General features: G+C 62.5%; 98 protein-coding genes, 2 rRNA genes and 1 riboswitch (1 of these 101 only partly in view). Of the genes, 57 read left to right on the forward strand and 43 right to left on the reverse strand.

All coding sequences use genetic code 11. From position 1 onward, the window contains the following. Nucleotides 1–13: 13 nt before the first annotated feature. From ACT5M9_RS15825 to ACT5M9_RS15850, 6 genes are all read left to right on the forward strand, one after another. Nucleotides 14–2902: ribosomal RNA gene (locus ACT5M9_RS15825) — 23S ribosomal RNA — on the forward strand. Between the two features lie 122 nt (nt 2903–3024). Beyond that, nucleotides 3025–3139, forward strand: a 5S ribosomal RNA gene (gene rrf / locus ACT5M9_RS15830). A 565-nt stretch (nt 3140–3704) separates the two neighbouring features. Next, nucleotides 3705–4154 (forward strand): early set domain-containing protein, encoded by a 450-nt coding sequence (locus ACT5M9_RS15835; RefSeq protein WP_457980526.1) that lies wholly within the window; start codon nt 3705–3707, stop codon nt 4152–4154. Nucleotides 4155–4364: 210 nt separating this feature from the next. Further along, entirely contained in the window at nt 4365–6512 is a 2148-nt protein-coding gene (locus ACT5M9_RS15840; protein ID WP_457980525.1) for an adenosylcobalamin-dependent ribonucleoside-diphosphate reductase, read from the forward strand. A gap of 9 nt (nt 6513–6521) precedes the next feature. Next, complete coding sequence (locus tag ACT5M9_RS15845) at nt 6522–7205, forward strand: TSCPD domain-containing protein (protein ID WP_100860768.1); 684 nt, start codon at nt 6522–6524, stop codon at nt 7203–7205. Between the two features lie 222 nt (nt 7206–7427). Continuing rightward, complete coding sequence (locus ACT5M9_RS15850; protein ID WP_457980523.1) at nt 7428–8798, forward strand: PhoH family protein; 1371 nt, start codon at nt 7428–7430, stop codon at nt 8796–8798. A 69-nt stretch (nt 8799–8867) separates the two neighbouring features. Here ACT5M9_RS15850 and thiQ read toward each other — a convergent pair whose 3' ends face one another. The 3 genes from thiQ to thiB form a co-directional block, all read right to left on the reverse strand. After that, nucleotides 8868–9575, reverse strand: coding sequence for a thiamine ABC transporter ATP-binding protein (thiQ, locus tag ACT5M9_RS15855; protein ID WP_457980521.1), 708 nt, complete (start codon nt 9573–9575; stop codon nt 8868–8870). A gap of 71 nt (nt 9576–9646) precedes the next feature. Then, nucleotides 9647–11266, reverse strand: coding sequence for a thiamine/thiamine pyrophosphate ABC transporter permease (gene thiP, locus ACT5M9_RS15860; protein ID WP_457980628.1), 1620 nt, complete (start codon nt 11264–11266; stop codon nt 9647–9649). Continuing rightward, nucleotides 11263–12243, reverse strand: coding sequence for a thiamine ABC transporter substrate binding subunit (thiB, locus tag ACT5M9_RS15865; protein ID WP_457980519.1), 981 nt, complete (start codon nt 12241–12243; stop codon nt 11263–11265). Before thiB ends, thiP begins: the two co-directional genes overlap by 4 nt. Nucleotides 12244–12296: 53 nt before the next feature. After that, nucleotides 12297–12387, reverse strand: a riboswitch (TPP riboswitch). Between the two features lie 91 nt (nt 12388–12478). Here thiB and ACT5M9_RS15870 point away from each other — a divergent pair. After that, nucleotides 12479–12769 carry a PilZ domain-containing protein gene (locus ACT5M9_RS15870; RefSeq protein WP_457980517.1) on the forward strand — a complete coding sequence of 97 codons (291 nt, stop codon included), beginning with the start codon at nt 12479–12481 and terminating at the stop codon, nt 12767–12769. Nucleotides 12770–12939: 170 nt separating this feature from the next. On the opposite strand, the gene ACT5M9_RS15875 is transcribed toward ACT5M9_RS15870, so the two are convergent. From ACT5M9_RS15875 to leuA, 5 genes are all read right to left on the reverse strand, one after another. Continuing rightward, entirely contained in the window at nt 12940–13869 is a 930-nt protein-coding gene (locus ACT5M9_RS15875) for a transglutaminase-like domain-containing protein (RefSeq protein WP_457980515.1), read from the reverse strand. An 87-nt stretch (nt 13870–13956) separates the two neighbouring features. After that, nucleotides 13957–14556, reverse strand: a complete 600-nt coding sequence (leuD, locus tag ACT5M9_RS15880; RefSeq protein WP_457980513.1) for a 3-isopropylmalate dehydratase small subunit — start codon at nt 14554–14556, stop codon at nt 13957–13959. 16 nt (nt 14557–14572) lie between these two features. Then, a complete protein-coding gene (gene leuC / locus ACT5M9_RS15885; protein WP_457980511.1) occupies nt 14573–15970 on the reverse strand; it encodes a 3-isopropylmalate dehydratase large subunit in 1398 nt (465 codons plus the stop codon). Nucleotides 15971–15998: 28 nt separating this feature from the next. Next, a complete protein-coding gene (gene leuB / locus ACT5M9_RS15890) occupies nt 15999–17084 on the reverse strand; it encodes a 3-isopropylmalate dehydrogenase (protein WP_457980509.1) in 1086 nt (361 codons plus the stop codon). Nucleotides 17085–17175: 91 nt separating this feature from the next. Then, the gene (leuA, locus tag ACT5M9_RS15895) at nt 17176–18738 is read right to left on the reverse strand and encodes a 2-isopropylmalate synthase (RefSeq protein WP_457980508.1); all 1563 of its coding nucleotides are present in this window, start codon (nt 18736–18738) and stop codon (nt 17176–17178) included. Nucleotides 18739–19144: 406 nt separating this feature from the next. Between leuA and ACT5M9_RS15900 the strand changes: the two genes are divergently transcribed. From ACT5M9_RS15900 to ilvN, 6 genes are all read left to right on the forward strand, one after another. After that, nucleotides 19145–19768, forward strand: a complete 624-nt coding sequence (locus ACT5M9_RS15900; RefSeq protein ID WP_434665844.1) for a TetR/AcrR family transcriptional regulator — start codon at nt 19145–19147, stop codon at nt 19766–19768. 145 nt (nt 19769–19913) lie between these two features. Next, the gene (locus ACT5M9_RS15905; protein WP_457980505.1) at nt 19914–20417 is read left to right on the forward strand and encodes a phosphatase PAP2 family protein; all 504 of its coding nucleotides are present in this window, start codon (nt 19914–19916) and stop codon (nt 20415–20417) included. Continuing rightward, nucleotides 20414–21523, forward strand: a complete 1110-nt coding sequence (locus ACT5M9_RS15910; protein ID WP_457980503.1) for an MJ1255/VC2487 family glycosyltransferase — start codon at nt 20414–20416, stop codon at nt 21521–21523. The genes ACT5M9_RS15905 and ACT5M9_RS15910 overlap by 4 nt, the downstream gene beginning before the upstream one ends. Before the next feature lie 35 nt (nt 21524–21558). After that, a complete protein-coding gene (locus ACT5M9_RS15915; RefSeq protein WP_100858117.1) occupies nt 21559–21711 on the forward strand; it encodes a hypothetical protein in 153 nt (50 codons plus the stop codon). Nucleotides 21712–22101: 390 nt separating this feature from the next. After that, entirely contained in the window at nt 22102–23820 is a 1719-nt protein-coding gene (locus tag ACT5M9_RS15920; protein ID WP_438550465.1) for an acetolactate synthase 3 large subunit, read from the forward strand. Between the two features lie 91 nt (nt 23821–23911). Then, entirely contained in the window at nt 23912–24406 is a 495-nt protein-coding gene (gene ilvN, locus ACT5M9_RS15925; RefSeq protein ID WP_349921137.1) for an acetolactate synthase small subunit, read from the forward strand. 405 nt (nt 24407–24811) lie between these two features. Here ilvN and pta read toward each other — a convergent pair whose 3' ends face one another. Continuing rightward, the gene (gene pta / locus ACT5M9_RS15930) at nt 24812–26965 is read right to left on the reverse strand and encodes a phosphate acetyltransferase (RefSeq protein ID WP_457980500.1); all 2154 of its coding nucleotides are present in this window, start codon (nt 26963–26965) and stop codon (nt 24812–24814) included. A 69-nt stretch (nt 26966–27034) separates the two neighbouring features. Next, nucleotides 27035–28237, reverse strand: coding sequence for an acetate kinase (locus ACT5M9_RS15935; protein ID WP_457980498.1), 1203 nt, complete (start codon nt 28235–28237; stop codon nt 27035–27037). Between the two features lie 300 nt (nt 28238–28537). On the opposite strand from ACT5M9_RS15935, the gene yfbV reads away from it, so the two are divergent. Further along, the gene (gene yfbV / locus ACT5M9_RS15940; RefSeq protein ID WP_457980496.1) at nt 28538–28978 is read left to right on the forward strand and encodes a terminus macrodomain insulation protein YfbV; all 441 of its coding nucleotides are present in this window, start codon (nt 28538–28540) and stop codon (nt 28976–28978) included. A 95-nt stretch (nt 28979–29073) separates the two neighbouring features. Here the strand turns inward: yfbV and ACT5M9_RS15945 are convergent, their stop codons facing one another. The 3 genes from ACT5M9_RS15945 to ACT5M9_RS15955 form a co-directional block, all read right to left on the reverse strand. Further along, a complete protein-coding gene (locus ACT5M9_RS15945; RefSeq protein ID WP_457980495.1) occupies nt 29074–29574 on the reverse strand; it encodes a YfbU family protein in 501 nt (166 codons plus the stop codon). 404 nt (nt 29575–29978) lie between these two features. Continuing rightward, the gene (gene bcp, locus ACT5M9_RS15950) at nt 29979–30458 is read right to left on the reverse strand and encodes a thioredoxin-dependent thiol peroxidase (RefSeq protein WP_457980493.1); all 480 of its coding nucleotides are present in this window, start codon (nt 30456–30458) and stop codon (nt 29979–29981) included. 23 nt (nt 30459–30481) lie between these two features. Beyond that, on the reverse strand, nt 30482–31015 hold the full coding sequence (locus tag ACT5M9_RS15955; protein WP_457980491.1) for a glycine cleavage system transcriptional repressor: 534 nt from the start codon (nt 31013–31015) through the stop codon (nt 30482–30484). Between the two features lie 197 nt (nt 31016–31212). Here ACT5M9_RS15955 and dapA point away from each other — a divergent pair, with 197 nt between their 5' ends. The 3 genes from dapA (at nt 31213) to ACT5M9_RS15970 (ending at nt 34431) form a co-directional block, all read left to right on the forward strand. Further along, a complete protein-coding gene (dapA, locus tag ACT5M9_RS15960; RefSeq protein WP_457980489.1) occupies nt 31213–32100 on the forward strand; it encodes a 4-hydroxy-tetrahydrodipicolinate synthase in 888 nt (295 codons plus the stop codon). Beyond that, nucleotides 32093–33226: an NlpB/DapX family lipoprotein gene (locus tag ACT5M9_RS15965; protein ID WP_457980487.1), complete on the forward strand. Its 1134-nt coding sequence runs from the start codon at nt 32093–32095 to the stop codon at nt 33224–33226. The genes dapA and ACT5M9_RS15965 overlap by 8 nt, the downstream gene beginning before the upstream one ends. Before the next feature lie 101 nt (nt 33227–33327). Further along, nucleotides 33328–34431, forward strand: a complete 1104-nt coding sequence (locus ACT5M9_RS15970; RefSeq protein ID WP_457980485.1) for a phosphoribosylaminoimidazolesuccinocarboxamide synthase — start codon at nt 33328–33330, stop codon at nt 34429–34431. Between the two features lie 126 nt (nt 34432–34557). On the opposite strand, the gene ACT5M9_RS15975 is transcribed toward ACT5M9_RS15970, so the two are convergent. After that, the gene (locus ACT5M9_RS15975; RefSeq protein ID WP_457980483.1) at nt 34558–35160 is read right to left on the reverse strand and encodes a short chain dehydrogenase; all 603 of its coding nucleotides are present in this window, start codon (nt 35158–35160) and stop codon (nt 34558–34560) included. Nucleotides 35161–35259: 99 nt separating this feature from the next. Here ACT5M9_RS15975 and ACT5M9_RS15980 point away from each other — a divergent pair, with 99 nt between their 5' ends. From ACT5M9_RS15980 to ACT5M9_RS15995, 4 genes are all read left to right on the forward strand, one after another. After that, nucleotides 35260–36162: a LysR family transcriptional regulator gene (locus ACT5M9_RS15980; RefSeq protein ID WP_457980482.1), complete on the forward strand. Its 903-nt coding sequence runs from the start codon at nt 35260–35262 to the stop codon at nt 36160–36162. A 78-nt stretch (nt 36163–36240) separates the two neighbouring features. Then, entirely contained in the window at nt 36241–36891 is a 651-nt protein-coding gene (locus tag ACT5M9_RS15985; RefSeq protein WP_457980481.1) for a DUF2057 domain-containing protein, read from the forward strand. Between the two features lie 61 nt (nt 36892–36952). Beyond that, the gene (locus ACT5M9_RS15990; RefSeq protein WP_457980479.1) at nt 36953–37384 is read left to right on the forward strand and encodes an HIT domain-containing protein; all 432 of its coding nucleotides are present in this window, start codon (nt 36953–36955) and stop codon (nt 37382–37384) included. A gap of 134 nt (nt 37385–37518) precedes the next feature. Then, the gene (locus ACT5M9_RS15995) at nt 37519–38214 is read left to right on the forward strand and encodes a DUF3334 family protein (RefSeq protein ID WP_438550451.1); all 696 of its coding nucleotides are present in this window, start codon (nt 37519–37521) and stop codon (nt 38212–38214) included. Between the two features lie 61 nt (nt 38215–38275). Here the strand turns inward: ACT5M9_RS15995 and ACT5M9_RS16000 are convergent, their stop codons facing one another. Then, a complete protein-coding gene (locus tag ACT5M9_RS16000; protein ID WP_457980477.1) occupies nt 38276–39274 on the reverse strand; it encodes a DUF2860 family protein in 999 nt (332 codons plus the stop codon). A gap of 242 nt (nt 39275–39516) precedes the next feature. Between ACT5M9_RS16000 and arcB the strand changes: the two genes are divergently transcribed. The 6 genes from arcB to ACT5M9_RS16030 all read left to right on the forward strand — a co-directional run bounded on the left by arcB (nt 39517) and on the right by ACT5M9_RS16030 (nt 51357). Further along, nucleotides 39517–41829, forward strand: a complete 2313-nt coding sequence (gene arcB, locus ACT5M9_RS16005) for an aerobic respiration two-component sensor histidine kinase ArcB (RefSeq protein WP_457980476.1) — start codon at nt 39517–39519, stop codon at nt 41827–41829. A gap of 40 nt (nt 41830–41869) precedes the next feature. Continuing rightward, the gene (dgt, locus tag ACT5M9_RS16010; protein WP_457980474.1) at nt 41870–43234 is read left to right on the forward strand and encodes a dGTPase; all 1365 of its coding nucleotides are present in this window, start codon (nt 41870–41872) and stop codon (nt 43232–43234) included. A 279-nt stretch (nt 43235–43513) separates the two neighbouring features. Further along, the gene (locus ACT5M9_RS16015; RefSeq protein WP_457980472.1) at nt 43514–43717 is read left to right on the forward strand and encodes a hypothetical protein; all 204 of its coding nucleotides are present in this window, start codon (nt 43514–43516) and stop codon (nt 43715–43717) included. A gap of 149 nt (nt 43718–43866) precedes the next feature. Beyond that, nucleotides 43867–48141: an ATP-binding protein gene (locus ACT5M9_RS16020; protein WP_457980470.1), complete on the forward strand. Its 4275-nt coding sequence runs from the start codon at nt 43867–43869 to the stop codon at nt 48139–48141. Next, complete coding sequence (locus ACT5M9_RS16025; protein ID WP_457980468.1) at nt 48134–49345, forward strand: EAL domain-containing response regulator; 1212 nt, start codon at nt 48134–48136, stop codon at nt 49343–49345. The genes ACT5M9_RS16020 and ACT5M9_RS16025 overlap by 8 nt, the downstream gene beginning before the upstream one ends. A 38-nt stretch (nt 49346–49383) precedes the next feature. Further along, the gene (locus ACT5M9_RS16030) at nt 49384–51357 is read left to right on the forward strand and encodes a methyl-accepting chemotaxis protein (RefSeq protein ID WP_457980466.1); all 1974 of its coding nucleotides are present in this window, start codon (nt 49384–49386) and stop codon (nt 51355–51357) included. 78 nt (nt 51358–51435) lie between these two features. Here ACT5M9_RS16030 and rfaH read toward each other — a convergent pair whose 3' ends face one another. From rfaH to queG, 6 genes are all read right to left on the reverse strand, one after another. Further along, nucleotides 51436–51936, reverse strand: a complete 501-nt coding sequence (gene rfaH / locus ACT5M9_RS16035; protein ID WP_438550443.1) for a transcription/translation regulatory transformer protein RfaH — start codon at nt 51934–51936, stop codon at nt 51436–51438. A 98-nt stretch (nt 51937–52034) separates the two neighbouring features. Next, entirely contained in the window at nt 52035–52835 is an 801-nt protein-coding gene (locus ACT5M9_RS16040) for a methionine ABC transporter substrate-binding lipoprotein MetQ (protein WP_438550442.1), read from the reverse strand. A 26-nt stretch (nt 52836–52861) separates the two neighbouring features. After that, nucleotides 52862–53515 (reverse strand): methionine ABC transporter permease, encoded by a 654-nt coding sequence (locus ACT5M9_RS16045; protein WP_457980464.1) that lies wholly within the window; start codon nt 53513–53515, stop codon nt 52862–52864. Then, nucleotides 53496–54539, reverse strand: coding sequence for a methionine ABC transporter ATP-binding protein MetN (gene metN / locus ACT5M9_RS16050; protein WP_457980463.1), 1044 nt, complete (start codon nt 54537–54539; stop codon nt 53496–53498). Before metN ends, ACT5M9_RS16045 begins: the two co-directional genes overlap by 20 nt. 706 nt (nt 54540–55245) lie before the next feature. Further along, the gene (gene ppgK / locus ACT5M9_RS16055; protein WP_457980462.1) at nt 55246–55989 is read right to left on the reverse strand and encodes a polyphosphate--glucose phosphotransferase; all 744 of its coding nucleotides are present in this window, start codon (nt 55987–55989) and stop codon (nt 55246–55248) included. Nucleotides 55990–56071: 82 nt separating this feature from the next. Further along, nucleotides 56072–57235 carry a tRNA epoxyqueuosine(34) reductase QueG gene (gene queG / locus ACT5M9_RS16060; protein WP_457980460.1) on the reverse strand — a complete coding sequence of 388 codons (1164 nt, stop codon included), beginning with the start codon at nt 57233–57235 and terminating at the stop codon, nt 56072–56074. Nucleotides 57236–57358: 123 nt separating this feature from the next. Here queG and ACT5M9_RS16065 point away from each other — a divergent pair, with 123 nt between their 5' ends. From ACT5M9_RS16065 to ACT5M9_RS16110, 10 genes are all read left to right on the forward strand, one after another. After that, a complete protein-coding gene (locus ACT5M9_RS16065; RefSeq protein WP_457980459.1) occupies nt 57359–58858 on the forward strand; it encodes an NAD(P)H-hydrate dehydratase in 1500 nt (499 codons plus the stop codon). Between the two features lie 17 nt (nt 58859–58875). After that, entirely contained in the window at nt 58876–59349 is a 474-nt protein-coding gene (gene tsaE, locus ACT5M9_RS16070; RefSeq protein WP_438550436.1) for a tRNA (adenosine(37)-N6)-threonylcarbamoyltransferase complex ATPase subunit type 1 TsaE, read from the forward strand. Then, nucleotides 59340–60866, forward strand: a complete 1527-nt coding sequence (locus tag ACT5M9_RS16075; protein ID WP_457980458.1) for an N-acetylmuramoyl-L-alanine amidase — start codon at nt 59340–59342, stop codon at nt 60864–60866. The genes tsaE and ACT5M9_RS16075 overlap by 10 nt, the downstream gene beginning before the upstream one ends. Before the next feature lie 171 nt (nt 60867–61037). Then, on the forward strand, nt 61038–62921 hold the full coding sequence (gene mutL, locus ACT5M9_RS16080) for a DNA mismatch repair endonuclease MutL (protein WP_457980456.1): 1884 nt from the start codon (nt 61038–61040) through the stop codon (nt 62919–62921). A gap of 45 nt (nt 62922–62966) precedes the next feature. Beyond that, on the forward strand, nt 62967–63902 hold the full coding sequence (miaA, locus tag ACT5M9_RS16085; protein ID WP_457980454.1) for a tRNA (adenosine(37)-N6)-dimethylallyltransferase MiaA: 936 nt from the start codon (nt 62967–62969) through the stop codon (nt 63900–63902). A 73-nt stretch (nt 63903–63975) separates the two neighbouring features. Next, nucleotides 63976–64239 (forward strand): RNA chaperone Hfq, encoded by a 264-nt coding sequence (gene hfq / locus ACT5M9_RS16090; protein ID WP_011704864.1) that lies wholly within the window; start codon nt 63976–63978, stop codon nt 64237–64239. 63 nt (nt 64240–64302) lie between these two features. Further along, nucleotides 64303–65589, forward strand: coding sequence for a ribosome rescue GTPase HflX (gene hflX / locus ACT5M9_RS16095; RefSeq protein ID WP_438550432.1), 1287 nt, complete (start codon nt 64303–64305; stop codon nt 65587–65589). Between the two features lie 91 nt (nt 65590–65680). Further along, on the forward strand, nt 65681–66832 hold the full coding sequence (hflK, locus tag ACT5M9_RS16100) for an FtsH protease activity modulator HflK (RefSeq protein WP_438550431.1): 1152 nt from the start codon (nt 65681–65683) through the stop codon (nt 66830–66832). A gap of 3 nt (nt 66833–66835) precedes the next feature. Next, complete coding sequence (gene hflC / locus ACT5M9_RS16105; protein WP_438550430.1) at nt 66836–67720, forward strand: protease modulator HflC; 885 nt, start codon at nt 66836–66838, stop codon at nt 67718–67720. A 95-nt stretch (nt 67721–67815) separates the two neighbouring features. Beyond that, on the forward strand, nt 67816–68004 hold the full coding sequence (locus ACT5M9_RS16110) for a DUF2065 domain-containing protein (RefSeq protein WP_457980444.1): 189 nt from the start codon (nt 67816–67818) through the stop codon (nt 68002–68004). A gap of 89 nt (nt 68005–68093) precedes the next feature. Here ACT5M9_RS16110 and ispB read toward each other — a convergent pair whose 3' ends face one another. Further along, nucleotides 68094–69065, reverse strand: coding sequence for an octaprenyl diphosphate synthase (gene ispB, locus ACT5M9_RS16115; RefSeq protein ID WP_457980442.1), 972 nt, complete (start codon nt 69063–69065; stop codon nt 68094–68096). 242 nt (nt 69066–69307) lie between these two features. Here ispB and rplU point away from each other — a divergent pair, with 242 nt between their 5' ends. From rplU to ACT5M9_RS16135, 4 genes are all read left to right on the forward strand, one after another. Further along, nucleotides 69308–69619, forward strand: a complete 312-nt coding sequence (rplU, locus tag ACT5M9_RS16120; RefSeq protein WP_005304210.1) for a 50S ribosomal protein L21 — start codon at nt 69308–69310, stop codon at nt 69617–69619. Nucleotides 69620–69636: 17 nt separating this feature from the next. Continuing rightward, nucleotides 69637–69894: a 50S ribosomal protein L27 gene (gene rpmA / locus ACT5M9_RS16125; RefSeq protein ID WP_005911261.1), complete on the forward strand. Its 258-nt coding sequence runs from the start codon at nt 69637–69639 to the stop codon at nt 69892–69894. Between the two features lie 189 nt (nt 69895–70083). Then, on the forward strand, nt 70084–71289 hold the full coding sequence (gene cgtA, locus ACT5M9_RS16130) for an Obg family GTPase CgtA (protein WP_434665914.1): 1206 nt from the start codon (nt 70084–70086) through the stop codon (nt 71287–71289). Between the two features lie 372 nt (nt 71290–71661). Further along, the gene (locus ACT5M9_RS16135; protein ID WP_457980440.1) at nt 71662–73032 is read left to right on the forward strand and encodes a YjiH family protein; all 1371 of its coding nucleotides are present in this window, start codon (nt 71662–71664) and stop codon (nt 73030–73032) included. A 124-nt stretch (nt 73033–73156) separates the two neighbouring features. Here the strand turns inward: ACT5M9_RS16135 and ACT5M9_RS16140 are convergent, their stop codons facing one another. Continuing rightward, nucleotides 73157–76081 (reverse strand): HD domain-containing phosphohydrolase, encoded by a 2925-nt coding sequence (locus tag ACT5M9_RS16140; RefSeq protein WP_457980439.1) that lies wholly within the window; start codon nt 76079–76081, stop codon nt 73157–73159. A 130-nt stretch (nt 76082–76211) separates the two neighbouring features. Continuing rightward, the gene (locus ACT5M9_RS16145; RefSeq protein WP_438550425.1) at nt 76212–76652 is read right to left on the reverse strand and encodes a DUF1842 domain-containing protein; all 441 of its coding nucleotides are present in this window, start codon (nt 76650–76652) and stop codon (nt 76212–76214) included. 308 nt (nt 76653–76960) lie between these two features. Between ACT5M9_RS16145 and ACT5M9_RS16150 the strand changes: the two genes are divergently transcribed. After that, entirely contained in the window at nt 76961–77950 is a 990-nt protein-coding gene (locus ACT5M9_RS16150; protein WP_457980437.1) for a luciferase-like monooxygenase, read from the forward strand. A gap of 128 nt (nt 77951–78078) precedes the next feature. Beyond that, the gene (locus ACT5M9_RS16155; protein ID WP_457980436.1) at nt 78079–78564 is read left to right on the forward strand and encodes a 2TM domain-containing protein; all 486 of its coding nucleotides are present in this window, start codon (nt 78079–78081) and stop codon (nt 78562–78564) included. 71 nt (nt 78565–78635) lie between these two features. On the opposite strand, the gene ACT5M9_RS16160 is transcribed toward ACT5M9_RS16155, so the two are convergent. Genes ACT5M9_RS16160 through lptD form a run of 6 tightly spaced genes read right to left on the reverse strand, consistent with a single transcriptional unit; the run spans nt 78636 to nt 85431 of the window. Continuing rightward, nucleotides 78636–79457: a symmetrical bis(5'-nucleosyl)-tetraphosphatase gene (locus ACT5M9_RS16160; protein ID WP_438550422.1), complete on the reverse strand. Its 822-nt coding sequence runs from the start codon at nt 79455–79457 to the stop codon at nt 78636–78638. A gap of 6 nt (nt 79458–79463) precedes the next feature. Further along, nucleotides 79464–79826, reverse strand: a complete 363-nt coding sequence (apaG, locus tag ACT5M9_RS16165; protein WP_457980434.1) for a Co2+/Mg2+ efflux facilitator ApaG/CorD — start codon at nt 79824–79826, stop codon at nt 79464–79466. A 4-nt stretch (nt 79827–79830) separates the two neighbouring features. Beyond that, entirely contained in the window at nt 79831–80643 is an 813-nt protein-coding gene (gene rsmA / locus ACT5M9_RS16170; RefSeq protein ID WP_438550420.1) for a 16S rRNA (adenine(1518)-N(6)/adenine(1519)-N(6))-dimethyltransferase RsmA, read from the reverse strand. 1 nt (nt 80644) lies between these two features. Continuing rightward, a complete protein-coding gene (pdxA, locus tag ACT5M9_RS16175) occupies nt 80645–81658 on the reverse strand; it encodes a 4-hydroxythreonine-4-phosphate dehydrogenase PdxA (RefSeq protein WP_457980432.1) in 1014 nt (337 codons plus the stop codon). A 14-nt stretch (nt 81659–81672) separates the two neighbouring features. Continuing rightward, complete coding sequence (gene surA, locus ACT5M9_RS16180; protein WP_457980430.1) at nt 81673–82965, reverse strand: peptidylprolyl isomerase SurA; 1293 nt, start codon at nt 82963–82965, stop codon at nt 81673–81675. 30 nt (nt 82966–82995) lie between these two features. Next, on the reverse strand, nt 82996–85431 hold the full coding sequence (gene lptD / locus ACT5M9_RS16185; protein WP_457980428.1) for an LPS assembly protein LptD: 2436 nt from the start codon (nt 85429–85431) through the stop codon (nt 82996–82998). A 174-nt stretch (nt 85432–85605) separates the two neighbouring features. On the opposite strand from lptD, the gene ACT5M9_RS16190 reads away from it, so the two are divergent. From ACT5M9_RS16190 to djlA, 3 genes are read left to right on the forward strand one after another with little or no spacing between them, the layout of a single operon-like run. Next, entirely contained in the window at nt 85606–86613 is a 1008-nt protein-coding gene (locus ACT5M9_RS16190) for an aminoglycoside phosphotransferase family protein (RefSeq protein WP_457980426.1), read from the forward strand. Further along, complete coding sequence (gene murU / locus ACT5M9_RS16195) at nt 86610–87296, forward strand: N-acetylmuramate alpha-1-phosphate uridylyltransferase MurU (protein ID WP_457980425.1); 687 nt, start codon at nt 86610–86612, stop codon at nt 87294–87296. Before ACT5M9_RS16190 ends, murU begins: the two co-directional genes overlap by 4 nt. Before the next feature lie 3 nt (nt 87297–87299). After that, nucleotides 87300–88118 (forward strand): co-chaperone DjlA, encoded by an 819-nt coding sequence (gene djlA, locus ACT5M9_RS16200; RefSeq protein ID WP_438550414.1) that lies wholly within the window; start codon nt 87300–87302, stop codon nt 88116–88118. Between the two features lie 74 nt (nt 88119–88192). Here djlA and ACT5M9_RS16205 read toward each other — a convergent pair whose 3' ends face one another. From ACT5M9_RS16205 to ACT5M9_RS16215, 3 genes are all read right to left on the reverse strand, one after another. Continuing rightward, nucleotides 88193–89548, reverse strand: coding sequence for an NCS2 family permease (locus ACT5M9_RS16205; protein WP_457980423.1), 1356 nt, complete (start codon nt 89546–89548; stop codon nt 88193–88195). 255 nt (nt 89549–89803) lie between these two features. Beyond that, nucleotides 89804–90139: a hypothetical protein gene (locus tag ACT5M9_RS16210; protein ID WP_457980421.1), complete on the reverse strand. Its 336-nt coding sequence runs from the start codon at nt 90137–90139 to the stop codon at nt 89804–89806. 133 nt (nt 90140–90272) lie between these two features. After that, nucleotides 90273–90662, reverse strand: a complete 390-nt coding sequence (locus ACT5M9_RS16215) for a nuclear transport factor 2 family protein (protein ID WP_457980420.1) — start codon at nt 90660–90662, stop codon at nt 90273–90275. A 200-nt stretch (nt 90663–90862) separates the two neighbouring features. On the opposite strand from ACT5M9_RS16215, the gene ACT5M9_RS16220 reads away from it, so the two are divergent. Next, the gene (locus ACT5M9_RS16220; protein ID WP_457980418.1) at nt 90863–91504 is read left to right on the forward strand and encodes an AraC family transcriptional regulator; all 642 of its coding nucleotides are present in this window, start codon (nt 90863–90865) and stop codon (nt 91502–91504) included. A gap of 266 nt (nt 91505–91770) precedes the next feature. Here ACT5M9_RS16220 and ettA read toward each other — a convergent pair whose 3' ends face one another. Then, on the reverse strand, nt 91771–93438 hold the full coding sequence (ettA, locus tag ACT5M9_RS16225; protein ID WP_438550409.1) for an energy-dependent translational throttle protein EttA: 1668 nt from the start codon (nt 93436–93438) through the stop codon (nt 91771–91773). Nucleotides 93439–93741: 303 nt separating this feature from the next. Beyond that, nucleotides 93742–94590 carry a lytic transglycosylase domain-containing protein gene (locus tag ACT5M9_RS16230; protein WP_457980417.1) on the reverse strand — a complete coding sequence of 283 codons (849 nt, stop codon included), beginning with the start codon at nt 94588–94590 and terminating at the stop codon, nt 93742–93744. Nucleotides 94591–94931: 341 nt separating this feature from the next. Here ACT5M9_RS16230 and ACT5M9_RS16235 point away from each other — a divergent pair, with 341 nt between their 5' ends. From ACT5M9_RS16235 to ACT5M9_RS16245, 3 genes are read left to right on the forward strand one after another with little or no spacing between them, the layout of a single operon-like run. Continuing rightward, entirely contained in the window at nt 94932–95672 is a 741-nt protein-coding gene (locus ACT5M9_RS16235) for a glycosyltransferase family 2 protein (protein ID WP_438550407.1), read from the forward strand. After that, complete coding sequence (locus ACT5M9_RS16240) at nt 95669–96034, forward strand: lipid-A-disaccharide synthase N-terminal domain-containing protein (protein WP_457980416.1); 366 nt, start codon at nt 95669–95671, stop codon at nt 96032–96034. Before ACT5M9_RS16235 ends, ACT5M9_RS16240 begins: the two co-directional genes overlap by 4 nt. After that, complete coding sequence (locus tag ACT5M9_RS16245) at nt 96024–97712, forward strand: ArnT family glycosyltransferase (RefSeq protein ID WP_457980414.1); 1689 nt, start codon at nt 96024–96026, stop codon at nt 97710–97712. The genes ACT5M9_RS16240 and ACT5M9_RS16245 overlap by 11 nt, the downstream gene beginning before the upstream one ends. A gap of 68 nt (nt 97713–97780) precedes the next feature. On the opposite strand, the gene ACT5M9_RS16250 is transcribed toward ACT5M9_RS16245, so the two are convergent. Continuing rightward, nucleotides 97781–98779 carry an NAD-dependent epimerase gene (locus tag ACT5M9_RS16250; protein ID WP_457980412.1) on the reverse strand — a complete coding sequence of 333 codons (999 nt, stop codon included), beginning with the start codon at nt 98777–98779 and terminating at the stop codon, nt 97781–97783. Then, nucleotides 98776–100173, reverse strand: a complete 1398-nt coding sequence (locus ACT5M9_RS16255; protein ID WP_457980410.1) for a UDP-glucose dehydrogenase family protein — start codon at nt 100171–100173, stop codon at nt 98776–98778. The genes ACT5M9_RS16250 and ACT5M9_RS16255 overlap by 4 nt, the downstream gene beginning before the upstream one ends. A gap of 292 nt (nt 100174–100465) precedes the next feature. On the opposite strand from ACT5M9_RS16255, the gene ACT5M9_RS16260 reads away from it, so the two are divergent. Continuing rightward, entirely contained in the window at nt 100466–101074 is a 609-nt protein-coding gene (locus ACT5M9_RS16260; RefSeq protein ID WP_438550402.1) for a YitT family protein, read from the forward strand. Nucleotides 101075–101200: 126 nt separating this feature from the next. Here ACT5M9_RS16260 and ACT5M9_RS16265 read toward each other — a convergent pair whose 3' ends face one another. From ACT5M9_RS16265 to ACT5M9_RS16275, 3 genes are read right to left on the reverse strand one after another with little or no spacing between them, the layout of a single operon-like run. Beyond that, nucleotides 101201–101995 (reverse strand): heme ABC transporter ATP-binding protein, encoded by a 795-nt coding sequence (locus tag ACT5M9_RS16265; protein WP_457980408.1) that lies wholly within the window; start codon nt 101993–101995, stop codon nt 101201–101203. A 15-nt stretch (nt 101996–102010) separates the two neighbouring features. After that, on the reverse strand, nt 102011–103042 hold the full coding sequence (locus tag ACT5M9_RS16270; RefSeq protein WP_457980407.1) for a FecCD family ABC transporter permease: 1032 nt from the start codon (nt 103040–103042) through the stop codon (nt 102011–102013). After that, nucleotides 103039–103887 (reverse strand): heme/hemin ABC transporter substrate-binding protein, encoded by an 849-nt coding sequence (locus tag ACT5M9_RS16275; protein WP_457980405.1) that lies wholly within the window; start codon nt 103885–103887, stop codon nt 103039–103041. Before ACT5M9_RS16275 ends, ACT5M9_RS16270 begins: the two co-directional genes overlap by 4 nt. 164 nt (nt 103888–104051) lie before the next feature. Here ACT5M9_RS16275 and hutX point away from each other — a divergent pair, with 164 nt between their 5' ends. Both hutX and hutZ read left to right on the forward strand, forming a co-directional pair. Next, nucleotides 104052–104564 (forward strand): heme utilization cystosolic carrier protein HutX, encoded by a 513-nt coding sequence (gene hutX / locus ACT5M9_RS16280; RefSeq protein ID WP_457980404.1) that lies wholly within the window; start codon nt 104052–104054, stop codon nt 104562–104564. Next, nucleotides 104561–105118, forward strand: a complete 558-nt coding sequence (gene hutZ, locus ACT5M9_RS16285) for a heme utilization protein HutZ (protein ID WP_457980402.1) — start codon at nt 104561–104563, stop codon at nt 105116–105118. Before hutX ends, hutZ begins: the two co-directional genes overlap by 4 nt. A gap of 78 nt (nt 105119–105196) precedes the next feature. On the opposite strand, the gene ACT5M9_RS16290 is transcribed toward hutZ, so the two are convergent. The 3 genes from ACT5M9_RS16290 to ACT5M9_RS16300 all read right to left on the reverse strand — a co-directional run bounded on the left by ACT5M9_RS16290 (nt 105197) and on the right by ACT5M9_RS16300 (nt 107318). Next, complete coding sequence (locus tag ACT5M9_RS16290; RefSeq protein WP_457980401.1) at nt 105197–105604, reverse strand: hypothetical protein; 408 nt, start codon at nt 105602–105604, stop codon at nt 105197–105199. Nucleotides 105605–105644: 40 nt separating this feature from the next. After that, a complete protein-coding gene (locus ACT5M9_RS16295) occupies nt 105645–106193 on the reverse strand; it encodes a cysteine hydrolase family protein (RefSeq protein WP_457980399.1) in 549 nt (182 codons plus the stop codon). 159 nt (nt 106194–106352) lie between these two features. Continuing rightward, nucleotides 106353–107318, reverse strand: coding sequence for a ChaN family lipoprotein (locus ACT5M9_RS16300; protein WP_457980397.1), 966 nt, complete (start codon nt 107316–107318; stop codon nt 106353–106355). A gap of 189 nt (nt 107319–107507) precedes the next feature. On the opposite strand from ACT5M9_RS16300, the gene ACT5M9_RS16305 reads away from it, so the two are divergent. The 4 genes from ACT5M9_RS16305 to ACT5M9_RS16320 all read left to right on the forward strand — a co-directional run. Then, a complete protein-coding gene (locus ACT5M9_RS16305) occupies nt 107508–109601 on the forward strand; it encodes a TonB-dependent hemoglobin/transferrin/lactoferrin family receptor (RefSeq protein ID WP_457980395.1) in 2094 nt (697 codons plus the stop codon). Nucleotides 109602–109711: 110 nt separating this feature from the next. After that, entirely contained in the window at nt 109712–110236 is a 525-nt protein-coding gene (locus ACT5M9_RS16310) for a substrate binding domain-containing protein (protein WP_457980626.1), read from the forward strand. Between the two features lie 172 nt (nt 110237–110408). Then, nucleotides 110409–111554 carry a 3-phenylpropionate MFS transporter gene (locus ACT5M9_RS16315; protein ID WP_457980393.1) on the forward strand — a complete coding sequence of 382 codons (1146 nt, stop codon included), beginning with the start codon at nt 110409–110411 and terminating at the stop codon, nt 111552–111554. A gap of 66 nt (nt 111555–111620) precedes the next feature. Then, nucleotides 111621–114661, forward strand: partial view of a hybrid sensor histidine kinase/response regulator gene (locus ACT5M9_RS16320; RefSeq protein ID WP_457980392.1) — the 5' portion only. It continues 433 nt past the right edge of the window; 3041 of the gene's 3474 nt are visible here — the first part of the coding sequence; its start codon is at nt 111621–111623; its stop codon lies off the right edge, out of view.

A 114661-nucleotide genomic window follows, 5' to 3' on the forward strand; every position in this document is an offset into this window, starting at 1 on the left:
CTTGGGGTTGTATGGTTAAGTGACTAAGCGTACATGGTGGATGCCTTGGCAGTCAGAGGCGATGAAGGACGTACTAACCTGCGATAAGCTGTGAGCAGTCGGTAAGAGACATTACGACTCACAGATTTCCGAATGGGGAAACCCACCTAGCATAAGCTAGGTATCGTTACATGAATACATAGTGTAGCGAGGCGAACCGGGAGAACTGAAACATCTAAGTACCCCGAGGAAAAGAAATCAACCGAGATTCCCTCAGTAGCGGCGAGCGAACGGGGATTAGCCCTTAAGCATCTTGGAAGTTAGTGGAACGGTCCTGGAAAGGCCGGCGATACAGGGTGATAGCCCCGTACACGAAAACAACCTTGATGTGAAATCGAGTAGGGCGGGACACGTGACATCCTGTCTGAATATGGGGGGACCATCCTCCAAGGCTAAATACTCCTGACTGACCGATAGTGAACCAGTACCGTGAGGGAAAGGCGAAAAGAACCCCTGTGAGGGGAGTGAAATAGAACCTGAAACCGTGTACGTACAAGCAGTGGGAGCCCTTCGGGGTGACTGCGTACCTTTTGTATAATGGGTCAGCGACTTACATTTTGTAGCGAGGTTAACCGTATAGGGGAGCCGTAGGGAAACCGAGTCTTAACTGGGCGTCTAGTTGCAAGGTGTAGACCCGAAACCGGGTGATCTAGCCATGGGCAGGTTGAAGGTTGAGTAACATCAACTGGAGGACCGAACCCACTAACGTTGCAAAGTTAGGGGATGACCTGTGGCTGGGGGTGAAAGGCCAATCAAACTCGGAGATAGCTGGTTCTCCCCGAAAGCTATTTAGGTAGCGCCTCGGACGAATACTACTGGGGGTAGAGCACTGTTTGGGCTAGGGGGTCATCCCGACTTACCAACCCCATGCAAACTCCGAATACCAGTAAGTAATATCCGGGAGACACACGGCGGGTGCTAACGTCCGTCGTGAAGAGGGAAACAACCCAGACCGCCGGCTAAGGTCCCAAAGTTCTGGTTAAGTGGGAAACGATGTGGGAAGGCTCAGACAGCTAGGATGTTGGCTTAGAAGCAGCCATCATTTAAAGAAAGCGTAATAGCTCACTAGTCGAGTCGGCCTGCGCGGAAGATGTAACGGGGCTCAAACCAGGCACCGAAGCCGCGGATTCACGCTAAGCGTGAGTGGTAGGGGAGCGTTCTGTAAGTCTGCGAAGGTGTGTCGAGAGGCATGCTGGAGATATCAGAAGTGCGAATGCTGACGTAAGTAACGATAAAGGGGGTGAAAAGCCTCCTCGCCGGAAGACCAAGGGTTCCTGTCCAACGTTAATCGGGGCAGGGTGAGTCGACCCCTAAGGCGAGGCCGAAAGGCGTAGTCGATGGGAAGCAGGTTAATATTCCTGCACGACTTGTAATTGCGATGGGGGGACGGAGAAGGCTAGGTGGGCCAGGCGACGGTTGTCCTGGTGAAAGTGCGTAGGTGGTGTTTCTAGGCAAATCCGGAGACACAACACTGAGACACGAGACGAACGCACTACGGTGCGGAAGCCATTGATGCCCTGCTTCCAGGAAAAGCCTCTAAGCTTCAGATTACAAGTCATCGTACCCCAAACCGACACAGGTGGTCGGGTAGAGAATACCAAGGCGCTTGAGAGAACTCGGGTGAAGGAACTAGGCAAAATAGAACCGTAACTTCGGGAGAAGGTTCGCTCTTGATGGTGAAGTCCCTTGCGGATGGAGCTGTCGGGAGTCGCAGTGACCAGATGGCTGGGACTGTTTATCAAAAACACAGCACTCTGCAAACACGAAAGTGGACGTATAGGGTGTGACACCTGCCCGGTGCCGGAAGGTTAATTGATGGGGTTAGCGCAAGCGAAGCTCTTGATCGAAGCCCCGGTAAACGGCGGCCGTAACTATAACGGTCCTAAGGTAGCGAAATTCCTTGTCGGGTAAGTTCCGACCTGCACGAATGGTGTAACCATGGCCATGCTGTCTCCACCCGAGACTCAGTGAAATCGAATTCGCCGTGAAGATGCGGTGTACCCGCGGCTAGACGGAAAGACCCCGTGAACCTTTACTACAGCTTGGCACTGAACATTGAACCTACATGTGTAGGATAGGTGGGAGGCTTTGAAGCGATGACGCCAGTTGTCGTGGAGCCGTCCTTGAAATACCACCCTTGTATGTTTGATGTTCTAACGCAGGGCCCTGAATCGGGCTCGCGGACAGTGCCTGGTGGGTAGTTTGACTGGGGCGGTCTCCTCCCAAAGAGTAACGGAGGAGCACGAAGGTTGGCTAATCCTGGTCGGACATCAGGAGGTTAGTGCAATGGCATAAGCCAGCTTAACTGCGAGACGGACAGGTCGAGCAGGTACGAAAGTAGGTCATAGTGATCCGGTGGTTCTGAATGGAAGGGCCATCGCTCAACGGATAAAAGGTACTCCGGGGATAACAGGCTGATACCGCCCAAGAGTTCATATCGACGGCGGTGTTTGGCACCTCGATGTCGGCTCATCACATCCTGGGGCTGAAGTCGGTCCCAAGGGTATGGCTGTTCGCCATTTAAAGTGGTACGCGAGCTGGGTTCAGAACGTCGTGAGACAGTTCGGTCCCTATCTGCCGTGGGCGTTGGATGATTGAAGGGAGTTGCTCCTAGTACGAGAGGACCGGAGTGAACGAACCTCTGGTGTTCGGGTTGTCACGCCAGTGGCACTGCCCGGTAGCTAAGTTCGGAATCGATAACCGCTGAAAGCATCTAAGCGGGAAGCGAGCCCTGAGATGAGTCATCCCTGACCCCTTGAGGGTCCTAAAGGGCCGTTGGAGACCACAACGTTGATAGGTGGGGTGTGTAAGCGCGGCGACGTGTTGAGCTAACCCATACTAATTACCCGTGAGGCTTAACCATACAACACCCAAGAAGTGTTCTGAGACTTGTAACAAACCCCAAGAACTACTCAAAAATTCAGTGATAACGACAAGCCACGAGCAACATCGTTATTCACGTCAGCTTTCTGGATTAAGAATTTGCCTGGCGGCCATAGCGCCGTGGAACCACCTGATCCCATGCCGAACTCAGAAGTGAAACGCGGTAGCGCCGATGGTAGTGTGGCATTCGCCATGCGAGAGTAGGACACTGCCAGGCACCCAATTGAAGAAGCCCGCTCAGATGAGCGGGTTTTTTTATTGCCTGAAATTCAGGACTTTGCAGACACACCATCCATTAAGAATTCTCTTATCAGCCGGCTGAGTCGTACAGCTCGAACCATCCAGTCAAACTCACTGCTTTCTACCCCTCTGATTGCCTATCTCCTTGATCTTCTCCGCTCCAAACTACCGGATCACTGGGCTGACCCACTTCTACTGTCTGCATAGAGGGCGGCTATGCCCTGCACTGATCATCATGATTGCTCAAAATGGGTGTGGCCAATCAGGTTATCAGCGTTATCTAAAACCGGCGTGGTCAGGTAGGTAATCACTCTTGCTCGAAGTAGGCACGCACAGGTAGATGCTACCAAATCCCTCTGACTCGGAGTCCTTCTCTTGACCACCGCATTCCGCCGCTAGTCATTTCTCCGTTCATCCTTGTTTTGCATATAAAAAGTACAGAATGTGATACCCCTACCTTTCTTGCCTGGCCCGCTCTGCTTTAATGCCTCTGCCCACATTCGATTGGGCCAAGGAAACACAATAATCTGAGGAATGGACACATGTTCAAGAGAACAGTAACGATGATGCTGGCGGCGGGAACCCTGGTATTAGGCGGTTGCGCATCTAGTGGTGGCGCTGAACAAGGGGCGGACAACAGCGATTTTGGCGGCAAGTCCATCTACCTGCGTGGGGAGATGAACGACTGGATAGCCAACGATGAGACCAAGGTGGTCAAGGTGGCCGACAAGCTGTACATGGCCAAGGGCACTCTCAAGAAGGAGTGGGCCCCCTACAAGTTCAAGTTCGGTGACTCCGGCTGGAGCTGCGGTACCAACTTCGGCTACAAGAGCCCGAGCGATGGCGTGGCCGTGCTGGGCGGTGAGCCGGTGCCGGTCAACCCCTGCTCCAAGTACGAGGACATGAAGTTCTCGCCGGAGACGGATGGGGTGTATGAGTTCTATCTGAACCTGGCTGGTGAGACCCCGACCGTCTACGTCAAGAAGCCCTGATCCTGCTCCCCGGGGAGCCCATCCCCGGGCGCTGAAACGGTGACATGCCCTGGCCCAGAGACCTGCTGGCCGGGGCATTTTTTTGGGCAGGCACTATGCTTCATCATAGGGTGGATACTATATATAGTGTTTTAGTATTTCACATTCACCTATTGGTTGTGTTTTGATCCCTGTCATGACGCTGATGCACTCACATAAGGTGGCTTGAAAATGGCTAAATCCAATCCGGTGCTGGAGACAGATCCCGGCACCGATCTCATTCCCCTGCAGGAAACCTCCCTCGAGATCTGGGACAGCAAATATCGCCTCAAGCGCAAGGATGGGGCTCCCATCGACGGTTCGGTTGACGAGACCTACCAACGGGTGGCCCGCGCTCTGGCCGCGCAGGAGTTGGAGCCGGATGCCTGGTATGAGCCCTTCCTGTGGGCGCTGCGCAACGGGGCCATCCCGGCGGGGCGCATCACCTCCAATGCGGGGGCCTTCGAGCACAAGCCCGCCACCTCGACCATCAACTGCACCGTTTCCGGTACTATCGAAGATTCCATGGACGACATCCTCGGCAAGGTGCACGAGGCGGGGTTGACCCTGAAGGCGGGTTGCGGCATCGGCTATGACTTCTCTACCCTGCGTCCCCGTGGTGCCTTCGTCTCCGGCGCCGGTGCCTACACCTCCGGGCCGCTCTCCTTCATGGATATCTACGACAAGATGTGTTTCACCGTCTCGTCCGCCGGCGGTCGCCGCGGTGCCCAGATGGGGACCATGGATATCCGCCACCCGGACGTCGTCGAGTTCATTCAGGCCAAGCGTGAAGATGGTCGCCTGCGCCAGTTCAACCTCTCCCTGCTCATCACCGAGGAGTTCGTCAAGGCGGTGAAGGAGGATGCCCCCTGGACGCTCATCTTCCCCTACACGGCGAAGGAGGTGGAGCAGGACGGGATCGCGCTGGACGACCCAGAGCTGGTGATCTGGGCCGACTGGCCGAACAAGGAGGGGGTGGTCATCAACGCCCTGGGCCAGGTGGCCTGCAAGCGCTACAAGACGCTCCCTGCCCAGAAGCTGTGGAACGTCATCATGAGTTCCACCTATGACTATGCAGAGCCCGGTTTCATCCTGATCGACAAGGTCAACCAGATGAACAACAACTGGTTCTGTGAAGAGATCCGCGCCACCAACCCTTGCGGTGAGCAGCCGTTGCCCCCCTATGGCGCCTGCCTGCTGGGCTCGGTCAACCTGACCAAGTTTGTACGCCATCCCTTCACTGAGCAGGCGAGCTTTGACTGGCAGGCATTTCGCAAGGTGGTGGCCATCTTCACCCGCATGCTGGACAACGTGGTGGAGATCAACCAGCTGCCTTTGCCCAGGCAGCGCGAAGAGATCATCAACAAGCGTCGCCACGGCATGGGCTTCCTCGGGCTCGGCTCGACCCTCACCATGCTGCGGATAAAATATGGCTCCGCCACCTCGGTTGCCTTCACCGAGGAGGTCTCACAGGAGCTGGCCATGACCGGCTGGCGCGAGTCTTTGGCCCTGGCTAGGGAGAAAGGGCCGGCTCCCATCATGGAGCAGGAGTTCGAGGTGACCGGCAAGATGTTGCGCCTGCGCCCCGAGATGGCCGCCGATGGCATCAAGATCGGCGACAAGGTGAAGGGGCGGGTGCTGCACGCCCGTTACAGCCGCTACATGCAGCAGGTGGCGGAAGTGGATCCCGCCCTGGTGGCGGAGCTGGCCGAAGTGGGGGGCCGTTTTACTCACCACAGCAGCATAGCGCCGACCGGTACCATCTCCCTGTCGCTGGCCAACAACGCCAGCAACGGCATAGAGCCGAGCTTCGCTCATCACTACAGCCGCAACGTCATCAAGCCAGGCAAGAAGAGCAAGGAGAGCGTGGACGTCTACTCCTTCGAGCTGATGGCCTACCGCGCGCTGGTCAACCCGGCTGCCATGCCCTATGGGGAGGAGGAGGTGACCCGGCTGCCGGACTACTTCATCACAGCCGATGACATCAGCCCGACCGAGCACGTGGACATCCAGGCCGCGGCCCAGCGCTGGATAGATTCGTCCATCTCCAAGACCGCGAACATCCCCACCGACTTCCCGTTCGAGCGCTTCAAGGATATCTACCTCTATGCCTCGGACTCCGGCCTCAAGGGCTGCACCACCTTCCGCTTCAACCCCGAGGCCTTCCAGGGGGTGCTGGTGAAGGAGAAGGATCTGGAGAACACCAGTTACGAGTTCACCTTGGAGGATGGCTCCGTCATCACGGCCAGGGGCAACGAAGAGATCGAATACGATGGGGAGCTGCACACCGCCGCCAACCTCTACGACGCCTTGAAAGAAGGCTATTACGGTAAATTCTGAGGACGACACATGGTCAAGAAGATCGACAGGAAAATCGTCGCTTACAAGGTGCAAACCCGGGACGAGCCGCAAGAAGCGCCGGCGCCGCAGGATGACGTGGTGCAGATGCACGAGACTGTACTGCGTCCGGAGCGGCTGATGGGCACCACCTACAAGCTGAAGACGCCGGAGCATGTCTCCGAGCATTCGCTGTTCATCACCATCAACGACATCATTCTCAACGAGGGCACTGTGCACGAGAGTCGCCGCCCGTTCGAGATCTTCATCAACTCCAAGAGCCTGGAGCACTACCAGTGGATAGTGGCGCTGACCCGCATCATCTCGGCTGTGTTTCGCAAGGGCGGGGATGTCACCTTCCTGGTGGAGGAGCTGAGATCCGTGTTCGATCCCAAGGGGGGTTACTGGAACAAGGGCAAGTATGTTCCCTCCCTGATTGCCGAGATTGGCAACGTGATCGAGACCCATCTCACCGAGATCGGCATGCTCAAGGCTCCCGGGCTGGATGAGCATCAGCAGGCCTTCCTGGCCGAGAAGAAGGCCCAGTTGCAGAGCGAGCAGGAGGAAGCAGCGCAATCTGCTGGCAGCGGATTCCCCGCCAATGCGGCGCTCTGCTACAAGTGCCACACCAAGGCGCTTGTGCTGAAAGATGGTTGCATGACCTGCCTGAATTGCGGTGATTCCAAGTGTGGCTAACGGGGGCGGTTGAGGGTGTAAGGTAGTGCAAAAGACCGGCCAGCGTGCCGGTCTTTTTATCGGCTATTTTTTGTTCGCTCGAATGGGGGAGTCAAAGGGATGTGTTGCGCACTGGTTAAATCGGGCGTAGCGTTGGGAGGTAATAAAACTGTCACGGCCGTGTGGTTTCAATGACATCTGAGATTCACACGCGTGGCACCTTCAGTGCCAAGGAGGATGCTTATGGACAATGCTGACCGAAAGCTGTTTATCCTGGATACCAACGTTCTGCTTCACGAACCCCTCGCCATCTACTCCTTCAAAGAGCACGACGTGCTCATCCCCATGACGGTGCTGGAAGAGCTCGACAACATCAAGGATCGCCAGAAAGACGTGAGCCGGGATGCGCGGGTCGCCATCCGTGCGCTGGAAGACGTGTTTCGTGAGTCCACCCCGGAGCAGATAGTGCAGGGGGTGCCCCTGGCCGGTGAGGCGAGCGGTCATATCAGCATCTTCAGCGATCACCATCTGCCCCAGGATGCCGAGGTATTCACCGACAAGGAGGCGGACAACCGCATCATCAATGCCGCCCTCTACCTGCAAAAGCATGAGATGAAGCGCCAGGTGGTGCTGGTGACCAAAGACATCAACATGCGCCTCAAGGCCAAGGGGGCCGGCCTCGCCCACGTCGAGGATTATCGCAGTGACCAGCTGATCGACGACATCCGCCTGCTGGCCAAGGGCTTCCAGGTTGTGCCCGGCAGCTTCTGGGAGCGGGTCGGCGAGTGCGACAGCGAGACCCACGGCCGGGATACCGTCCATGTGATCGACTCGAACCTGCTGGAGGGGGTCCACGTCAACCAGTACCTGCTGGACGAGGAGAACTTCTTTGCAGCGAGGGTGCTGAGCCACGATGGCAACAAGATCCGCCTGAAAGATCTGGGCCGGGAGCGACTGATGTCCCGCAAGGCCTGGGGTGTGCATCCCAAGAACATCTATCAGGGCATGGCCCTGGATGCCCTGCTGGATCCGCACATCGATCTGGTGATCCTGACCGGCCCGGCGGGTTGCGGCAAGACCCTGCTGGCCATGGCGGCGGCGCTGGAGCTGGTGATCGAGAAGGGGATCTACGAGAAGGTGATCGTCACCCGCAACACCCCGGAGATCGCCGAGAGCATCGGCTTCCTGCCCGGCACCGAAGAAGAGAAGATGATGCCTTGGCTGGCGGCGGTGACCGACACCCTGGAGGTGCTGCACAAACAGGACGAGAACATGAGCGGGTCCCTCAGCTACATCATGGAGAAGGCCAACATCCAGTTCAAATCCGTCAACTTCATGCGCGGGCGCAGCATCCAGAACACCTTCGTGCTGCTGGACGAGTGCCAGAACCTGACCGCGTCCCAGATCAAGACCATCATCACCCGCTGCGGCGAGGGCACCAAGATCGTCTGCTCCGGCAACCTGGCTCAGATTGACTCCAACTACCTGAGCCCGGTGACCTCGGGCCTGACCTATATCGTCGAGCGCTTCAAGGACTTCGACGGCAGTGCCAACATCTTCCTGAACGGGGTAGTGCGCAGCAAGCTCGCCTCCTTCGCCGAGGAAAACCTCTGATTTAACTGAATATTTCCATATAAAAAAGGGAGGCCATTGGCCTCCCTTTTTTGATTCCGCGATCCCGCTTCAGGACGTGTGCGAGTGCCCCAGGTAGCGCTGCAGGCCCGGGTGATCGCTGTTTTGCAAAATGTCCGGTGTGCCCTGCAGGGCGATGCGCCCCTCGTCCACGAACAGCACCCGATCGGCGATGAGCTGGGCGTCTTCCGGGTTATGAGACACCATCAGCACGGTAATGCCCTGCTCGCAGGCGAGCCGCGCGACCTCCGCCAGCATCTCCCGGCGCAGGGCGGGATCCAGCGCCGAGAAGGGCTCATCCAGCAGCAGCAGCGGCTTGCCGCGTACCAGGGCACGGGCCAGGCCGACCCGCTGCTGCTGACCACCGGAGAGCTGCTCCGGCAGCCGATCCTGCATGTCACCGAGCCCGACCCGGGTCGCCGCCTCCTGCACCTGAGCGCGTTGGGCCGGGCTCAGGCGCAGGCCCGGGTGCAGGCCGATGGCGATGTTGTCGAACACCGAGAGGTGCAGGAAGAGGTTGTGATCCTGGAACAGGGTGGTGACAGGGCGCTCGGCGGGGCCGAGCGGTAATAGATCTATGCCATCGAAGCTGAGGTGGCCGGATTCCACCGGCACGAAGCCCGCTATCATGCCGAGCAGGGTCGATTTGCCGGCGCCGCTTGGACCGATCAGCGCCGTAATTTCCCCCTTGGGCAGGGAGGCGTTGAAGCTGACGCGCCAATCCGGGTAACTGGTTGCCAGATCATCAATTAACAGCATCTTTGACTCCTGTGATATGGCTGGGTGCGCAGACCGCATGTAAAACCGTGCCATGGCAGCAAACTCGACTATCACACATCCAGATTTTTCCCCCCCAGACCCCGCTCCACCAGCCAGAACAGGGAGAAACAGAGGGTGAGCAGCAGCAGGGCGGTAGCCGCCGCCTCGGTCAGCCGGTAGCTGCCGAGCTGCTGATAGAGCAGCCAGGGCAAAGTGGTGAGGACCTGGCTGCCGAACATGGCGATGGCGCCGAGATCCCCCAAAGACAAGATCATGGAGAGCGCCATGGCCAGCGCCAGGGGGCGGCGCAGCAGGGGCCACTCCACCAGCCGCAGCCGTTGCAGGCCGCGCACTCCCAGGCTGTCCGCCAGCCTGTCGTACTGGCGCACCACCAGCTGCATGGGGGCAGAAAGGGTGCGCAGCACATAGGGCAGCGCCATCAGGGCGTTGACCAGCACCACCAGCCAGGGGCCGAGGGCGAAGACGTCGGTGAAGGGCATAAACAGGATGAAGAGGCCCGTGCTTAGCACCACGGCCGGGATCATCAGGATCATGGAGCCGCTGGCCTCCCACAGGGCCGCCGCTCGCCGCTTGCGATCTCGCACCCTCAGGTGGCGGCTGGTGAGCAGCAGGCTGGCGCCGAGCAGGGTGGCCAGGCTCCCCGCCGCCAGCGCGATGCCGAGGGACTGCGCCCCCGCCTGCCACAGCTGGGATGATCCCAATGCCGTCAGCAGGCCGGGGTTGAAGCCCGCGACGACTATGGCCAGCAGCGGCGGTAGGAAGATGGCTAGGCCGAGGATGAGGGCGGCCATGTCCATCAGCCGGGTGCCCGGCTGCTGCCTGTCCGGGCGCAGACAGGGGCGGCGGCTGCTGAGGCGGCTGGACGGGCTGGTCTGCAACTTGTGCTGCAGCAGCAACAGGCCTGCGGTCAGCAGCAGTTGCACCAGGGCCAGGCCGCCGGCGGTGGCGAGATCGAAGTCAAAGCGCAGGGCCTGATAGACGGCCACCTCCAAGGTGGTGGACTTGGGGCCGCCGCCGAGTGCCAGCACAGTGGTGAAGCTGGTGAAGCAGAGCATGAAGATGAGGCTCGCCAATCCCGGCAGCAGGCCACGTATGATGGGCCACTCCAGCAGCCGGAAGATGTGGGAGGAGCGCATGCCGAGCTGGCTGGCGAGGCGCCAGGAGGACTCGGGGATGCTCTCTATGCCTTGTAATATCAGGCGCGCCGCCAGCGGCATGTTGAAGAAGACGTGAGCCAGGAGGATGCCGAACAGGCCATACAGGTAGTTGCCGGGATCCAGCCCCAGGCTGCGCAGCAGCTGCGGCAGCCAGCCCTGGGAGCCGTGTACCGCGACGATACCGAAGATGGCGATGATGACCGGCAACACCAGGGAGAGGCCGAACAACTTGAGCAGCAGCCGGCGGCCACGAAAACGGCGCCGCGCCAGGGCTCGCGCCACCGGAATGGCCAGCCCCAGACTCAACAAGGTGGAGAGCAGGGCCTGCCCCAGGCTGAAGCCCAGCACGTGGCGCAGGTAGGGATCCGCCAGCAGGCTGCTCGGCAGCGTACCCGCCTGCCACAAGAGGGCTGCGAGGGGGCCCAGGGAGAGCAGCAGGATAACGGCGGTGGCTGCGCTACCCGGCAGCCACCAGAGAGGACGAGACTGGGGTTTCACGAAGTGATGACTCACTGGGTGACGGCTTGCAGCCACTCCCGGATCCAGCCCTTGCGATTGGCAGCCGCCTCGTCAGAGGTGAAGCTGAGCGGCTTGGCGACTGTGATCATCTGCTCGAAGCCCTTGGGCAGTGGGGTGTCGATCACAGGGTACATCCAGTTGCCCCCCGGGATCGCCTGCTGGAAGGCGGGGCTGACCATGAACTGCAGGAACTGGTCGGCGAGCTTGCCTTGCGTCGCGCTCGCCAGCTTGGCGGCCACCTCCACCTGACGATAGTGACCCTCCTCGAAGGCGGCGGCTTGGTACTGGGCCTTGTTCTCGGCGATCAGGTGATAGGCCGGGGAGGTGGTGTAGGAGAGCACCATGTCCGCCTCGCCATCGAGGAACATGCCATAGGCCTCGGACCAGCCCTTGGTGACGGTGACCGTTTTCTTGGCAAGCTGGGCCCAAGCGGCGGGGGCCTGGTCGCCATAGACGGACTTCATCCACAGCATCAGCCCCTGACCCGGGGTGGAGGTGCGGGGATCCTGGTAGATCACCTTGAGATCCGGGCGCTCCACCAGCTCCTTCAGACTCTTGGGCGGAGTCTTGAGTTTGTCCTTGTTGTAGACGAAGGCGAAGTAGCCGTAGTCATAGGGAACGAAGGTGTCGTCCTGCCAGCCACCCGGCACCTTGAGGGCGGACAGATCCGTATGATGGGGGGCGAACAGGCCGCTCTGCTTGGCCTCGCTCACCAGGGCGTCGTCCAGCCCCAGCACCATGTCGGCCTTGCTGTGTTTGCCTTCCAGTCGCAGCCGGTTGAGGATGGCGACCCCGTCTTCCAGTGCCACCAGCTTGAGGGTGCAGCCGCACTCCTTCTCGAAGGCCTGCTTGATCTTGGGGCCCGGACCCCATTCGCTGGCGAAGGAGCCGTAGGTGTAGACGGTGAGGGTATCGGCGGCGAAGGCCTGGGCACTGAGCAGGCTGGTGGCGACCAGCAGTAGGGTTTTCATCGATGGCACTCCCTGTGGGTTGCGAGCTGCCAGCGGATGAGGGCGCAAAAAACGAGCGCCATGCCTCAAATTCCTCCGCCAGCATTATCTGGATCAGGTTCACGGGTATAATCTCAGCGGTAAACCGCACCCCGTTTGAGAAACGATTCGCATTGTATTGACCTTCTCCGGGGGAGGCCAGCACTATGTTCAGCGGGCCGCATCCTGCGCGCCCAACCCATGGAGGAAGCCCCGAGTGATCACCAGCACCAAGGAAAGACGCGCCTTTCAACGCATGGTCATCAATGCCCCCGTCACCCTGTATCAGCAGCATAGGGTGCTGGAAGGGGTCTGCCGGGATCTCAGCGCCAACGGCATGGGGGTCGAGATAAACCAGCATGACTTCGATGTCGCTCAACCCCTCAGGGTGAGCCTGGCCACCAGCAGCAACCTGCTGCCCCCCTTCGAGGCCCAGGCCCGCATAGTGCGGGTGCTGGAGGAGGAGAAGGGCCTGCTGCTGGCGCTGGAGTTCCTGCCCCAAGCCTGATCCGGCGACATATTCCCCTGCTTCTTAATCGGCCGGCATCTGCTGGCCGATGTTTTTTGATGGCAGGCAGCATAGCTTGCGGCTGTAGTGCCCCCATCTTTCCATGTCCGGCCCATCTGATGGCGATGGATGGGCCGATCTACGCCTCATCCATGCAGCTTTGCCACGACTTATTGGCTGGCCAGCACGGGTTGCACGCTGAGCTGCCTGCTGTCGACCAGGGTCCTGCTGGTGGGGGCCAGCTGGCCCATGGGGAGCTGGGCCGGACCGGTCGGCTCCATCAGCAGATAGGTCTGCCCTTCCCAATTCAGCACGGCATCCCCCGATCTGGCGGGCAGGGCGACGCCGAGCAAGGCGTGACCAGGCACAAACACCATGGCCTGGGGGAGTTCCGGAAAGAGCTGGGCCAGCATGGCCGCCATCAGGGTCACCTTGCTGTCGCAGTCCCCGGCATTCTGCTCCAGCACCTGGCGCGGGGTCAGGAACCCCTTGCCGGCCCGGCCGGACTGGCTGTCCAGCAGGCGGTAGGGGATGGCCTGCACGAAGTCGAGCATGAAGGCCACCGTCTGCTGGCGCGCCTCCACCTCTGTGGTGCCCTGCCGCTTGAGCTGATCCGCGAGCGGCGCCAGCTCGGCCCGGCTCTCCAGGGCGATACGCACGTGATCCTGCTTGATGGCGGGCACCCCATCGTATGGGGTAAAGCGCTGGAAGTAGTGCTGCTTGAGCCACTCGGCTTCCAGTTTCGCCTGCTCGGGTTTGACCCAGGCCTGGGCCTCCCTCGCCTTGTCGGCGTTGCGGCTCTTGATGTTGAGGGCGCGCTCGGGGCGGGAGAGGGAGAACTGCACCTCGGGGAAGTCGATGACGGCCTGTTGCAACAGCTGCTGCAGCATATCCTCCTGCATCCTCTCCGGGCGATAGGCGATGAGGGGCGGCAACTGGCCCGCCTCCAGCCGGTAGCTGAGCTGCCGGGCCTTGCCCTCCCCGTCCTGCCAGCCGACGTTGAGCTGACCGCCGTTGCTGTGAAAATAGCTCTGCCCGGCAGAGGCCGGCAGGGCGAACAGCAGGGCGCAGAGCAGGGGCAGGGAGCTTGCCTTGGTCATCATCTTCTCCAAGTTTGTCGACCGGGAAATAAAACAGGGAGCCTGGGCTCCCTGTGGATTCTACTCGTTTTATTGCCGTCGGGTCGTTTAGATCCAGCCGGGCTGCTTCGCCTCGAAGGCGCCGATGGCCGCCTCGTGTTGCAGGGTCAGGCCGATGGCATCCAGCCCGTTGAGCAGGCAGTAGCGGCGGAACTCGTCGATCTCGAAACCGAAGCTGAGCTTGCCTGCGCGCACCTGGTTCGCCTCCAGATCCACCTCGATCTGCTGGCCAGTGTTGGCGCTGACCAGCAAGAACAGGGCCTCCACCTCTTCGTCCTTCAAACGTACCGGCACCAGACCGTTGTTGATGGCGTTGCCGTAGAAGATATCGGCGAAGCTCGGGGCGATGATGGTCTTGAAGCCGTAATCCGCCAGCGCCCAGGGGGCGTGCTCACGGCTCGACCCGCAGCCGAAGTTCTCCCGCGCCAGCAAGATGCTGGCCCCCGCGTAGCGCGGCTGGTTCAGCACGAACTCCGGGTTCGGCTGCTGGCCCGCATCATCCAGGAAGCGCCAGTCGTGGAACAGGTGCTTGCCAAAGCCGATGCGGTTCACCTTCTGCAGGAACTGCTTGGGAATGATGGCGTCGGTGTCGACGTTGACGCTGTCGAGGGGGACGGCGATCCCTTTATGTTGCTTGAAGCCTGTCATCTCGTTCTCCTCGTAATTACAGCGCACGAATATCGGCAAAGTGACCGGTGACGGCGGCGGCGGCGGCCATGGCCGGGCTCACCAGATGGGTGCGACCGGCACGGCCCTGACGACCCTCGAAGTTGCGGTTGCTGGTGGAGGCGCAGCGCTCCCCCGGTTGCAGCCGGTCGTTGTTCATGGCCAGGCACATGGAGCAGCCGGGCAGACGCCATTCAAAGCCCGCCTCGATGAAGATCTTGTCCAGCCCCTCGGCCTCGGCCTGGGCCTTCACCTGCTCGGAACCCGGTACCACCAGAGCCTGAACCCCGGCGGCGACCTTGCGGCCACGGGCGATGGCGGCGGCGGCGCGCAGGTCCTCGATGCGGCTGTTGGTACAAGAGCCGATGAATACCTTGTCGATGGCGACGTCGCTGAGTTTCTGGCCCGGTTGCAGATCCATGTAGGCCAGGGCCTTGCGGGCGGACTGCTGCTCCATCAGATCGGCGAAGGAGTCTGGATCCGGGATGGGATCGTTCACGGCGATCACCTGGCCCGGGTTGGTGCCCCAGGTGACCTGAGGGGCGATGTCGGCGGCGTCGAGCACCACTTCGGCGTCGAAGGTCGCGCCCTCGTCACTCTTGAGGGTCTGCCAGTAGGCGATAGCCTGCGCCAGTGCCTCACCCTCGGGGGCGAACACCTTGCCGCGGATGTAGTCGATGGTGGTCTGGTCGGGGGCTATCATGCCCGCCTTGGCGCCGAGCTCGATGGCCATGTTGCACACCGTCATGCGCCCTTCCATGGAGAGGCTGGCGATGGCATCCCCTGCGAACTCCACCACGTAGCCGGTGCCGCCGGCGTGACCGACCTTGCCTATGATGGCGAGCACCACGTCTTTCGCGCTGATGCCGTCGGCCAGCTTGCCGTTGACGCTGATGCGCATGGTCTTGGCGCGGCCCTGTTTCAGGGTCTGGGTGGCCATCACGTGTTCCACTTCCGAGGTGCCGATGCCGAACGCCAGCGACCCGAAGGCGCCGTGGGTGGCGGTGTGGGAGTCGCCGCAGACGATGGTGGTGCCGGGCAAGGTGATGCCGAGCTCTGGGCCCATCACGTGGACTATGCCCTGATACTGGTGGTTCAGGTCGTAGAGGCGAACCCCGAACTCCTTGCAGTTGGCGGCCAGCGTCTCCATCTGGATGCGGGCCATCTCGCCGGAGGCGGCGATGTCCTTGGTGGTGGTGGAGACGTTGTGATCCATGGTGGCCCAGGTGAGATCCGGGCGGCGCAGCTGGCGGTTCATGGCGCGCAGGCCGTCGAACGCCTGCGGGCTGGTCACTTCGTGCACCAGGTGGCGATCGATGTAGATGAGGGGGGTCTCCCCCTCCACTTCACGGACCACGTGGGCGTCGAACACTTTCTGATAGAGGGTCTTTGACATTGCTCTCTTCCTTAATTCTTGGATGTCTTCAGATGCGCGCGGCTATCTGATCGCCCATGGCGGCGGTGCTCTGCACCGGGTGCTGGGCACTCGCCTGATGCAGATCGGCGGTGAAGTAACCCTCGGCCAGGGTCTGGGCCACGGCCTGCTCGATGGCCTTGGCGGCGTCCTCTTGACCTAAGCTGTAGCGCAGCATCAGGGCGGCGGAGAGGATCTGGGCGATGGGGTTCGCAATGCCCTTGCCGGCGATGTCCGGCGCCGAGCCACCGGCTGGTTCGAACAGGCCGAAGCCGGATTCGTTCAGGCTGGCGGAGGGCAGCAGCCCCATGGAGCCGGTGATCATGGCGCACTCGTCGGAGAGGATGTCGCCGAATAGGTTGGAGCAGAGCAGCACGTCGAACTGGGACGGATCCTTGATGAGCTGCATGGTGGCGTTGTCGATGTACATGTGGTTGAGGGCTACGTCCGGGTAGGACTTGGCGACCTGGGTCACCACCTCGCGCCACAGGATGGAGGAGGCGAGCACGTTGGCCTTGTCGATGGAGGTGACCTTGGCCTTGCGCACCCGGGCGGATTCGAACGCTATCTTGGCGATGCGCTCGATCTCATAGCGGTGATAGACCTCGGTGTCGAATGCCTTCTCGGTCGGGCCTTCCCCCTCGCGCCCCTTGGGCTGGCCGAAGTAGATGCCGCCGGTCAGCTCCCGCACGCAGGCGATGTCGAAGCCCCGATCCGAGATGTCGGCACGCAGGGGGGAGAACTGCTCGAGGCCGGTGTAGATGCGGGCCGGGCGCAGGTTGCAGAACAGCTTGAAGTGGGCGCGCAAAGGCAGCAGGGCGCCGCGCTCCGGCTGATCGTTCGGTGGCAGATGCTCCCACTTGGGGCCGCCCACCGAGCCAAACAGCACCGCATCGGCCGCTTCGCAGCCCGCTATGGTGCTCTGGGGCAAAGGGGTACCATGGTTGTCGATGGCGATGCCGCCCACGTCGTGGCGGTCGTAGTCGAGGGAGAAACCAAACTTGGCCTGCACCTTTTCCAGCACCTTGACGGCCTCGGCCATCACTTCCGGGCCAATGCCGTCACCCGGCAATACTGCGATCCGATAACTGCTCATACTGTCTCCGTCCTGATGTTGTGTGTGAGCTCCAGCGGCTCAGTCTTTTTCCGTGTCGATATTCCGGGGTTCCATCCGTTCAGCGCTCTGCTCAGACGGTTTCCGTTTTGATGCTGTTCTTCTGTCCCATCTGCTCGGCCACCATGTCGGCGCGCCAGATGCTGTTGATCACGTGGACCAGGGCCTGGGCCGAGGATTCGATGATGTCGGTGGCGAGCCCCATGCCGTGGAACTTGCGACCCTTGTACTCGGCGACTATGTCCACTTGGCCGAGGGCGTTCTTGCCTTCCCCCTTGCCCTTGAGTTCGTACTTGTCGATGCGGATCTCATAGCCCGTGATGCGGTTGATGCACTGGTAGACCGCATCCACGGGGCCATTGCCGGTGGCGGCCTCGCTGATGATCTCCTGCCCCACCTTCAGTTTCACCGAGGCGGTGGCCAGCACCGAGCTGCCGCTCTGCACCCCGAGGTATTCCAGCTTGAAGTGCTCGGGCTCTTCGTGGATCTGACTGAAGAAGGCGAGCGCCTCGAGATCGTAATCGAACACCTGACCCTTCTTGTCCGCCAGGGTCAGGAATTTCTCGTAGAGGTTGTCCAGGTCATAGCTGCTCTCGGCGTAGCCCATGGACTCCATGCGGTGCTTGATGACGTGGCGGCCGGAGCGGGAGGTCATGTTCAGGCTGTTCTGGGTGAGGCCAATGCTCTCCGGGGTGATGATCTCGTAGGTGTTCTTGGCCTTGAGCACGCCGTCCTGGTGGATGCCGGAGCTGTGGGAGAAGGCATTGGCACCGACGATGGCCTTGTTCGGCTGTACCGGCATATTGCAGATCTGGCTCACCAAGGTGCTGGTGCGGTGGATCTCGTTGTGGCGAATGTTGGTGTGCACCCCCAGCAGGTCGGCGCGGGTCTTCAGGATCATTGCCACCTCTTCCAGGGAGCAGTTGCCCGCCCGCTCACCGATGCCGTTGATGGTGCACTCGATCTGGCGGGCCCCCATCTGCACGGCGCCGATAGAGTTCGCCACCGACAGGCCGAGATCGTCGTGGCAATGCACCGAGATGATGGCCTGATCGATATTCGGCACCCGGTTGAACAGGGTCTGGATGATGCCGGAGAACTCGGTCGGCACCGTGTAGCCGACGGTGTCCGGGATGTTGATGGTGCGGGCGCCGGCCTTGATGGAGGCTTCCACCATGCGGCAGAGGTTATCGATGGGGGTGCGGCCGGCGTCCTCGCAGGAGAACTCCACGTCGTCCGTGTAGCGGCGGGCATGCTTGACCGCGCCGATACCCATCTCCAGCACGTCCTCGAAGCTCTTCTTCAGCTTGCTCTCGACGTGGATGGAGGAGGTGGAGATAAAGGTATGGATGCGGAAGGCTTCGGCGACTTTCAAGGCCTCGCCGGCGGCGTCTATGTCCTTGGGCAGGGCGCGGGCCAGGGCGCAGACCCGGCTGTTCTTGATGTGGCGGGCTATGGTCTGCACCGAGAGGAAGTCGCCGGGGGAGGAGACGGGGAAGCCCACTTCCATGACGTCGACGCCGAGGCGCTCCAGCGCCTGGGCAACCTGCAGCTTCTCCTTGACCGTCAGGCTGGCCGACAGGGCCTGCTCACCATCACGCAAGGTGGTATCGAATATGATGACGCGATCTGACATGTGACTTCCCTCTTCCTAAGTTCGGTGCGTGCATCCCGCGTGGCATAAAAAAACCCGTGCGGGGTGCACGGGTTTTTGTAAATTCCGGCTATGCCTTAGCCCGGCTACAAGGATCCCGCGCGACGAGTCGCGATTAGGGAAAGCAGTAGTAGCTGAGCGGCAAAATGCATGATGACTCAATCCTTCCAGTCGATAACGCTTCTACCAATATCGAGATTTTTATGCTGTGTCAACTCGAACCCACAGGTTCAATTCACTGGGTTATTTAATCGGATTGTAAAGGAGTGCAAATTTCCTTGTCCCATATTCGGTCCATGCCTGATTATCTGGTCATTCCTGCTGTACTCGATCATCCACACGATTCAGATCGACTTATCAGCCTTCGCTGAATTATCTGAGGTATCCCATGGAAAAACGCAGACCTGGCCGTCCGGTTGGACGCTCCGACATTCGTGACAAGCTGCTTGCCGCTGCCCGTGAGCGTTTTCTCAACACTCCCTACAGCAAGGTGACGACCCGCGAGATCGCCGAGCTGGCCGGTTCCAATCTGGCGATGATCCACTACTACTTCGGCAGCAAAGAGGGCCTCTACAAGGCCGTGCTGGGAGATGTGGCGGAGCCGCTGGATCAGGCCTGGCACGACGAGACCAGCAGCCGCAGTCTCAACGATCTGCTCAACACCTACTATCAGGTGATGGCGCCGAACAGCGAGCTGACTTCCGCCATCTCCAGCGCCTTGTCCACCGAAAAGAGTCCGGGACGGGATTTTGTGCTGAGCCGTCTGCTGGAACGCCAGCTGCCCCAGTTCGACGCCCTGCTGGAATCCATGAAGTCCAATGGTCAGCTCGGTGACAACCTGGATCCCGAGATGCTGAAGATCTCCTTCCTCAGCATGATGTGGCAGCCCTTCGTGATGAAGGATCTCTACGAGCAGGTGTTCGGCCTGACCGTGGACGAGCGTTTCATGAGCCGACTGGCCGCCCACAACTGCCAGCTGATGGAAAACGGGCTGCGCGGCGCCCTGAACTGATCGCCGTCGGTTGCACATGAATCACTAAAAAGGGCCGTTCGGCCCTTTTTTCATCGCGTTTTTCACAAATCTGTTATCTGCCCTTCAACGAACTGTCATTGCGCCGCCCTAGCCTGTCTTGAAGACACAAGGGAAAGGGGGCGTGATGAACAAGATCCAGCAATGGGACCTGCAGGTGTGCCGTGTCTGTCTGCTCCATCCCTACAACCGCTCGCAAGCCAGGATCAGTCGGCTCATCTCCCGTACCGGTGACGGCCCGCTCTACGCCGTGCTGGCGGCCCTGCTCTGGTGGCAGGGGGAGGTCGAGCGCGAGGCGGTGCTCATGGCACTGCTGGCGTTTGCCCTCGAACTGCCGCTCTATCTGCTGCTCAAGAATGCCCTGAGGCGCCAGCGCCCGGTGGGGCTGCCGGTCTTCATCACCCCGTCCGATCGCTACAGCCTGCCCTCCGGCCATACCGCCGCCGCCTTCCTGATGGCGACCGTGCTGGCCGTGAGTTTCCCGCTCTGGGCCCCCTTGCTGTTCACCTGGGCCATCCTGGTGGGGGCCTCCCGCCTGCTGCTCGGGGTGCATTATCTCAGCGATCTGGTGGCCGGCGCCCTGCTCGGCAGTGGCTGCGCACTCTGGGCCCTTAACTGGAGTCAGACATGAAGATACTGTTCGGGGTACAGGGGACCGGCAACGGTCACATCAGTCGCAGCCGCACCCTGGCCCGCGCCTTGGCCACCCGCGGCATCGAGGTCGATTACCTGTTCAGTGGCCGCCCTGTCGACGGCTACTTCGAGATGGCCGAGTTCGGGGACTATCGCACCTTCCCCGGCATCACCTTCGTCAGCCACGGGGGGCGCATCTCGGGCTGGCGTACCCTCAAGGGGCTCTCGCCACTGCGCTTCTGGCGGGACATGCGGGCGCTGGACTGCCGGGATTATGATCTGGTGATCAGCGACTTCGAGCCCCTCAGCGCCCATTCCGCCCGCCGCTGGGGCAAACCCAGCCTCACCATCAGCCATCAGGCAAGCTTCGAATGGGCCATCCCGCGCTGGGGGGAGAGCGGCTTCAACCGCCAGCTGATGAACCATTTCGCACCGGTCGGGCAGTCACTCGGGCTCCACTGGTTTCACTTCGGTCAGCCCCTGCTACCCCCCATCATAGATCCCATCCCGCTGGCTCAAGACAATCAGCAGATACTGGTGTATCTCCCCTTCGAGCTGACCGAGCAGATAGCCGCCTTGCTGTCGCGCTTCAACCAGCAGCGGTTCGTCTGCTTCCACCCGGCTATCCGTACTCCCAGCCAGTGGCGCAACATCCAGTTCGAACCCCAGGCGCGGGAGGGCTTCAAGCAGGCGCTGGCGGGCTGTCGTGGCGTCATCACCAACGCCGGTTTCGAGCTGGCGTCCGAGGCGCTCTCCCTTGGCAAGAAGTTGCTGGTAAAACCCCTTGGCGGTCAGTTCGAGCAGCTCACCAACGGCAAGACTCTGGAGCTGATGGGGCTGGCCCAGTTGATGGAGACGCTCGATGCCAACGGGGTGCGCAGCTGGCTGGAGGCGCCATCCCCCGGGGCCATCCGCTATCCGGATGTGGCGGGGGAGCTGGCAGACTGGCTGGCGGCGGGGGCCGGGGAGAGGATCGACTCTCTCTCCCGCAGGCTCTGGGCCCGCACCCTCTTCCCGGAGGAGGTGTGCGATCGGCTGAGCGAGCTGACCGTCGGCCCGGCGCTGCCCCGCCCCTGGTTATCGCAACTCAGTGCCTTTGACTAGACTGAGATGATCCCATCACGGAGAGGACGGACAACATGCGCTTTACCAATGAGAACGGCGATACCATGAATCTGGCGGACAATCTCACACTGCACGAACTGCTCGACATGGGGGTCAGTATCTCGGTGTGCGAGGAGACGGATCCGGATCAGCAGATCTGGCTGGTGGAGCCCGAACAGGACCAGTGAATCCGCGCCAAGTTGACAGGCCCACCCGCTGCGGTGGGCCATTTATTTCTGGATACCGCTTTGTTTTCAGCATGTTCCACTGCCTTTCTCCCCACCATCGTCGCTTTCTTCCCATCGCCATGGGCAAGTAACTGAATGTTAATGACTGTTTGAAATTTATGACTGGTGCGGCCAGACAAAGCCGTGGACAAGCGTTCACGGGCGGGTTAAGTTGTTTTTTCACCCTATTTTCGGGTGGATGATGGAAAAAACCGATTTTTCTACTATCGACGACTCCGTACTCGCCTGGCCCGTATTCAGACAACCATAAACACACGGACCGGCGTTGCCGGGAAGCAGCGGACTGTCGATAGCTTTCGCTTAACGGAGCAAAGCCTGGAGGGCTTTATCATGGAGATGTTATCAGGCGCCCAGATGGTGGTTAGAGCGCTGGAAGATCAGGGGGTTGAACACGTATTCGGCTACCCAGGTGGCTCAGTGCTCGACATCTACGACGCTCTCTTCGAAAACGGCAAGATGGAGCATGTCCTGGTGCGGCACGAGCAAGCCGCCGTGCATATGGCTGACGGTTACGCCCGTTCCACCGGCAAGGTGGGAACCGTGCTGGTGACCTCGGGGCCCGGTGCCACCAACTGCATTACCGGTATCGCCACCGCCTACATGGACTCGATCCCCCTGGTGATCCTGTCCGGCCAGGTACCGACCAGCATGATCGGGGAAGATGCCTTCCAGGAGACCGACATGATCGGCATCTCCCGTCCTGTGGTGAAGCACAGCTTCCTGTGCAAGAAGGCCAGCGAGATCCCGGAGGCCATCAAGAAGGCCTACTACATCGCCGCCAGTGGCCGCCCGGGGCCCGTGGTGGTGGATCTGCCCAAAGACGTGCAGAACCCGAAAGAGAAATTCCCCTACCAGTATCCGGAGTCCGTCTCCCTGCGCTCCTACAATCCGACCAAGGCCGGACACAAGGGCCAGATCAAGCGGGCCGCCAAGCTGCTGGTGGAGGCAAAGCGCCCCGTCATGTACGTGGGGGGCGGCGCCATCAACGCCAACGCGGATCACCTGGTGACCAAGCTGGCGGAGCTGCTGAACCTGCCGGTGACCACCACCCTGATGGGGCTGGGGGCCTTCCCCGGCACTCACCCACAGTTCATCGGCATGCTCGGCATGCACGGCACCTTCGAAGCGAACAAGACCATGCACAACGCGGATCTCATCTTCGCCGTGGGTGCCCGCTTCGACGACCGCGTCACCAACAACGTGGCCAAGTTCTGTCCCAACGCGACCGTCGTGCACATCGACATCGATCCCACCTCCATCTCCAAGACGGTGCAGGCCCATGTGCCCATCGTCGGCTCGGTGGAAACCGTGTTGGAGCAGATGCTGGAGGTGATCCGCGAGTGTGGCTTCGACAACGACAAGCAGGAGCTGGCCGAGTGGTGGGAGCAGATCGGCCAGTGGCGTTCCCGCCACTGTCTGGCCTACGAGACCTCTCCCAACCTGATCAAGCCCCAGCAGGTCATAGAGGCACTCTACAGGGTGACCAAGGGGGAGGCCTTCGTCGCCTCCGACGTGGGTCAGCACCAGATGTTTGCGGCCCTGTACTATCCCTTTGCCAAGCCGCGCCAGTGGATCAACTCCGGTGGTCTCGGCACCATGGGCTTCGGCATTCCGGCCGCCATGGGCGCCCAGTTCGCGAACCCGGACGCTGTGGTCTGCTGCGTGACCGGTGACGGCTCGGTGCAGATGAACATCCAGGAGCTCTCCACCTGCATGCAGTACGGGGTGCCCATCAAGATCATCTCCATCAACAACCGTGCCCTCGGCATGGTCAAGCAGTGGCAGAAGATGTTCTACGGCGGCCGCCACAGCCACTCCTACATGGAATCCCTGCCGGACTTCGTCAAGCTGGCGGAGGCCTATGGCCACGTCGGCATCGCGGTGAGCGATCCCGCCGAGTTGGAGAGTGCCATGGAGAAGGCGTTTGCCATGAAGGACAGGCTGGTGTTCATGGACATCTCGGTCGATCCGGACGAGCACGTCTATCCCATGCAGATAAAGTTCGGTGCCATGGATGAGATGTGGCTGAGCAAGACGGAGAGGACCTGACGATGGGACACATTATTTCGGTCGTACTCATGGAGCTCAAGTTTGGTTCCAACAACGATGAGATGTGGCTGAGCAAGACGGAGAGAACCTGATGAGACACATCATTTCAGTACTGCTGGAGAACGAGTCCGGCGCCCTGAGCCGTGTGGTGGGTCTCTTCTCCCAACGCGGCTACAACATCGAGACCCTGACGGTGGCCCCCACCGAGGATCCCACCCTGTCGCGCATGACCATCGTCACCATGGGGGACGAGCGGGTGCTTGAGCAGATCCAGAAGCAGCTGCACAAGCTGGTGGACGTGCTCAAGGTGTGCGACCTCAGTGAAGGGGAGCACATCGAGCGGGAGATCGCCCTGGTCAAGGCCCGCGCCGCCGGCGGGGGTCGTGACGAACTGAAACGGCTGGCGGATATCTTCCGTGGCCAGATCGTCGACGTCACCCCCGAGCTCTACACGGTGCAGCTGGTGGGCACCAGCGAGAAGCTGGACGCCTTCATCAAGACCGCGGCCCAGACCAACGAGATCGTCGAAGTGGTGCGCTCCGGTGTCTGCGGCATCTCCCGGGCGGACAAGTCATTGCGCCCCTGATAGTGCGGGGATTTAGATGGCTATTAAAAAGGGCTCTTCGGAGCCCTTTTGTCATGCTCACTCGGGAAGGGAGGGGGCTGACCGGAACTGTCATTTTCTTTCAAATGATCGGTAAACTATCCACAAAAGCTGTGGAAAACTCTGTAGATTAGCGGTGTGTCTGGCGTTAGCTGGCTGATCTTAAAGAGATATTTCAATTTGATCCTGGCTGGATCGCATTTGCACAATTCCTTGACGAGGGTGTGAGCGTTTGCTTATCGCTGGCCCCTTGTCCGCTGAGCCCTGGCGGGAGCAGGCAGGATCCCGGCGGGATCCGGATTTGATCTCGCGGATCAACATGCAGTTGCATGCCCATAAAAAAACCCGCCAGCTGGCGGGTTTTTGAGGTCTCAGGGCTGAGGTCGATTACTCGGCCTGGGCTGCCTGGATACCGGTCAGGGCGATGGTGTAGACGATGTCGTCCACCAGGGCGCCACGGGACAGGTCGTTGACCGGCTTGCGCATGCCTTGCAGCATGGGGCCGATAGAGACCAGATCCGCGGAACGCTGTACCGCCTTGTAGGTGGTGTTGCCGGTGTTCAGGTCCGGGAACACGAACACGGTGGCCTTGCCCGCTACCGGGGAGTTCGGTGCCTTGGACTTGGCCACGTTCTCCATGATGGCCGCATCGTACTGCAGCGGGCCGTCGATGATGAGGTCGGGGCGCTTGGCCTTGGCCAGCTCGGTCGCCTCGCGCACCTTCTCTACGTCGGCACCGGCGCCGGAGGTGCCGGTGGAGTAGGAGATCATGGCCACACGCGGCTCGATGCCGAAGGCGGCAGCGGAGTCGGCGGACTGGATGGCGATCTCGGCCAGCTGTTCGGCGCTCGGGTCCGGGTTGATGGCGCAGTCGCCATACACCAGCACCTGATCCGGTAGCAGCATAAAGAAGATGGAGGAGATCAGGGAAGAACCCGGGGCAGTCTTGATGATCTGCATCGGCGGACGAATGGTGTTGGCGGTGGTGTGCACGGCGCCGGATACCAGACCGTCGACTTCGTTGCGCTCCAGCATCATGGTGCCCAGCACCACGTTGTCTTCCAGCTGCTCGCGGGCGACCACTTCGGTCATGCCCTTGCTCTTGCGCAGCTCGACCAGGCGGGCCACGTAGCGCTCGCGCACTTCCAGCGGATCGATGATCTCGACGCGGTCGGTCAGCACCACGCCCTGTTGTTCGGCGACGCGGCGGATCTCTTCCGGGTTGCCCAGCAGCACCGGGCGGGCGATGCCGCGCTCGGCACAGATGGCGGCAGCCTTGATGGTGCGCGGCTCTTCCCCTTCCGGCAGCACGACGCGCTTGTTGGCCTGACGGGCCAGCTCGGTCAGCTGGTAGCGGAACGCCGGCGGGCTCAGGCGACGGGAACGGGTGGAGCTGACGGTCAGGGACTCGATCCAGTGCTTGTCGATGTGGCCGGCCACATAGTCCTGCACCAGCTCGATACGCTCGCGGTCATCTTCCGGGATGTCGACGTTGAAGTTCTGCAGGCTGACGGCGGTCTGCCAGGTGTTGGTGCCGGTGATCATGATCGGCAGGCCGGTGGCCATGGCCTGTTGGCACAGGGCCATCACCTGCGGCTCCGGATGGTAGTTGCCGGTCAGCAGCAGGGCGCCCAGCTTGACGCCGTTCATGGCGGACAGGCAGGCGGAGACGATGACGTCGGAACGGTCGCCGGAGGTCACCAGCAGGCTGCCCGGACGGAAGTGCTCGATCATGTTGTGGATGGAGCGGGCGCAGAAGGTCACGGTCTGCAGGCGGCGACTGTCCAGCTCACCCTTGTTGATGATCTTGGCGGCCAGGTGCTTGGCGAGATCCTTGGCGCGCGGGGCGATCAGCTGGGTGTTCCAGGGAATGCAGCCCAGGATGCGCAGCGGGCTCTTGCCGAATACCTGCAGCACTTCCAGGTTGTGGCCGCTGTCAGAGCCCTGGTGGTGGGCCTCGAACATCTCGGTCAGATCGGGGCGGGTCACGCCGTGCTCGTCAACCGGTGCGCCGACCTTGTTGATGACGCAGCCCACGATGCGCGGGTTGCTGACGCCACCGAAGTTGGAGCAGGCCAGCTCGATGCGCTCTTTCAGCTTCTGGCTGGAGTCGTTGCCCGGGTGGGTCACGAACACCATGTCGGCGTCCAGCGCCTTGGCGACGTCATAGTTCAGCTTGTTGGCGAACGGCTGCTTGTCGGTCGGCACCAGGCCTTCGATCACCACCACCTCGGCACCGCTGGTCTTCACGTGCTCTTCGAAGCGCGCCACGATCTCTTCCAGCAGGATGTCGGTGTTGCTGGAGGTGATCATGTTCTCGGCGTAGGAGAGGGTGAACGGCTCTGGCGGGTTGATGTTGGCGGCGGCGCGGATCACGGCGGTGGAGCGCTCGGCACCGGTTTCACCCGGACGCGGCTGAGCCACCGGTTTGAAGAAGCTGACATTGACGCCGTGACGTTCCATGGCGCGAACGACGCCAAGACTCACGGAGGTTACGCCGACACCAGTGCCGACCGGGATGAGCATAATAGTGCGTGCCACTTATTACCCCTTGTTCATTTTTGGGATCAGGAAAAGGCCGCCCTTGGGCGGCCTTGCTCTACAGCTAAATTATGCGCCGACCAGTTCCAGCGCGTCGTGGGCGATGACCCACTCTTCGTTGGTCGGGATGACCAGGGCCTTGGTGGAGCCAGCCTTGGTGATCTCGCCACCCTTGCCGAAGCGTGCCTTCAGGTTCGCGTCGTGGTCGACGTCGAAGCCCAGCAGGCCCAGCTTGTTCAGGGTGATCTCACGGATCGGGGCGGAGTTCTCGCCGATGCCACCGGTGAAGACCACGGCATCCAGGCGACCGTCCATGGCGGCGGCGTAGGCGCCGATGTACTTGGCCAGACGGTAGCAGTACACGTCCATGGCGCGCTTGGCTTCTTCCTTGCTGTCGTAGTTGTCTTCCACGAAACGGCAGTCGGAGGTGACTTCGGTCAGGCCCTGCAGACCGGACTCCTTGGTCAGCATGGTGTTGATCTCGGCCACGCTCATGCCCAGCTTGTCGTGCAGGAAGAAGATGATGGCCGGATCCAGATCACCGGAACGGGTACCCATCACCAGGCCTTCCAGCGGGGTCAGACCCATGGAGGTGTCGACGGACTGGCCGTTCTTGATGGCACAGACGGAGCCGCCGTTGCCCAGGTGGCAGTTGATGATGTTCAGCTCTTCAACCGGCTTGTTCAGCTGCTTGGCGGCTTCCAGGCTGATGTAGTAGTGGCTGGTGCCGTGGGCGCCGTAGCGACGGATGCCGTTCTCTTTGTAGAGCTTGTACGGCAGGGCGTACAGGAAGGCCTCTTCCGGCATGGTCTGGTGGAAGGCGGTGTCGAACACGGCCACGTTCTTCTCGGCCAGCTCCGGGAATACCTTCAGCGCGGCACGGATGCCGATCAGGTGAGCCGGGTTGTGCAGCGGCGCGTACGGAATGGCGGCTTCGATGCCGGCGATCACGTCGTCGCAGATGCGCACGGAGGAGGTGAAGCGCTCGCCGCCGTGTACCACGCGGTGGCCGATGGCGATCAGGTTCTTGGACAGTTCCGGGTTGAGCGGCAGGATCTTGTGAACGATGAAGTCCAGCGCTTCCTGGTGGGCGGCACCGGCACCCAGATCGGCGTTGCCTTTCTCACCATTCAGCTTCCACTTGATGCGGGCATCGTCGAGGTTGAAGCACTCGGCCAGGCCGGACAGCAGATCATCACCGGTGGTTGCGTCGATGACAGCAAACTTCAGGGACGAGCTGCCACAGTTAAGAACAAGAACCAGCTTACTCATGAATAAATCCTATCGCAGATTGGGTTGGGTTGGAGGATGCGCCGGACGCGGTGCGTCCAAAAACTTTCAACTTATCCTTATGAGGGTTGGCAATCTGTTGCTTGCCCCTTGTATAGTGATACAAGACCCGAAATCCAGACGTCCCTGACAGGCCAGCGGCGGTGCGCCGACGTAAAAATGGGCGTACAAAGGATAACCTGATTGTTGAAAAATAACAAAGTATCCTCAACCTTTGTTATTGCTCCTCAAAAAATGTCGAGGTTTTGCCGTTAATGCGTTCAAAAAGAGCTCGGAGGTAGCATGAGCATGAACATTTTTGGAACTAAATTACAGCAAGGCCGTCATTATATGACTCTTTGGCCGCGCCGTCCCGAGCTTAATTCCATGTTTCCGGAGAACAGGGTGATCAAGGCGACCGAGTTCGCCCTCAAGATCATTCCGGCCCTCGCCGTGCTCAGCGTCATGGTGCAATTCCAGTTCGGCGAGCAGCACTACTGGCCCTCCGTCATGGCGTCCGTGTTCTTCCTGCTCAGCTTGCCCCTGCAAGGCTACTACTGGCTCGGCCAGCGTGCCGGCACCCGGCTGCCACCCTCACTCGCCAGCTGGTATCGGGAGATCAACGGCAAGATGAACGAGCAGGGGGGTCGCCGTCAGCTGGTGGCGCAGCCTCGTTACGAGGAGCTGGCCGATACCCTCAACGCCGCCTTCAAACAGTTGGACAAATCCTTCCTCTACGAGTGAGGGCGTTAACCCGGTAAGGGGATAGACCCGGCCTCTGCGAATGAGGTTTCATCATTGCCAAAAGGCGCCCATGGGCGCCTTTGTCGTGTCTGGCCTCAGGCCGCCAGCACCTTGCCGATCTCCTGGATGGAGAGCTTGTACTGACGGGGGCACTGACGCCAGGCCGCCAGCATGCGCTGGTACTTGTCGCGCATGGCGATGTCGCTGGAGAGCTCGTCGCAGGGGCAGGGCAGCTCGGGGAAGCGCTTGTCCACTTCCAGCAGGAAGCAGACATAGTCCGCCAGCTCCCGCTCCTGGCTGCGGCTGTAACCGTTGAAGGTTAGCCGGCTGGCGTTGATCTCGGCTTGGGCGGCGGCGTCCAGATTGCCCCAGGAGATGGCCAGGGCGTGATGCATCTCCAGGGTGTCGATCACCTCCTGACAGGTGGCCAGATCCAGGTGGCCGAAGCTCTTCTCCAGCTCGAGGATCTGCAGGCAGTAGCCCCGCTCGACTATGGTACTGGCCCGCTGGTAAAACGCGGCCTTTTCCGGATTGAGTTTGGCCAGGATCTCGTACTGATTGCTCAGGATCAGGCGTTCGGTATGGCTCATGTTCATGGGCTGTCTCACTGGAAAATGAATCTGGGGCCACGTTAACCCATATTCAGGATGAATTTTTTGATCTGGCAGGGGAGGTTGGCGAGAAAAGCGGGGCAGAGGGCGCTGGCGTTAACCCGGGTTGGTTAATTAATTGTCGCCGGCACGGCTTGCATTTTGGGGCGGGTCGGCAAGAATGGAAGCGTCATTTGGCCCATGCCAGAGGACCCACCACCAAGGCACCTCACAGGGTGCAAACCATCGAAAATGATCCCGCCGCGGCCCTGGGTCAGCAGGCGGGACGGGGTAGCCAACCGCTCGCCCCTGTCTGATAAAAGACGGCTTCTCGAAGACGAAGCGCACGAACCAAGAGGGCCTGCATCTGCAGGCCCTCTTTTCATCCATCTCTCCCCAGTGTGGGTGATTCAAGCCTCAGCGGATTGGCCTTGCACCAGGTCGAGCACCACCTGGTGGTGATCGCTGGTCTTGAACTTGTCGAAGCGATGGCTGACCTTGCCCTCCTCATCGATGAGGAAGCTCAGGCGGTGGATGCCGTCATACTCCTTGCCCATGAACTTCTTCGGGCCCCAGACGCCGAACGCATCGGCAACCGCATGATCCTCGTCCGCCAGCAGGCGGAAGTTCAGGCTGTCGCGCTCCTCGAACTTCTTGAGGCGCTTGGCCGGATCCGGGCTGATGCCGAGCACCACCACACCCCGGGCGGCCAGTTCGGCGTTGACGTCCCGCAGGCCGCAGGCCTGGGTGGCGCAACCCGGGGTCATCGCCTTGGGGTAGAAATAGATGAGGACCTTCTTGCCGCGCAGGGAAGAGAGGCTGACCGGGTTGCCGTCCTGATCGGGCAGGGAAAAGTCGGGGGCCTGGGTACCGGCTTGTAAGGGTTGCATGGGATCTCCTCGGATAAGCGCCCTCAGGCGTATTTGTGGTTGACGAGAAATTCGAAGGACTCGGCCCCGAGCTCACGACAGAAGTCGGCGAAGGCCGTCTTGGATCCTGCCTCTTCCCCCTGCTTGGCCAGATTCAGCTGAAAGCTCGCCTTGAGCAAGTTGAATGGCTGTTGTTCAAGGGTGACGGTCTGCATGGCCTGGATATCCCAGCCGTGATCGCTGAAGAACTGGGTGCACTGGCTGACGATGCCGGGCTGATCCCGGATCAGCACATCGGCGCTGGCGCTGATGTCGTATTGCAGGGAGTGGTGGCGCTCGGTGCGCTTCATCATGGTGATGAGATCCCACTCCTGGCTGCGCAGCGGCAGGCTTATCTCGAGTTGCATCAGGCTGTTCCAGTCACCGGACAGCAGCATGATGAAGGTAAATTCGTTACCAAAAATGCCAAGACGGCTGTCGACAATGTTGCAACCGCAGCCACTGACGTGGCGGGTAACCTCATTGACGATGCCAGGCCTGTCCGTGCCGATGGCCGTTACGACCAGGTAATGAGTCATAAATCGTCTCTCGTCCATTATTGCGAATGCGGTGGCAGCGAGCGTCCTGGGTGGGCATGGCCGTCGAATCCCTCGCCATGTCCTGCTCTCCTGCATCATTTTTAGGCCGGATGGTAACACGGCTTGTCCCTTGCCTCCCTTGTTTTTCAAAGGGGGCAGCTTTACCATAACGCCCCTGAAAATCGGGAGAAAAATCCATGTTACGCGGTAGTATTGTTGCGCTCGTTACCCCCATGCTGGCCTCGGGTGAAGTCGACTGGTCCAGTCTGGCGGCCCTGGTCGATTACCACGTCGGCGCCGGTACCAGTGCCATCGTTGCGGTGGGCACTACGGGGGAATCGGTCACCCTGAGCGAGGCGGAACACATCGCCGTTGTGGAAAAAACCGTGGCATTCGCCGCCGGCCGCATTCCCGTCATCGCCGGTTGCGGCTCCAACAACACGGCCCATGCCATCGCGCTCTCCAAGCGCTTCGCCGACAGTGGCGTGGTGGCGGGTCTCTCGGTGACTCCCTATTACAACAAGCCCACCCAGGAAGGTCTCTATCGTCACTATTGTGCGATCGCCGAGGCTAGTGGTCTGCCCCAAATTCTCTATAATGTGCCCGGTCGCACCTGCTGCGATCTCAAACCGGAGACCGTGGCCAGGCTGGCCAGGGTGCCGGGGATCATCGGCCTGAAAGAGGCCACCGGTGATCTTGGCCGGACCCCGCTGCTGCGTGAACTGTGCGGGCCGGAGTTTGCGCTTTATAGTGGCGATGATGCCAGTGGTTGTGATTTTATGCTGCAAGGGGGCGATGGAGTCATCTCCGTCACTACCAACATTGCGGCGGCCCAGATGGCCGACATGTGTCGTGCTGCGCTGGCCGGTGATGCCGGGCGGGCTCATGACATCAACAATCGATTGATGCCGTTGCATCAGACTCTGTTCTGCGAACCGAGTCCCATCCCGGTGAAGTGGGCCTGTGTCCAGCTGGGATTGATGGCGACGGCGACCTTGCGTCTGCCGCTGACCGACCTCACCCCAGAGGGCGAACAGGCGATGGCGCGAGCACTGACGACTGCGGAGTTGATGGCGAGTGTTTAAAGCAAATGGAAAGGGAAATGCAGCGCGTCTGGTGCTGAGTGTGGCGACCGTTGCCGTGTTGGCAGCCTGTAGCTCACCCCAGGATCGCAAGATGGCCAACCGTGGTTTCGAGTATGAAGAGAGCCGCCTCGAAGGGCGTGCCTTCCTCGTGCCTGCCGGTTTGAGTGCCCCCGCCTTTAACAGCAATTTCGACATCCCGGCCCTGCCCGAGAGCAGCCGTGAGGGAGCCATCGGCGCCAAGGTCGACGTGCGCCCGCCGGCCCAGCTGCTGACCGTGGTGCCCGGCAGCCAGATAGTGACCACCGCCAACCCCGGCGAGCCGACCCTGGCCTTCTATGCCCTCAGCACCAGCCAGAGCGTGGAGCGCGACACCTGGGCCTTCCTGATGAACTTCCTAGCGCAGCACAAGGTGACCACCGAGAAGCTGGATCAGCAGGCCGGCGTGCTGCAGACCGGCTGGTTTGACAACACCGCCGCCCTCGATGGCTGGGGCGAAGATGACGATGACTTCAGCATTCGCCAGCGCTACCAGTTCACCCTTCGCAACGACACCCAGCGCCACGCCGTCAACATGTCGGTACGGGTGCTGGATCACGAAGAGACCATAGACGGCGAGACCAGCAAGGAGCTGACCACCGCCGATGCCCAGCGCTACGCGACCCGGGCCCTGAACCAGTTCTCCCTCTACTACGACAAGCAGCTCAAGGCTCGCGAACAGCACAAGAGCAGCGATGGCATGGGCATGGAACTGGGTCTGGACAACAACGATCTGAGCGCCTGGATCGTGGACGCCTCCTTCGAGCAGGTATGGCGACGCCTGAACCAGGTGCTGCCGGGCTACGGCTTCACCATCAAGGACACCCAGCAGTCCCTCGGCTGGATCGACGTCGAGTATGACGAGCCGGGCGCCGATTTCTGGAAGGCCAAGGGCGCCGAGCCGTTCAAGCTGGAGGAAGACAAGTACCGCTTCCAGCTCGGGGAAATGGCGGGGGGCAAGACCTCCATCACCCTGTTCGACAAGGACAAGAAACCGGTGGCATCCGGGGTCATCTCCCAGATGTACATCAGCCTGTCCGAGGCATTCGCCAAGGGCCAGGCCGATCAGGCAGCCGCAAAAGCAGAATGAAAACAGGGGCCCAGTGCCCCTGTTTTGTTACATGGATCCCGCTAGTCAAGGGGCCTTGCGCCCCTATGTTATTACGCCCACAACAGGAAGTGTTACCCATCATGAGTCTTGCAGATCAAGTATTGGCAGTGAACGACGATTTGCCGATCCGCACCGATAAACCCGTCCATTCCGGCAAAGTGCGCAGCGTCTACTGGCTGACCCAGGCCGACAGCGCCCGCCTCATCCGGGAGAAAGGCTATGATGTGCCGGCCGATGCGCCGCTCGCCATCATGGTGATCAGCGACCGCATCTCCGCCTTCGACTGCATCTGGCAGGGGGTGAACGGGTTGAACGGGGTGCCGGGCAAGGGGGCGGCCCTCAACGCCATCTCCAGCCACTGGTTCAAGCTGTTCAAGGAGAAGGGTCTGGCGGACAGCCACATCCTGGACATCCCTCATCCCTTCGTCTGGATAGTGCAAAAGGCCCGTCCCGTGATGATCGAGGCCATCGCCCGCCAGTACATCACAGGCTCCATGTGGCGTGCCTACCAGGACGGCGAGCGCGACTTCTGCGGCATCCGCCTGCCGGAAGGGCTGAAGAAGGATCAGAAGCTGCCAGAGATCCTCATCACCCCCTCCACCAAGGGGATCCTCAAGGGGCTGGAAGGGGTGCCTGAGGCCGACGACGTCAACGTCTCCCGCGCCGATCTGGAGCGCCACCATCAGGCCTTCGGTTTCCGCTCCCCGGCGGACATCGACCGCTACGAGGCGCTGCTCAAGGAAGGCTTTGCCGTGATAAGCGAGGCCCTGGCCGAACGGGATCAGGTCTTCGTCGACACCAAGTTCGAGTTTGGCTACGTCCAGGACGCCGCCGGCAACGAGAAGCTCATCTACATGGATGAAGTGGGTACCCCGGACAGTTCCCGCATCTGGGACGGCGCCGCCCTGCGGGAGGGGCAGATCGTCGAGAAGTCCAAGGAAGGGTTCCGCCAGTGGCTGCTGAACCACTTCCCGGATCCCGACATACTGCTCAACAAGAACCGCATGCCGGAACGCTTCGCCCTGGCCCGGGACAACAAGCTGCCCACCGAGGTGATGATGGACATCTCCCACACCTATGTGGGGATCGCCGAGAAGGTCATCGGTCACCCGCTGGTACGCAGCGCCAACCCGAAGCAGGAGATCATCGCAGTCCTGCGCGAGCAATACGGCCTGATCGACTGATCGCTGTTTTCTTTGTCGCCGAAAAACAAACGTTTGCTGGCGGCAGGCTGCGGATCCCGTCCGTGACACCAACACAAACGGGCCCCATCGCGGGGCCCGTTTTCATTCTCTGGCGCTGCTCTCGAGTCAGCCGTTGACCCTGAACACCTGGCCGCTCTGCACCCCCAGCACGGACTTCTTGTAGGCCTGGGCCACCCGGGTGGCGGGCACGGGTACGAAGCCCGGGAAGAAGTCGGCGTACTTGTCCATGGACTCCTCCAGCACGGTCGGACTGACCACGTTGATGCGCAAGCCCCGCGGCAGCTCGCAGGCGGCGGCCCGCACGAAGTGCTCGATGGCGCCGTTGATGGTACTGGCGCTGACCCCCCAGTTGATGGGCTCCTCGCTCAGTATACCGCTGATGAGGGTGATGGAGCCGCCGTCGTTGAGATGCGGGATGGCGGCGCGAACCAACCGGATCTGGCCCATCAGCTTGCTCTCGAGCCCTGTTTGCCACTGCTCGTCCGTCATCTCGGGGAAGGGGGCGAAGGCGACGTTGCCGCTGGCGACCACCAGGGCATCGAACCGTCCTGTGCCCTCAAACAGGGCGGCGATGGAGGCGCCGTCCGTCATGTCGACCAGGGCGTCGCCCTGGCTGTGGCCTACCCGGATCACTTGATGATCCCGGGCGAGCAGTTCGCTGACGGCGGATCCGACGGTGCCGGAGGCACCCACAATTACGATTTTCATCTTGGACACTCCTGTTTGGGATATTGATGATTCTAGTCGCCACAAACAGAAGAAAAAGCGCTTAATATGAACGTATTGTTTCCATATTGGAGCTAATAAATGGACATCACCCACCTGGCCAGCTTCTATGAGGTGGTCAAGCAGGGCAGTTTCTCCGCCGCCGCCGAGGCGCTCGAGGTGAGCAAGGGAATGCTGAGCCGCCATGTCAGCGCGCTGGAGGCATCTCTCAACGCCCAACTGTTGCAGCGCACCACCCGCCGTCTCAGCCTGACGGAGGCGGGCAAGACCCTCTATCTGCAGGCGGGTCAGATCTTCGCCCTGGCCCAGCAGGCGGAGCAGGAGATCCAGGCCTTGACCGAGGAGGACAGCGGCCGACTGCGCTTCACCTGTCCGGTCAGCACCGGCGATCGCATGGTGAGCGAGCTGCTCGGCCGCTTCGCCGCGCTCTGCCCCGGGGTGGAGGTGGAGCTCAACTTCACCAACGCCATGATCGACATGAGCCAGGGGGAGAACGACATCGCCCTGCGGGCCATGAGCCAGGTGCCGGACAACCTGGTGGCGCTGCCCCTCGGCCGCTTGAAGGATGTGGTGGTGGCCAGTCCCGCCCTGCTGGCGCGGGAAGGGGCGCCCTCCAGCCCCTATGAGCTGGTGGGTCGCACCTGCCTGCTGCAGGATCATAATCCCGCCTGGGAGCAGTGGCTGTTTCGTCGGGGCGGGGAGGAGGCGCTGATCCCGGTGCAGGGCAAGGTGCGGGCCAATCACTACAGCACCCTGTTACAACTGGCACGCTCAGGCATGGGCTTCGCCAAGTGCCCCCTGATGCTGGTGGAGGCCAGCCTGGCCCGGGGGGAGCTGGTGGCCGTGCTGGACGAGTGGCAGACCGGGTTGCACCCGCTGCATGTACTGCACGCCCAACAGCGGCGGGTGCCGCGCAAGATCCGCCTGTTCAAGCAGGTGCTGGCCCAGTGGTTCGCCGAACGTCCCCACTATCTGCTCCGGTGAGCCGATGCCGGGCCGTTATTTTTCTGTCATATCCGGCTGCTACCCTGCGCCATCATCGCGATTCAAGAGAGGCAGGGAATGAAGCGTCATCAGGTGTGGGTTGGGATCATGCTGCTGTGCGGCGGCGCAGCGCAGGCCGAGGTCAGGGTCGAGGTACCGGAGGATTTCCAGATCCTGGCGGTGAGTGCCGGTAAGGTGCAGGACGAGCGCCGTGCCGTGCTGGCGGACGGCACACAGCAACTGCTGGTGCGTTTTGAGGGGGTGATCCCGAGCCGCACCAGCAGCGACAACGACAAGGTGATCCGCTCCGAGCCCCAGGTCATTCGCTACGAGGCCAGCGGCCAGTCCCTGCGACTGCTGGGGCACGCCCCCGGGGATGAGGCGGGAATGGAACGCTACGCCAGGGAGCCCCTGGTACGCCTGCAAGGGGGGGATCAGGCCGTCGCCCTGGCACAGGACGAGCTGGTGGTCAACGGGGTGCAGATCGGCATGGACTGGCCAGCCCGGCTGGCGGAGTACAACCGCGGTAGGGGCAAGGCGGTGCTGACGACAGGCGTAGTGGGGGCCACGGCTGTGGCAGTCACGGCCGCGGTGGCCCCGACCCAAACTTCGGTCCAGGCGCCGGCCGTGCCGGCCAGCGAGCTGGAGGGCCAGTTGCAGCGGCTCTTCCTGCAGGCGGACCCCGAGCTTCGCAAGCGTTTCATCGGTTGGGCCGTTCCCCGCCTTTAAGTTTGTCCCCGGTTGCAGTAACGTGGGCGGCTCATCCGATCTGCCCGCTTCGAGGTTCCGAATGTTCGAACTGCATCCCCGCCTGCTGGCGGATACCCAGTCCCTCGGGGATCTGCCCCTCTGCCGCGTCCTGCTCGCCAAAGACAGTCAGTATCCCTGGCTCATCCTGGTGCCGCGCATCGCCAACTTGCGGGAGATCCACCATCTGCCGCCGGCCCAGCAGCAACAGCTGATGCAGGAGTCCTGCGCCGTCGCCGCCTTGATGGAGCAGGCGCTCAGTCCCGACAAGATCAACGTGGCGGCGCTCGGCAACCTGGTTCCCCAGTTGCATCTGCACCATGTGGCCCGTTTCGGAACGGATGCCGCCTGGCCAGGCCCCATCTGGGGAGCCCACCCCGCCGTGCCATATAGTGCGCAAGATTTGCAGCGGGAGGCCGATAACTGGCGAGCCCGCTTGGCCACCCTGAGTGGATTCGCCCCGTTTCAAGGCTGACAAACAGCTCAACTGAGAGGCGGCTCGCGATTTTGATGTCGGGATCATCTGATGTGCTAGGGCGAGGCTTCGCCCTGTGCTGACATGGGTGATGAGAGCGACAACCCCATTTTTCGATTCAGCAGGAAGGTTCCATGATAGTGACAAGATCCGAGGATGACGCCGTATTGACCACAGAGGATGTGCTGCTGAGCCTGTGCAATTCGGTGACGAGCGTATTGAGTGCGGCGAGCCAGAGCCAGGTGCGCTTCTCCGGCATGGTGCAGCGGATCAGCAAGACCTGCCTCAAGCCCGACATCGGCTGCTTCGTGCTGTTCGACGGCGGCTTCTCCGGGCTGGTGGTGATCAACTTCTCCGCGGCGGCGGCCATGGAGCTGTACCAGAGTTACATGCTGAGCATGGGGCTATCGAAAGAAGATCTTGCCATCTCCCACACGGCCGACGAGGTGAGCAACGTCATGGGCGAGCTGATGAACCAGATCGTCGGCAGCTTCACCGGCAAGGTGGGCCGCGAGTTGCAGACCCACATCACCCAGAACCAGCCCAAGATGCTGGCCCTGAACAAGCAGGTGATGCTGAGTGTGGACACCAACCTCGACAACCCGGAGACCCGCCGGGTCACCTTCTTCACCGCCAGCAACAACATCTTCTATCTGGAGCTGGCCATGGACAAGACGGAGTTTATCCGGATCCATGATGGCGGGGTGCAGGAGGAGGTCGATCCGGACGAGCTGATCGCCCAGGCCAAGCAGGCGGCGGCCAAGCCGGCCCCGGCTGCCGTCCCCGCCAGCAACGATCACGACGATCTGCTGAACTCCCTCGGTCTGTAAGAGACCGGCGAAGACAACAAGGCCACCCTGAGGTGGCCTTGTTTTTAGCGTGGATACTGGCTTAGAAGTTGTAGAGCAGGCCAGTGCTGAGGGCGCTGGTCCGGGTGTCGTAGAAGTCGATGTCGGAGTCGGCCTGGTTGTAGGAGGCTGTGATGACGCCGGTGAGATCCTTGATCCCCAGCAGGCTGTGCCAGAAGAAGGTGCCGGTCAGAACCATCTCGTTGGCATCGGCGCGCTGGCCGAAGAGGGGGTTCACCTCGTCGTAGTCACGCTTGCCCAGATAGCCGTTGCTGACGAAGGACCACTGGGGACCGCGCTTGGCATAGGTCAGCTGCAGGCCGGTGTTCTTGAAGCTCTCGGCGCTGCCATCGAGCTTGGCCTGCTTGTAGAGGATGGCGGGCTCCAGCACCTGGCCATTGCCGAAATGCCACTGGTAGGAGAGCTCCATGTCGTGGATCTTGCCGTTGCGATTTAGCACGGGGGCATAGCTGGTGCCGTGGCGCTGATCGTACTGCTGACCGCTGTGTTCCTCGTCCAGTTCCACCTCGCGGGTGGTGATGCTGCCGTTGAAGTTGCTGCCCCAGATCTTGTCCCAGGCAAAACGCACCCCTTTCGACTTGGCATCGGTGGAGCTGCGATCCACACCGGTGGCGTACGGGTCGCTCCACAGCTCGACCGGCATGACGTTGAACACCAGGGAGCCGGCCACTATGCCCTTGTCTCCCATCTCCTGACGGATCCCGAACTGCTGGGTGAAGTCGAAACGCACCGCGTCCTGGATGAGGTTGCCGAGGAAGACCTGGGTGCGGGTATCGGCGAAGGTGTAGCGGATGTCGGCATTGATCAGCGGCGCCAGCTCGCTCTCGCTCTCGGGGGAGCCCAGGTTGTCGATGCGGCTCTTGCTGTCTCCGCCGGCGTAGAAGTTGGATTCGTGGCTGCTGGCGGTGACGCCGCCGAGCAGGAAACCGGACCAGCCGGACTCCTTGGGAATGGCGCCCAGATCGGCGTGCGCGGCATTGGCGACCAGCAGGCCCAGGCCCAGCAGGATGGGATTACGCATCGGTAGACTCCGTGGAATAGATGTAATGCGGTGAGTCAGCCCCGCGTGTTAGCTGAACCAGAGCTGACTGAAATCAGGCGGCATGCTACAGCGCTTTGCTGAACTGGAGCTGACTGACTCATGGCCGGCATGCTACCCCAATGAGAGTGTGACGTTAATCAATAATTTAAACTGCGACCGACAAGAGTTCGGTGCGCCGTGCTGGTATCCTGTTTGCGCAATAGCGGGGAGCAAATAACGCGATGAAGCAAATCAAATCCTGGGCGCAATACTACGTCGACCTGATGACCAAGCTGGGGCTGGTCCGTTTCAGCATGTTGCTGGCGGCGGGCATCATAGTGCTGGCGGTCACCATCCAGATGGGGGTGACCCTGTTCCTGCGTGGGGCCGTGGATGTCGTCGACCTGGTGCGCTCAGTCTTCTTCGGCCTGTTGGTAACCCCCTGGGCTGTCTACTTCCTCTCCATCGTCGTGGATCAGCTGGAGGACTCCCGTCAGCGCCTGAGCCGCATGGTGGCGAAATTGCAGGACATGCGGGAGCGGGATCTCGAGCTCAACAGCCAGTTGCAGGAGAACATCCGCCGTCTCAACACCCAGATAGCCGAGACCAAGCGCGCCGAGACCCTGCGTCAGCAGGCGATCGAGGATCTGGAGAACGAGGTGTTCCAGCGGGAGAAGGCCCAGCTGCATCTCGGGGAGCGCACCGCCCTGCTGCGCTCCTTCATCGACTGCTCTCCGGATCTGGTCTACTACCGCAACGAGGAGGAGCAGTTCTCCGGTTGCAACCGCGCCATGGAGGAGCTGACCGGCCGGGTCGAGGCGGATCTCATCGGATTGACCCCCTTCGATGTCTACAAGCAGGACATCGCCAGCAAGGTGGTGGAGACCGACAAGCAGGTCTTCGCCCAGAACGAGCCCCTCACCTACGAGCAGTGGTTGGAGTACCCGGATGGCCGCAAGGCCTACTTCGAGCTGCGCAAGGTGCCCTTCTTCGACCGCTTCGGCAAGCGGCTCGGCCTGCTCGGCTTCGGCCGTGACATCACCGAGCGCAAGCAGTATCAAGACAAGCTGGAGAAGGCGAGCCGGGACAAGACCACCTTCATCTCCACCATCAGCCACGAGCTGCGTACCCCCCTCAACGGCATAGTGGGCCTGAGCCGCATGCTGATGGACACGCCCCTGGACGCGAAACAGCACCAGCAGCTCAAGACTATTCACCTGAGCGCCGTGACGCTCGGCAACATCTTCAACGACATCATCGACCTGGACAAACTCGACCGCCGTCGGCTGGAGATAGCGCCGACCCGCATCGACCTGCCCGCCTTCCTCGACGAGTTGGAGACGCTGTCACGCATCCAGGCGGAGCAGAAGGGGCTCTACCTGCACTTCGACCGGGACGGCGACATGCCCCAGTTCGTGATGGCGGACGGTACCCGGCTGCGCCAGGTGCTGTGGAACCTGGTGGGCAATGCGGTGAAATTCACCGACGAGGGGGGGGTGACGGTGCGCTGCCTGTCCCATGAGTCCGAAACCCCGGGCAAGTTGGCGCTGCATTTCGAAGTGGAAGACACAGGCGTCGGCATCCCCCGTGGCCAGCAGGAGAAGATCTTCGCCATGTACTATCAGGTGCAGGGCAAGAAGCACGCCACCGGCACCGGCATCGGCCTCGCGGTTTCCCGCCAGCTGGTGCAGGCCATGGGTGGCCGGCTCTATGTGGACAGCGATCCCGGCGAGGGCTCCTGCTTCACCGCCGAACTGGAGGTGGAGTGCGTGGCGCCCCAGGCCATCGAGCCCGAGTTGGAGCTGCCTTCCCTCGATATCCTGCTGGTGGAGGACGTGGAGCTGAACGTCACAGTCGCCTGCGCCCTGCTGAGCAAGCTCGGCCACGAGGTCAAGGTGGCGCGGGACGGCGCCCAGGCCCTGGCCATGGCGAATCCGGACGACTTCGATCTCATCCTGCTGGACATCCAGCTGCCGGACATGACCGGCTTCGATGTGGCGGCCAAGCTGCTTGAACGCTACGGCGACAGCCTGCCCCCCATGGTGGCGCTCACCGCCAACTCCACCGGCGATCGCCAGTACTACCGGGACCGCGGCATGCAGGACGTGATCAACAAGCCGCTCGGCTCCAGGGCGGTGCGGGAGGTGATCGGCCACCTGTTCGCGGATCTGGCGGACGACGAGGCGGACGAGCTGGAGGATGCGGGTAATCAAGATGAACTGTTGGACTTGCCCTTCCTCACCGATTACGCCAGTACGGTCGGCAAGCCGATACTGCTCTCCAGCGTGGATCTGTTCGAGAAGATGATGCCCGACTACATGGCGGTGCTCGATTCCAACATGATTGCCAAGGATCAGGCCGGGGTGGTGGAGGAGGCGCACAAGATCAAGGGGGCGGCCGGCTCCATCGGCCTGCGCCGCCTGCAGCAGACGGCCCAGCTCATCCAGAGCCCGGATCATCCCGCCTGGTGGGAGAACGTGGAAGACTGGATTGAGACGCTGCGCCGGGAATACCCGGGCGACATAGCCCGGTTGCGCCGCTGGCTGCTCTCCTGAGCCGAACATCGATGTCATCAACGCCAAGGAGGCAGACCCCATGTATCAGCGCCTGATCCCGTCCCTGCGAATTCACAGCTGGGGTGACGAATCCTTGCTGGAGGCGACCGAGCAGGATCGCGCCCGCATCGTGCAGGCCGCGCCGGTGCGTCGGTTGCAGCAGAAGACCCAGGTCTTCCCGCTGGATGTGAAGGCATCGGTACGCAGCCGCCTGACCCATTCCCTGGAGGTGCAGGAGACGGGCCGCCAGATCAGCCGCCGCATCCTGGCCCAGCTGCCCGCAGGAACCGTGTGCGAGGGGGCCTTCATCAATCTGGTGGAGATGTCCTGCCTGCTGCACGACGTGGGCAACCCGCCGTTTGGCCACTTCGGCGAGCAGGTGATGAGCCAGTGGCTGGCACAGTCGCTGGATGACCTCTTCGCCAGTGCTCACGAACAGTTGCCTAGCCCCCAGTGGGTCGAGCTGCGCCAGGATCTGCTGGTGTTCGACGGCAATGCCCAGAGCCTGCGGCTGGTGCACAGCCTGCACGAGCTGAACCTGACCCTGGGCCAGCTGGCGGCCCTGTGCAAATACCCGCAGCAGCCGGCCCCCGGGCAGCATTTCGGCCAGCATCACGGCTGGACCAGCAAGCGCGGTATCTTCTTCAGCGAACAACCCCTCTACCAGTCCCTGAGCCAGCAGCTCGGGCTGGCGCCGGGTTGCCGCCATCCGCTGGTGTACATCATGGAGGCGGCGGACGACATCTCCTACTGCATCGCGGATCTCGAGGATGCGGTGGACAGGCGGATCCTCGGTCTCGGGGATCTGCAGCAGGCATTGCGCATGGCGGACGGAGGGGACTACATGGCGACCCTGCTGGCCGAGGCCATGGCATCGGCCAGGGGCTTCTTCCCCCATTTTCGCCAGCAATTGACCCGGGATCTGGCCACCCTGGCGGCCGAGACCTATGTGAGCGAACACGATGCCATTCTGAGCGGCGCCTATCCCCAGGCGCTGTTGCATGGTCAGGCACCGGCGGCACGGGTGCTGGATGTGCTCAAGCAAGTCGCGAGGGAGCAGGTGTTCATGCGCCCCGAGGTGGAGGCGCTGGAGCTCGAGGGTTATGCCGCCCTGCGCGGGGTGCTCTCCACCTATGCCTGCCTGCTGGCGTTGCCGGCCACCCAGTTCGAGAAGCTGCTGGCGGGCAAGGGGGGGAGCGAGCTCTTCTTCGCGCGCAGGCTGTTTCACCGCCTGTCGGCGCGCCACCTCAAGGCGTACCGGTTGGCGGTGGCCACGGCGGATCCCCGCTTCCTGTCTGGGATGGAGCAGGAGTGGTACTACAGGGTGCGGCTGCTGCTCGACTACGTCAGCGGCATGACGGATACCTATGCCCTTGAAGAGTTCCGGCTGCTGTCCGGGATCTGATGCCCGGTGCCCCCCCATATGGGTGGGGCAGATATTGCACGAAATTCGGTGTTTTTCTAGACTGTGGCAACTTGTTCAACTTTCACTCGGTAAGGAGACGACCATGCAACATTCAATGCTCAACGTTGCGTTCGACCGCTGCATCGGCAGCGCGAAGACTCGTGCTCTTTATTTACCGCGTGGAGTGAACAGGTAACACCTGTCTTTTCATCACCCGCGGTTATCCCGCAGGGTGATGTCCTCTCTCCGGGAGAACCGCATGTTCAACTGGAGAATATTATGTCTATCGAACTCGTACTGTTGCGCACCGTCGAATCCCTGGTTCAGAAGCGGATCACCCGGCTGGAGCGTCGCGTCAGTCACCTACACCTCTCTCCTGCCTTGCTCAAAGACATCGGTCTGGAAGGGATGGATGTACAGGTTGCCTACGTGCGTGAGCGGGAGTTTCAAACCGGCTTCCGCCTCGGGAATCGAATAACCTGATGTCAGGGGGCCTGGCCCCCTTCTTGCAGAGAAAATGGCAGGCCCTGGGCCTGCCATTTTTCATTCCCTCCGGGAATGTTACAAATTTATTAGTCGCACATTGAGCCAAAGCCTTTATCATCTCCACCCGGTTTGTAAGGGGTCTCGTCATGCCATCTCGTTGTTACCGCTTCATTTTACTGTGCTGGCTTGCCTGCTGGAGCTGGGCGGCATCGGCCGTTTCCACCCCGAACCCGCATGAGCCAGCCCGCTCTGAGCAGAGCTGGCTGGCTACCCACGATGAGCTGGTGATCGGCATGGTCTCGGTGGACTGGCCCCCCTACATCTACACCAATGGGCGAGGGGGCTTCAGCGGCCCGCTGGATGACTTCGCCGCCCTGGTGGCCGCCCGGGTGGGGATGCCTCTCAAGTACAAGGGTTACCCCGACTATGCCCGTGCCCAGCAGGCCCTGCAGGATGGTGAGGTCGATCTGCTGCTGGGGGTGACCCCGGAGCGTGCCGCCCCCCGGCAGACGCTGGCCACCCTGGACATCATGGGGGTGCCGAGGGGAGTCTTGCTGGCGCGCACGCAGAGCAGTCCTAGCCTGGCGGTGGCCAGGGGGTGGCGCTGGGCGTGCATTCAGGGCTTCGGGGCCTGCGACGAGCTGATCAGGCTCGGGGTGAAGCGGATCGACGAGGCCGAGAGCGTCGACGAGGCCGCCTTCATGGTGAAGCGGGGGCTGGTGGACGCCTATCTGGCGGATCTGCCGACCCTGATCCGGCTGCAGCACCAGCGTCAGCATACCCAGCTGCAGGTGATCACCCCGTCCTGGGTGCCCGATACCCAGCTGGCCATGGTGGTGGCGAGCCGCAACCTGGGGCTGCATTCCCTGCTGCAACGGGTACTGGTAGCGATTCCGGAGGCCGAACGCTGGCGTCTGCTGGAGACCGGTGGGGGGATCGATTACGGCCAGATCCAGGGGCCGCGTCAGACCCTCTTCAATCAGGACGAGCTGAACTGGCTGGCCCAGCATCCAACCCTGAGATTCGGGGTGGCCCCCCACTGGCCAGCGGTGAGCGAGACCGACTCGCGCGGCCAGCTGACGGGTTTCGTGGCCGATCTGCTGAAACTCGTCAGCGTTCGCTCCGGCCTGCAGTTTTCCCTGATCCATACCCAGGACTGGGCCGATACCATAGCGCAGTTTGAAGCCGAGAAACTGGACTTCATTCCCGCCATCACCCCCACCGACGAGCGTCGGGGCAGCATGCTGTTCACCCCGGATTACGCCTTCATCAACCGGGTGATCGCCGCCAGGCAGGGGGTGGACGAACTCTCCAGTCCGGTGCAGCTGAAGGGACACAGGGTCGGCATGGTGGCCGGCTCGGTGGAGAAGGTACTGCTGGATCAGGTGGGAGCCAAGATAGTCACAACAGGCAGCGACAGCATGTTGCTACCGCTGCTCGACAGCGGTGAGGCCGACTATGTGCTGATGAGCATGACGACCCTGGAACTGGCCCTGAAGAAGGGGTTCAGCGATCGCTATCAGGTCGTGCTCTCCGGCAATGAGCTGCGGGTGCCGGTCGCCATGGCGGTGCACAAGCAGGATCCCATGCTGCAGCAGATCCTGACCAAGGCGCTGCTATCGGTCCGGCCGGAGGAGCTGGCCAGGCTGGAACACAAGTGGATGTCCCTGACCATACAGACGGGCATCGATCCGGCGACCGTGTTGCTCTGGTCCTCCCTCGGTGCCGGTATCTTCCTGTTCTGCGTGCTGCTCTTCGTCGGCTGGAACCGCACCCTGCGCCGCCAGATCCGGCAGCGTCAGCAGGCCGAACGCCAGCTCAGCGAACAGCTGACCTTCGTACAGACCCTGCTGGACTCCCTGCCCAACATGGTGGTGCTGAGGGACAAGGATCTGCGCATCACCCTGTGCAATCAGGCCTATAAAGATGCCTTCGTGCGCCAGGGGGAGGATGACAGGCTCTACCTCGGCAGCATACCCCCGTCCGAGCGGGATCGGGTGCTGCGGGAGGAGCGGGAGGTCTGGCTACACGGCGAGATGCTGGAGGGGGCAGGCTACAGCCGCCGTCAGGATGGCTCGTCCTTCCACGTGATCTATGCCAAGCAGCCATATCGTTCGGGAAATGGCGACATGTTGGGGGTCCTGACGGTCCTGACCGATGTGAGCAGCATAAAAGAGGCCGAGGCGCGGGCGCGCAAGGCGGAGCTTCGCCTCACCCAGATCACCGACAGCATGCCGGGCATCGTCTATCAGTACCTCTGGATCGGGCCCGGCAAGGGGCGCTTCCTCTATGTCTCACAGGGGGCCGGCGAGATACTGGGCGTGAGCGACGAGCAGATGCTCATGATGGAGTCCGGTGGCGAGCTGTTCGGCTTCACCGAGGCGGCGCTGCAGGAGTTCGTCGGCAAGGTGGCCCACCATGCCGAGTCCCTGGCCCCCCTGGATCTCGAGGTCAAGGTGGATCGCCAGGAAGGGGTGCGCTATTTGCAGGTGCGCGGCAGCTTCGTGCGTCAGGAGGAGGGGCTGCTCCTCAACGGCGTCATCCACGACATCACGGCCCTCAAGCAGCAGGAGCTGGAGCTCAGGGATGCCAGGGCCGTGGCGGAGCAGGCGATGCAGGCCCGCAGCCGTTTCCTCGCCACCATGAGCCACGAGCTGCGCACCCCCATCTCCGGCATGCACGGCATGCTGGAACTGCTGCAGATGAGCCAGCTCGACGACGATCAGCGCTATCTGCTGCGCAACATAGCGACCTCGGCCAACAGCCTGCTCTATCTGGTCAACGACATCCTGGACTTCTCCAAGATGGAGGCCGGCCAACTGCAGCTGCACTATCACCCCTGCCGCCTCACGTCGGTCATCTGCGATGTCATTCGTGGTCATGCCACCCTGGCTCATGGCAAGGGGCTCAAGGTCACGCTCGCCTGGGGACGCGAGGTGCCGGATCAGGCCAGCCTGGACGAGATCCGGGTCGGTCAGGTGCTCTCCAACCTGCTCAATAACGCGGTGAAGTTCACCGAGGCGGGGGCCATCGCCATCCGGGTGAGCTATCGGGACAATAGGTTGCAGTTCGTGGTACAGGACACCGGGATCGGCATAGCCGCAGACAAGCAGGCGCATCTGTTCACCCCCTTCAAGCAGGTGGAGTCCGACATCACCCGCCGGTTCGGCGGCACCGGGCTCGGGCTCGCCATCTGCCACCAGCTCAGCCAGAAGATGGGGGGGGATCTGTTGCTGGAGAGCGAGAGCGGGGTGGGGACCCGGGTCACCTTCAACGTGCCGCTGCGAGAGTGCCTGTGGGACACCCCCCCCCTGGCCGGGCAGGATTGGTGGTGGCTCGGGGAGGATGGCTCGCTGCAGGAGGCGATGACCCAGCTCGGCGCCAGATTGCATCCGCTGCCGCCGGACGGGTGGCAACACCTCTCGGGGGGGCGCCTCATTGCAGAGGAACGCCTGCTTGATCAGACCCTGGGAAGCGACTGGCAGCGGCAATTGCAACAGAGCTCCCTCAAGGGATTGGTGATGTCGACCAAGGAGGCCCTGCGCAGCCGGATGGAGAGCGATGCCTGGTGGCGCCTCGGCCTCTCTCCGCTCTATCCGGATCTGTTGCTGGAAACTTGCCATCAGCTCGCGGGCAAGGAGGCCCCCCGGCCTGCACAGTTCCAACTGGATAAGTTGCAAGGACGGGTGCTGGTGGCCGATGATCACCCTGTCAACCGGGCCCTGCTCGCGCGTCAGCTCGCCGTGCTTGGCATCGAGGCCGAACTGGTTGAGGATGGGGAGAAGGCGCTGCGACTCTGGCAGGGCCAGGGGTTCTCCCTGCTGCTGACCGATTGCCACATGCCGGTGATGGATGGCTACAGTCTGACCAGGGCTCTGCGGGCGGCCGGAGAGTCGGCCCCCATCATAGGGGTCACGGCGGATGCCTCTGAGACGGCCAGCGATCAGATGCTGGCAGCTGGCATGGATGACATGCTGTTCAAGCCCTATAGCCTGGACACCCTGCGCCAGATGCTGCTGCGCTGGCTGCCGACGGCGATGGCGACGGGGGAACCCAGGGCTGCCGAGCCGGCATCGCCGGATGACAGGGTTCCGCTGTCGGCCTCCCACTGGATCTCGCTGTTTGGCGATGCAGAGGTGGCCCGCGAGATGGCCTCGGAATACCTGGCCTCCAACCGTCAGGACGGGGAGGAGATGCGGCGGGCTCTGGGCCGTCAGGATACTCAGGGGCTGGTGGAGATTGCCCACAGGATCAAGGGGGCCGCCCGCATGGTCGGGCTGTCGACCTTGGCGACGGAGGCGGCCCAGCTGGAGGCGGCGGCCCGTCTGAAGCAGATGGACAGGCTGGCGCAATTGTGCCAGCGAGTAGACACATTGATGAACGGGATCACAGGCGACATTGGATTATGGCTCGATGAATAATACCCAGCATGAGTTGACCATCCTGGTGGTGGAAGATCACAGCTTCCAGCGCAAGGCGCTGATGCATCAGGTGAGCACGCTCTGCCGTGGCCAGGTGCTGGAGGCCGGGGATGGGGAGGCGGCGTTGGCGCTCTGTCAGCGTCATCAGGTCGATATCCTGTTCTGCGATCTGCGTATGCCCGGCATGGACGGCATGGCCCTGCTGCGTCGACTCTCCCTCGGGGGCTTTCGCGGCGGCATCATATTGTGCAGCGCCCTGGAGGACGACGTGGTCGATGCCGTGCTGCGCATGAGCGCCGCCTACGGCCTGCAGGTGCTGGGCCGCATCGGCAAGCCCGCCACCCACCAGCAGATCCGGCAGCTGATCGACAGCTGGCAGCCGCGGGAGGAACGCAGCCGGGAGGAGGATCACCACAGCCTGACCCTGGATGAGCTGAGCCAGGCGTTGGAGCAGGATCAACTGCTGCCCTGGTATCAGCCCAAGGTGAGTTTTGGCAGTGGCCAGTGGATCGGCATGGAGGCGCTGGCGCGCTGGCAGCACCCGGAGTACGGCCTCATCTCGCCGGCCCGCTTCATCCCGCTGGCGGAGCGGCACGGCCTCATCGATCAGCTGACCGAGGTGATCATCGGCAAGTCTCTGCGGGACGGCCACCTGTGGGAGCGCACCGGGCTCTCCCTCAACCTGTCCATGAACCTCTCCACCACCTCCCTCATCGAGGGGGATCTGTGCAACACCCTGCTCAGCCACTGCCAGCGCTGGAGCATCAACCCCGAACTCATCACCCTGGAGGTGACAGAGAGCGCCTTCGTCAAGGAGCTGGGCAAGTCCCTCGAGGTGTTGACCCGGTTGCGCATGCACGGCTTTGGCCTCTCCATCGATGACTTCGGGACCGGTTACTCCTCCATGCAGCAGTTGGCGCTGCTGCCCTTCACCGAGTTGAAACTGGACCGATCTTTCGTCGATCGCTGCTATGAGGATCCCTCCCGGCTCGCTATCATCGAATCCAGTATCGAGCTCGCCCGCAAGCTGGGACTCAAGTCGGTGGCGGAAGGGGTCGAGGATGAACCCACCTGGCAACTGCTGAGCCGGTTGGGGTGCGATGTCTGCCAGGGCTTCTTCTCCGCCCGCCCCATGCCACGGGAAGAGCTGCTGGCATGGCACCGCACCTGGCTGGAACGATTGCCGGCATTGATCAAGGTATGAAGTCCGGGCAGGATGCCCGCCGTCGAACAAGGATGTTCATGAAAATATCGAGCAAGCTGCTACTGAGCTTTTGTTTCATCAATCTGCTCATCATTCTCTCCTCCGCCCTGGTCTACCATCAGCTCGGCCGCATCGAGCAGTCGCAGTATGCCCTGCTGGCACAAACCCTGCCTGCCCTGCAGCGGGACGAGGCGAGCCAGAAGGCCCTCATCGCCACCGTCTCCTCCCTGCGCGCCTATCTCATCCTCGGCAAGGATCCGGCCCAGGGGACGCGTCTCAAGGGGGAGTGGGAGTCGGCCTGGCGGCTCATCGAGGGGCAGTCATTCAAGCCTGCATTGGTGCAATCCCTCAAGGGGTTCAAGGCCAGTCAGGAGAAGGTGTGGGCCCTGGCCCATACGGAGGAGAACCTGCCGGCCCACAGCCTGATACTGCTGGAGGCGGGGCCGCTCGCCGAGGCGGCGCTCGATCAGCTGCAATCCTTCGCCAATGAGGAGGTGGCGACCCCGCAAGCCGATCTGCCGGGGGATCGCCGTCTGCTGCTCAAGCAGGTGGGGGATGCCTACAACGGCCTCGCCAATGCCCTCTCCGCCCTGCGGGACTTCCTCATCTCGGGGGAGAAGGAGTATCAGGAGAAATACCAGGGTTACTACCAGTTCCACCTGCAGCGGGTGGCCGAGCTCAAGCAGCAGGAGGCCAACTTCAGCGAGGCGCAGAAGGGGCTCTGGGCGCTGTTCGAGCAGATGTCCGCCCCCTTTGCCGAGCTGGTGGGCCAGGTGATCACCCTGCGCCAGGCGCCGGACTGGGACAGGGCCAATCACCTGATGGCCACCGACGTCGAACCCGCGCTGACCCGCCTCGCCAGCCAGCTGGCCTCCCAGGTGACGCACACCCGGGGGGAGGTCGATGCCATGGCCGACAAGATGGCCAGCGCCAGCCAGACCATACACCGCACCCTGCTGCTGGCCACCACCAGCACCATTTTGCTCGGCACCCTGGTGGCCCTGCTGTTCAGCCGCCGTCTGACCCGGGACATAGCGAGTCTGGTGGCCCGTGCCGGGCAGGTGGCGGATGGCCGCCTGCCGGCGGAGCCCTTGCCGGTGCTGCGCCAGGATGAGCTGGGAGGGTTGACCGGCTCCATCAACCGGATGTCGGGCCAGCTGCGTCAGCTGGTGGGCGAGATCCAGGGGGCGGTCGGCCAGGTGCAGGGAGCCTGCGGCGAGGTGGGCCGCACCAGCAACACCATAGTGGACGAGCTGGCGAGCCAGAATCAGCGGGTGGACACGGTCGCGGCCGCCATCGAGCAGATGTCGGTCAGCACCCGGGATGTGGCGGGCAACATCGCCGAGGCCGCCGAGGCGGCTCGCCAGACCGAGCGGCAGGCGAGGCAGGGGGGCGACGCCCTGGTGCGCATGGAGACCACCATGGCGCAGATTGCCGTCATGATCACCGAGGCCAACCAGGCGATGGGGCTGCTCAGCAGCCAGAGCGAGCAGGTGGGGCGCGTCACCGAGGTGATCGCCACCATCGCCGAGCAGACCAACCTGCTGGCGCTCAATGCCGCCATCGAGGCTGCCCGTGCCGGCGAGCAGGGACGGGGCTTTGCGGTGGTGGCCGACGAGGTGCGCCAGCTGGCCAGCCGCACCAGCCAGTCGACGGCGGAGATCAATCAGACCATAGGAAGCATACAGCACCAGACCCGCCAGACCGCCGACACCATAGGCAGCGGCACCCGGCTGGTGGCGCAGGGGCATGAGGTGGTGACTTCGGTGACCGGGGCGCTGGAGACCATGATGCAGCTGGTGCAGGATCTCTCCAGCCAGCTCGGCACCATAGCCACCGCGACCGATCAGCAATCCAGGGTCGCGCAGGAGGTGGCGGGAACCGTGGAGGAAATCGCCACCCTCAGCCGTCACTCCAGCGAACACAGCCGGCAGGGGGAGGCGATCGTCGAGCGCCTGACCCTGGAGACGGGTCGATTGACCTCGGCCATCAGCCGTTTCGAGCTGAGATGAGCGACGTGGAGATGAGCAAGAGGCGGGCCCATGCCCGCCTCTTGTCTATATGCCTTGCAGAGACTGCCGGAGCCGCTATCAATCCAGCCGGCGGAAGCTCTCGTTGTCGAAGCTGCTGCTGGTTTCCTGATTGAGCAAGGTGACCAGCAGGATGGCCCGCTTCTCGCCGTCCGGCTCCAGATAGATGGCCTCGAAGCCGGCGAGGGGACCCGATTCGATGAGCACCTTGTCCCCCTGGCTCGGCAGGCGGGCGTAGCAGGCCCTCGCCTCGTCGCTGTCGTCGCGGCTCATCAGGCGGTAGATGATCTGGCTGCTGACGGAGCTCCACTCCTTGCCGAAATGGATGATGCGGCTGATGCCGCGGGTCGACTTCAGGGTGATGGGCGGGATCACCTCGAGATCGACGTAGATGAACAGGTAGTTGGGGAACATGGGTTCACGAACCGGTACTCGCTTGCCGCGGCGCAGCTTCTCGATCTCCACCATGGGGTAATAGGATTCGACGCCCTGGGCTGCCAGATGAGCGCGGGCGCGGGCCTCTTCCTTGGGCTTGCAGTAGGCCAGATACCATTTCTTCATTGTTCTGATTTTTGTCGTGTTGCCGTGCTTGTGGCCTATGATAGCGGGGGTAAAAAAAAAGGCCACGCTTGGCGCGGCCTTTTTTACAGAGTAAGTGGTTACCAACCTTTCACCAGGCCGCCCTTGAACAGCTCGGTGCCTTTCTTGTAGACCTCGTCGGTCTGGAAGGACTGGACGAACTCCTTGACCTTCTCGTCATCCTTGTTGTTCTCGCGGGCAACGATCAGGTTGACGTAGGGGGACTCCTTGTCTTCCACGAACAGGCCGTTCTCGGTCGGGGTCAGCCCAATCTGACCGGCGAAGGTGTTGTTGATGATGGAGAGATCCACATCTTCCAGGGAGCGCGGCAGCTGAGCGGCTTCCAGCTCGACGATCTTGAAGTTGCGCGGGTTGCTGGCGATGTCCAGTACGGTAGCTTCCAGGCCGGCACCCTCTTTCAGTTTGAGCAGACCTTGCTTCTCCAGCAGGATCAGGGAGCGACCCAGGTTGGTCGGATCGTTCGGCACCGCGATCTGGGCGCCGTCTTTCAGCTCGGAGAGCGCCTTGATCTTCTTGGAGTAACCGGCGATCGGGTAGACGAAGGTGTTGCCAACCGGTACCAGCTTGAAGCCGCGATCACGGATCTGGGCATCCAGATAGGGCTTGTGCTGGAAGGCGTTGACGTCGACGCTGCCGTCGTTCAGTGCCACATTCGGGGTGACGTAGTCGGAGAAGGTCACCACTTCGACGTTCAGGCCGAACTTCTCTTTCGCGACCTTGGCGGCGGTCTCGACCAGCTCGGTCTCGGGACCGGCGATGGCGCCCACCTTCAGGGTCTTGTTCTCTTCCTTCTGGCCGCAGCCGACCAGAACCAGGGTTGCCAGCAGTGCAGCCGCAGCGGATTTAATGCCCAATTTCATAAAAACCTCCTGTCAGAAATCGACGATTAACGATGATCACATTGTTGAACCAGGCGCTCACCTGCGCTCTGGATGAGTTGAACCAGCACCACCAGAATGACCACGGTGACCAGCATGACGGTGGGGTCGAAGCGCTGGTAGCCGTAGCGAATACCCACATCGCCGAGACCGCCCCCCCCGATGGCACCGGCCATGGCGGAGTAGTTGACCAGGGTGACGAGCGTAATGATGACGCTGTTGAGGATGCCGGGCAGGGCCTCGGGCAGCAGCACCTTGGTGATGATTTGCAAGGGCTTGGCCCCCATGGCCTTGGCCGCTTCCAGCAGGCCGTCCGGCACCTCCATCAGGGCTCCTTCCACCAGGCGGGCGATGAAGGGCACGGCGCCTATGGTCAGCGGCACTATGGCGGCTATGGTGCCTATGCTGGTGCCGACGATGAAGCGGGTCAGCGGAATGATGGCGACCAGCAGAATGATGAAGGGCACGGAGCGACCGACGTTGACGATGACGCCCAGGGTCCGGTTCAGCACCGGGTTGGCCAGGATCTGGCCGGCCTTGGTCACGTGCAGCGCCACGCCGAGCGGCAGGCCGAGCAGGCAGCCGAACAGGGCGGAGGCAAACACCATGATCAGGGTGTCGCCGAGGGCCGAGATCAGCAGATTAATCATTGCTTCGGACATAACCCATTACCTCCAGCTGAATGTGGTTGTCGATGAAGAACTGCTGGGATGCCTCGCACTGGGCCTCGTCCCCGAACAGCTCGGCCAGCAGGAAGCCGAACTTGACCCCGCCGGCGTATTCGATGTCCGCACTCAGTATGCTGATATCGATGTTGAAACGGCGGCTCACCTCGGAGATCAGCGGTGAGTCGACGGTCGAACCGGTGAAGCCGAGCTTGACCAGGGGGTAGCTGCCGGGCACGCGCTCCGGGCTCATCCGCTCCTGGTACTCCTGCGGCACCTCCAGATGGATGGTGGAGTGAATGAAGTCACGGGCCAGCTGGGTCTTGGCGTTGCTGAAGAACCAGGCCACTTCCCCCTGCTCGATGAGGCTGCCGTCGCTGATGATGGCGACCTCGTCGCAGATCCCCTTCACCACGTCCATCTCGTGGGTGATGAGCAGGATGGTGAGCCCCAGCTTGATGTTGATCTCTTTGAGCAGGGTCAGGATGGAGCGGGTGGTCTGGGGATCCAGGGCCGAGGTGGCCTCGTCGCACAGCAGCACCTTGGGAGCGGGCGCCAGGGCTCGGGCGATGGCGACGCGCTGCTTCTGACCGCCGGACAGCTCGGACGGATAGGCCTGGGCACGGGCTTCCAGCCCCACCAGGGACAGTAACTCTTCGACCCGACTCTGGATCTTATCCTTGCTCCAGCCCGCCAGTTCCAGCGGGAAGGCGATGTTCGCGAACACGGTGCGGGAAGAGAGCAGGTTGAAGTGCTGGAAGATCATGCCGATCTGGCGGCGAGCCTGGGTCAGATCCCGCTCGGGCAGGGCCACCAGATCCTGGCCATCGACAATGACCTGACCCTCGGTGGGGCGCTCCAGCAGGTTGACGCAACGAATGAGGGTACTCTTGCCGGCACCGGAGGCGCCGATCACCCCGAAGATCTTGCCTTGGGGCACATGCAGGCTGACATCACGCAGGGCGTGCACGGCATCACTGCCTTTACCGTAGACTTTGTTGAGACCGATCAACTTAATCATGGATTCTTCCGTGCTAACAGCCTTAAAGCACAGGGCGCTACAGGCGGGTGAATTGGGCAGAGGTTTCACTGGGTTGCTCTGTCATTATGGAGGATGATGCTAAGATGTCTGGATGGCCATGTCAACGCGTGTTTCTACGTCTAGACGTCTAAAAAATGGATAAGGATTGCCGCCATCCGGCTATGGCGAAGAGGGTCTGGAGAGTCGTGGATATATAATTCGAAATACAAACCAGAGTGCCGTTCATATGACGGTTTGTGAGTTGTAAGCCGTTGTTTCACTGGTTTTAGTCGGGAGCCTGTCTGGCTGTTCCCAATGGCTTGTCCACAAGATGACATGAATATTATTCCCTTGTCTCGCTCTCTTTTTTATCTTCCCGGTGAATTCAGAACAATAAACAGTCAGTTCACGGTGAGCCTGCTTTTTATTCAGGGACGATCCTGTGATGGGAAGGGGGCTGGATGGGGCTCATGGATGCTGGAAAAGGGAGCCGTTTGAGCGGCGCTTTATCGAGGGACGTGATGAGGCAGGGTGCAGGGGATGTGAAGGTTGGCCGCCGGTGTTACCCTGCCGGCAGATAATCTGTCTTCTCATGAAGAGGGTGTCAGGAGAGGTGGTCCGGCGCCGCGACAACTTGGCGTCGCCCCTGTGCAACATGAGAGAGGCCCGGCATCTGCCGGGCCTCTCCAGTTTCGGGGAGCGGGGATCACTTCCCTTGCTGCGCCTCGGCGTAGAGGGCTGCGCCTATGATGCCCGCCTGGTTGAGGCTGGCCGCCGCCACCAGGGGGGCCCGGGTCTCAATCTTGTCGATGAACTTGTCGAGCTTGGCGGCGCTGCCGCCCCCCAGGATGAAGAGGTCGGGGGAGAACAGGAACTCCAGCCGGGCTAGATACTTGTTGAAGCGCTTGCCCCAGCGGCTCCAGGAGAGATCCTCGCGCTTGCGCACCGCATCCGAGCAGTAGTGCTCGGCGATCATGCCTTCCAGCATCAGGTGCCCCAGCTCGGTGTTGGGGAGCAGCTGACCGTTGACGAAGATGGCGGTGCCTATGCCGGTGCCGACCGTGATGAGGATGACGACCCCCTTGCGATCCCGGCCTGTGCCGAAGCGCATCTCGGCGATACCCGCGGCGTCGGCGTCGTTGAGCACGTGGCAGGGCAGGCCGGTCACGTCCGAGAACAGGTGAGCGGCATCGGTCTCGACCCAGCTCTTGTCGATGTTGGCGGCGCTCTTGGCGATGCCGTTGTGGATGATGGCGGGGAAGCCGCAGCCCACCGGCCCCTTCCACTGGAAGTGCTCGACCAGCGCCTTGAGGGTGTGGGCGATGGCGGCCGGCGTGGCCGGCTGTGGAGTGGCCAGGCGGTGGCGCTCGCCGATGAGCTCGCCGGTCTTCGTATCGACCAGGCAGCCCTTGATCCCGGAGCCCCCTATATCTACTCCCAACATCTGCATCAGAATCTTCCTTTTTGTGTGCCGACGATCAAACTCGGCAGAGCATGAAAAAATGGCTGACATCAGGCAAGGGTTTGATCACTCAGGCGTGATCTGGCAATCCTTTTTCGATGCAGCGGATCAGCAACTTCGTCTTTCGGTTCTCATCCTGCCGGCGCCTCGCCAGGGTCGCCAGCGCCCAGTCGATGTGCTCAGCCACCATGGGGTCGGCGCTCTCCAGCGCCTGTTGCAGCGCCGCCTCCACCTCGGGGCTGGCGGGGCCGTTGCCCAGCGCCACCGCCAGGTTGCGACGCCAGCGCCGATAGCCGATGCGGCGGATGGGGCTGCCCTCTGTGTGCTTGAGAAAATCGCTCTCGGCCCAGCGCCACAGCTCGAGCAGGGGCGGGCGATGCAGGTTGGGGCGTGCCTTGAAGTCCTCCTCCGGGCTCGCATCCGCATAGCGATTCCAGGGGCAGATGAGCTGGCAGTCGTCGCAACCATAGATGCGGTTGCCCATCAGCGGCCGAAACTCTTCGGGGATGGGGCCGTCGTTCTCTATGGTGAGGTAGGAGATGCAGCGCCGCCCGTCCACCACATAGGGGGCGACTATGGCCCCGGTCGGGCAGATGTTGATGCAGGCCACGCACTTGCCACACTGCTCCTTCTCCACCGGCGCGTCCAAAGGCAGCGGCAGGCTGATGAGCAGCTCCCCGAGGAAGAAGAAGGAACCCGCCGATTCGTTGAGCAGCAGCGAGTGCTTGCCCACCCAGCCGAGCCCCGCCTTGGCGGCGAGGGGGCGCTCAAGCACGGGGGCCGAGTCGACGAAGGGGCGCCAGCCCAGCGCTTCATCGAGCGGCAGGCCCGAGGCCAGGGCGAGTGCCCGGCAGCGCTGCTCGATGCGTTCCCCCAGTTGCTTGAGGCGATTGCGCAGCACCTTGTGGTAGTCGCGCCCGAGGGCGTAGCGGCTGATGTAACCCAGGGTGGGATCCCGCAGGGTACTGGCAAAGCCGGCCTCGAAGGGGAGGTAGTTCATGCGCACCGACAGCACCCGCTGAGTGCCGGGCAGCAGTTCATGGGGGTGGGCGCGCATCATGCCGTGTCGCTCCATGTAGTCCATGCTGCCGTGATAGCCCGCATCCAGCCAGGCCTGCAGTCTGGGCTCCTCGATCCTGAGATCTGTGTCGGTGATCCCGGCCTGGTCAAATCCTAGCTCGCGTGCCCAGAGCTTGATATCTTGGGCCAGCTGATGGAGTTCGGCTGCCGTCATGCTGCGCCGCTTGTCCTCTGCCATGCAGACGAAAGCAGGGGGGACGCATAGGGCGTCGGCCAAGGCCGCGGCATGGGCCCGGTGCAAGGCCGGATCGCTGGATGATGGGGGTGGGGAGCCGTCATGGTGCAGGTTATCGAAGGTGTTATCAGCAAAGATGAAGGCCTCAGTCTAGCACAGCCCCTGTGGCGCACCGAGCAGATCCGTCTGCTGGAACGGCGCTGGGCCGAGACCGAGGGGGGTGATACCTATGAGCTGATGGAGCGGGCCGGTGGCGCCTTGTGCAACTATGCCCGCCACCATTGGCCCCAGAGCCGCCACTGGTGGATCTTCGTCGGCCCGGGCAACAACGGCGGCGATGGCTATGTGCTGGCCCGTCTCGCCCGGCGGGTCGGCCTCGACCCCATAGTCATAGCTGCGCGGGCCCCCGAGTTGCTCAAGGGGGACGCGAGGCGAGCCGCCGAGGCCTGGCTGGGGGCCGGTGGTGCCGTGGTGCTGGCCGATGAGGTCGATCCCGGCCTGCTCCCTGCGCCGGATCTGGTGGTGGATGCACTGCTCGGCACCGGTGTCCATATCCCCCTGACCCCTTCCATGACAAAGATCGTCGCAACCATCAATGGGTTGTTGGCCCCCGTGCTGGCGGTGGATCTCCCCTCTGGCCTCAACGGCGACACCGGCCGCGCCATGGGGGCCCTGGTGCGCGCCACCCGTACCCTCACCTTCATCGGCATCAAGCAGGGGATGCTGACCGGTGACGGGGTGGACGGCGTCGGTCGGCTCGACTGCGATCCCCTGGGGGTCACCCCGCCGGATGAGATCTCCCCGGCCGCCTGGCGCATCGATTACCCCGCACTTCTCTCTTGCCTGTCACCGCGCCCGCGCTCGGCCCACAAGGGGAACAACGGCCGGGTGCTGGTGGTGGGGGGCAACCTCGGCATGCAGGGTGCCATACTGCTGGCGGGCCAGGCCTGCCTGCGGGCGGGGGCCGGGCTGGTGCGACTCTGCCAGCACCCGAGCCTGCCTCCCGCCAGCCTGGTGCAACCCGAGCTGATGGGGTCAGGCGAGGACTATGCTGGCTGGGCCGGGGTGCGGGTGCTGGGCCCCGGGCTTGGCCGGGATGAGTGGGCCCGCGCCCAGTTCGAGCGCGAGATGAAGGCCCCCGGTCCCCTGGTATTGGATGCCGACGGATTGAATTGGCTGGCGCAGGGGCCCCGTCATCAGGATAATTGGGTGCTCACGCCCCATCCGGGGGAGGCGGCCCGCCTGCTGGGTTGCGCCATCGCCGAGGTCGAGGCGGATCGCTTCGCCGCTGTCACCCTGCTGCAGCAACGCTACGGCGGTGTGGTGGTGCTCAAGGGGGCGGGGTCACTCATCAGCGATGGGCGGCACATCGTGCTTTGCAGCGAGGGCAACCCCGGCATGGCCAGTGGCGGCATGGGGGATCTGTTATCTGGTATAATCGCCGCCCTCCTGGCCCAGGGCTGGTCCGCCGCCATGGCGACCTGGCTGGGGGTCGCCATCCATGGCGAGGCCGCCGATCTGGCTGCGGCCGACGGGGAACGAGGCATGCTGGCATCGGATCTGCTGCCCTGGATCCGCCGTCTGGTCAATCCGACACAGTAACAAGTTATAAGAAGAGCATGGCAAAACAGTTGATGATGACACTGCCGGATGAGGCAGCAACGGTGGCACTGGGTGGACGCCTGGCACAGGCGTGCCAGCAGGCGACCACGGTATTTCTGCACGGCGCCCTCGGGGCCGGCAAGACCACCCTGACTCGCGGCTGGGTGCAAGGGCTCGGCCATCAAGGCAAGGTTAAGAGTCCGACCTATACCCTGGTGGAACCCTATGAACTGGCCAACTGGCAGGTCTATCACTTCGATCTCTATCGACTGGCGGATCCGGAAGAGCTGGAGTTCATGGGCATCCGGGACTATTTCGGTGCCGATACCCTCTGCCTGGTGGAGTGGCCGGAAAAAGGGGAGGGCTGGCTGCCCGCACCCGATCTCGAGATTACCCTGACGTATGTAAACGAGCAGCGTGAGGCCCGGATAGTGGCCCGCACTGCTATTGGCGAAGCCATTCTGGAACGGTTGTCATCTCAGTGCGCTTGATCCTTGTCGTAATGCTTTCCCTGCTGGCCCTGCCCTCTTATGCGAATCAGCTCAAGAGTGTGCGGGTATGGCCATCGCCGGACAACACCCGGGTGGTGCTCGACATGAGCAGCGCCCCCAATTTCAACTACTTCACCCTGTCCGGCCCGAGCCGCCTGGTGATCGACCTGAAAGGGGCGAGCAACGCCGCCAATCTGGCGCGCATCGAGAACAACAGCGAGCTGGTGCGCAAGATCCGGGAAAGCACGCCGGTCGACAAGGGCAGCATGCGGCTGGTGCTGGATCTCAGCTCGGCCATCAAGCCGGTGGTGTTCCCGCTGGCCCCGGCCGGCCCCTATGGCCACCGTCTGGTCATCGATCTGCCCTATGAAGAGAAGGGGGCCGCCGCCGCGGCCCAGTCCAGCCCGGTGGGAGGCCACGGCAAGCCCATCGTCATCGCCATCGACCCCGGCCACGGCGGGGAAGACCCGGGCTCCATCGGCCCGCGCCGCACCTACGAGAAGCGGGTGACCCTCTCGGTCTCCCAGAAGCTGGCGGCCCTGATCGACCGTGAACCCGGCATGCGCTCCGTGATGACCCGCCGCGGCGACTACTTCGTCGACCTGAACAAGCGCTCCGAGATCGCCCGCAAGGCCAAGGCTGACCTGCTGGTGTCGGTGCATGCGGACAGCTTCCACAACTCCACCCCGCGCGGCGCCTCCGTCTGGGTGCTGTCGACCAACCGTGCGAACCGCGAGATGGGCAGCTGGCTGGAGAAGCAGGAGAAACAAGGGGAACTGCTGGGGGGCGTCGGCAAGGTATTGGCCGAATCCGATCCCAACCCCTATCTGGCGCAGACCTTCCTCGACCTCTCCATGGACAAGTCCAGGGCCGAGGGTTATGAGGTGAGCCGCCAGATCCTGCGCTCCATGGGCAAGGTGGCCCGGCTGCACAAGAAGGCCCCGGAGCACGCCAGCCTGGCGGTGCTGAAGGCCCCCGACATCCCCTCCGTACTGGTGGAAACCGGCTTCATCTCCAACCACGCGGAAGAGAAGCTGCTGGCCACCGCCAGCTATCAGGATCAGCTGGCCCGCGCCATCTTCGAGGGGATCCGCACCTATTACCGCAGCCACCCGACCAAGGGCCCCATGCTGACCGGCAAGGGACAGAAGGCCGTGGTGGCCAGCCAGCCGGTACAGAAACAGGCGGTGGCCGCCCCCCAGCAGCAGGTGGTCAACCGCATGCCGGCGACTAGCCGCAGCAGCGACGGCGGGGCCCCGGTCAGCAGCGTGGGCAGCGCCTCGGGCGCCGGGGTGATCAAGCCCTACAAGGTGGCGGCCCAGGAGCCTAGCAGGCCGGTGAGCAGCACCCAGAACAACGACAAGTCGCAGATGATCCGCCACGTGGTCACCCGCGGCCAGAGCCTCTCCCGTCTCGCCGAGAAACACGGGGTGAGCCAGGCCCGGCTGGTGGAGATCAACAAGTTGAAGTCGCGGGATATCCAGATTGGGCAGGTGCTCTATATCCCCAGATCCTAAGCGTCGGGGATAAGGGCCACCCGCCCAGGGCTGCAGGTGGTCGCCCCGCCTCCCGCGGGGCGGCACTGGGGCCGTTCTGTGACCAAGGGTCGCTGCCCCACCTCGGGCAAGCGCCCTGGCAGGCATAGACCATCATCCCCCAGGTGAGACCAAAGAACTCAGGAGTCAGCGATGCCGATCCGTATATTGCCCCCCATACTGGCGAACCAGATCGCTGCCGGCGAGGTGGTGGAACGCCCCTCCTCGGTGGTGAAGGAGCTGGTGGAGAACAGCCTGGACGCGGGGGCGGACCGGATCGAAATAGACATCGACAAGGGCGGCGCCAAGCTCATCCGCATCCGTGACAACGGTAGCGGCGTGGCCAAGGACGAGCTGGTGCTGGCCCTGTCCCGCCACGCCACCTCCAAGGTGGCGACCCTGGACGATCTGGAGGGGATCAACAGTCTCGGCTTTCGCGGGGAGGCGCTCGCCTCCATCAGCTCCGTCTCCCGCCTGACCCTGACCTCCCGCACCGCCGAGCAGAGCGAGGCCTGGCAGGCGGCGGCGGAGGGGCGCGAGATGAACGTCACCATCAAGCCGGCGGCCCATCCGGTGGGTACCACGGTGGAGGTGGTGGATCTCTTCTTCAACACCCCGGCCCGGCGCAAGTTCATGCGCAGCGAGAAGACCGAGTTCGCCCACATCGACGAGCTGGTGCGCCGCATCGCGCTCTCCCGCTTCGATGCCACCCTGATCCTGCGCCACAACGGCAAGGTGGTGCGCCAGTACAAGGCTGCCAATACGGTGCAAGAGCAGGAGCGGCGTCTCGCTGCCGTCTGCGGCACCCCCTTCATGCATCACGCCCTGGCGGTGGAGAGCGAACACAGCGACGTGCGGCTCTGGGGCTGGCTGGCTACCCCGGCCGGTGCCAGACCCCAGAACGACCTGCAATACACCTATGTCAACGGCCGCATGATGCGCGACAAGCTCATCAATCACGCCATCCGCCAGGCCTATGACGAGCTGCTGCCCCCGGATCGCTTCGCCGCCTATGTGCTCTACATCGAGCTGGATCCGCGCCAGGTGGACGTGAACGTACACCCCGCCAAGCACGAGGTACGCTTCCATCAGGCCCGCCTCATTCACGACTTCATCTTCCAGGCCCTGTTCGGTGCGCTGCACCAGGAGGTGGTGGTTGCCGATCCTGTGGATGCCCCCCTTGCCAGCAGTCAGGTCGATCTGCCCTCTGCGCCACCAATAGAATATCCCGGCCAGGCCCCGCGCCCGGAGTGGTACGGTGCCGAGCACAGCTACCGGGCCCCGACCCCGTCGCAGCCAAGGTCGGTGAGTGAAGGAGGCGCGGCGAGGGCCGGTGGCTATCAGCCCCCCGAGCCGCCTCGCGCTGAGGCCATGCGGGGCATGGGGGCTCTGCTCACCACCTTGCCCATCGCGGCCGAGGAGCCGGCTCCCGCCCAGGGGCAAGGGGGCAAGGCCATGGACACCGAGGGCTATCGCGCCCTGACCCTGGTGGAGCAGGCCTATCTGCTGATGGAGCGTCAGGGTCAGCTGGCCTTGCTCTCCCTGGTGCGGGCGGAGCGCCTGCTGCTGCGCCACTGGTTGCTGGACGCCTGGGGTCAGGGGCTGGCGGCCCAGCCGCTGCTGTTGCCGGTCTCCTTCAAGCTGCCGAAAAACCTGATCGCCCTGGTGGAGCAGCAAGAACGTCTGCTCAAACGGGTGGGGCTGGAGTTGAAAAGCGGTGGACGCGACACCATGATCCTGACTCGGGTGCCGGCCTTGCTGCGCCAGACCGATCTGGTGCGCCTCTTACCCGAATTGCTGCAGTTGATCGAGAGCGGATCTGACAGTGATGGAGACCAGCAGGCTCAGGTAGTATGCCAATGGCTGGTGGAGCAGGGCATAAGCGCCGAAAAAATATATGATTTTTCAACGGCCAGTCGATTGCTGACGGAACTTGTATCCGATTTCAGTGACCAACTGGCAGACCCTCGCATGGTGCGCCCGCTCTCGCTGGCGACCGTGCTGGCAGAATTTGCACCGGCCGGCCAAGGGCAGTGAACAACCTCGGGGTTGTCCCTTGCGACCTATACCCGGTGCCAGAGGATGATAAACGTGGCTGAGTTGCCGACTGCAATTTTTTTGATGGGGCCGACGGCCTCCGGCAAGACGGATCTCGCCATCGAACTGTGCCAAGCCCTGCCCTGCGACATCATCAGCGTGGACTCCGCGCTCATCTATCGCGGCATGGACATAGGCACCGCCAAGCCGACCCCAGCCGAGCTGGCGCAGGCGCCACACCGGCTGATCGACATCCTGGATCCGGCCTTGAGCTATTCCGCGGCTGACTTTTGCCGCGATGCCCTGCGGGAGATGAGTGATATCGCCGGGCGGGGTCGTATACCGCTGCTGGTGGGGGGCACCATGCTCTATTTCAAGGCGCTGCTGGAGGGGCTTTCCCCCCTGCCGCCCGCCGACCCGGCCATCCGGGCCGGAATAGAGGAAGAGGCCGCCCGTCTCGGCTGGCAGGCGCTGCACGACGAGCTGGTGCGCATCGACCCGGTGGCGGGAGCCCGCATCCACCCGAACGATCCGCAGCGGCTCAGTCGGGCGCTGGAGGTCTATCGCATCAGCGGCAAGACGCTGACCGAGCTGACCCAGGTTCAGGGGGAGGGGCTGCCCTATCGGGTGCACCAGTTTGCCATCGCGCCCTCCGATCGCGCCGTGCTGCACCAGCGCATCGAGCAGCGTTTTGACAAGATGCTGCAGGGCGGGTTCGAGCAAGAGGTCAGGGCGCTCTATGAACGGGGGGATCTCACCCCTGATCTGCCTTCCATCCGCTGCGTTGGCTACCGCCAAATGTGGGACCATCTGGCGGGGGAAGTCGGATATGATGAGATGCGTTATCGTGGCATCGTGGCCACCCGCCAATTGGCCAAGCGTCAGATGACCTGGTTGCGCGGATGGTCTGATTTGACCTGGTTGGAATCTGGTGAGTCTGGCAATCTGGCAAGGGTCGTCGCCCGTGCTGGTGCGGCTTGACACTCCCTGTATAATCAGGTTGTTATATTGATATCCGGTGTTTTAAAAACAACAAACTATAAGGAAAAGAAAGATGGCTAAGGGGCAATCTCTCCAAGACCCGTTTTTGAATGCGCTGCGCCGTGAGCGGATTCCTGTTTCTATCTATTTGGTCAACGGCATCAAACTGCAGGGTCAGATCGAATCGTTTGACCAGTTTGTCATTTTGCTGAAAAACACCGTGAGCCAGATGGTTTACAAGCACGCCATTTCTACCGTGGTGCCGGCCCGCGCCGTCAACCATCACCAGCACGCCCCGGGCGCCGCCGGTGAAGAACAGGGTGAAGCCGAGGCGTGATAGCTGGCGGCGAGCAGACTCGCCAACTCGGATTCATCGTGAAAACTGTTAAGGAGCAAGCGCTTGTTTGACCGTTATGAAGCTGGTGAACAGGCCGTTCTGGTACATGTCAACTTCAGTGATGAGGGTGAGCGGGAAGATCTGGAAGAGCTCAAGATGTTGGTGAGCTCGGCTGGCGTCAATGCGCTGGGGGTGATCACCACCAGTCGCAGTGCGCCCAGTGCCAAGTTTTTTGTCGGCAGTGGCAAGGCGGAAGAGATCGCGGATCAGGTGCAGATGCACGGCGCCGACGTGGTCATCTTCAACCATGCCCTGACCCCCGCCCAGGAGCGAAACCTGGAGCGTCTGTTCCAGTGCCGGGTGGTGGACAGGACCGGCCTGATCCTGGATATCTTCGCCCAGCGCGCCCGCACTCACGAAGGCAAGTTGCAGGTCGAACTGGCCCAATTGCGCCATCTTTCTACTCGCCTGGTCCGCGGCTGGACCCACCTCGAACGTCAGAAGGGGGGGATAGGCCTGCGTGGTCCTGGCGAAACCCAGCTTGAAACAGACCGACGCCTGCTGCGGGAACGCATCAAGGCGATTTTGCGTCGGCTCGACAAGGTGGCGAAGCAGCGGGAGCAAGGGCGCCGTGCCCGCAACCGCAACGAAGTGCCGACGGTTTCTCTGGTGGGCTATACGAACGCCGGAAAGTCCACTTTGTTCAACCAACTTACAGATGCCAGCGTGTATGCTGCCGACCAATTGTTCGCAACTCTGGACCCTACCCTGCGTAAATTGGTGATCCAGGATGTGGGTGATGTGATTCTGGCGGATACAGTTGGATTTATTCGACACTTGCCCCATGATCTGGTCGCGGCCTTCAAGGCGACGCTGCAGGAGACCCGCGAAGCGGATCTGTTGCTGCACGTCGTGGACTGCGCCGATGAACAGATGCAGGAGAACGTCGATTCGGTTCAGACCGTACTGGCCGAGATAGAGGCGGATGACCGTCCCCAGCTGATGATCTGCAACAAGATCGACAAGCTGGCCGACAGACCCGCCGGTCTGGAGCGGGATGAAGAGGGGCGCCCGGTACGGGTCTGGCTGTCAGCCCAGACCGGGGAGGGCAGTGAATACCTGTTCCAGGCCCTGACCGAATTGCTGGCCGGATCCATGGTCCATCACACCCTGCAGTTACCGCCCTCGGCCGCCAGATTGCGCAGTGCGCTCTATCGGCTCAAGGGCATCGAGCAGGAAGGTTTCAGCGAGGAGGGGGATTTTGTCCTGGAGGTACGCTTGCAAGTGGCCGACTGGAACCGCCTCATGAAACAAGAAGGTGAGAGTTTACAACGCTTTATCAGACATTGATGCGTTCATGAAGATGAGCGCCTAGCGGCCTCGTCGTCGATTGATGTCCGATAGAGATGATATCCATCCGCATGTATTAATGGAGACGCTGATGGCTTGGAATGAGCCTGGTAACAACGGCAAAGACCGTGACCCTTGGGGGAATAACGGCAAGAATCAGGGACCCCCTGATCTGGATGAGATGCTGCGCAAGGTGAGCCGCCGTTTTGGTGGCCTGTTCGGTGGCGGCAAATCGGGTGGCGGTGATGTGGGCAAATTCGGCCTCTCCATCGCCCTGGTGGTCGCCGTGGTGGTGTGGGTCGTCAGCGGCTTCTACACCATTCGCGAGGCCGAGCGTGGCGTGGTGCTGCGCTTCGGGGAGTATTCCCACAACGTGGATCCCGGTCTGCGCTGGAAACCGACCTTCATCGACAAGGTGATCCCGGTGGATGTGGAGTCCGTGCGTTCCCTGCCCGCTTCCGGCTTCATGCTGACCCAGGACGAGAACGTGGTCCGGGTCGAGATGGATGTGCAGTATCGCGTGGTTGACCCGGAGCAGTACCTGTTCAGCGTCACCAATGCGGACGAGAGCCTGAGCCAGGCCACCGATAGTGCCCTGCGCTACGTGGTGGGTCACACCAAGATGGATGACGTCCTGACCACGGGTCGTGAGAAGGTGCGTCAGGAGACCTGGCAGGTGATCGATGGCATCATCGAGCCCTACCAGATGGGTCTGCAGATCGTCGACGTCAACTTCCTGCCGGCTCGTCCGCCGGAAGAGGTGAAAGATGCCTTCGATGACGCCATCTCCGCCCAGGAAGATGAGCAGCGCTTCATTCGTGAGGCGGAAGCCTATGCCCGTGAAGTGGAGCCCAAGGCCCGTGGCCAGGTCAAGCGCCTGGAACAGGAAGCCGAAGGCTACAAGTCCCAGATCGTGCTGAAGGCCAAGGGTGAAGTGGCTCGCTTCAACGAGCTGCTGCCCCAGTACCAGGCCGCGCCCGAGTTGACTCGTGATCGTATTTACTTGGAAACCATGGAAGAGCTGTATCAGCAGACCAACAAGGTGCTGGTCGACATGCCTGCTGGCAACAACAGCATGATCTACCTGCCGCTCGACAAGTTGTCTGGCAAGGCGAATGCGGTGCAACCGGCACGTCCGGCTGGTACTCCTGCGGTGGAGCCGGCCCAGCCGTCCAACGAGGGCGCCAACTCTACTCCGACCCCGCTGCGTGGCGGTGACCGTTTCAGCACAGGGAGAAACTAATAGATGAAGAAAATAGCTATTGGTGTCATCGCTGTGGCCGCCATGGTCTGCTTCTCTTCCGTCTTCATCATCGATGAAGGGCAGAAGGGGATAGTGGTGCAGTTCGGCAAGGTGAAGCGCGTCGACTCCGGCGAGCCTCGTCTCTATGAGCCGGGCCTGCATTTCAAGGTGCCGCTCATCGATCAGGTTCGCAAGATGGATGCCCGCATCCAGACCCTGGAAGGCCAGGCGGATCGCTTCGTGACCTCCGAGAAGAAGGACCTCATCATCGATTCCTACGTGAAGTGGAAGATCGAGGACTTCTCCAAGTACTACCTGGCAACCGGTGGTGGCAACAAGATCCAGGCCGAAGACCTGCTCAAGCGCAAGATCAACAACGGTCTGCGTTCCGAGATCGGTAATCGCACCATCAAGGACATCGTCTCCGGCGAGCGCAGCACCGTGATGGAAGATGCGCTGATGAAGATGGCGCGCTCCTCCGAGCTCGGCATCAAGGTGGTGGATGTGCGGATCAAGCAGATCAACCTGCCGGTGGAAGTCTCCAGCTCCATCTATCAGCGGATGCGTGCCGAGCGGACTGCCGTTGCCCGTGAGCACCGCTCCCAGGGCCGCGAGCAGGCCGAGATCCTGCGCGCCGACATTGACCGCAAGGTGACCGTCATGATCGCCGACGCCGAGAGTAATGCGCGTCAGCTGCGTGGTGAAGGGGATGCCGAGGCCGCCAAGATCTACGCCGACAGCTACAAGAAGGACCCCGAGTTCTTCAGCTTCGTGCGCAGCATGGAGGCCTATCGCAAGAGCTTCACCGGTGGCAATGACCTCATGGTCCTGAAGCCGGACAGCGAGTTCTTCCGCTACCTCAAGTCGCCCCAAGGTGACAAGCAGTAAGCGGCGAGTGATCCATACAAGGGCCTGATGATTCAGGCCCTTTTTATTTCGGTCGACGAGCCGGTCTTGACGGGGTCGTCCTGAGGGGGAAGGGAATGCTGACATCCGTGTTGATGGGGTTGGGGCTGCTCCTGCTGTTCGAGGGGCTGGGTCCCTTGTTGATGCCAAAGGCCTGGCAGCAGATGCTGAGGCTGCTGAGCGATCAGCCACCGGAGCAGTTGCGCCGTATCGGCGGCTGCCTGGTGGTGACGGGGGCCGTGATCCTCTGGGCGCTGGGCCACTGACCGTGCAACAGTCCGGGCCGGGTCCCGGGCAATAGGAAGACAATAAAAAAGAGGCCCGTGGCCTCTTTTTTATTGGATGTGGATTTCGCTCAGGCGCTGCGCTGCGCCGCCATCTCGGCCAGGGCCGCCAGGGCTTGCTTATGCTCGGAGTCCGGCAGTATGGCCAGCGCCGCGATGGCCTTGTCGGCCTCTTCCCGGGCCTTCTGGCGGGAGTACTCCAGGGCACCGGTACGGTCCAGAATGGCCAGGATCCGGTCCAGGTGGTCCATGCCGTTGCGGTGTTCGATGGCATCGCGTACCAGCTGGCGTTCCTCCGGTGAGCCTGCGGCCATTGCCCGCAGCAGCGGCAGGGTGGGCTTGCCCTCGGCCAGATCGTCGCCGACGTTCTTGCCCATCTCGTCGCTCTGGGAGCAGTAGTCCATCACATCGTCGATGATCTGGAAGGCGGTGCCGAGGTACTTGCCGTAGTCGGTCATGGCCTGCTCGATGGCGGCGGGCTGATGGGTCAGCACGGCGGCGAGGCGGGTGGCGGCCTCGAACAGCTTCGCGGTCTTGCAGTAGATGACCGTCATGTAGCTCTCTTCCGTGGTGTCCGGATCGTTGCAGTTCATCAGTTGCAACACTTCCCCCTCGGCGATGGTGTTGGTGGCATCCGATAGGATCTCCATCACCTTGAGGTTGGAGAGTTCGCTCATCATCTGGAAGGAGCGGCTGTAGAGATAATCGCCCACCAGGACGCTGGCGGCGTTGCCATACAGGGCGTTGGCGGTCTCCCGGCCGCGGCGCAGGTCCGATTCGTCGACCACGTCGTCGTGCAGCAGGGTGGAGGTGTGAATGAATTCTATGATGGCGGCCAGCTTCAGGTGATCTTCACCCTCATAACCCAGGGCGCGGGCGGCCATGACGGTCAGCATGGGGCGCATCCGTTTTCCGCCTGCACTGACAATGTAAAAACCCAGCTGGTTGATCAGGCTGACATCGGACTGGAGCCGGGCCAGGATCAGTTCATTGACCGCCGTCATGTCGGCGGCACAGAGCGCACGGATAGTCTGTTGGTCCATAAGTCTCGTAACGTGACGGCAGCAATTACTGCGTTTTTAGCAATGGCGGGGATTCTACACGATTTCACAATGGGTTACAGTTAAGCGTTTATTCACGGCGAGGGATATGCGCACAAAATAAACTTTTTGCTAAAATGGCCTTGCCTCGGCAAATCGTTCTGCGTAGAATGCCCGCCCATTGTTATAGGTTTTTGCGCGTGTCTGGCCTTGAGCAAAAGACACGCCTTTACGGAGTTAATCAAATGTACGCGGTATTCCAAAGCGGCGGAAAACAACACCGTGTGGCCGAAGGTCAAATCGTTCGTCTGGAAAAGCTGAACGTAGAGACTGGCGCTACCATCGACTTCAACGAAGTGCTGATGGTTGCTGCAGGCGACACTTTTAAAGTAGGTGCTCCTTTCGTTGAAGGTGGCAAGGTTGTAGCTGAAGTTGTGGCTCACGGCCGTGGCGAGAAAGTGACTATCGTCAAGTTCCGTCGTCGTAAGCACCACCGTAAGCAAGCGGGCCACCGTCAGTGGTTCACTGAAGTCAAAATCACTGGCATCAGCGCTTAATTAGAGGAGTCCGATAGATGGCACACAAAAAAGCTGGCGGTTCATCCCGCAACGGTCGCGATTCTGAAGCTAAACGCTTGGGCGTTAAGCGTTTCGGCGGCGAAACAGTTCTGGCAGGCAGCATCATCGTTCGTCAGCGTGGCACCAAGTTCCACCCTGGCACCAACGTTGGCCTGGGCACCGACCACACTCTGTTCGCAACTGCGACCGGTAAAGTGCTGTTCGAAGTTAAAGGTCCGCAGAATCGTAAGTACGTCAGCATCGTTGCTGAGTAATTACGGACCGCAAGGATCCAAAGCCCCGCCAACAGGCGGGGCTTTTGTTTTTCTGATGAGTTTGACGAAAAAGCGGCACGCGGCAGTGCTGGCGAAGACGGGCCCCACAGGCCAGATGCGTCTCGCCCGCAGGGGTCTGTACCACTATAATTGCGTATCGGTTTTTCGAATTGAAGGTGACGGTTACCTATGAAGTTTGTTGATGAAGTCCAGATTCGAGTCGATGCCGGTGACGGTGGTAACGGTTGTGTGAGCTTCCGCCGCGAGAAGTACATCCCGAACGGCGGCCCTGACGGTGGTGACGGTGGTGACGGTGGCGATGTCTATCTGATCGCCGACGAGAACCTGAACACCCTGATCGACTACCGCTTCGAGCGTTTCCACGCCGCCGAGCGTGGCGAGAATGGCCAGAGTGCCAACTGTACCGGTCGCCGCGGCAAGGACCGTACCCTGCGCGTGCCGGTGGGCACCCGTGCCAGCGATGAAGACACCGGCGAGCTGCTGGGGGATCTGACTACCCACGGCCAGAAGCTGCTGGTCGCCAAGGGCGGCTTCCACGGCCTTGGCAACACCCGTTTCAAGAGCTCGGTCAACCGCGCCCCTTACCAGAAGAGCAACGGCACCCCGGGTGAAGTGCGGACCCTGAAGCTGGAGCTGCTGCTGCTGGCCGACGTCGGCATGCTGGGTCTGCCCAACGCCGGCAAGTCCACCTTCATTCGCGCCGTCTCTGCGGCTCGCCCCAAGGTTGCCGACTACCCCTTCACCACCCTGGTCCCGAACCTTGGCGTGGTACGGGGTGAAAACTCCCGCTCCTTCGTCATCGCCGACATTCCGGGCCTGATCGAGGGAGCCGCCGAAGGTGCTGGCCTCGGGATCCGTTTCCTCAAGCACCTCGAGCGCTGCCGCGTGTTGCTGCATCTGGTGGACATCTGCCCGGTGGATGGCTCGGATCCTGCCGACAATGCGGTGACCATAGTCCGCGAGCTGGAGAAATACAGCCCGGAACTCGCGAGCAAGCCGCGCTGGCTGGTGTTCAACAAGATGGATCTGATCCTGGAAGAAGAAGCCCAGGAAGTGATGGACAGAGTGAAGGCCGCCCTGAACCACGAAGGGCCCGTCTACGCCATCACCGCCATCACCAAGGAAGGCACCAAGAAGGTGTGCTACGACATCCTGGATCTGCTGGATACCATGCCCCGTCAGCTGGAGGCCGATGCCAAGGCTGCCATCGAGAAGGTGGAGTTCAAGTGGGACGATTACCACAAGAACCAGCTGGCTCAGGCGGAAGCCGAGGCCCTGGCGGCGTCCAAGGCCTTCGATGACGCCCTGGATGACGACGATGACTGGGATGACGAAGACGACGATGGCGTCGAAGTCATCTACGTGCGCGACTGATCCTCACCCCGTCGCGACGAGACCGGAGCCTGGCAACAGGCTCCGGTTTTTTTATGGGAAGCTCGACCGGATCACCTTATAGATATATTTGCCATGCAGCTTATTGCCTGTTGTTTGTGACAATTTATACTGCGCAGCTGAACTTAACCTATTTGAAACAATATGCTAACCGATTGATGCTGCATCAATATGCATGACTGTTTTGGTTTGTTCTGATGGATGGTTTGCCTGTAAAAATATTTATGCTTGAAATGATCCGTTAAAAGCTTGTTTGTGCATTTATTTGGGTTATTCTTGCGCCCGTTTGTCGGGCGAGGGCATGAATATGCAGGCGGCCTGGCTGAAGGAAAAGTCACATTAAGGCTGTAAATCATGTTGGAAAAGACCCTGCAGGCCCCGGCGATCCGTACCCGCCGCAACCTGCTGATGTTCCTCGTCCCGTCCCTCATCGGGATCCTGCTGTTCATGACCCCGGTCATCTATGACGGCAACGTCACCATTCCCGTCGCCGTGCTGGCGAAGCTGGTGCAGACCGTGTTCGCCGATCACCTGGTGGCCATGGTCAGCGCCATCATCACCACTACCATGCTGATGACGCTCGTCGCCTGGCTGTTCAAGCCGGCCATCCTGGTCCGTCGTCCCTTCCTCAACAGCCTGTTCAACGTCTCCCCGTTCTGGGCCTGCGTGCGGGTGTTGGGGGGCGTCTTCGTGCTGCTGACCTTCTTCGAGGTGGGGCCCGAAATGCTGCGCTCCGGGGCGACCGGTGGCCTGGTGCTCAACGATCTGCTGCCGGTGCTGTTCTCGGTGTTCATCTTCGCGGGCCTGCTGTTGCCCCTGCTGCTGGACTTCGGTCTGCTGGAGTTCGTCGGCACCATGATGACCCGCATCATGCGGCCCGTGTTCCGCCTGCCGGGTCGCTCGGCGGTGGACTGCTTCGCCTCCTGGCTCGGGGATGGCAGCGTCGGCATCCTGCTCACCAGCAAGCAGTATGAAGGCAAGTTTTACACCCAGCGGGAAGCTGCGGTCATCGGCACCACCTTCTCGGCGGTCTCCATCACCTTCTGCCTGGTGGTGATCTCCCAGGTGAAGCTGGAGCACATGTTTGTGCCCTTCTACCTGACGGTCTGCCTGGCCGGCGTGGTCGCCGCCATAGTCGTGCCGCGCCTGCCACCGCTCTCCTGGAAGAAGGATGTCTACAGCGACGGCACCCCCTTGTGCCGCAAGCAGGAGGCCATCCCCCATCAGCACAGCGTGCTGAGCTATGGCTACCAGCGTGCGTTGACCAAGGCCGACAGCATGACAGACCTCGGCGCCGTGGCGCGGGAAGGGGTGAAGAATGCGCTGGACATGGTGTTTGGCGTGCTGCCCGTGGTGATGGCCATCGGCACCTGCGCCCTGATGCTGGCGGAGCACACCCCTGTGTTCAATTGGCTGGGTGCCCCCTTCGTGCCCTTGCTTGAGCTGCTGCAACTGCCGGAGGCCGAGGCGGCCTCCAAGACCATCATGGTGGGCTTCGCGGACATGTTTATCCCGGCGGTGCTGGCCTCCACCATAGAGAGCGACATCACCCGCTTCGTGATCGCCGCCATGTCGGTCACCCAGCTCATCTATATGTCGGAAGTGGGTGCCCTGCTACTCGGCAGCAAGATCCCGGTCAAGCTGTGGGAGCTGTTTGTCATCTTCCTGTTGCGCACCCTGGTGACGCTACCGGTCATCGCCGGCGTGGCCCATCTGCTGTTCTAAGGCTCACTGTCGCGATTCAAGACGGTCAACTCAGGTTGGCCGTTTTTTTATGGGCGTCATGCGAGCGAGGCTCTGCTGTGGCGGTTCTACCTTTATCGCAAGGTTAGTCCTCCACCCGTTTTCCTTATGATGATGCGCTCGACAGGTTTGCTGAGCGGCCACTACCCGCCAGCAGAGTCTGGCACTGCGCCTCGTCCAGCTGAGCGGGGGAGAGGAAGCGCTTCGCATAGTCGCGCCAGACGCCGCTCTCGATGAAGAGGTCGAACAGGGCCGGATCTATGTGTTGCTCCTCCACCATGCGCAGCATGATGGTGAGCGCCTCGGAGACCGTCTTGCCGGACTTGTAGGGGCGATCGCTTGCGGTCAGCGCCTCGAAGATATCGGCGATGGCCATGATGCGGGCGGGGATGCTCATCTGTGAACCCTGCAACTGGCGCGGGTAGCCAGTGCCGTCCATCCGCTCGTGATGCCCTCCCGCGATCTCCGGAACCTTGCGAAGATGCCGGGGGAAGGGGAGGCGCTCCAGCATGCGGATGGTCTGGACTATGTGGTCGTTGATCTTGTAGCGCTCCTCCTCGGTGAGGGTGCCGCGGGTGATGGCGAGGTTGTAACGTTCCCCCCGGTTGTAGAGCTGGGAGGGCACCCTGACCTTGAAGCCCCAGGGATTGTGATCGGTCAGATTCTCTTGCCTGGGCCTGGGAATCAGGTGCACCTGCTTGTCTGCCAGCAAGGGCTCGAGGCAGGGTAGGGCCGGGTCTTCGCCATCGGGGTGGCGCCTGAGCTCCTCCCGGCTGACCCCCAGCCTGTCATCCAGGGTGCGCAGCCAGGTTCGACCGGCGATGGCGTTCAGCCGCGCCAGCTTCTCCGGTGCCATCCACTCGCCCCCCAGGTTGCATTCGGCGACGAAGGCGAACTCTTCATCCAGGGTGGACCAGAGCGGGGCCACCGCGCTCTGGCTCGCCAGCCGCTCCTGGGGCGGTAGACGGGAGGCCAGCTCCTCGATGTAGGCGTCGCGCTTGAGCACCTCGAAGCGGGTGCGAACCTCGTGAATGCGGTCGTAGAGGGTCTCCAGCTTGGTGGCCTTGTCGACCACGAACTCCGGGGTGGTGACCTTGCCACAGTCGTGCAGCCAGCTCGCGATATGGATTGCTTCCCACTCCTCCTCGCTCAGGTGGAAGGCGGCGAAGGGTCCCTGCTGCTGGGCGCAGGCCGCCTCGGTCAGCATGCGGGTCAGCTCGGGCACGCGCTGGCAATGGCCACCCGTGTAGGGGCTCTTGGCGTCGATGGCGCCGGCGATGAGCTCGATGAAGGCCTCCAGCAGCTGCTTTTGCTCTTCCAGCAGGCGCTGGTTCTCGATGGCGGAGGCGGACATGCCCGCCAGCGCCTCGATCAGGCTGATGCGCGAGGCCAGCTCGGAGTCGGAGCATTGGGGCAGGATCAGCAGCAGGCAGCCGATCAGCTCCTGGCGGTGGTTGTAGAGGGGTTCGGCCAGCAGTTGATGGGGGCCGGGGAAGGGGCCCCAGTCCGCCAGGTATTGCTGCCAGCGCCCCTCATCCAGGGGTTGGCTGAGCCGCTCCGTATGATAGAGCCCGCCGAGCAGCTCCTCTTGCCAGTGGACCCGCTCGCAGGGGAGAGGTTGTTGTTGCCAGATGGCCTGCACCGCCGTCATCTGTTTCTCCTGGGCGAGATAGAGGCAGCCCCCTTCGGCCTGCGCCGCCGCCACCGTCTCGTGCAGGATGCGGTTGAGTAGGGAGTCGAAGCGGCGCTCGGCCGAGAGCGCCCGTCCCATGTTCATGAAGTTGCCCAGGGTCAGCCGCATCCCCGACATGGTGCGGGCCAGATCGTCTATCTCCCGGATGGGGGAGTCGGGCTCCTTGCGCTCGCTGAAGTCGAAGTGCTGGATCCGCTCCGCCTCCCGGGTCAGCGCCAGCAGGGGGGCCGCGGTGCGTCTGGCTACCAGCCAGATGATGGGCAGCAGTAGCAGCAATCCGGCCAGGGCCCAGATGAGATTCTGCAGCGCTTCTTGGCGGGCCTGCGCCGCCAGCGCCTCCGTGGGGACCAGCAGGGCGATGTAGAAGGGGGAGCCCTCCCCGAGGGGGGAGAGGTTGACCAGCCAGTCGCGTCTCTCCGCCGTGGTCAGGGTGAGGGTCTGCTCGCCCTGTTCGTGCAGCAGGGTGGGGTGGGTGACTATCTGCTGCTGCAATTGGGTCAGCACGGGGTGATTGAGGGCCGACAGCATGGGCAGGCGGCTCAGCTGATCGAAGCTCGGCAGTTGCTTGGGATCCGTCGCCAGCAAGGTCCCCATCTCATCGAACAGCACCAGCTGGCAGTGGCTGGGCAGGGAGAGCCCCCCGATCAGGGCGGAGAGCCCCTCGACCCCGGTATCCAGCCCGATCACCGCCTGGCGATCATCGCTCTCCACCGCCAGCGTCATGCCGGGTTCCCTGGTGGTGAAGAAGAGATAGGGGTGGGTCACTATGATGCCGGTCTGCCAGCGGGCCTCCTTGTACCAGTCGCGGCTGCGGGGGTCGAAGCTGTAGTCCGGCATCAGCCGTCGCTCGAGCAGATGGAGCCGCTTGTCGAAGTAGAGGAACTCCCCCTGGCCCTGGCTCAGGCTCTGTACCAGCAGATAGCTGGCGGGTGGGGCTTGCTCCAGCCGCTCCCTGGCGCGCTGGGTCAGCTTGCGCACCAGAAAAAAATCGCCGTTCGCGTAGCCCGCATAGATGGCGCCATAGCTGGTGCTGTTGGCCAGCACCTCCGCCAGCTGGGGCAGATAGGTGAGGCGCGCCTCCAGATCCGTCATGGCCGCCAGTTGACCGCTGCGCAGCAGGCTCAGGGACATGCGGGCCGGGCGTTCGTTCAGCTTGAGGGCCAGCGCCAGTTGTTCGCGATATTGCAGGAAGCTCTGGCGCTCGTGCTCCAGCCCCTGCTGCATGGCCTGCCGATATTGCAGCAGGATGAGGGCGCCCCCCAGCACGGTGAACAGCAGAATAAACAGGGTGGCGATATGCACGTAGAAGGGTCGGCAGTTGAGCTTTGATTTTGTCATGGACGCATCCTTGTCCCACGTTCACTTATCGCCTTGGGCGACAATTCAGTGTGTTCGAAGGATGACAAAAAACACAGCAACGGGCAGAAGAATCTTAGAGGGAAAAAGCGGCCCCGTGGGGCCGCCGGGATCAGGCCAGCACGGCGGCGGGCACCAGGGTGACGGGGGCGTCTTTCACCTCGTGCCACTTCTGCTGGTTATCTTGATACTTGTAGTTGGCTGTGCCGGACTTCCAGTCTTCGCTCAGTACCATGCGCAGCTCGAAGTTGGGCAGGATCACGGGGCCTATGCCCGCATGTTGCGGCCACTTGATGATGGGGTAGCCCTGAGCCGTCACCAGGACGTGGCACTGCTTGGGCATGACGCACATATAGGTGTATTGGCCTTTCACGTCGGAGGCTTGATCCAGCGGCGGATTGGTGGCCTGGGTCAGGTGAGCGACACCGCTCAGGGTCTCGCCCGGGGTATAGACGCTGAGGTTGAGGCGCAGCAGGGGGGCGCCCGGTATGGCTTTGCCGATGTCGAAGGTGGCGAGGAAGAGGCCGGTCTTGGTATCAGTAGTCGCATTCATGCCTGTATTCTCCGGTTGGTATCGTTGAGGGTCCTGCCCACGACAGATGACGAGCCAGCAGAGGGTAGTGCCGTGCGAAGCTTGTTGTTAGTGTGGAAAGTGTCACTTGACGACCGTCAGAGACTGACGTAGCGCAGTTTTGAGTGATGAAAAAGCAAATTATAACAATGGGTTGTACTTCTTCGCATAAATGACGATGGGCCTCGCATGAAATCTTGTCTGGGTTCGGAGCGGCTCGGCATGTGTCATCGAGATATCTCATGCTACATTGCCCGCAGCTTGTTGAACCTGACGCAATGGAGTGTCCCATGTCCGCCATCCCTTATTCCGTCCTCGATCTGGTACCCGTCCCCGAAGGCGCCGTGCCGGCCGAATCATTCCGCCATTCACTGGACCTGGCTCGTCATGCCGAGGGGTGGGGCTACCACCGCTACTGGCTGGCGGAGCACCACAACATGCCGGGCATCGCCAGCGCCGCCACCTCGGTGCTGATCGGCCATCTGGCTGGTGGCACGACGACTCTGCGGCTGGGAGCCGGGGGCATCATGCTGCCGAACCATTCCCCCCTGGTGATCGCGGAACAATTTGGCACCCTGGCCTCCCTCTATCCGGATCGCATCGACCTGGGATTGGGGCGGGCGCCCGGCACCGATCAGCGCACCATGCAGGCCCTGCGCCGCCAGAAGAGCGGCGAGGTGGATGACTTCCCCGCCGATGTGCGCGAGCTGATGCACTACTTCGGCGACGAAGTGGGGGCTGTGCAGGCCGTCCCCGGCCAGGGGTTGCACGTGCCCATCTGGCTGCTGGGATCCAGCCTCTACAGCGCCCAGCTGGCGGCGGCCATGGGGCTGCCGTTCGGGTTTGCCTCCCACTTCGCCCCCGGGTTGTTGTTGCAGGCGCTGGAGCTCTATCGCACCCAGTACCGGCCATCGGCCCGCTGGCCCAAGCCCCACGCCGTGGTGTGCATCAACCTGATCGCCGCCGACAGCGACAGGGAGGCCCGCTTCCTGTTCACCACCTTGCAGCAGCAGTTCCTGCGCCTCTATCGCGGCGATGCGGGCAAGCTGCCCCTGCCGGTGCAGGATCTGGGGGAAGAGTGGTCACCCCGTGAATTGATGGCGATGGAGCAGACCCTGGCCCGCTCCCTGGTGGGCGACAGAGACAAGGTGCGCCACGGCCTGCAGGCGCTGCTGGCCGAGACTCGGGCCGACGAGCTGATGTTCAACGGCCCCATTGTCTCCCATGAGGCCAGGCTGCGCTCGTTCGAGATCGCCGCCGAGCTGATGCAGAGTCTCTGAAGTGTGGACGGTAAGAGTTATAACTCATTGATTTAACATGATAGTCAGGTTGCTGTCAGGGCTTTGTCGTGTCGCCGCACCGTCCCCGGCCCTATGCTGACCCTGTCCAAAATCACGAGGAGCCGATGATGATAGTCAGGAAATTGAGATTGCAGCGGGGTTGGTCCCAGGAGCAGTTGGCCACCCTCTCCGGTCTGAGTGTGCGCACCATACAGCGGATCGAGCAGGGGCAGCAGCCCGGACTGGAATCCCTCAAGGCCCTGGCCTCCGTCTTTGAGCTCGACGTGACTCAACTACAGGAGAGCGAGATGAAAGGGCATGAGTTCAACGGTCAGGGGGCGGTGCATGTCGCCCGGGACGAGCGGGAGGCGATGAAGTTCGTGGAGGGGCTCAAGGGCTTCTACGGCCACCTCATCAGCTATGTGCTGGTGATAGGGGGGCTGTTCGTCATCAACTATCTGAGCAACCCGGACTACATCTGGGCCTGGTGGCCCATGTTGGGCTGGGGGTTGGGGCTGATGTCCCACGCCATCAACCTGTTCCAGCCGTTCAAGCTGTTCGGTCCAGAGTGGGAACGGCGTCAGGTGGAGAAACGGTTGGGGCGCAAACTCTAGTCCTTGAAGCCTTGGCAAGAAAACGGGCCCGGCAGTGATGCCGGGCCCGTTTCATTAGGGGAGCGTCCGCCTCACTTGGCGTAGGCGGGGCAGGGGGTCGCAATCAGGGCGTCGTCTTCATAACGCCACAGGGTGAGGCTGTTGCCCCAGACGCAGCCGGTATCCAGCCCCTTGATGTCCTCCTTGCCGGTGACCCCCATCAGGGCCGCCCAGTGGCCGAACACCAGTATGGGATCGTCCACGTGGTGCTCACGCTGTTCGAACCAGGGGCGCAGGCCTGGGGTGGATTCTGTCGGGCCCTTCTTGCACTTGAAGTCGAGCCGACCGTCGAAGTAGCAAAAACGCATGCGGGTGAAGCTGTTGATGATGTAGCGGTAGCGCTCTATGCCCATCAGGCTGTCATCCCAGCTGTCCGGCTGATCCCCGTACATGTTGTGCAGCAGCCACTGGTATTGATCCCCGCGCAGCAGGCTCTCCACCTCGCGGGCACAGTTGCGGGCGGTGCGGGCATCCCAGGCGGGGGAGAGGCCGGCATGGATCATCATGATGGGCAGATCGGGATGTTCCGCCAGCAGGGGGCGCTGGCGCAGCCACTCCAGCAGTTCGTCCCGATCCGGTGCCTCCATCAGGGCCTGCAGCCTGTCCTTCTTCTTGAGGGGCGCGACCCCGTTGGCCACCGCCAGCAGGTGCAGATCGTGGTTGCCGAGCACGGTGACGGCGCGGCTTCCCAGCGACTTGACGAAGCGCAGGGTGTTGAGGGAATCCGGACCACGGGCGACCAGATCGCCGCACAGCCAGAGGGTGTCCTTATCGGAGTCGAATTCGGCAAGATCCAGCAGACGGCGCAGATCGTCGTAGCAGCCCTGAATGTCGCCGACAAAGCAATTCGCCATGAAACCTCAGTTAATGATATTGGGTACGGCCAGGGTGAAGGGAGGGATGGGAGCCTCGAACTGTTGCCCGGACTCATCCTGCAGCAGGTAGCTGCCCTCCATCACGCCAAAGGGAGTGGCGAGGGGAACGCCACTCTGATAGCTGAAGGTCTCGCCGGGGGCGATGAAGGGTTGTTCACCGACCACCCCGGGGCCTTCCACTTCCTGCATCTTGCCATCGGCATCCGTGATGAGCCAGCGTCGATGCAGCAGCTGCACTGTGCCCGGCCCCAGATTCTCTATCTCGATGAGGTAGAGAAAATGGTAAGGATCCTGGGTGCCCGCCACATAGCTGGGGTGCGGGCGGACCTCTATCCGGGGCTGTGCCATGGGATCAGGCCTGCTGTTGATCGGCCAGCCAGTTGGCGATCATGACGAACTGCTCGAGGGAGAGGTTCTCCGGGCGCAGGTTGCCATCGATCCCAAGCTCGGTCAGCTGGGCGTCGGTGATGAAGTTGGAGAAGCTGTTGCGAATGGTCTTGCGGCGCTGGCCGAAGCCCTCGGTGCAGACCCGGTTCAGGCAGCGAATGTCCTTGGCCACGTGGACAGGGTTCTTGTGGGGGATGAGGCGCACCACGGCGGAATCCACCTTGGGGGCGGGCTTGAAGGCTCCCGGACCCACTTCCAGCACCGGGACGACCTGGCAGTAGTACTGGGTCATCACGCTCAGGCGGCCATAGGCCTTGCTGCCGGGGCCGGCGGCCAGACGCAGCACCACTTCCTTTTGCAGCATGAAGTGCATGTCCTCCACCCGATCGGCGAACTCGCAGAGGTGGAAGATGAGGGGGGTGGAGATGTTGTAGGGCAGGTTGCCGAAGATGCGCAGCGGCCCCTTGCCTTCCCCCATCAGGGTGCCGAAGTCGAAGCGCATGGCATCGGCTTCGATGACGGTCAGCTTGTCTTTCAGCGTCGGGTGTTCACGCAGGCGGGCGGCCAGATCCCGGTCCAGCTCGACCACCGTCATCTTGTCCATCTGGGCGGCGACCGGCTCGGTCAGCGCGGCCAGACCCGGGCCGATTTCCACCAGGTTCTGACCCGGCTGCGGGTTGATGGCGGCCACTATCTGATCGATCACATAGCTGTCATGCAAGAAGTTCTGACCGAAACGCTTACGGGCCGTGTGGCCCATGTGCACCTTACTGCTCATATTATTTTTTCTCTACCATCTGAATGGCGTGGTTAATCGCGGTGACCAGGCTGCCGGGATCGGCCAGGCCCTTGCCTGCCAGATCCAGCGCGGTGCCGTGATCCACCGAAGTGCGGATGAATGGGAGTCCCAGGGTGATATTGACCGAGTTGCCGAAGCCCTTGTACTTGAGCACGGGCAGCCCCTGGTCGTGGTACATGGCGAGTACCGCATCCGCATCCTTGAGGTATTTGTCCTGGAACAGGGTGTCGGCGGGCAAGGGGCCGACCAGATCGATCCCTTCCTGGCGCAAGGCGGCCAGGGCTGGCTCGATCACCTCTATCTCCTCCCGGCCGAGGTGCCCCCCTTCCCCGGCATGGGGATTGAGGCCACAGACGTAAATCCGGGGCTGAGTTATGCCGAATTTCTGCTTGAGATCCGCATCCAGGATGCGGATCACCTTGCCGAGGCGATCCTCGGTAATGGCCTTGGCCACGTAGGCCAGCGGAATGTGGGTGGTGGCGAGCGCCACCCTGAGCCCCTCGGTCGCCAGCAGCATGACAACGTCGGCGGTGCCCGACTGCTGGGCGAAGAACTCGGTATGACCGCTGAACGAGACCCCGGCCTGATTGATGATCCCCTTGTGCACCGGCCCGGTCACCACGGCGGCAAACTCGCCGCTCAGGTTGCCGTCACAGGCTCGCTGCAAGGTATTCAGCACGTAGGCGCCATTGCCCTCATCGAGCTCGCCGGGTACCGCAGGGGCACCCAGGGGCAGGGGACAGACGGTCAGCGTCCCCGCTCGCTGGGGGCGGGCAGGGGCGCTGGCGTCATAGGGTTCCAGCTCGATGGACAGCCCCAGCAGGGCGGCCCGTTCGCGCAGCAGGGCGGGATCGGCGATCACCACCAACTGGTGAGGCCAATCCTGCCGGGCTATCTGCAGTACCAGATCCGGGCCTATGCCCGCCGGTTCACCCGGCGTGATGGCGAGACGACGGCAGTGCGTCTGGACGCGATCTGGATGTTGGCTGTTCATCTGCGCATCGCCCATTAATTGGGTTCGATCTGGATGTAGGCTTCGTCGCGCAGCTCATCCAGCCAGGCCTGGGACTCTTCGGTGAAGCGGCGGTTGAAGATGAGCTGATAGGCGCGCTGCTCTTGGGCCTTGCTGGTGGCATCCTGGCTGCGGCGATCTTCCAGCTGCACTATGTGCCAGCCGTGGCTGGTACGGAAGGGTTCGCTGATCTGGCCAGGTTGCAGGCGATTGACCATGTCGCGGAATTCCGGCACATAGACGTTGGGATCGGACCAGCCCAGTTCACCCCCCTGTACCGCGGAGCCCGGATCCTCGGAGTACTTCTCCGCCATGCTGGCGAAGCTGGCCTTACCGCTCTTGATGTCGTGCAGGATGCCGTCCAGGGTCCCCTTGGCCTTCTCTTCACTCAGGATGATGGAGGGCTTGATCAGGATGTGGCGAGCCTTCACCTCGGTCTGCATCACCTGCTGCTGACCCTTGGTGTCGAAGATCTTGATGATGTGCAGGCCGGCGCCGGAGCGCAGCGGGCCGACGATGTCACCCTTGCCGGCCCCCTGGACCGCTTCGGCCATCAGGGTGGGCATCTCTTGCGGGCTCATCCAGCCCCAGTCTCCCCCTTCCAGAGCCTTGGGACCGTTGCTTTCGGCGATGGCGAGCTTGCGGAAGTCCGCCCCTTCCTTCAGGGAGGCCAGGATGCGTTCGATCTTGGCCTTGGCGGTGTTGAGCTGCTCGGCATTGGGATTGTCAGGCAAGGCGACCTGGATGTGGCCGATATGATATTCGGTCTGCTGCTGGCCTTGCTTGCTCAGGGCCTCGACCACCTGCTTGACCTCCTGCTCGGAGATGTTGATGCGGCGGCGAACCTGATTGCGGCGCACCTCGTTCATCAGGATCTCGCGGCGCACCTCTTCCCGGTACTGGGCATAGGTCAGCCCCTCGCGCTCCAGTTGGGCACGCAGCTGCTCCAGGGTCATCTTGTTGTCGGCGGCTATGCTCTGGATGGCCTGCTCCAGCTGGGTGTCGCTGATCTTGAGCCCCTGGCGATCCGCCAGTTGCAGCTGCAGGCTCTCCTGGATCAGGCGATCCAGCGCCTGCTTGCGCAGGGTGGCGTCATCGGGCAGGGACTGGCCGCTCTCCTGGGCGGAGGCCTTCACCTTCTGCACCAGGGCTTCCTGCTGGCTGGCCAGTACCACGTCCTTGTTGACCACGGCAAGCACCTTGTCCATCAGCTCGGGGGCGGCGATGGCTCCCTGGCTCATGACTCCAAACAGGCCTGCGGTCAGCAGGGAAATCAACGTCTTCTTCATATCCATCTCTCAAGGCGTTTGCCAGACCGGTTATTGGTCTCGCAGGTTAAACGGACGAATGTAAGGCAGTGCTTCGGTATCCAGGGAGGTACCCTTCGGACCCGTCCCCACGCTACCCAATCCTTTCATCTCAAATTGAATACCCAGACTGCGCTCGGATGTCGGCCTCATATCCACGTTGTCCGGGGTGTTGACCCACTCCAGGTTGAAGTTGATGCTCCAGCAGCAGGAGTCATATTTCAGACCCACCTTGCGGTCTGACTTCACGTTCTGGTTGAGCTCCTGATAGTAGCCACCATAGAGGTGCCACTGATCATTGAGCGGTGTGGTCAGCAACAGGCCGATCTGGTTGAGATCGGTCACCTGACCCTTGTTGTCGAGGTCATAGTTGGCGTCCCGCACGAAGCGGTGGTTCAGCTGGCTGATCAGCTTCTCGTGGCGGTACTCCAGCGCGCTGTTGGCGGAGCTGATTTGGCTCTTGTCAAAATCATACTGTGCACCCGCGTGGGCAAACCACTGCTCGTTGATCTTGGCGTCCCCCTCGAACGACAGCGGGGAGCGGTTGTTGGTGCTTGCCACATCGCTGGAGTAGAGCTTGACCCTGGGGGCCACGAAGTCGAAGGCTTGGGCAACGGCCAGCCGGATTCGTTCATCCCCGGCGGGATCATAAATACGGCTAGTGAGACCGACGGAGAGGCGGTTGGAGTCGCTGATGCGATCCAGGCCGGCGAAGCGGCGATCGCTGAACAGGCTGTAGTAGTCCTGACGCATGGTGGTGGAGTCGTAGACCCCGATGTTGTCCTGATCCTTGTAGGGGACATAGAGATACTGGAACTCGGGCTCCAGAGTCTGGTTGGCCCCCTCTTTCCCGAACCACTGCTGCTCCCGCTCGAAGGTCATGCCCCCCTTGAGGCGGAACGAGGGCAGCACCCGGGTGATGATCCCCTCTTCCAGGGTGACTCCTCCACCGTCTTGAGGCGTGAACCTGCTGGTGAAGGTGCTGCTCATGTTGTCCGGCACCGTCTGATCGTAACGGGTGTACATCAGCTTGTACTGGCTGTCGAGGAAGTAGCCCGCCTCATCGATGAGGGGAACGGTCAGGGTGGGAGCCGTGTAGAAGCGGGTGCCGGTATAGGCCTCACCCTGGTTCTGCTCGATGGCCTGATCGTTGTTGTAGCCGAAGTTGGTGAGCTCGGTATTCCAGGCCAGATCGTACCAGCTGCCCTGGTGGTAGTAGTTGTGGTTGATGCGGGGCATCAGCTCGTGGGGTTGCTGGGCGCTGGCCAGCAGGATCTGGTAGGTCCGCACCTCGGCGTTGAGGTTCCAGTTCTGCTGGAAGTAACCCGCCATCAGGGACTGTTGCAGCTGGTTGTCGACCTGGGTCCCCACCTTGGGGGAGAAGTCGTTGAAGTAGTTGTAGTCCCGGTCTCGCACCTTGGTGTAGTCCACCGACACCCGCAGGGCGTTGTCCATGAACATGGAGGTGTGACGGGCGTTGAGCAGATAGCGATGACCGTCCGAGAGGTGATCGTTCAGGCTGTCGGTCTCGTCGTACTGCTTGTCGTTGGCCAGGTTCTCGAAATAGAGGCTGCCCACGTGGGCCGGATCCGGCATGTAGCGGAACTCGACCTGTTCCATCAGGCCCCGTCTGTCCATGAAGCGGGAGGTGATGGTGGCGTCGTAGTTCGGGGCTATGTTCCAGTAGAACGGCTGGGTGATGTCCATGCCGTTCTTGGAGCTCTGGGTGTAACCCGGGTAGAGCAGGCCCGTCTTGCGCTCATCCTTGATGGGGAAGTTGATATAGGGGAAATAGAAGACCGGATAGTCATAGAGCCAGAGGCTGGCGTTCCAGGCCTCCCCGAATACCTCGCCCTGATCGATGTCGATGCTGCCCGCCTTCAGGGTCCAGGCTTCCTGACCCGGGGGGCAGGTGGTGTACTGGGCCCCTTCCAGCACTATGTTCTGGTTGTCGTTGGTCATGGTCACCTTCTCGGCGAAGCCGCGCACCGGTGAGCCGTGAACCTGATACTTGCCCTCTTCCAGCTCGGAATCCTTGGTATCCAGGTTGGACTTCAGGGTCTTGTCGCTGGTGACCGTGATCTGGCCATCGTTGTAGTAGATGTTGCCGATGGCGATGACATCCCGGCTCTTCTGATCGAGCTGGGCATAGTCGGAGTCGAATTTGCGCACCCCCTGACGGACCTTGACGTCCCCTTCATAGACGGCGGTGCCCCCCTGCTTGGCTTCCAGGCGATCGGCATCCACCTCGACGGGCTGGGCGTTGGCCTCCTCATTGGAGCTCGGCTTTTCTACCTTGGGCACATAGTCATAGCAGAGGCTGTCGAGGATCCCGGTCGCCGGCGGCGCGTTGATTGGCGCAGCCTGTACCGTGATCGGGCTCAGGGCTGGAACAAGGCTGATAGTCAGGGCGATGGGACCAGAAGTGCCCAGTGTCCATTTTGTCATGTGAAAGGCTCGCGCAATCCGTGGTAAAGACGGTTGAATCAGGGCATGCATTTTATGTCAGGATCCATCAAGTTGACATTGCATGTCATTGCTTTATGTTAGCCGGCAATGATAAAGCATTATTGCGGCCAGGGCTAACAGCCAAGAGCTGCTTTCCAATTTGGTCCCCGACTCATGCACGATCGCGATTCCCTGTTATTGCACTGGGCGCGCCGGATTTCCGGTGATGCCAATCTTCAATTGACCCTGATCTCCGGTGACGCCAGTTTTCGCCGCTATTTCCGTGGTGCCGGTCTGGTGTGGGTGGATGCTAATCCGAAAACCGAAAAAAATCATGAATTTGTTCGCAACGCTGCGGCCTTGAAGGCGATGGGCCTGCTGGCCCCCGAGGTGAAGGGGGTGGATTACGAGCAGGGGCTGCTGGCGGTGACGGATCTCGGCGATACCCAGCTCATCGCCTGCCTGAACGCAGAGAATGTGCTGGCCTGGTATGACAAGGCCATCGCCCTGTTGCCACGACTCGGCGCTGTCGAACTGGGCCTCGAGCCTTTTGATCCCGCCTTTATGGCGCGCGAGAACAGCATCTTCCCCGAGTGGCTGCTGGGCCACCATCTGCAACTGACGTTGAGTGCCGAGGAAGAGCAGTTGCTGGCCGACACCTTCGCCTGCCTCACCGAGAACAACCTGGCCCAGCCTCAAGGGGTGATGCACAGAGACTTCCACAGCCGCAACCTGATGGTGTGCGGTGGCGACAACCCAGAAACCAGCACCCTGGCCATCATCGACTTCCAGGACATGGTCATAGGCCCCCTGAGCTACGACCTGGTCTCCCTGCTGAAGGACTGTTACGTGCGCTGGCCCGATGAGGTCATCGAGCAGGGCATGCGCTATGGCTTCGACACCTTGAGCGGTGCCGGGTTGCTGGCCGGGATCGACTATGCCGGCTTCCGGCGCCAGGCCGATCTCACCGGCATGCAGCGCCATCTGAAGGCGGCGGGCATCTTTACCCGTCTCTACCACAGGGACGGAAAATCCGGTTATCTGAAGGACATTCCTCGCACCCTGGGCTATGTGGTGGATGTCTGTCGCCTGCACGGGGACACATACCCTGTGTTGTCCCGCTTCGGCGACTGGTTGCAGCAAAAAGTGCTGCCAGGATTCGCCGACGAGGCCCTGGCATGAAGGCGATGATCCTGGCCGCCGGTCGCGGCGAGCGGATGCGACCGCTCACCGACAGCCTGCCCAAGCCGCTGCTGGCGGTGGGGGGCAAGCCGCTCATCGTCCACCATATCGAGAAACTCAAGGCCGCCGGCGTGACGAGCCTCGTCATCAACCACGCCTGGCTCGGCCACAAGCTGGTGGAGGCCTTAGGTGACGGCCGCCAGTTTGGGGTTCGGATCCAGTGGTCAGCGGAGGATAGCGCGCTCGAGACCGCCGGCGGCATAGTGCAGGCGCTGCCGCTGCTGGGAGCCGAACCTTTTCTGGTGATCAACGGCGATACCTGGCTGGAGCTGGATTATGCGGCTCTGGTCAACCCCCCCCTCGGTGAGGATCTGGCCCATCTCTGGCTGGTACCGAACCCGCCCCAGCACCCCGATGGGGACTTTGCCCTGCAGGCCGGCCGGGTGCTGGATGCGCCGGCCCTGACCTTCAGCGGGGTCGGCCTCTATCGCCCCGAGGCCTTCGGCCATTTGTCCGCCGGGGCTCGCAAGCTGGCCCCCCTGCTGCGGGAGTGGATGGCGGCGGACCGGGTCGGCGGCAGCCAGCTCCCTGGCGAGTGGCGGGACATTGGCACGGTCGCGCGCCTGCGGGAGCTGGACGAACAGTTGCAAGGACGCAGCACTCAACACATCACGAGGTCTTGAAACATGCGTATTTGGGGTAAGGTGCTTGGCGCCTTCTTCGGTTTTCTGCTCGGCAACATCTTCGGTGCCCTGCTTGGCCTCTGGATAGGTCATCGTTTCGATCGGGGCATGGGCATGTCGTTCCGCCGTGCCCCCACCCAGCAACAGCAGGCGGTCTTCTTCCACGCCACCTTCGCCGTCATGGGCCACATCGCCAAGGCGAGCGGTCAGGTCACCGAACACGAGATCCGGGTCGCCTCCAACCTGATGGACAGGATGCGCCTCTCCGGCGAGCAGCGGGTGCGGGCCCAGGAGTCCTTCCGCCAGGGCAAGGAGAGTGGTTTCCCCCTGCGGGAGACGCTCGCCGAATTCCGCCAGGCGAGCCAGGGCCAGCGCGACATCCTGCGCTTCTTCCTGGAAGTCCAGCTGCAGGCGGCCTTCGCCGATGGCAGTGTGGAGGCCGATGAGCGCGCCATCCTGCAGACCATTGCCGACGAGCTGGGCTTCAGCCGCATCGAGCTGGCTCGGATCCTGGCCATGGCCGAGGCGCAGATGAACTTCTTCAAGCACGGTCAGTATCAGGGGGGTGGCCAGGGGCAGCAGTATCGCCAAGAAGCGCCCTCAAAGGATCGCCTCAAGGATGCCTATCAGCTGCTCGGGGTGAGCGAGAGTGACAGCGATCAGGAGATCAAGCGCGCCTATCGTAAGGAGATGAGCAAGCACCACCCGGACAAGCTGGCGGCCAAGGGGTTGCCACCGGAGATGATGGAGATGGCGAAGGAGAAGACCCAGGAGATCCAGCAGGCCTGGGAGTGGATCCGCGAGGCCCGCGGCATTCGTTAACCGCACGATTCATCTGCAATCAGCCATAAAAAATGCCCGTCGATGACGGGCATTTTTGTTTGCGGCAACCGCGCTTAGTGGCCGTCTACCCAGACGAATTTGAGCACGAACAGCAGGGCGACCACCAGCACGCAGGGGTTGATCTCGCGCCAGCGGCCCGTGCCCGCCTTCATCACGCAGTAGGAGATGAAGCCCACGGCGATCCCCTCTGTGATGGAGAAGCTGAACGGCATCATGACGGCGGTCATGAAGGCCGGCACCGCTTCGGTCAAGTCTTCCCACTTCACCCGGGTGAGCTCGGAGCACATCAGCACACCCACGTAGATAAGGGCGCCAGCGGCGGCATAAGCCGGCACCATGGCGGCGACGGGGGAGAAGAAGATGGCCAGCAGGAACAAGACACCGACGACGATGGCGGTCAGGCCGGTGCGGCCACCGACGGCCACGCCGGAGCTGCTCTCGATATAGGCAGTGACGGAGGAGGTCCCCATGAAGGCGCCACCGACGGAGCTGACGCTGTCCACCACCAGGGCCTGCTTCATGCGCGGGAAGTGTCCCTTGTCATCGGCCAGCTTGGCACGGTTGGTGACCCCGATCAGGGTACCAGACGAGTCGAACAGGTTGACCAGCATGAAGGAGAAGATGATCCCCGCCAGGCTGATATCGAGCGAGCCCATCAAATCCAGCTGACCGAACACGGGAGTGATGCTAGGCGGCATGGAGACGAAGCCCTTGAAGCTGACGTCCCCGAACAGGAAGCCCAGCCCTGTGGTGACCACCATGGAGATGAGCACGGCGGAGTGCACGCCGCGGGCGGAGAAGATGCAGATCAGGAAGAAGCCGAGCAGACCCAGCAGGCAGGGCAGGGAGGTGAGGTTGCCCACCGTCACCATGGTAGCCGGGCTCGCGACTACTATGCCGGCGTTGTGCAGACCGAGCAGGGCGATGAGCAGGCCGATGCCGGCTGTGATGCCGACCCGCAGGGTGAGGGGGATGTTGGCGATGAGCCAGTAGCGCACCCGCAACAGGGTGAGGATCAGCAGCCCCAGAGCGCCCCAGAAGATGGTACCCATGCCAATCTGCCAGGAGTAGCCCATGCCGGCTACCACCACGAAGGCGAAGAAGGCGTTGAGGCCCATGGCGGGGGCCAGGGCGATGGGCAGGTTGGCCAGGAGCCCCATCAGAATGCTGCCGATGCCGGCGATGAGGCAGGTGGTGACGAACACGGCCTGGGTGTCCATGCCCGCGGCGGAGAGGATCTGCGGGTTGACGAAGACGATGTAGACCATGGTCAGGAAGGTGGTGATCCCGGCGATGACCTCGGTGCGGGCCGTGGTGCCATGACCTTTCAGGGCAAACAGACGATCGAGCAATCCCTGCCCGGCCGCCGGGCTGGTGGCCTGCTCGGTGGCGTTGTGTGGTTGATTCATGTTGGATTCCAATGGGTGACGTGAAATAAGCAGCAGGGATGGCCAGACCCATCCATAGGGAGACTGACCCTGTCATTGGCGATTTCATCGCCAGACTCGTCCTGATACCGTGACAGCGCGCACATTTTTACACAGGCGGGCGCGTTTACAAACCCCGGATCTGCGAGGCGGATCAATGAATAGAGCAAAAATTCAAACGTTTGCTATGGCGGCGGGGAAAATGAGTTTCGATAGAAGCTTTCCGGGGGCCGGGGCTCAGAGGGTCTTGAAGTAACGCTCCACCAGCTGGGCCAGCAGGGCGTCGCTGCGCTCCTGCAACAGGCTTAAGGTCAGCCCCATTCGCTGCAGCAGCATGCCGGCCTGCTCCTCGCTCAGCTTGCGCCCCTCGACGAAGAACTCCTGCTCCGGCAACTGCTTGTCATGGCGCGGGATCAGCACCCAGCTCACCCGTCCGGGTTCCAGGGTGGCGAAGATCCGGCTGGCGGCCAGGCAGAAGGTATCGATGTGGCTCTTGCCATCCGGCCCGAGACAACCGGGCTCGATGCGGATCTGGATACTGAGTTTTTTCGAACTGCCTGTGGTCTGCTGCATGGCCTGGTATCGCTGGGGAAAGAGGCTGATTATAGAGGGTTGCCGCGCTCTTGAGAGCCCCACGAATGGCGGGAGAGGTCTAAATAGTGGAGCTCGATGAGAGGGACTACCCGGAGTCCTGCCCGGGACTGAGTTACTGCACGCTCCCCAGCCGACCGTCTGCCGCGGCGCCGCTCACCATGCGGGTGAGCTCTTCGCAGCGCAGGATCCGGCCGTCTTGCACCACGAAGTGGGCGAACACCTCTATCTGGGCGCGAGCGCCATCCGCCTTGGTGACGTCGACCCTGTGGTGTGTCAGCACTTCCTCCTGCTGGCTGGCGATGGCCAGGATGGTGACCTGGATGGCGCTGGTGATCCGCTTGAGCTTCGTCATATGAGCGACGAACCCGGCATAATCCAGGGACTCGCCATCGACCCGCTGTTGGTAGTGTGGCGAGAAGAGGGCCGAAATCCTGGCTTCGTCGTGCAGGGGGCTGCAGACAATCTCGAACAGCGCCTGTTCAACGATCGTGGATGGATTCATGGGCATATTCCGCGAATGGTGGGGTGAGGGAGCCAGCATAGGGTCGGAGCACCCTGGTATAGTAACGACAGTCTGACATTCAATACGGAGCAGCGGCCATCGTGACCATTGAGCAGAGCGCGAGTCTGATACATCCGCGCAGACATGAAACCCAGTGGCACCGGCATCCAACCGGTCAGCTCTACTGGGTCAGGCGGGGCATGATCATGGTGGAAACCGGGCAGTCACAGTACGCACTGACCCTGGGCAGCGTCGGCTGGTTTCCCCCCGACTGGGGGCACGGCGCATGGTTCTCGGCGGACAGCGAGTGCCATAGCCTGCATCTGGACTCGCTGCTCTGTGCCGGGTTGCCGGCCTCTCCCTGTGTGCGCGCCGCGGATCACTTCCTGTTGCTCCTGCTGGAGAGGGTCCGGCTTGCCCACGAGCGGTCCCCTGGCGAGCCATATCTGGCGCATCTGCTGACGCTCATGATCGACGAGATAGAGCGGGCTGCCGAGCTGCCGCTGCAACTGCTTCTTCCCGCAGACAGGCGAGCGCGGCAGGTGGCAGAGTGGCTGCTGGCACGGCCAGAGAGCGCCATTCATCAGGACGCGCTGGCGCAGCAGAGTGGCCTGAGCAGCCGCACCCTGAGCCGCCTGTTCAGCCGGCAGACCGGCCTCAGTTTCAGCCAGTGGCGACAGCAGGCGAGGCTCATCCACGCCCTCGGCCACTTGTTGCAGGGGGAGGCCGTGGCCCAGGTCGCGGGGCGCTGCGGGTACGAGAACGTCAGTGCCTTTATCGCCGCATTCAGATCGCGCTTCGCCCTGACCCCGGGGCAGTTTCAGGCTCGCCAGATGGGATGAGCTGGCGCCCGCTATCCGGGCTGTTCGCCGGCAACGTGTCGGACAATCAAGGGGGCGTGGTGGAGCTATGGAATGAAGGGACGGTTTGGGATGAGGTGTTCTTGCGCCGTCATTGGGTAAGCTGGTCTCACCGGATGCTTCTAATCACAAGGTCGTCGGGGCGTTGAGACTGTCTTGCCTGCGGCTGCCGGCAATTCGCCTGTCCAACATCTGAATAAAAAAAGGGGAGCCTGTGCTCCCCTTGTCCGTACCTGCGCTGACTCGCCTTACTTGGCGATGCGCTTGTACTTGGCGCGATGGGGCTGGACGGCCTCGGCGCCATAGGTCTTCTTCTTCCACTCTTCGTATTCGGTGAAGTTGCCTTCGAAGAATTCGATCTTGCCCTCGTCCTGGTAGTCCAGGATGTGGGTGGCGATGCGGTCGAGGAACCAGCGATCGTGGGAGATAACCATGGCGCAACCCGGGAACTCCAGCAGGGCGTTCTCGAGGGCGCGCAGGGTTTCGATGTCCAGATCGTTGGTCGGTTCATCCAGCAGCAGCACGTTGCCGCCGGTCTGCAGCAGCTTGGCCAGATGCAGACGGCCGCGCTCACCACCGGACAGCTCGCCGACGCGCTTCTGCTGATCCGAGCCCTTGAAGTTGAAGCGGCCGATATAGGCGCGGCTCGGGAACTCGTAGTTGCCGATGCGCAGGATGTCCTGGCCATCGGCAACCTCTTCGAACACCGTCTTCTTGTCGTTCATGGTGTCGCGGAACTGATCCACCGAGGCCAGCACCACGGTATCGCCCAGGGTGATTGCGCCGGAATCCGGCTGTTCCTGACCCGACATCATGCGGAACAGGGTGGACTTGCCGGCCCCGTTAGGACCTATGATGCCGACGATGGCCCCCTTCGGAATGGAGAAGGAGAGGTCGTCGATCAGCAGCCTGTCACCGTAGGATTTGCGCAGGTTCGCCACTTCCACCACCTTGTCGCCGAGGCGGGGTCCGGGCGGAATGAACAGCTCGTTGGTCTCGTTGCGCTTCTGGTAGTCGTTGGTGTTGAGCTCCTCGAAGCGAGCCATACGAGCCTTTGACTTGGCCTGACGGCCCTTGGGATTCTGGCGAACCCACTCCAGTTCCTTCTCGATGGACTTGCGACGGGCGGCCTCCGAGCTCGCTTCCTGGGCCAGACGGGCGTCTTTTTGCTCCAGCCAGGAGGAGTAGTTGCCCTCCCAGGGGATGCCTTCGCCACGGTCCAGCTCCAGGATCCAGCCCGCCACGTTGTCGAGGAAGTAGCGGTCGTGGGTGATGGCGACCACGGTCCCCTCGTAGTCGTGCAGGAAGCGCTCCAGCCAGGCCACGGATTCCGCATCCAGGTGGTTGGTCGGCTCATCCAGCAGCAGCATGTCCGGCTTTTCCAACAGCAGGCGGCACAGAGCGACCCGGCGGCGTTCACCCCCGGAGAGGTGCTTGATCTGGGCATCCCAGGCCGGCAGGCGCAGGGCGTCGGCCGCACGCTCCAGCTGGTTTTCCATGTTGTGGCCACCCTGGGAGGCGATGATGGCCTCCAGCTCGCCCTGTTCGCGGGCCAGCTTGTCGAAGTCGGCATCCGGATCCGCGTAGGCCGCATAGACCTCGTCCAACCGAGCCATGGCGCGTTTCACGTCGCCGACGGCCTCTTCGACCGCATCGCGCACGGTCTGCTCCGGATCCAGCTTCGGCTCCTGGGGCAGGTAGCCGATCTTGATGCCGGGCTGTGGACGGGCTTCCCCTTCGATCTCGGTGTCTATCCCGGCCATGATCCGCAGCAGGGTGGATTTACCGGCGCCGTTCAGACCCAGCACGCCTATCTTGGCGCCCGGGAAGAAGGAGAGGGAGATGTTCTTGAGGATATGACGCTTGGGCGGCACGACCTTGCCGACCCTGTTCATGGTGTAAATAAATTGAGCCATTGGCTAATTCTCTTCCTTTTCAGCAGCTTAATGTCTTGGCATTAACGAACTGATGGCGTGGTGGGTCCAGGTCGGCCGTGGCCAACCCGGTTCCAAAAAACCCGTCGATTGTAAACCAATGGGAGAGGGGCGGCAAAGCGGGCAGCGGGACCCGCATCCCATCTGTGGATCCCTCTCGGCGAGCAGGGGGCTGGCGTCGTGATGAGCGAGTACCCCGTCCATCTGAGAGTCTTAAGGAATGCTTAATTCGGGGCTTATAGGCTGTGCTTGGGGCCGGTGTGAACGCGGTCCTCTGATGAGACGTCAGCGCGCCGGTGTCCTGGTCTTCTTGGTCTGGTCATGACCCGAGTAGTAGAGCACCCGCTGTACATACTCCTGGGTCTCCTGATAGGGGGGAACGCCCCCATAGCGGACCACTGCCTGCTCGCCGGCGTTGTAGGCGGCGCTGATCCTGATCCAGTCGGGACCGAACTGCTTCTCCAGCCATTTCAGATAGATCATGGCGCCGCGAATGTTTTGCTCCGCATCGAACGGACGCGTCACTCCGAAGCGCGCCTGGGTCTCGGGGATGAGTTGCATCACCCCCTGGGCCTGTTTGGGAGAGACGGCGAGGCTGTTGAGATTGGACTCGGCGATGGCGATGGCCAGCGCCAGCTGGGGATCGACCCTGTGGCGCTTGGCGGCCTGCTTGATCATGCCGGCGAGCTTCTGCTTGCTCATGGACTGGCGGGCCAGATAGCCCTCCTGATCGAAGGGGACGCCGGGGCGAATCCAGGGGGCGCCCCCCGAGCCGCCCCCCACACCACAGGTGCCGAGCGGGGCGTTGCCCACCCGCTCGTTGTAGTAGCGGGCGGCCTGCTGGTTGCCCAGACGCATGGCCATGGCGAGATAGGTATTGGCCTGGCGGGCGCTACGGATCCCCTGAGGCCCGCGGGCCAGCAGGCGGCCGATACGAAAATAGGCTTCCGGATTGCCGAGGCTGGCGGCGATGCAGTAGTGGGCGATGGCCTGCCTCGGGTTGCTGCGCTCCATGGCCGTTCCCTGGCGCAGGGCGCTCATCGCCTTGGGGGCCTGACGAAAGTTGTCTGCCTGGGTCGATGTGGTGGCCAGCAGGAGCAAGAGCCCCCAGCCCCAAGTGCAGAGTCGCTGCATGATGGATACCTCATTTTCGTATCCGCAAGATATAGGTTCTGGATGAGCGGGTTGCCAGCCGGACGTTGGAACATGTGGTTATGTATGGAGCCACCAGAGATGAAAACGGTATGGAACCTTTGGCAGGCAGATAAAATGACGCCAATGGGTTTCAAAAGCAGCCTTTTGTGAGGGTGCCCAGGAGATAGTGGTCATTCAGTTTCATTGATGTTTTTGTTAATTGATGGGTGCTAGACTGTGGCGGATGAAGTTCAAGTTATTGTATTTATATGAATTAATGGGGTTTTGGCTCTATTTTCAAGATCGGATTGATCACAACTTTTTTGGATCGGGAAGGGCATATGGGTTCTTCAATCGCGGTATCTGTGGTGGTGCCTGCCAAGGATGAGCGGGACAATCTGGCTCCCCTCATCGGCGAGATAGAGGCGGCTCTTGGCGGGCAATATGACTACGAGTTGATCTATGTGGATGACGGCAGCGAGGATGACAGCTATGCCGTCCTGTGCGAGTTGAAGGCGCGCTTCCCCTCCCTTCGCGTGGTGCGTCATGCCAGGGCCGTCGGCCAGAGCATGGCGGTGCTGAGCGGGGTGCGCCACGGCCGCGGCGAGTGGCTGGTGGTGCTGGACGGTGACGGCCAGAACGATCCCGCCGACATCCCCCCCATGCTGGAGGAGGCCAGGCGCCGCTTCGCGGCGGATCCGAGCCAGGTGGGCCTTATCGGTCACCGTGTCAACCGCCGCGATGACTGGGTGAAGCGCCTCTCCTCCAGACTGGCCAACGGTTTTCGCGATTGGCTGCTGCGAGACGGCATCCCGGATACCGGCTGCGGGCTCAAGGTGGTGCGCCGCGACTGGTATCTGTGCCTGCCCGCCTTCAACCACATGCACCGCTACATTCCGGCCCTGATCCAGGCTCAGGGGGGGCACATGTCCCCCTGGCCGGTCAACCACAGACCCAGGCTGGCGGGGGCCTCCAAATACGGGGTCTGGAACCGGCTTTGGGTCGGGCTGGTGGACGTGGTCGGCGTCTGCTGGCTGCAGCGCCGCTCCAAGGTGGTCGAGGTCAGGGAGACATTGGAGTGATCGATGCCTTGCTCTCCCTGCCGCTGACCTGGCTGGACTGGACTGGCCTGCATGTCACGGGCTGGAAGCTTATCGGCTACACGGGGGCGCTGATGTTCGGCGGTCGCTGGCTGGTGCAATTCATCGCCTCCAGACGGGCCGGCAAGCCGGTGATCCCACGTCTCTTCTGGTACATGAGCGTGCTCGGCAGCCTGATGACCCTCAGCTACTTCGTCTTCTCTCCCAAACAGGATTCTGTCGGCGTGCTGCAGAATCTCTTCCCCACCTTCACCGCCCTCTACAGCCTCTATCTGGACATCCAGCACAGGGGTTGGAAGCGGGACAAGATCCCCCAGGATGACGAGGCCCGCCATGGTCGATGATTGCCCCTTGCTGAGCCAGAGTTCCCTCGGCTGGCTGTTGTTGACGGCGCTGATGGTGCTGGCCGCCGGCCTCGGCCTGCGGGATCCCTGGCCCGCCGACGAGCCCCGCTTCGCCCTGATCGCCAAGGAGATGGTGGAGAGCGGCCAGTGGCTCTTCCCCATGCGCGGCGGCGAGATCTACCCGGACAAGCCTCCCCTGTTTATGTGGGGGATAGCGATAGGGTATTTGCTGACCGGCTCCATCAAGGTGGCCTTCCTGCTGCCTTCGCTGCTGTCTGGCTTGCTGGCCATCTTGCTGGTATGGGACCTGGGACGGCGCCTGTGGAACGGGCAAGTGGGCTTTATGGCCGGGCTGTTGCTGCTGTTCACCGTCCAGTTCACCCTGCAGGCCAAGACGGCCCAGATCGACGGCCTGGTCACCTTCTTCATCACCCTGGGGGTCTACGGCTTCGTCCGCTTCCTGCTCTGCGGTGGCGGCTGGCGCTGGTACTGGCTCGGCTGGTTTGCCGCCGGGCTCGGCATCATCACCAAGGGGGTGGGGCTGCTGGCCCTGCTGATCCTGATCCCGGCACTCTGGACCCACAGGGACAGGATCCGTACCGCGACCCGGGCCGACTGGCTCAAAGGGCTGGCGGGGCCGCTGTGCATGCTGCTGGCCATCAGTCTCTGGCTGGTGCCCATGCTGCTCGCCGTGGCCCAGAGCGGCGATCCCGTTCTGCAGGCGTACCGGGACAACATCTTGTTGCGCCAGACGGTGACCCGCTACGCCAACGCCTGGCATCACGTCAAACCCTTCTGGTATTACCTCACCGCCGTCATACCGCTCTTCTGGTTGCCCCTCTCCCTGCTGTTGCCCTGGCTGGTGGTGGCGTGGCGCAGGGCCATCCAGGGGCAGGACAAGCGCATCATACTGCTGCTCGGCTATCTGGTGCTGGTGGTGCTCTTCTTCTCCCTCTCGCCGGGCAAGCGCGGCGTCTATGTCACACCGGGGACGCCGGCGCTGGCCCTGTTGGCTGCGCCCTTCATCGCGGAGCTGCTGATGCGGCGTTGGCCCGGGCGGCTGCTCGGGGGGCTAGGTTGGCTGCTGGGCATCGTCTGCATCGGGGGGGCCCTGGCGCTGGCCTTCAGCACCAAACTGGCGACCCGGCTCGGGGATCTGGGGCCTGCGCCCTGGTTGCCCCTGCTGGCGATGGGGGGGGCTCTGCTGCTCATCAACGCCCTGCTGCGCCGGGCGCCCCTCAGCGCCATTCTCTGTTCCTTGGCGGTGGGCTGGCTCATCTATTCCAGCTGGATCACGGTGCGGCTCAACGACATGCGCACGCCCCGTGAGGTGATGACACTGGCGGCCGAGCGGGTGCCTTTGGAAGATGAACTGCTGCTGGCGGGATTCAAGGAGCAGCATCTGCTGTTCAGCCAACAACCACTGAAGCATTACTCTTACCAGATGCCGGATGAGCAGCAGGCCCGCGAGGCTGCCGCCTGGATCGCCGCGGCCCCGGGGCGCTGGGTGCTGGGGGCCGCCGACCTGATGGAGCGCTGCTTCGAGCCAGATCGCATGGATAACCTCGGGAATCGCCATCGCACCGACTGGCTGCTGGCCCGGGCCTCTGCCCTCAAGCCGGTGTGCATGGGGCTGACCCCGACGACAGTGCCGTTCAGTTACACCCCTGGACCCTGAGCCGGGACTATATAAGAGGGGCTGCCAGTGGCAGCCCCTCTTGCATGGTCAGAGCGGGAGTGGGGCGATCAGACCCCATAGTAGTCCCGGTACCAATGGACGAAGCCGGTGACCCCTTCGGCCAGCCCGATCCTGGGTCTGTAATCCGTCACCTCGAACAGGGACTCGGTGTCGGCCCAGGTGGCGACCACATCCCCCGGCTGCATGGGCAGCATATTGCGGATGGCGGGCTTGCCCAGCGCAGCTTCGATGGCCTCTACGAAATCCAGCAGCCGCACCGGGCTGCCGTTGCCTATGTTCAGCAGCCGGTAGGGGGCGGAGCTGGCGTCGCTCTGTCCCTGCCAATCCGGGTTCGCCAGCGGTAGTCGATCGGCGACGCGCACTATCCCCTCGACGATGTCGTCGATATGGGTGAAGTCCCGGCTGAGCTGGCCCTGGTTGTAGATGTCGATGGATTCGCTCGCGAGGATGGCGCGCACGAACTTGAACAGCGCCATGTCGGGGCGCCCCCAGGGGCCGTAGACGGTGAAGAAGCGCAGGCCTGTGGTGGGCAAGCCGTAGAGGTGGGAGTAGGAGTGGGCCATCAGTTCGTTCGCCTTCTTGCTCGCCGCGTAGAGGGAGACGGGGTGATCGACCCCGTCCGAGGTCTTGAACGGCATCTGCTCGTTCAGGCCATAGACCGAGCTCGACGAGGCGTAGACCAGGTGCTGCACTCCCTGATGTCGACACCCTTCCAGCACGGTGAGGGTGCCGGTGAGGTTGCTGTCGGCATAGGCAAACGGATTGTCGAGGGAATAGCGCACACCCGCCTGGGCGCCGAGGTGGATCACCCGATCGAACCGCTCGCAGGCGAACAGCCTTGCCATGGCGTTCCTGTCGGCGAGGTCCATCCGCTCGAAGCGGAAGCCGGGGAGGGGCTGGAGCCGCGCGAGGCGCGCCTCCTTGAGGCTCACCTCGTAGTAATCGTTGAGGTTGTCGATGCCGACCACCCGATGGCCGTCAGCGCAGAGGCGCTGCGCCACATGGAAGCCGATAAAGCCGGCGGCGCCGGTGACCAGGTATTTCATCGTGCTTGCTCCAGTCGGGGTTTGGGTTCCTGGCGGGGCAGTGGGTCCTGGGGAGCCACTGGCTCCAGGCTGTCACCCCGGCCTATGGCGTAGTAGGTGAAGCCGCGCTGGTGCAGGCGGGCCGGGTCGTAGAGGTTGCGACCATCGAAGATGACGGCCTGTTTCAGGGTCCGCAGGATCAGCGCGAAATCGGGGGCGCGGAACTGCTGCCACTCGGTGCAGATGAGCAGGGCATCGGCCCCCTTGAGGGCCGCCTCCTGGGTGCCGCACAGGGTCAGGTCGTCCCGCAGTCCGTAGAGGTGCTGGGCCTCGTTCATGGCCTGGGGATCGAACGCCTGCACCTTGCCGCCGGCGGCCCAGATGGCCTCCATCAGCACCCGGCTCGGCGCCTCCCGCATGTCGTCCGTGTTCGGCTTGAAGGCGAGCCCCCAGAGCGCGAAGGTGTGGCCGCTCAAATCGGTGCCGAAGTGCTGGAACAGCCGCTCGGCGAGCCTGTGCTTCTGGCGATCGTTGACCTTCTCCACCGAGCGCAGCAGGGGCGCCTCGCAGCCGATCTCGCCTGCGGTGTGGATCAGCGCCTTCACGTCCTTCGGGAAGCAGGAGCCGCCATAGCCACAGCCCGGGTAGATGAAGTGGTAGCCGATGCGCGGATCCGCCCCTATGCCCTTGCGCACCGCCTCGATGTCGGCCCCCAGCTTCTCGGCCAGATTGGCCATCTCGTTCATGAAGGAGATCTTGGTGGCCAACATGGCGTTGGCGGCGTACTTGGTCAGCTCGGCGCTGCGCTCATCCATCTGGATGATGCGGTCGTGGTTGCGGTTGAAGGGGGCGTAAAGCTCCTCCAGCAGGGACATGGCATGGGCCGAGTCGGTACCTATGATGATGCGATCCGGCCGCAGGCAGTCAGCCACGGCGGCCCCTTCCTTGAGAAACTCCGGGTTGGAGACCACCTCGAGCGGGAGGTGGGCGCCGCGCTCGCGCAGGATGGCGTCGATGTGCTGACGCACCCGGTTGGCGGTGCCGACCGGTACGGTGCTCTTGTTGACGACCACCTTGCCCGTCTGCATCAGGCGGCCTATGGCGCCGGCCACCGCCAGCACGTGCTGCAGATCGGCGCTGCCATCTTCATCCGGCGGGGTGCCCACCGCGATGAAGATGAGCTCGGCGAAGCTCACCCCTTCGGCGACGTCCGTGGTGAAGTGCAAACGGCCGGCCTGATGATTGGCCTGCACCATGGGAGCGAGGCCGGGCTCGAAAATGGGGATGATGCCCTCCTTCAGGCGCTCGACCTTGCCGGCATCCACATCCACGCAGGTAACCTGATGACCCATCTCGGCCAGCACGGCGGCCTGCACCAAGCCCACATAACCAATCCCGAATACGGCGACTCTCATCCTTGTGCTCCACAGGCAGTTGCAAGGCACTCATTTTAGAATGATTCCGCGTCGCGAGCAGCGGGAACCGTCCGGTTTTTCAGCCTGCTGTCAGGTTTGACGGGCCCCGTGAGATATTTTGGTGCAAGTGTTGTAACGCATCCCTGACGCGCACCATTTTGGCGCATCCTCTGGTGCTATTGTGATCCGGGTCACTCAAAACGGACACTGTCCCCATAACGAAGCCCGGCGCACCGGGCTCGCGCCCCAAGGGGGCAACTCACACTCTTTTACTTCGCTATGGACTTTGGTTATGGACAACAAACCCCGCTCGGCACATCCGGTCTATGAGGATGTGCTCGCCATGCTGACCGCGTCAGGCTTCATCTCTCTCGGCATCTTCCTGTTTCATCAGGTGGGCCTGCTCACCGGCGGCACCGCCGGCCTCGCGCTCCTGCTGCAACAGGTGACGGGCCTGAGCTTTGGCCTGCTGTTCTTCACCATGAACCTGCCCTTCTACGCCTTGGCCTGGCTCAGGATGGGGCCGCGTTTCACCCTCAACACCTTCGCGTCGGTGGCGACCGTCTCCTTCATGACGGATCACCTCAATGCCGTGCTGCAGATAGGCAAGATAGAGCCCGTCTACGCGGCCCTCATCGGCGGCACCCTGATCGGCATGGGGCTGCTCATCATGTTCCGCCACAAGTCGAGCCTGGGGGGCTTCAACATACTGGCGCTGTTTATCCAGGACAGGTTCGGGATCCGCGCAGGCAAGCTGCAAATGGGGCTGGATTGCACCATAGTCATCGCCTCCTTCTTCGTGGTCTCCCCCTGGCTGCTGGCTCTCTCCGTGGTGGCGGCCATCCTCTGTAACCTGGTGTTGACACTCAACCACAAGCCGGGCCGTTATCAGATAGCCTGATGGGGTTCTGTCAGTCGAAACACACAGAGCGCCTTCGGGCGCTCTGTTGTTATCCGCGTCTTGCTGACGATTTCGAGGCTACACCTGGCCGGGTAGTCGTATATCGGGAGGGCGACTAGCTCGACGTTACACCACCATGGGCAGGCCGGTATCGGGATGGTGCAGCACCTGGGCCGGGTAGTCGTAGAGCCGGGCGATGAGCTCGGGGGTGAGCACCTCGGCGGGAGTGCCGTCCGCCATCAATCTCCCCTGTTCCAGCATCACCAGTCGATCGGCGTAGCGCGCCGCCAGGTTCAGATCGTGCAACACCACCAGCACGGCCGTGTTGCGGCCGGCGAGGGCGCGGGCCATGGTGAGCAGCTGATGCTGGTACTTGAGATCCAGCGCCGAGGTGGGCTCATCCAGCAGCAGCAACCTGGGCCCCTGCGGCTCCTCCGGCGCTTGCCAGATCTGGGCCAGCACCCTTGCAAATTGCACCCGCTGGCGCTCCCCCCCCGACAGGCCGGGGTAGAGGCGCCCTGCCAGATGCTCGACCCCGGCGTGGGTCATGGCAGCCTTCACTATCTCGTCGCGGCGGCGGCCCGGTTCGCTGTGGGGCAGCCGCCCCATGGCCACCACCTCCTCACACAGGAAGGGGAAGTTCAGGGACGAGCTCTGGGGCAGCACCCCTAGCCTGTGGGCCAGATCCGTGCTGGCCCAGGTTTGGCGTTCGCGGCCAAACAGGGCGATCTCGCCGTCATAGTCGAGCTCCCCGGTCAGACACTTGAGCAGCGAGCTCTTGCCTGCGCCGTTCGGACCGAGCAGGGCGGTCAGGGTGCCCGCCTGCAGAGAGAGGCTGAGTCTGTCGAGGATGAGGCGTCCCCCCCGGCTGAGACTGAGGTTTTTGCAATCCAGGAGGGGAGAAGGGGTGGATCCGGGCAAGATGACGATCTCCTGTTACAGCGTCCGGCGGCTCTTGACCAAGAGCCAGATGAAGAAGGGTGCGCCGAGCAGGGCCGTGATGATCCCCACCGGCAGCTCGGCGGGGGCCAGCAGGGTGCGGGCCAGCATGTCGGCGCCGAGCAGCAGGGCGGCGCCCAAGAGGGCGGAGAGGGGCAGCAGGCGCACGTGGTTCGGGCCGGCCAGCAACCGTACCAGGTGAGGGACCACCAGGCCGACGAACCCTATCATGCCAGCCACCGCAACGGCGACCCCGACCCCGGCGGCGGTGAGCAGGATGAGGCGGCGCTTGAGGGATTGCACATTGACCCCCAGATGGCGCGCCTCCCCTTCCCCCAGCAAGAGGGCGTTGAGGGGGTTGGCATCGCGCACGAACAGCAACAGCAGTATGACCAGGGTCGCCAGGGCCAGGGCGACGTCCATGGGCTTGCCGGCGGCCAGGGAACCCATCTGCCACAGGCTGAGGTTGCGCAGCATCTGGTCGTCGGCCAGATAGGTGAGCAGGCCGATCACGGCGCCAGACAGGGCCGTGATGGCGACCCCCGCCAGCAGCATGATGGTGACCGAGGTTCCCCCTTCCCGGGTGCCCAGCAAATAGACAAGCGTGGTGGTCAGGGCGCCGCCGAGGAAGGCGAGCAGGGGCAGCAGGCCGAGGCCGAGCAGGGTCTGCAACTGCTGGCCCAGGGGGGCCAGCAGCACGATGGCGAGCGCCGCCCCCAGGGCCGCACCGCCGGAGACCCCTATGATGCCGGGGTCGGCGAGAGGATTGCGAAACAGCCCCTGCATCACGGCGCCGCAGAGGCCGAGTATGCCCCCCACGGCGATGCACAGCAGGGTGCGTGGCAGGCGGATCTCTTGCACTATCAGCAGCTTGTGCGCTTCTATCCCGCTCTCTTTACCGGCAAACAGGGCCTGCAGGCTCTCGCCAAGGGTCAGGGACATGGGGCCGGTCGCGAGGGACCCGATCAGGAGCAGTGCCAGTGCACCACCGGTGAGGGCGAGCAGCCAGGGCAGGGGCAGACGCATCATGAACCCTGCTGGATCCACTGGGCTATCTGGTTGGCCTGTTGCAGGGAACGCAGGCTGAGACCCCCTTGCAAGGCATGACCGTCGATGGCGTGGATGGCCTTGTTCTTGCCTGCCGGGGTGGCGGTCAGGGCCGGCACCTGGGCCAGCACGCTGTCGATGTTCTGATACTGCTGCCAGTCACGACCGCTCACCAGCACCAGATCCGGCTGCATCTCGATGAGAGCCTCGGTGGAGACGGGCTTGTAGTCGTGCAGCTGGGCCACCGGGTTGACGCCTCCCGCCAGGGTGATCAGGGCGCTGGCGGTGGTGTTGCCGCCGGCGATGCTGGTGGGCTGACCCTTGTGCAGCAGCAGGAAGGCGACCTTGAGCGGCTTGTTCTGCCTGGCCTGGGCCGCCAGCTTGTCGCTCTGGCTGGCGATGTCGGCCTTGAGTTTGGTGCCCGCGGCCGGGGTGCCCAGCAGACCGGCCAGGGTGTCGATGCGCTCGTTGAGGTTCGCGAGCGTCGGGGCCGTGGCCATGACATCGACCTTGACGCCGGCGCGGCGCAGCTGCTCCAGGGTGGCGTTGGGGCCCATCTCGTCGCTGCCTACCACCCGGGTGGGGGAGAGGCTCAGGATCCCTTCGGCGGCCAGGGCGCGGTGGTAGCCGACCTTGGGCAGGTTCTTGGGTTCAGGGCTGCTCACATCGGTGGCGATGAGGCTCGACTCGCCACCCAGTGCCAGAATGAGTTCAGTGGTGGCCGGACCGACGCTGACGATGCGCTCTTGCGCCACCGCAGGCAGGGCAGACAGGGAAAGAGTGGCGCAGCCGAGCAGGCTGAGCGCGAGGGCAAAACGACGGCCCATGCGAACCTCCGAGGGATCAATGTAGAGTGGAATTGCCGCCGAGAATATCAATCCGGCCATGAAATTGCACTGATAATAATAGCGATTATCAATTGCGTTGCCAGGGCCGCTTTATTACAGTATCCGCCGCTAGACTGAGCGAGACAGCCAGATCAGGAGAACCGATGAGCATCGCACAACGCATTCATGAGCTGCTGGAACAGGATCCCAGCGCCCATCCTTCCAGCATCGCCACCCAGTTGGCGGTCAGCGAGTGGGAGGTGGTGCGCCACCTGCCCGCCGAACTGATGACGCAAGTCCCGGCCGAGCAGGCCGAAGCCCTGCTGGCGGACCTGGCCAGCTGGGGTCAAGTGACCACCATCGTCGAATCCGATGGCTCCATCTTCGAGGTGAAGGCTCCCTTCCCGAAAGGCAAGAGCGCCCGCGGCTACTACAACCTGATGGGCCGCGATGGCGAGATGCACGGTCACCTCAAGCTCGACAACGTGGTCGGCATCGCCCTGGTCAGCAAGCTGTTCATGGGCAAGGAGGGGCATTCCTTCCAGTTCTTCGGCCACAGCGGTCGCTGCATTTTCAAGGTCTACCTGGGCCGTGACGAGCAGCGCCAGCTGCTGTCCGAGCAGGTAGAACGTTTCATGGCCCTGCGCCGCCAGTATCAAGAGGAAGTGAAAGCATGAGTGAACGTCAGGAACGTCTGCAGAACCGTCTGCAACCGGAGATCCGCGAGTTTCGTGACGGTTGCCGCACCCTGCAGCTCGCGACCGTGGATGGCGAAGGCAATCCCAACGCCAGCTACGCACCCTTCGTGTTGCAGGAGGATGGCTACTACGTTCTGATCTCCGAGATCGCCCGCCACGCCCGCAACCTGCAACAGGTGCCCAAGGTGTCCCTGATGCTGATCGAGGACGAGACCGGTGCCCGCGAGCTGTTCGCCCGCAAGCGCCTGACCTTCGATGCGGTCGCCGAAGTGGTGGCCCGGGATGACGTACGCTGGGAAAAAGCCATCGCTGCCCTGGAAGGGCGCTTTGGCGAGATCGTCAAGGGTCTCTCCAACCTCAAGGACTTCGTGCTGTTCCGCCTTAAGCCCGAGCAGGGCCTGTTCGTCAAGGGCTTCGGCCAGGCGTTCCGGGTCTCAGGTGACGAGCTGGTGGACTTCGTGCACCTGGCCGAGGGGCACAAGCGCATCGACAACGGCGCCGAGCTGACCAGCGAGACAGACGCGCCGGTCTGATGGAGCGTCATTGAGATGAAAAACGGGCAGCCTGGGCTGCCCGTTTTGTTATGCGTATTGTGATGAGTCGCTGCCCGCTCACTCCTGCCAGGAGGCCCGGTTGGGGAAGGCGTTGCGATCGGCCTGGGTGGCGGTCTCGTTGCACTCTCCCCGGATCTTCCAGGAGGTCTGGCTCAGCACTATGTAACCGCTGCGGCAATATTTGCGCTCTGCCAGGGTCTGGGTCAGCTGCTCGTCCTGCAAGGCCTCGCGCCGCTCCAGCAGGCTGCGTTGATTGCGGCTGAGGCGACCGCCGTCATCGTCCTGCAGACGGCTCGGCAGGACGTCGAGGGGGGCGGCCTCGAAGGTGAAGCGCTTGCTCCCCTCCTCGTTGATATGGGTGCGAAACAGGGGGGCCGGACCATCCGGGGTTGAGCCCGGCAGACCGGCACAGGCGGTGAGTGCCGGCAACAGCAGCGTGCAGAGGGCGGCAGTCAATAGACGCACGAAAGACTCCATCAGAGAAGGGGGATAGGGGCGCAGCTTATCACGCCGGCACCGCCTGGGGGGGCGCCAGCAGCTCATCCGTGGTGAGCAGGGTCACGCTTCTGCCCTCTGGCAGGCTGAGGTGACGCCACATCCAGTGGTGGTGCTCGATGATCTGCTCCGCACTGAGATGAGGCCTGTCCGCCGTGGTGTGGGCGTCGGTGAGCACCGTCACCTCGAAGCCCTTGCCGGCGGCGCTGCGCAAGGTGGTATCGACGCAAAAATCGGTGGCGCAGCCGCAGATGAGCAGGCGATCCACCGCCTGTTCCGCCAACAGGAAGCCGAGCTCTGTGCCGAGGAAGCTGTCACAGGCGGTCTTGCGGACCCGGCTCTCCCCCGCGGCCGGACTCAGGTCGGCGTGCAACTGCCAGCCCGCGCTGTGGAGTTCGAGCTCGGATCCCGGCTCCTCATGCTGCACATAGATGACGCGTCCCGCCCGGGCCCGCACATGGTCTGCCAGGCGGTTGACGTTGGCGATGACCTGAGCGTCCTGATGACGGGGCTGCTCGAACAACCCCTGCTGCATGTCGATGATCAGTAACACATCCATATGGGTTCCTCAGAACCCGCCCGCCATAGCGCCATCAAATTGCCACCGAGGCTCGGATATCACCATGAACCCCTGATTTATCAGCATAGACAGGGGGCATTGCACGGCTCATCTGGCCATAGGGTCACCACGGGCGGCGGGCAGGTTCCTGACTGGTTATCAGGGTTGCAGCCACTGGCTGCAGTCACGACTGCGGGATTGATGCAGTGCGCCCATATCTTGCTTCATTTCATCGGCATTTAGCCAGCGTTCCGGCAGCGGCGCTATGCGCACCCTGACATCGGCCGCGCGTCCTGCGGGAACCTTGTCATCGGTCTGGGGCACGATCAAGGCCACCTTGAGAGCCGGATTGCGGCTGGCGATGCGGCTGGCGATGCCGAGCCCGCCTTCCACGTGGAAGTTGCCGGCGACGTGCATGATGCGCTGACCCGGGTGCTTGCCGAGGTAGTTGACCATGCTCTCGGCCATGGTGTCGTCCCAGCTGGTCTGGGCGGCGAAGCGGCGGGCATTGCCGTCGGCATCCCCGTGGTGCATGGAGGCCATGAACTTCTGGCGATAGCCATCGTCCCCCAGGGTGAGGGTCTGGGCGAGCTGGCTGCGGCGGCTGGCGGGCAGCTTGTCCAGCCAGGCGGGCCCTTCCTGGCCGACGCAGCTTACCAGCGGCTTGGGTGCGTTGGCGGCGATGACCGGCAGGTGCTGCGCCTTGGCAAACTCCACCAGGGGGCGATAGTCGCTCGGGTAGTTGGGCCAGGCGTGGCCTTCCCGGATCAGCGCAGATTCGCCGATGCGACCGGCCAGATAGGCATCCAGGGTGGCCTGATCGGCGCGGGTGAACTGCTCCATGGAGAGGGCCAGGCCTCGTCCATCCTCCTGGGATCGCTCGGCCAGACCCGCCAGCAGGCGAGCCTGCAGCAGGTGAACGGCCGGGTGGCTGTGCAGCTCGCCCACCAGCACTACGTCGGCATCCGCCACCCTGTCCAGCGCCTGGGAGAGGCTGAGTGGCTGTTCGCTTTGCCCTTCGTTGAGCTGATAGTGGTAGAGGGTGTGGGGCACTTGCGTCTGAGGGGGAGTGGCGCAGGCGGCCAGCAGCAGGGGCAGGGCGAGCAGGGGCAGTCGTCGGATCATGGTATCTCTCAATGGAAGAGGCGCTGCACCAGACGATAACCGCATGGCGAGCAAGAGAAAACAGAGGGGCTAGTGTAAAACTGAAATAAGACAAAAGAAAATGAGAATGATTCACTTTATTATTGATCTTTATGATGGGCTGAGTAATATGCCTCCCGCTTGATAATAATTCTCAATAAGGATTTTGCAGTGGCGCACAACAACACCCCATCATTGATTGCCCTCGCCGTGGCGGCGGGTCTCATGTCCCCCGCTTTCGCCGCAGACAAGAAAGCAGATGAAGTCATGGTCGTCAGCGGCTCCCGGATGGAGCAGAAACTGGAAGACGTCTCCGCTCCCATCGCCGTCATCACCTCCGAGCAGATCGAAGAGCAGGTGGTCACCAACGCCGCCGACCTGTTCCGCTATGAGCCGGGTGTGAGCGTGCAAGGCGGGGCGGGGGATGCCCAGACCTTCACCATCCGCGGCATGAGCGAGAACCGGGTCAAGGTCGTGCAAGATGGCGTGCGCCAGAACGACGCCTACAAGAACGGCGGTGTGGGTCAGACCTACTTCGACACCGACATGATCAAGCAGATTGAAGTGGCCAAGGGGCCGGCTTCCGCCGCCTACGGCTCGGACGCCCTGGGTGGCGTCATCGCCATCACCACCAAGGATGCGGGTGACTTCCTCAAGGGCCGCGACAGCTATCTGGACGCGACCACGGGCTACGCCTCCAGCAGCCACCAGAACATGGCGGGCTTCACCGGCGCCCTGCGCACCGGCGATTTCGAGAACCTGCTGCGCTACACCTGGCGCGACGGCGGAGTGACCCAGAACTACGACGGCGACAAGAACGAGTTCGACATCGTCAGCCAGGCCGTGCTGTTCAAGAGCAAGTGGAACTTCAATGACGATCAGTTCCTGAAACTGACCGTCGACTACTTCACCGAAGGCCAGGATCCGGATGCCGTCGATCTGACCAAGGCGGGCTCCGTCTTCAACCAGCCGATCACCGATAAAGACACCGACAACGTCTCAGTGGTGCTGGATCACGGCATCGCCCTGAACGCCGCCTGGGTCGATCGCATCGACAGCAAGGTCTATTACGCCCGCACCAAGCAGACCCTGGATCAGTACGCCTCCTCCAAGTACCCGGTCAACCCGCGCAACCCCTATGTGACCAAGAATTCCCTGGATCACAACGGCTTCGAGCAGGAGAGCCTGGGCGCCCAGGTGAAGTTCAGCAAGGCCCTGGACAGCCAGCGCCTGGCCTGGGGTGTGGAGTATGAGCACACCGACAACGAGCGTACCCGCTTCAAGGCCCCGACCGTCCCCGATGACTTCGTCGGCTACAGCGAGCTGAGCTTCCCGTCCACCACCAGCGAGCGCAGCGCCATCTGGGCGTTTGACGAGATCAAGTTCGGCGAGCGCTGGGTGCTGACCCCGGGTGCCCGTTACGAATACTACAAGATGACCCCGGACGAAGATCCCGCCTATACCGGCGACAAGCTGCAGAAGGTCTCCGAAGGGGAGCTCTCTCCCAAGCTGGGTCTGGTGTTCAAGGCGCACGAGGCGGCCAACCTGTTCGCCCAGTACAGCCACGGCTTCAAGGCGCCCATGTATGACAACGCCTTCTCCACCCTGAACCACCAGGCGTATGGCTACCGCATCGAGCCGAACCCGAACCTCAAGTCCGAGAGCAGCGACGGCATCGATCTGGGTGTGCGTGGCAGCGCCGGCGGCTTCAGCTACGAAGTGGCCACCTTCTACAACAAGTTTGATGACTTCATCGAACTGGCTCAGGTCGGTACCGAAGGGCGCACCGCCGTCTACGAGTATCAGAACCTGGACAAGGCCACCACCAAGGGGGTCGAGGCCAAGGCAGATTACTGGCTCAATGATCTGGTCAACGTCTGGGGCAACCTGGCCTACATCGACGGCAAGGACGGGGATGGCAACTACATCAACAGCCTGAGCCCGCTCAACGGCAGCGTCGGTCTGCGTCTGGAACAGCCGAACTGGAACATCAACACAGCCCTGCGCTTCGCCGATGACATGAACAAGGTGCGTCAGGACGCCAAGGGCAACGACTACATCAAGAGCGCCGGCTGGGGTGTGGTGGATCTCTACGCCCAGTTCAAACCGATGCAGGATCTGCAGCTCAATGTCGGCGTCTTCAACCTGTTTGACAAGGAATACGTCAGCTACGAGAGCATCACGGGTCTGGCCGCGTCCAGCAGCACCAGCAACCTGACTGAACCGGGCCGCAACCTGAGCGCCCGCGTCAAGTACGTGTTCTGATACTCAAGCAATTGACGGTAATGACAAAGGGGCCCTTGGGCCCCTTTTTGCTGTGCGCAGTAGCTGGTCTGCCTCATTGGGGGGCCAATTCGCCATAGAAGTAGGAAGCCATCACCCCGCCCCAGGAGGGGCTGATCGCCCGCCGCCTCTTCCCGTTGCAACTCATCATCTGCGCCAGCCCCGCCTATCTGCGTAAGCACGGGGTGCCCCGCAGCCTGCACGAGCTGGCTCGGCACCGCTGCAGCGCCTTTCGCCGCAGCCAGGATGGTCGCATCGCCCCCTGGCGGGTGCAGGTCGAGGAGAGCGTGCAGGAGCAGCTGGTCACCCCGGCCTTCTCCACCAATGACGAGGAAGTGGAGCTGCGCGCCGCCCTGGCCGGCAGCATCCTAGGCCAGTTCGCGGGATCGACGGTCGCCCCCCATATCCGGGCCGGGCGCCTGGTGCCGCTGTTGCTGGAGCATGTGAGCGACAGTCTGAGCTTCTACCTCTACTACGGCAGCCGCACGGCGCAGCCCGCCCGGGTGCGTCGCTTCATCGAACTCTGCATCGAGCGGCTGGGGGAGAACCGGGATCACCTGCTGAGTCAGGAGGAGCTCAAGGTGGCGCAGGCCCGGGGGCTGGCCGCTCTGGAATAGGCCTGTCGCCTGGCCTGGATGGTGAAACGGGTCACCGGCGCCAGGCTGGATGAGCATGTTGAGACAAAGGCCCCATTTTGTTGATATTGATGAGGTTATCTCTCCTGTCACAGGGGATACCTGGGCCAGGATGGGTTATCCTCTATCCCCCTTGCGCCATTGCCGAGTCTCTATGCCCGCCTTCTCCTGGTTAGCCCTCTTCTTCGGGGCCTTCTATTTCGTCTATGGCGCCTACCTGCCGTTCTGGTCGCTCTGGCTGGAGGGGATAGGGGTGAGTGCCGAGCAGATAGGCCTGCTGCTCGGGGCCGGCATGGCGATACGCTTCGCCGGCAATCTGCTGATCATGGGGCGGATCAAGGGGGCCGGGCACTTGCTGCCGATCACCCGGCTGCTCTGCCTGCTGAGTCTGCTGGCCTTCCTCGGGTTTTACCTGAGCCACCAGATCTGGTGGCTGGTGGCGCTGACCCTGGTGGCGAACTTCATCTACCCGACCCTGATGCCGGTGGGGGAGGCGCTGGCCACCCGCATGGTGGTGCAGACCCACCTCGACTACGGCAAGGTGCGGCTGTGCGGCTCCTTCGCCTTTATCGTCGCCTCCACCCTGGTGGGGGCTCTGGTGGGCAACTTCGGCAGCGACTGGGTGCTGCACACCATGGCGGCCGGCCTCTTGCTGATGCTGGTGCTGAGCCTGCTGCCCCTCAGTCCGGCCCCCCAGGAGTTGCAGGGGGAGCGGGCCAGGGCCTCCCTGAGAGAGACCCTGAAGTCCGCCTCAGTGCGGCGTTTCCTGCTCATCACGGCCCTGTTGCAGGGGAGTCACGCCGCCTACTACGGCTTCAGCGCCATCTACTGGAAGGCCGAGGGCTACAGCGGCACCGTCATCGGCTATCTGTGGGCCCTGGGGGTGGTGGCGGAGATCTGCATGTTCGCCGCCGACAAGCGCTTCCTGCAGCGCTTCGGTGCCCAGACCCTGTTCCTCATCGGCGCCGTCGGCTGCGTGGTGCGCTGGACCCTGCTCGGCGCCTCCAGCGAGCTCTGGGTGCTGGTGCTCGGCCAGCTGCTCCACGCGGTGACCTTCTGCGTCAGCCATCTGGGGGCCATCCGCTTCATGACCCGCCAACTGCCTGCCGAACAGATGATCCCGGCCCAGGGGCTCTATGCGGCCCTCGGTCTCGGCATGGTGGTGGCGGCCCTGATGACCCTCTGCGGCATGCTGTTCGAGCCCCTGGGTGGCGGCATCTTCTACCTCATGATAGGGGTGGTGCTGCCGGTCTTCGTGTTGCGCCTGCGCGAGACGGACCATGCCGGGAGCCGCCCATGATCCCCGCTTCGCGGCGCGGCCTCAGGGCGGCGCCTCTCCTCTATCTGGACAAGGGAGTCTGAGCAAATGCACCAAGGATGGTTGCTGATCGGGTTGTCGCTCGCCTACCTGGGCTTGCTGTTCCTCATCGCCTTCGTGGCGGACAAGAGCAAGCGTCGCCGCCTCAAGGGGCAACCCCTGCTCTACAGCCTGTCGCTGGCTGTCTACTGCACCTCCTGGACCTTCTTCGGCACCGTCGGTCAGGCCAGCGAGTCCCCTTGGTCCCCGGTGCCCATCTACCTCGGTCCCATGCTGGTGTTCCTGTTCGGCTGGCGGCTGCTGGCCCGTCTCATCCTGGTGGCCAAGCGCGAACACATCACCTCCATCGCCGATTTCATCGCCGCCCGTTACGGCAAGTCCCAGCGACTGGCCATGGTGATCACCCTGATTGCGGTGATGGGGATACTTCCCTATCTGGTGTTGCAGCTCAAGGCGATCGTCACCGGGCTGGATCTGCTGATGGCGAACTCTGTGCCGGCAGGACCCACCGGCAATACCGCGGAATTGGCCCTGGGGGTCACCCTCATACTGGCTCTGTTCAGCATCCTGTTCGGCACCCGCAACCTGGATGCCACCGAGCACCACAGAGGCATGGTGGTGGCCATCGCCTTCGAATCCCTGGTCAAGCTGCTCGCCTTCATGGCGGTGGGGGGGTTCGCGCTCTGGCTCATCATCGCCAAGCCGAGCGAGGCCCGGTCCCTGGTGGCCAGCGACTTCCTGAACGCCGTGGTGGATGTCTCCCCGGGCAGCCTGCTGGAGCTCGCGATTTATACCCTGGTGGCCATGTGCGCCGTCATCTGCCTGCCGCGCCAGTTCCACGTGACTGTGGTGGAGAACAACCAGGGTCAGGATCTGCACTGGGCGCGCTGGGTTTTCCCGCTCTATCTGTTCCTGATGGGGCTCTTCATCTGGCCCCTGGCCCTGGCGGGCAAGCAGTGGGTAGGGGCGGATCTGGGGTCGGATACCTATGTCATCAGCCTGCCCATGTCCCTGGGGTTCGACGACATGGCGATGCTGGCCTTCCTCGGGGGGACCTCGGCGGCCACCGGCATGGTGATCGTCTGCACCATAGCCCTGGCCATCATGGTCAGCAACGATCTGGTGCTGCCCGTGCTGCTGCGCCGCTTCTGGCAGCAGGGGCGGGACGAGCGGCTGATGCGGCTGCTGCTGCAGGTGCGCCGGGGCGTCATACTGCTGATCCTGCTGGCGGCCTGGACCCTCTATCTCTGGCTCGGGGATCTCACCAGTCTGTCGCGCATCGGCTACCTGTCGTTCGGGGCCGTGGCCCAGTTTGCCCCGGCGCTGTTGCTCGGCCTCTACTGGCGCCATGGCAACCGCAAGGGGGTCTACCTCGGTCTCGGCCTTGGGGTCAGCCTCTGGTTCCTCACCCTGCTGGCGGAGAGCGGCCTGCTGGCGGGCTCCCCCCTGGAGGCCCTGCTGGCGCCGCCGGACTGGCCTGCTTTTCGGGATCTGAGCATCGGGGCCTGGTGCATCTTCATCAGCCTGCTGCTCAACCTGGTGGGCTATGTGGCGGGATCCTTGCTGTCGCGGGCGGCGGTGAGCGAGCGGCTGCAGGCGGCGAACTTCGTCGGCAAGCCGAGCCGGGATCAGGCGACCCTCTATCAGGCGCGGGTCTCGGTCAAGGAGCTGGAGATGCTGGCGGCCCGCTTCGTCGGCTCCAGCCGGGTCAAGCGCGCCTTCGGCCGCTTCGCCGGCGAGCACGGCGGCACCCTGGCGCCCCAGATGCAGGCGTCGGCGGAGCTCATCGCCCACACGGAGCGGCTGCTGGCCGGGGTGTTCGGCACCTCGTCGGCGCGCCTGGTGCTGGCCTCCGCCCTGCAGGGGCGCAACATGCAGCTCGAGGAGATCGCCACCATAGTGGACGAGGCCTCGGATGTGTTCCGCTTCAACCGCGGCCTGCTGCAGGGGGCCATAGAACACATGGGGCAGGGGATCTCGGTGGTGGACAGGGAGCTCAAGCTGGTGGCCTGGAACCGGCGTTATATCGACCTGTTCCACTACCCTCCCGGCCTCATCCAGGTGGGGCGCTCCATCGAGGAGATCATTCGCTACAACGCCGAGCAGGGGCTGTGTGGCCCGGGGGAGATCGAGGCCCATGTGGCGCGTCGGGTCGCCTTCATGCAGCGCGGCAGCCCCCACGTCTCGGCCCGAGAGCGGCCGGATGGGCGGGTGATCGAGATGCAGGGCAACCCCATGCCGGCGGGGGGCTTCGTCATGACCTTCACCGACATCACCCCCTTCCGGGCGGCGGAGCGGGTGCTGCGAGAGGCGAACGAGCACCTGGAGGCTCGGGTGGCGGAGCGCACCCATGAGCTCTCCGAGCTCAACCGTCAGCTGCTGCTGGTGAACCAGCAGGTGGAGCGGGCCAATCACTCCAAGAGCCGTTTCCTCGCGGCGGTGAGCCACGATCTCACCCAGCCCCTCAATGCGGCCAAGCTGTTTACCTCCTCCCTGCTGGAGATGTTGCCCCAGGAGGGGGAGCAGGCCGCCGAGCAGATCCGCATCGCCCGCCATATCGATGATGCCCTGGGAGCGACCGAGGATCTCATCACGGATCTGCTGGACATCTCCCGGCTGGAGGCGGGCAAGTTCAAGGCGAAGAAGCTCGACTTCGCCCTGAGGGACGTGTTTGACAACCTCAAGGCGGAGTTCGGGGTGCTGGCTCAGGCGGGAGGCATCCAGTTCTCCGTGGTGGAGAGCCGGCTCGCGGTCCACAGCGACGTGCGCCTGCTGCGCCGGGTGCTGCAGAACTTCCTCACCAATGCGTTTCGCTACAACCCGGGGGGCCGGGTGTTGCTCGGCTGCCGCCGGCTCGGGGACAAGGTACGCATCGAGGTGTGGGACAACGGCCCCGGCATCCCCTTCGACAAGCAGGAGACCATCTTCGACGAGTTCTCTCGCCTGGACCACTCCCGCACCGCCCGCGAGCAGGGGCTGGGGCTGGGGCTCGCCATTGCCCGCGGCATCTCCCTGGTGCTGGGCCATCAGCTCTCATTGCGCAGCTGGCCGGATGTGGGCTCGGTCTTCGCCATCACCCTGAACCTCGC

The sequence above is a fragment of the Aeromonas sp. AE23HZ002T15 genome (assembly GCF_054165525.2).

Bases quoted from the DNA above. Each gene is read 5' to 3' on its own strand.
- ACT5M9_RS15835 (WP_457980526.1), top strand. From the start codon at position 3,705: ATGTTCAAGAGAACAGTAACGATGATGCTGGCGGCGGGAACCCTGGTA.
- ACT5M9_RS15840 (WP_457980525.1), top strand. From the start codon at position 4,365: ATGGCTAAATCCAATCCGGTGCTGGAGACAGATCCCGGCACCGATCTC.
- ACT5M9_RS15845 (WP_100860768.1), top strand. From the start codon at position 6,522: ATGGTCAAGAAGATCGACAGGAAAATCGTCGCTTACAAGGTGCAAACC.
- ACT5M9_RS15850 (WP_457980523.1), top strand. From the start codon at position 7,428: ATGGACAATGCTGACCGAAAGCTGTTTATCCTGGATACCAACGTTCTG.
- thiQ (WP_457980521.1), bottom strand. From the start codon at position 9,575: ATGCTGTTAATTGATGATCTGGCAACCAGTTACCCGGATTGGCGCGTC.
- thiB (WP_457980519.1), bottom strand. From the start codon at position 12,243: ATGAAAACCCTACTGCTGGTCGCCACCAGCCTGCTCAGTGCCCAGGCC.
- ACT5M9_RS15875 (WP_457980515.1), bottom strand. From the start codon at position 13,869: ATGACCAAGGCAAGCTCCCTGCCCCTGCTCTGCGCCCTGCTGTTCGCC.
- leuD (WP_457980513.1), bottom strand. From the start codon at position 14,556: ATGACAGGCTTCAAGCAACATAAAGGGATCGCCGTCCCCCTCGACAGC.
- leuC (WP_457980511.1), bottom strand. From the start codon at position 15,970: ATGTCAAAGACCCTCTATCAGAAAGTGTTCGACGCCCACGTGGTCCGT.
- leuB (WP_457980509.1), bottom strand. From the start codon at position 17,084: ATGAGCAGTTATCGGATCGCAGTATTGCCGGGTGACGGCATTGGCCCG.
- leuA (WP_457980508.1), bottom strand. From the start codon at position 18,738: ATGTCAGATCGCGTCATCATATTCGATACCACCTTGCGTGATGGTGAG.
- ACT5M9_RS15900 (WP_434665844.1), top strand. From the start codon at position 19,145: ATGGAAAAACGCAGACCTGGCCGTCCGGTTGGACGCTCCGACATTCGT.
- ACT5M9_RS15905 (WP_457980505.1), top strand. From the start codon at position 19,914: ATGAACAAGATCCAGCAATGGGACCTGCAGGTGTGCCGTGTCTGTCTG.
- ACT5M9_RS15910 (WP_457980503.1), top strand. From the start codon at position 20,414: ATGAAGATACTGTTCGGGGTACAGGGGACCGGCAACGGTCACATCAGT.
- ACT5M9_RS15915 (WP_100858117.1), top strand. From the start codon at position 21,559: ATGCGCTTTACCAATGAGAACGGCGATACCATGAATCTGGCGGACAAT.
- ACT5M9_RS15920 (WP_438550465.1), top strand. From the start codon at position 22,102: ATGGAGATGTTATCAGGCGCCCAGATGGTGGTTAGAGCGCTGGAAGAT.
- ilvN (WP_349921137.1), top strand. From the start codon at position 23,912: ATGAGACACATCATTTCAGTACTGCTGGAGAACGAGTCCGGCGCCCTG.
- ACT5M9_RS15935 (WP_457980498.1), bottom strand. From the start codon at position 28,237: ATGAGTAAGCTGGTTCTTGTTCTTAACTGTGGCAGCTCGTCCCTGAAG.
- yfbV (WP_457980496.1), top strand. From the start codon at position 28,538: ATGAGCATGAACATTTTTGGAACTAAATTACAGCAAGGCCGTCATTAT.
- ACT5M9_RS15945 (WP_457980495.1), bottom strand. From the start codon at position 29,574: ATGAACATGAGCCATACCGAACGCCTGATCCTGAGCAATCAGTACGAG.
- bcp (WP_457980493.1), bottom strand. From the start codon at position 30,458: ATGCAACCCTTACAAGCCGGTACCCAGGCCCCCGACTTTTCCCTGCCC.
- ACT5M9_RS15955 (WP_457980491.1), bottom strand. From the start codon at position 31,015: ATGACTCATTACCTGGTCGTAACGGCCATCGGCACGGACAGGCCTGGC.
- dapA (WP_457980489.1), top strand. From the start codon at position 31,213: ATGTTACGCGGTAGTATTGTTGCGCTCGTTACCCCCATGCTGGCCTCG.
- ACT5M9_RS15970 (WP_457980485.1), top strand. From the start codon at position 33,328: ATGAGTCTTGCAGATCAAGTATTGGCAGTGAACGACGATTTGCCGATC.
- ACT5M9_RS15975 (WP_457980483.1), bottom strand. From the start codon at position 35,160: ATGAAAATCGTAATTGTGGGTGCCTCCGGCACCGTCGGATCCGCCGTC.
- ACT5M9_RS15980 (WP_457980482.1), top strand. From the start codon at position 35,260: ATGGACATCACCCACCTGGCCAGCTTCTATGAGGTGGTCAAGCAGGGC.
- ACT5M9_RS15985 (WP_457980481.1), top strand. From the start codon at position 36,241: ATGAAGCGTCATCAGGTGTGGGTTGGGATCATGCTGCTGTGCGGCGGC.
- ACT5M9_RS15990 (WP_457980479.1), top strand. From the start codon at position 36,953: ATGTTCGAACTGCATCCCCGCCTGCTGGCGGATACCCAGTCCCTCGGG.
- ACT5M9_RS15995 (WP_438550451.1), top strand. From the start codon at position 37,519: ATGATAGTGACAAGATCCGAGGATGACGCCGTATTGACCACAGAGGAT.
- ACT5M9_RS16000 (WP_457980477.1), bottom strand. From the start codon at position 39,274: ATGCGTAATCCCATCCTGCTGGGCCTGGGCCTGCTGGTCGCCAATGCC.
- arcB (WP_457980476.1), top strand. From the start codon at position 39,517: ATGAAGCAAATCAAATCCTGGGCGCAATACTACGTCGACCTGATGACC.
- dgt (WP_457980474.1), top strand. From the start codon at position 41,870: ATGTATCAGCGCCTGATCCCGTCCCTGCGAATTCACAGCTGGGGTGAC.
- ACT5M9_RS16015 (WP_457980472.1), top strand. From the start codon at position 43,514: ATGTCTATCGAACTCGTACTGTTGCGCACCGTCGAATCCCTGGTTCAG.
- ACT5M9_RS16020 (WP_457980470.1), top strand. From the start codon at position 43,867: ATGCCATCTCGTTGTTACCGCTTCATTTTACTGTGCTGGCTTGCCTGC.
- ACT5M9_RS16025 (WP_457980468.1), top strand. From the start codon at position 48,134: ATGAATAATACCCAGCATGAGTTGACCATCCTGGTGGTGGAAGATCAC.
- ACT5M9_RS16030 (WP_457980466.1), top strand. From the start codon at position 49,384: ATGAAAATATCGAGCAAGCTGCTACTGAGCTTTTGTTTCATCAATCTG.
- rfaH (WP_438550443.1), bottom strand. From the start codon at position 51,936: ATGAAGAAATGGTATCTGGCCTACTGCAAGCCCAAGGAAGAGGCCCGC.
- ACT5M9_RS16040 (WP_438550442.1), bottom strand. From the start codon at position 52,835: ATGAAATTGGGCATTAAATCCGCTGCGGCTGCACTGCTGGCAACCCTG.
- ACT5M9_RS16045 (WP_457980464.1), bottom strand. From the start codon at position 53,515: ATGTCCGAAGCAATGATTAATCTGCTGATCTCGGCCCTCGGCGACACC.
- metN (WP_457980463.1), bottom strand. From the start codon at position 54,539: ATGATTAAGTTGATCGGTCTCAACAAAGTCTACGGTAAAGGCAGTGAT.
- ppgK (WP_457980462.1), bottom strand. From the start codon at position 55,989: ATGCAGATGTTGGGAGTAGATATAGGGGGCTCCGGGATCAAGGGCTGC.
- queG (WP_457980460.1), bottom strand. From the start codon at position 57,235: ATGACGGCAGCCGAACTCCATCAGCTGGCCCAAGATATCAAGCTCTGG.
- ACT5M9_RS16065 (WP_457980459.1), top strand. From the start codon at position 57,359: ATGGTGCAGGTTATCGAAGGTGTTATCAGCAAAGATGAAGGCCTCAGT.
- tsaE (WP_438550436.1), top strand. From the start codon at position 58,876: ATGGCAAAACAGTTGATGATGACACTGCCGGATGAGGCAGCAACGGTG.
- mutL (WP_457980456.1), top strand. From the start codon at position 61,038: ATGCCGATCCGTATATTGCCCCCCATACTGGCGAACCAGATCGCTGCC.
- miaA (WP_457980454.1), top strand. From the start codon at position 62,967: ATGATAAACGTGGCTGAGTTGCCGACTGCAATTTTTTTGATGGGGCCG.
- hfq (WP_011704864.1), top strand. From the start codon at position 63,976: ATGGCTAAGGGGCAATCTCTCCAAGACCCGTTTTTGAATGCGCTGCGC.
- hflK (WP_438550431.1), top strand. From the start codon at position 65,681: ATGGCTTGGAATGAGCCTGGTAACAACGGCAAAGACCGTGACCCTTGG.
- hflC (WP_438550430.1), top strand. From the start codon at position 66,836: ATGAAGAAAATAGCTATTGGTGTCATCGCTGTGGCCGCCATGGTCTGC.
- ACT5M9_RS16110 (WP_457980444.1), top strand. From the start codon at position 67,816: ATGCTGACATCCGTGTTGATGGGGTTGGGGCTGCTCCTGCTGTTCGAG.
- ispB (WP_457980442.1), bottom strand. From the start codon at position 69,065: ATGGACCAACAGACTATCCGTGCGCTCTGTGCCGCCGACATGACGGCG.
- rplU (WP_005304210.1), top strand. From the start codon at position 69,308: ATGTACGCGGTATTCCAAAGCGGCGGAAAACAACACCGTGTGGCCGAA.
- rpmA (WP_005911261.1), top strand. From the start codon at position 69,637: ATGGCACACAAAAAAGCTGGCGGTTCATCCCGCAACGGTCGCGATTCT.
- cgtA (WP_434665914.1), top strand. From the start codon at position 70,084: ATGAAGTTTGTTGATGAAGTCCAGATTCGAGTCGATGCCGGTGACGGT.
- ACT5M9_RS16135 (WP_457980440.1), top strand. From the start codon at position 71,662: ATGTTGGAAAAGACCCTGCAGGCCCCGGCGATCCGTACCCGCCGCAAC.
- ACT5M9_RS16140 (WP_457980439.1), bottom strand. From the start codon at position 76,081: ATGACAAAATCAAAGCTCAACTGCCGACCCTTCTACGTGCATATCGCC.
- ACT5M9_RS16145 (WP_438550425.1), bottom strand. From the start codon at position 76,652: ATGAATGCGACTACTGATACCAAGACCGGCCTCTTCCTCGCCACCTTC.
- ACT5M9_RS16150 (WP_457980437.1), top strand. From the start codon at position 76,961: ATGTCCGCCATCCCTTATTCCGTCCTCGATCTGGTACCCGTCCCCGAA.
- ACT5M9_RS16155 (WP_457980436.1), top strand. From the start codon at position 78,079: ATGATAGTCAGGAAATTGAGATTGCAGCGGGGTTGGTCCCAGGAGCAG.
- ACT5M9_RS16160 (WP_438550422.1), bottom strand. From the start codon at position 79,457: ATGGCGAATTGCTTTGTCGGCGACATTCAGGGCTGCTACGACGATCTG.
- apaG (WP_457980434.1), bottom strand. From the start codon at position 79,826: ATGGCACAGCCCCGGATAGAGGTCCGCCCGCACCCCAGCTATGTGGCG.
- rsmA (WP_438550420.1), bottom strand. From the start codon at position 80,643: ATGAGCAGTAAGGTGCACATGGGCCACACGGCCCGTAAGCGTTTCGGT.
- pdxA (WP_457980432.1), bottom strand. From the start codon at position 81,658: ATGAACAGCCAACATCCAGATCGCGTCCAGACGCACTGCCGTCGTCTC.
- surA (WP_457980430.1), bottom strand. From the start codon at position 82,965: ATGAAGAAGACGTTGATTTCCCTGCTGACCGCAGGCCTGTTTGGAGTC.
- lptD (WP_457980428.1), bottom strand. From the start codon at position 85,431: ATGACAAAATGGACACTGGGCACTTCTGGTCCCATCGCCCTGACTATC.
- ACT5M9_RS16190 (WP_457980426.1), top strand. From the start codon at position 85,606: ATGCACGATCGCGATTCCCTGTTATTGCACTGGGCGCGCCGGATTTCC.
- murU (WP_457980425.1), top strand. From the start codon at position 86,610: ATGAAGGCGATGATCCTGGCCGCCGGTCGCGGCGAGCGGATGCGACCG.
- djlA (WP_438550414.1), top strand. From the start codon at position 87,300: ATGCGTATTTGGGGTAAGGTGCTTGGCGCCTTCTTCGGTTTTCTGCTC.
- ACT5M9_RS16205 (WP_457980423.1), bottom strand. From the start codon at position 89,548: ATGAATCAACCACACAACGCCACCGAGCAGGCCACCAGCCCGGCGGCC.
- ACT5M9_RS16210 (WP_457980421.1), bottom strand. From the start codon at position 90,139: ATGCAGCAGACCACAGGCAGTTCGAAAAAACTCAGTATCCAGATCCGC.
- ACT5M9_RS16215 (WP_457980420.1), bottom strand. From the start codon at position 90,662: ATGAATCCATCCACGATCGTTGAACAGGCGCTGTTCGAGATTGTCTGC.
- ACT5M9_RS16220 (WP_457980418.1), top strand. From the start codon at position 90,863: ATGATCATGGTGGAAACCGGGCAGTCACAGTACGCACTGACCCTGGGC.
- ettA (WP_438550409.1), bottom strand. From the start codon at position 93,438: ATGGCTCAATTTATTTACACCATGAACAGGGTCGGCAAGGTCGTGCCG.
- ACT5M9_RS16230 (WP_457980417.1), bottom strand. From the start codon at position 94,590: ATGCAGCGACTCTGCACTTGGGGCTGGGGGCTCTTGCTCCTGCTGGCC.
- ACT5M9_RS16235 (WP_438550407.1), top strand. From the start codon at position 94,932: ATGGGTTCTTCAATCGCGGTATCTGTGGTGGTGCCTGCCAAGGATGAG.
- ACT5M9_RS16245 (WP_457980414.1), top strand. From the start codon at position 96,024: ATGGTCGATGATTGCCCCTTGCTGAGCCAGAGTTCCCTCGGCTGGCTG.
- ACT5M9_RS16250 (WP_457980412.1), bottom strand. From the start codon at position 98,779: ATGAAATACCTGGTCACCGGCGCCGCCGGCTTTATCGGCTTCCATGTG.
- ACT5M9_RS16255 (WP_457980410.1), bottom strand. From the start codon at position 100,173: ATGAGAGTCGCCGTATTCGGGATTGGTTATGTGGGCTTGGTGCAGGCC.
- ACT5M9_RS16260 (WP_438550402.1), top strand. From the start codon at position 100,466: ATGGACAACAAACCCCGCTCGGCACATCCGGTCTATGAGGATGTGCTC.
- ACT5M9_RS16270 (WP_457980407.1), bottom strand. From the start codon at position 103,042: ATGATGCGTCTGCCCCTGCCCTGGCTGCTCGCCCTCACCGGTGGTGCA.
- ACT5M9_RS16275 (WP_457980405.1), bottom strand. From the start codon at position 103,887: ATGGGCCGTCGTTTTGCCCTCGCGCTCAGCCTGCTCGGCTGCGCCACT.
- hutX (WP_457980404.1), top strand. From the start codon at position 104,052: ATGAGCATCGCACAACGCATTCATGAGCTGCTGGAACAGGATCCCAGC.
- hutZ (WP_457980402.1), top strand. From the start codon at position 104,561: ATGAGTGAACGTCAGGAACGTCTGCAGAACCGTCTGCAACCGGAGATC.
- ACT5M9_RS16295 (WP_457980399.1), bottom strand. From the start codon at position 106,193: ATGGATGTGTTACTGATCATCGACATGCAGCAGGGGTTGTTCGAGCAG.
- ACT5M9_RS16300 (WP_457980397.1), bottom strand. From the start codon at position 107,318: ATGATCCGACGACTGCCCCTGCTCGCCCTGCCCCTGCTGCTGGCCGCC.
- ACT5M9_RS16315 (WP_457980393.1), top strand. From the start codon at position 110,409: ATGCCCGCCTTCTCCTGGTTAGCCCTCTTCTTCGGGGCCTTCTATTTC.